This window comes from Mycobacterium celatum (genome assembly GCF_002101595.1).
GTDB classification, from domain to species: domain Bacteria; phylum Actinomycetota; class Actinomycetes; order Mycobacteriales; family Mycobacteriaceae; genus Mycobacterium; species Mycobacterium celatum.
In genome coordinates, this window is record NZ_LQOM01000033.1 from 56,763 (window position 1) to 139,690 (window position 82,928).

At 66.8% G+C, this 82,928-nt stretch carries 75 protein-coding genes, 6 pseudogenes and 1 riboswitch (1 of these 82 only partly in view); of the genes and pseudogenes, 47 read left to right on the forward strand and 34 right to left on the reverse strand.

What is annotated here, in order from left to right:
* Nucleotides 1-477: pseudogene (tnpB, locus tag AWB95_RS14895) on the forward strand (IS607 family element RNA-guided endonuclease TnpB); it begins 923 nt to the left of the window's first position.
* 70 nt (nt 478-547) lie between these two features.
* Here tnpB and AWB95_RS14900 read toward each other — a convergent pair.
* The 3 genes from AWB95_RS14900 to AWB95_RS14910 form a co-directional block, all read right to left on the reverse strand.
* Nucleotides 548-814 carry a YdeI/OmpD-associated family protein gene (locus AWB95_RS14900; RefSeq protein ID WP_062540539.1) on the reverse strand — a complete coding sequence of 89 codons (267 nt, stop codon included), beginning with the start codon at nt 812-814 and terminating at the stop codon, nt 548-550.
* 76 nt (nt 815-890) lie between these two features.
* The gene (gene mbp1 / locus AWB95_RS14905; protein WP_062540538.1) at nt 891-1,136 is read right to left on the reverse strand and encodes a microaggregate-binding protein 1; all 246 of its coding nucleotides are present in this window, start codon (nt 1,134-1,136) and stop codon (nt 891-893) included.
* A gap of 121 nt (nt 1,137-1,257) precedes the next feature.
* Nucleotides 1,258-1,791 (reverse strand): hypothetical protein, encoded by a 534-nt coding sequence (locus AWB95_RS14910; RefSeq protein ID WP_062540537.1) that lies wholly within the window; start codon nt 1,789-1,791, stop codon nt 1,258-1,260.
* Nucleotides 1,792-2,021: 230 nt separating this feature from the next.
* On the opposite strand from AWB95_RS14910, the gene AWB95_RS14915 reads away from it, so the two are divergent.
* The 6 genes and pseudogenes from AWB95_RS14915 to AWB95_RS14940 form a co-directional block, all read left to right on the forward strand.
* On the forward strand, nt 2,022-2,873 hold the full coding sequence (locus AWB95_RS14915; RefSeq protein ID WP_232315702.1) for a PspA/IM30 family protein: 852 nt from the start codon (nt 2,022-2,024) through the stop codon (nt 2,871-2,873).
* An 83-nt stretch (nt 2,874-2,956) separates the two neighbouring features.
* Entirely contained in the window at nt 2,957-3,799 is an 843-nt protein-coding gene (locus tag AWB95_RS14920; protein WP_085168366.1) for a helix-turn-helix domain-containing protein, read from the forward strand.
* Nucleotides 3,753-4,148 carry a VOC family protein gene (locus tag AWB95_RS14925; protein WP_062538913.1) on the forward strand — a complete coding sequence of 132 codons (396 nt, stop codon included), beginning with the start codon at nt 3,753-3,755 and terminating at the stop codon, nt 4,146-4,148. The genes AWB95_RS14920 and AWB95_RS14925 overlap by 47 nt, the downstream gene beginning before the upstream one ends.
* Nucleotides 4,149-4,198: 50 nt before the next feature.
* Nucleotides 4,199-4,813 carry a class I SAM-dependent methyltransferase gene (locus tag AWB95_RS14930; RefSeq protein ID WP_062538915.1) on the forward strand — a complete coding sequence of 205 codons (615 nt, stop codon included), beginning with the start codon at nt 4,199-4,201 and terminating at the stop codon, nt 4,811-4,813.
* Between the two features lie 3 nt (nt 4,814-4,816).
* Nucleotides 4,817-5,059: a type II toxin-antitoxin system Phd/YefM family antitoxin gene (locus tag AWB95_RS14935; protein ID WP_062538912.1), complete on the forward strand. Its 243-nt coding sequence runs from the start codon at nt 4,817-4,819 to the stop codon at nt 5,057-5,059.
* Nucleotides 5,056-5,373: pseudogene (locus tag AWB95_RS14940) on the forward strand (PIN domain-containing protein); the annotation flags it as partial. The gene AWB95_RS14935 and the pseudogene AWB95_RS14940, both read left to right, overlap by 4 nt.
* A 79-nt stretch (nt 5,374-5,452) precedes the next feature.
* Here the strand turns inward: AWB95_RS14940 and qcrB are convergent.
* A complete protein-coding gene (qcrB, locus tag AWB95_RS14945; protein ID WP_062538910.1) occupies nt 5,453-7,051 on the reverse strand; it encodes a cytochrome bc1 complex cytochrome b subunit in 1,599 nt (532 codons plus the stop codon).
* Between the two features lie 100 nt (nt 7,052-7,151).
* Nucleotides 7,152-7,712 (reverse strand): DUF6226 family protein, encoded by a 561-nt coding sequence (locus tag AWB95_RS14950; RefSeq protein ID WP_062538909.1) that lies wholly within the window; start codon nt 7,710-7,712, stop codon nt 7,152-7,154.
* 95 nt (nt 7,713-7,807) lie between these two features.
* On the opposite strand from AWB95_RS14950, the gene AWB95_RS14955 reads away from it, so the two are divergent.
* Nucleotides 7,808-8,296, forward strand: coding sequence for a hypothetical protein (locus AWB95_RS14955; RefSeq protein ID WP_062538914.1), 489 nt, complete (start codon nt 7,808-7,810; stop codon nt 8,294-8,296).
* Nucleotides 8,297-8,298: 2 nt separating this feature from the next.
* Here the strand turns inward: AWB95_RS14955 and AWB95_RS14960 are convergent, their stop codons facing one another.
* On the reverse strand, nt 8,299-9,726 hold the full coding sequence (locus tag AWB95_RS14960) for a protein adenylyltransferase SelO (protein WP_062538908.1): 1,428 nt from the start codon (nt 9,724-9,726) through the stop codon (nt 8,299-8,301).
* A 67-nt stretch (nt 9,727-9,793) separates the two neighbouring features.
* Nucleotides 9,794-10,516, reverse strand: a complete 723-nt coding sequence (locus AWB95_RS14965; RefSeq protein ID WP_085168357.1) for a methyltransferase domain-containing protein — start codon at nt 10,514-10,516, stop codon at nt 9,794-9,796.
* A gap of 67 nt (nt 10,517-10,583) precedes the next feature.
* Here AWB95_RS14965 and AWB95_RS14970 point away from each other — a divergent pair, with 67 nt between their 5' ends.
* Both AWB95_RS14970 and AWB95_RS14975 read left to right on the forward strand, forming a co-directional pair.
* Nucleotides 10,584-11,453, forward strand: a complete 870-nt coding sequence (locus tag AWB95_RS14970; protein ID WP_062538907.1) for an SDR family NAD(P)-dependent oxidoreductase — start codon at nt 10,584-10,586, stop codon at nt 11,451-11,453.
* Nucleotides 11,450-13,018: an AMP-binding protein gene (locus AWB95_RS14975; RefSeq protein ID WP_085168358.1), complete on the forward strand. Its 1,569-nt coding sequence runs from the start codon at nt 11,450-11,452 to the stop codon at nt 13,016-13,018. Before AWB95_RS14970 ends, AWB95_RS14975 begins: the two co-directional genes overlap by 4 nt.
* Here the strand turns inward: AWB95_RS14975 and AWB95_RS14980 are convergent.
* Together AWB95_RS14980 and AWB95_RS14985 are read right to left on the reverse strand one after the other, a co-directional pair.
* Nucleotides 13,001-17,818, reverse strand: a complete 4,818-nt coding sequence (locus AWB95_RS14980; RefSeq protein ID WP_085168359.1) for a cation-translocating P-type ATPase — start codon at nt 17,816-17,818, stop codon at nt 13,001-13,003. The genes AWB95_RS14975 and AWB95_RS14980 overlap by 18 nt on opposite strands.
* A gap of 204 nt (nt 17,819-18,022) precedes the next feature.
* A pseudogene (locus AWB95_RS14985) lies at nt 18,023-18,829 on the reverse strand (RNA polymerase subunit sigma-70).
* A 140-nt stretch (nt 18,830-18,969) separates the two neighbouring features.
* Here AWB95_RS14985 and AWB95_RS14990 point away from each other — a divergent pair.
* Nucleotides 18,970-19,693: pseudogene (locus tag AWB95_RS14990) on the forward strand (SDR family NAD(P)-dependent oxidoreductase).
* 142 nt (nt 19,694-19,835) lie between these two features.
* Here AWB95_RS14990 and AWB95_RS14995 read toward each other — a convergent pair.
* On the reverse strand, nt 19,836-20,468 hold the full coding sequence (locus AWB95_RS14995) for a class I SAM-dependent methyltransferase (RefSeq protein WP_062540630.1): 633 nt from the start codon (nt 20,466-20,468) through the stop codon (nt 19,836-19,838).
* Nucleotides 20,469-20,476: 8 nt separating this feature from the next.
* Nucleotides 20,477-21,454, reverse strand: a complete 978-nt coding sequence (locus AWB95_RS15000) for an alpha/beta hydrolase (protein WP_238600913.1) — start codon at nt 21,452-21,454, stop codon at nt 20,477-20,479.
* A gap of 221 nt (nt 21,455-21,675) precedes the next feature.
* On the opposite strand from AWB95_RS15000, the gene AWB95_RS15005 reads away from it, so the two are divergent.
* From AWB95_RS15005 to AWB95_RS15015, 3 genes are all read left to right on the forward strand, one after another.
* Nucleotides 21,676-23,043, forward strand: a complete 1,368-nt coding sequence (locus tag AWB95_RS15005; RefSeq protein WP_062540632.1) for a 13E12 repeat family protein — start codon at nt 21,676-21,678, stop codon at nt 23,041-23,043.
* Nucleotides 23,044-23,180: 137 nt separating this feature from the next.
* Nucleotides 23,181-23,678 (forward strand): nuclear transport factor 2 family protein, encoded by a 498-nt coding sequence (locus AWB95_RS15010; RefSeq protein WP_099539643.1) that lies wholly within the window; start codon nt 23,181-23,183, stop codon nt 23,676-23,678.
* Between the two features lie 4 nt (nt 23,679-23,682).
* A complete protein-coding gene (locus AWB95_RS15015) occupies nt 23,683-24,660 on the forward strand; it encodes an NAD-dependent epimerase/dehydratase family protein (protein ID WP_062540634.1) in 978 nt (325 codons plus the stop codon).
* Between the two features lie 2 nt (nt 24,661-24,662).
* On the opposite strand, the gene AWB95_RS15020 is transcribed toward AWB95_RS15015, so the two are convergent.
* Nucleotides 24,663-25,160, reverse strand: coding sequence for a methyltransferase family protein (locus AWB95_RS15020; RefSeq protein WP_062540635.1), 498 nt, complete (start codon nt 25,158-25,160; stop codon nt 24,663-24,665).
* Between the two features lie 21 nt (nt 25,161-25,181).
* On the opposite strand from AWB95_RS15020, the gene AWB95_RS15025 reads away from it, so the two are divergent.
* The 3 genes and pseudogenes from AWB95_RS15025 to AWB95_RS15035 all read left to right on the forward strand — a co-directional run bounded on the left by AWB95_RS15025 (nt 25,182) and on the right by AWB95_RS15035 (nt 28,257).
* Nucleotides 25,182-26,837, forward strand: a complete 1,656-nt coding sequence (locus AWB95_RS15025; protein WP_085168360.1) for an AMP-binding protein — start codon at nt 25,182-25,184, stop codon at nt 26,835-26,837.
* A 120-nt stretch (nt 26,838-26,957) separates the two neighbouring features.
* Nucleotides 26,958-27,781, forward strand: a pseudogene (locus tag AWB95_RS15030) (alpha/beta hydrolase).
* A gap of 11 nt (nt 27,782-27,792) precedes the next feature.
* Entirely contained in the window at nt 27,793-28,257 is a 465-nt protein-coding gene (locus AWB95_RS15035) for an SRPBCC family protein (RefSeq protein ID WP_062540636.1), read from the forward strand.
* Nucleotides 28,258-28,272: 15 nt separating this feature from the next.
* Here the strand turns inward: AWB95_RS15035 and AWB95_RS15040 are convergent, their stop codons facing one another.
* From AWB95_RS15040 to AWB95_RS15065, 6 genes are all read right to left on the reverse strand, one after another.
* On the reverse strand, nt 28,273-29,535 hold the full coding sequence (locus AWB95_RS15040) for an MFS transporter (protein WP_062540645.1): 1,263 nt from the start codon (nt 29,533-29,535) through the stop codon (nt 28,273-28,275).
* 266 nt (nt 29,536-29,801) lie between these two features.
* A complete protein-coding gene (locus AWB95_RS15045; RefSeq protein WP_062540646.1) occupies nt 29,802-31,265 on the reverse strand; it encodes an AMP-binding protein in 1,464 nt (487 codons plus the stop codon).
* A gap of 14 nt (nt 31,266-31,279) precedes the next feature.
* Complete coding sequence (locus AWB95_RS15050; protein WP_062540637.1) at nt 31,280-32,026, reverse strand: SDR family NAD(P)-dependent oxidoreductase; 747 nt, start codon at nt 32,024-32,026, stop codon at nt 31,280-31,282.
* Nucleotide 32,027: 1 nt separating this feature from the next.
* The gene (locus tag AWB95_RS15055; RefSeq protein ID WP_062540638.1) at nt 32,028-33,596 is read right to left on the reverse strand and encodes an AMP-binding protein; all 1,569 of its coding nucleotides are present in this window, start codon (nt 33,594-33,596) and stop codon (nt 32,028-32,030) included.
* Nucleotides 33,597-33,613: 17 nt separating this feature from the next.
* Nucleotides 33,614-34,339, reverse strand: coding sequence for a GntR family transcriptional regulator (locus AWB95_RS15060; RefSeq protein WP_180275997.1), 726 nt, complete (start codon nt 34,337-34,339; stop codon nt 33,614-33,616).
* Complete coding sequence (locus AWB95_RS15065; RefSeq protein WP_085168362.1) at nt 34,332-35,936, reverse strand: SMP-30/gluconolactonase/LRE family protein; 1,605 nt, start codon at nt 35,934-35,936, stop codon at nt 34,332-34,334. Before AWB95_RS15065 ends, AWB95_RS15060 begins: the two co-directional genes overlap by 8 nt.
* Nucleotides 35,937-36,217: 281 nt before the next feature.
* On the opposite strand from AWB95_RS15065, the gene AWB95_RS15070 reads away from it, so the two are divergent.
* From AWB95_RS15070 to AWB95_RS15105, 8 genes are all read left to right on the forward strand, one after another.
* Complete coding sequence (locus AWB95_RS15070) at nt 36,218-37,921, forward strand: thiamine pyrophosphate-binding protein (protein WP_062540639.1); 1,704 nt, start codon at nt 36,218-36,220, stop codon at nt 37,919-37,921.
* A complete protein-coding gene (locus tag AWB95_RS15075) occupies nt 37,921-39,354 on the forward strand; it encodes an aldehyde dehydrogenase family protein (protein ID WP_062540647.1) in 1,434 nt (477 codons plus the stop codon). Before AWB95_RS15070 ends, AWB95_RS15075 begins: the two co-directional genes overlap by 1 nt.
* Before the next feature lie 3 nt (nt 39,355-39,357).
* Entirely contained in the window at nt 39,358-40,236 is an 879-nt protein-coding gene (locus AWB95_RS15080; protein WP_062540640.1) for an SDR family NAD(P)-dependent oxidoreductase, read from the forward strand.
* Nucleotides 40,226-41,581 (forward strand): aromatic ring-hydroxylating oxygenase subunit alpha, encoded by a 1,356-nt coding sequence (locus tag AWB95_RS15085; protein WP_062540641.1) that lies wholly within the window; start codon nt 40,226-40,228, stop codon nt 41,579-41,581. The genes AWB95_RS15080 and AWB95_RS15085 overlap by 11 nt, the downstream gene beginning before the upstream one ends.
* A complete protein-coding gene (locus AWB95_RS15090; RefSeq protein ID WP_062540642.1) occupies nt 41,578-43,419 on the forward strand; it encodes a flavin-containing monooxygenase in 1,842 nt (613 codons plus the stop codon). The genes AWB95_RS15085 and AWB95_RS15090 overlap by 4 nt, the downstream gene beginning before the upstream one ends.
* The gene (locus AWB95_RS15095; RefSeq protein ID WP_062540643.1) at nt 43,420-44,340 is read left to right on the forward strand and encodes an SDR family NAD(P)-dependent oxidoreductase; all 921 of its coding nucleotides are present in this window, start codon (nt 43,420-43,422) and stop codon (nt 44,338-44,340) included. It begins immediately after the preceding gene.
* Complete coding sequence (locus AWB95_RS15100; protein ID WP_062540644.1) at nt 44,333-45,490, forward strand: CaiB/BaiF CoA transferase family protein; 1,158 nt, start codon at nt 44,333-44,335, stop codon at nt 45,488-45,490. Before AWB95_RS15095 ends, AWB95_RS15100 begins: the two co-directional genes overlap by 8 nt.
* Nucleotides 45,491-45,661: 171 nt before the next feature.
* Entirely contained in the window at nt 45,662-47,740 is a 2,079-nt protein-coding gene (locus AWB95_RS15105) for an acyltransferase family protein (protein WP_085168363.1), read from the forward strand.
* 3 nt (nt 47,741-47,743) lie between these two features.
* Here the strand turns inward: AWB95_RS15105 and AWB95_RS15110 are convergent, their stop codons facing one another.
* Nucleotides 47,744-48,400 carry an O-methyltransferase gene (locus AWB95_RS15110; protein ID WP_062540187.1) on the reverse strand — a complete coding sequence of 219 codons (657 nt, stop codon included), beginning with the start codon at nt 48,398-48,400 and terminating at the stop codon, nt 47,744-47,746.
* A gap of 93 nt (nt 48,401-48,493) precedes the next feature.
* A riboswitch (M-box (ykoK) riboswitch) is annotated at nt 48,494-48,666 on the forward strand.
* Between the two features lie 222 nt (nt 48,667-48,888).
* Here AWB95_RS15110 and AWB95_RS23030 point away from each other — a divergent pair.
* The gene (locus tag AWB95_RS23030) at nt 48,889-49,080 is read left to right on the forward strand and encodes a hypothetical protein (protein WP_139818501.1); all 192 of its coding nucleotides are present in this window, start codon (nt 48,889-48,891) and stop codon (nt 49,078-49,080) included.
* 93 nt (nt 49,081-49,173) lie between these two features.
* A complete protein-coding gene (locus AWB95_RS15115; protein WP_085168364.1) occupies nt 49,174-50,922 on the forward strand; it encodes an NRAMP family divalent metal transporter in 1,749 nt (582 codons plus the stop codon).
* Here AWB95_RS15115 and AWB95_RS15120 read toward each other — a convergent pair.
* Nucleotides 50,894-51,859 (reverse strand): NADP-dependent oxidoreductase, encoded by a 966-nt coding sequence (locus AWB95_RS15120; RefSeq protein WP_062540188.1) that lies wholly within the window; start codon nt 51,857-51,859, stop codon nt 50,894-50,896. The two genes, AWB95_RS15115 and AWB95_RS15120, sit on opposite strands and share 29 nt — an antisense overlap.
* A 173-nt stretch (nt 51,860-52,032) precedes the next feature.
* Here AWB95_RS15120 and AWB95_RS15125 point away from each other — a divergent pair, with 173 nt between their 5' ends.
* On the forward strand, nt 52,033-53,322 hold the full coding sequence (locus tag AWB95_RS15125; protein ID WP_084707137.1) for a lipase family protein: 1,290 nt from the start codon (nt 52,033-52,035) through the stop codon (nt 53,320-53,322).
* A 4-nt stretch (nt 53,323-53,326) separates the two neighbouring features.
* Here AWB95_RS15125 and AWB95_RS15130 read toward each other — a convergent pair whose 3' ends face one another.
* Nucleotides 53,327-54,082: a L,D-transpeptidase gene (locus tag AWB95_RS15130; RefSeq protein WP_062540218.1), complete on the reverse strand. Its 756-nt coding sequence runs from the start codon at nt 54,080-54,082 to the stop codon at nt 53,327-53,329.
* 183 nt (nt 54,083-54,265) lie between these two features.
* Between AWB95_RS15130 and AWB95_RS15135 the strand changes: the two genes are divergently transcribed.
* On the forward strand, nt 54,266-54,760 hold the full coding sequence (locus AWB95_RS15135; RefSeq protein ID WP_062540219.1) for a cysteine hydrolase family protein: 495 nt from the start codon (nt 54,266-54,268) through the stop codon (nt 54,758-54,760).
* Nucleotides 54,761-54,772: 12 nt separating this feature from the next.
* On the opposite strand, the gene AWB95_RS15140 is transcribed toward AWB95_RS15135, so the two are convergent.
* Both AWB95_RS15140 and AWB95_RS15145 read right to left on the reverse strand, forming a co-directional pair.
* On the reverse strand, nt 54,773-56,908 hold the full coding sequence (locus AWB95_RS15140) for an elongation factor G-like protein EF-G2 (RefSeq protein WP_062540189.1): 2,136 nt from the start codon (nt 56,906-56,908) through the stop codon (nt 54,773-54,775).
* A gap of 126 nt (nt 56,909-57,034) precedes the next feature.
* A complete protein-coding gene (locus AWB95_RS15145) occupies nt 57,035-57,499 on the reverse strand; it encodes a TIGR03668 family PPOX class F420-dependent oxidoreductase (protein WP_062540190.1) in 465 nt (154 codons plus the stop codon).
* A 128-nt stretch (nt 57,500-57,627) separates the two neighbouring features.
* Between AWB95_RS15145 and AWB95_RS15150 the strand changes: the two genes are divergently transcribed.
* The 3 genes from AWB95_RS15150 (at nt 57,628) to AWB95_RS15160 (ending at nt 61,875) form a co-directional block, all read left to right on the forward strand.
* Nucleotides 57,628-58,695, forward strand: coding sequence for a S1C family serine protease (locus tag AWB95_RS15150; protein ID WP_062540191.1), 1,068 nt, complete (start codon nt 57,628-57,630; stop codon nt 58,693-58,695).
* 97 nt (nt 58,696-58,792) lie between these two features.
* Nucleotides 58,793-60,562 (forward strand): maltose alpha-D-glucosyltransferase, encoded by a 1,770-nt coding sequence (gene treS / locus AWB95_RS15155; RefSeq protein ID WP_198157789.1) that lies wholly within the window; start codon nt 58,793-58,795, stop codon nt 60,560-60,562.
* A complete protein-coding gene (locus tag AWB95_RS15160; protein ID WP_085168365.1) occupies nt 60,559-61,875 on the forward strand; it encodes a maltokinase N-terminal cap-like domain-containing protein in 1,317 nt (438 codons plus the stop codon). The genes treS and AWB95_RS15160 overlap by 4 nt, the downstream gene beginning before the upstream one ends.
* A gap of 80 nt (nt 61,876-61,955) precedes the next feature.
* Here the strand turns inward: AWB95_RS15160 and AWB95_RS15165 are convergent, their stop codons facing one another.
* Together AWB95_RS15165 and AWB95_RS15170 are read right to left on the reverse strand one after the other, a co-directional pair.
* Nucleotides 61,956-62,408, reverse strand: a complete 453-nt coding sequence (locus AWB95_RS15165; protein ID WP_062540193.1) for a DUF1942 domain-containing protein — start codon at nt 62,406-62,408, stop codon at nt 61,956-61,958.
* 80 nt (nt 62,409-62,488) lie between these two features.
* On the reverse strand, nt 62,489-63,487 hold the full coding sequence (locus tag AWB95_RS15170) for an Lrp/AsnC family transcriptional regulator (RefSeq protein WP_062540194.1): 999 nt from the start codon (nt 63,485-63,487) through the stop codon (nt 62,489-62,491).
* Between the two features lie 122 nt (nt 63,488-63,609).
* Here AWB95_RS15170 and AWB95_RS15175 point away from each other — a divergent pair, with 122 nt between their 5' ends.
* Genes AWB95_RS15175 through AWB95_RS15185 form a run of 3 tightly spaced genes read left to right on the forward strand, consistent with a single transcriptional unit; the run spans nt 63,610 to nt 66,069 of the window.
* On the forward strand, nt 63,610-64,362 hold the full coding sequence (locus AWB95_RS15175; RefSeq protein ID WP_062540220.1) for an SDR family oxidoreductase: 753 nt from the start codon (nt 63,610-63,612) through the stop codon (nt 64,360-64,362).
* Nucleotides 64,363-64,378: 16 nt separating this feature from the next.
* The gene (locus AWB95_RS15180) at nt 64,379-65,236 is read left to right on the forward strand and encodes an LLM class flavin-dependent oxidoreductase (protein ID WP_062540195.1); all 858 of its coding nucleotides are present in this window, start codon (nt 64,379-64,381) and stop codon (nt 65,234-65,236) included.
* The gene (locus AWB95_RS15185; protein ID WP_062540196.1) at nt 65,233-66,069 is read left to right on the forward strand and encodes an alpha/beta fold hydrolase; all 837 of its coding nucleotides are present in this window, start codon (nt 65,233-65,235) and stop codon (nt 66,067-66,069) included. Before AWB95_RS15180 ends, AWB95_RS15185 begins: the two co-directional genes overlap by 4 nt.
* A 74-nt stretch (nt 66,070-66,143) precedes the next feature.
* Here AWB95_RS15185 and ag85C read toward each other — a convergent pair whose 3' ends face one another.
* Both ag85C and AWB95_RS15195 read right to left on the reverse strand, forming a co-directional pair.
* Nucleotides 66,144-67,136, reverse strand: a complete 993-nt coding sequence (gene ag85C / locus AWB95_RS15190) for a diacylglycerol acyltransferase/mycolyltransferase Ag85C (protein WP_062540197.1) — start codon at nt 67,134-67,136, stop codon at nt 66,144-66,146.
* Between the two features lie 218 nt (nt 67,137-67,354).
* Nucleotides 67,355-67,852: a metallophosphoesterase family protein gene (locus tag AWB95_RS15195; protein ID WP_062540221.1), complete on the reverse strand. Its 498-nt coding sequence runs from the start codon at nt 67,850-67,852 to the stop codon at nt 67,355-67,357.
* Nucleotides 67,853-67,894: 42 nt separating this feature from the next.
* On the opposite strand from AWB95_RS15195, the gene AWB95_RS15200 reads away from it, so the two are divergent.
* A complete protein-coding gene (locus AWB95_RS15200; protein WP_062540198.1) occupies nt 67,895-68,350 on the forward strand; it encodes a MaoC family dehydratase in 456 nt (151 codons plus the stop codon).
* Between the two features lie 61 nt (nt 68,351-68,411).
* Here AWB95_RS15200 and AWB95_RS15205 read toward each other — a convergent pair whose 3' ends face one another.
* Entirely contained in the window at nt 68,412-69,701 is a 1,290-nt protein-coding gene (locus AWB95_RS15205; protein WP_062540199.1) for an acyl-CoA dehydrogenase family protein, read from the reverse strand.
* 65 nt (nt 69,702-69,766) lie between these two features.
* On the opposite strand from AWB95_RS15205, the gene AWB95_RS15210 reads away from it, so the two are divergent.
* The 3 genes from AWB95_RS15210 to AWB95_RS15220 are packed head-to-tail and all read left to right on the forward strand — an operon-like array spanning nt 69,767 to nt 71,535.
* Nucleotides 69,767-70,381: a GNAT family N-acetyltransferase gene (locus AWB95_RS15210; RefSeq protein ID WP_062540222.1), complete on the forward strand. Its 615-nt coding sequence runs from the start codon at nt 69,767-69,769 to the stop codon at nt 70,379-70,381.
* Between the two features lie 35 nt (nt 70,382-70,416).
* Nucleotides 70,417-71,169 carry an SDR family NAD(P)-dependent oxidoreductase gene (locus AWB95_RS15215; RefSeq protein WP_062540200.1) on the forward strand — a complete coding sequence of 251 codons (753 nt, stop codon included), beginning with the start codon at nt 70,417-70,419 and terminating at the stop codon, nt 71,167-71,169.
* A gap of 39 nt (nt 71,170-71,208) precedes the next feature.
* Nucleotides 71,209-71,535, forward strand: a complete 327-nt coding sequence (locus AWB95_RS15220; protein WP_062540201.1) for a hypothetical protein — start codon at nt 71,209-71,211, stop codon at nt 71,533-71,535.
* Here the strand turns inward: AWB95_RS15220 and AWB95_RS15225 are convergent.
* From AWB95_RS15225 to AWB95_RS15235, 3 genes are read right to left on the reverse strand one after another with little or no spacing between them, the layout of a single operon-like run.
* Complete coding sequence (locus tag AWB95_RS15225; RefSeq protein ID WP_373280779.1) at nt 71,514-72,599, reverse strand: glycoside hydrolase family 183 protein; 1,086 nt, start codon at nt 72,597-72,599, stop codon at nt 71,514-71,516. The two genes, AWB95_RS15220 and AWB95_RS15225, sit on opposite strands and share 22 nt — an antisense overlap.
* Nucleotides 72,559-73,236 carry a DUF427 domain-containing protein gene (locus AWB95_RS23800; RefSeq protein WP_062540203.1) on the reverse strand — a complete coding sequence of 226 codons (678 nt, stop codon included), beginning with the start codon at nt 73,234-73,236 and terminating at the stop codon, nt 72,559-72,561. The genes AWB95_RS15225 and AWB95_RS23800 overlap by 41 nt, the downstream gene beginning before the upstream one ends.
* A 20-nt stretch (nt 73,237-73,256) precedes the next feature.
* Nucleotides 73,257-73,931 carry a TetR family transcriptional regulator gene (locus AWB95_RS15235; RefSeq protein WP_062540204.1) on the reverse strand — a complete coding sequence of 225 codons (675 nt, stop codon included), beginning with the start codon at nt 73,929-73,931 and terminating at the stop codon, nt 73,257-73,259.
* Between the two features lie 70 nt (nt 73,932-74,001).
* Between AWB95_RS15235 and AWB95_RS15240 the strand changes: the two genes are divergently transcribed.
* Genes AWB95_RS15240 through AWB95_RS15250 form a run of 3 tightly spaced genes read left to right on the forward strand, consistent with a single transcriptional unit; the run spans nt 74,002 to nt 77,090 of the window.
* The gene (locus AWB95_RS15240; RefSeq protein WP_062540205.1) at nt 74,002-75,057 is read left to right on the forward strand and encodes a ferredoxin reductase; all 1,056 of its coding nucleotides are present in this window, start codon (nt 74,002-74,004) and stop codon (nt 75,055-75,057) included.
* Nucleotides 75,058-75,073: 16 nt separating this feature from the next.
* Entirely contained in the window at nt 75,074-76,168 is a 1,095-nt protein-coding gene (locus AWB95_RS15245; protein WP_062540206.1) for a fatty acid desaturase family protein, read from the forward strand.
* Nucleotides 76,169-76,208: 40 nt separating this feature from the next.
* The gene (locus AWB95_RS15250; protein WP_062540207.1) at nt 76,209-77,090 is read left to right on the forward strand and encodes an alpha/beta fold hydrolase; all 882 of its coding nucleotides are present in this window, start codon (nt 76,209-76,211) and stop codon (nt 77,088-77,090) included.
* 2 nt (nt 77,091-77,092) lie between these two features.
* On the opposite strand, the gene AWB95_RS15255 is transcribed toward AWB95_RS15250, so the two are convergent.
* Together AWB95_RS15255 and AWB95_RS15260 are read right to left on the reverse strand one after the other, a co-directional pair.
* Nucleotides 77,093-77,305 carry a TOBE domain-containing protein gene (locus AWB95_RS15255; RefSeq protein WP_062540208.1) on the reverse strand — a complete coding sequence of 71 codons (213 nt, stop codon included), beginning with the start codon at nt 77,303-77,305 and terminating at the stop codon, nt 77,093-77,095.
* A gap of 115 nt (nt 77,306-77,420) precedes the next feature.
* Nucleotides 77,421-78,026 carry a TetR/AcrR family transcriptional regulator gene (locus AWB95_RS15260; protein ID WP_062540209.1) on the reverse strand — a complete coding sequence of 202 codons (606 nt, stop codon included), beginning with the start codon at nt 78,024-78,026 and terminating at the stop codon, nt 77,421-77,423.
* Nucleotides 78,027-78,139: 113 nt separating this feature from the next.
* Between AWB95_RS15260 and AWB95_RS15265 the strand changes: the two genes are divergently transcribed.
* Nucleotides 78,140-79,468 (forward strand): cytochrome P450, encoded by a 1,329-nt coding sequence (locus tag AWB95_RS15265; RefSeq protein ID WP_062540210.1) that lies wholly within the window; start codon nt 78,140-78,142, stop codon nt 79,466-79,468.
* Nucleotides 79,469-79,479: 11 nt separating this feature from the next.
* Nucleotides 79,480-79,941 carry a PaaI family thioesterase gene (locus tag AWB95_RS15270; protein WP_062540211.1) on the forward strand — a complete coding sequence of 154 codons (462 nt, stop codon included), beginning with the start codon at nt 79,480-79,482 and terminating at the stop codon, nt 79,939-79,941.
* 49 nt (nt 79,942-79,990) lie between these two features.
* Here AWB95_RS15270 and msrA read toward each other — a convergent pair whose 3' ends face one another.
* Nucleotides 79,991-80,509 (reverse strand): peptide-methionine (S)-S-oxide reductase MsrA, encoded by a 519-nt coding sequence (gene msrA, locus AWB95_RS15275; RefSeq protein WP_062540212.1) that lies wholly within the window; start codon nt 80,507-80,509, stop codon nt 79,991-79,993.
* Between the two features lie 56 nt (nt 80,510-80,565).
* Between msrA and AWB95_RS15280 the strand changes: the two genes are divergently transcribed.
* From AWB95_RS15280 to AWB95_RS15290, 3 genes and pseudogenes are all read left to right on the forward strand, one after another.
* The gene (locus AWB95_RS15280) at nt 80,566-81,072 is read left to right on the forward strand and encodes a nuclear transport factor 2 family protein (RefSeq protein ID WP_062540213.1); all 507 of its coding nucleotides are present in this window, start codon (nt 80,566-80,568) and stop codon (nt 81,070-81,072) included.
* Nucleotides 81,069-82,082, forward strand: coding sequence for an NAD-dependent epimerase/dehydratase family protein (locus AWB95_RS15285; protein ID WP_062540214.1), 1,014 nt, complete (start codon nt 81,069-81,071; stop codon nt 82,080-82,082). Before AWB95_RS15280 ends, AWB95_RS15285 begins: the two co-directional genes overlap by 4 nt.
* A 79-nt stretch (nt 82,083-82,161) precedes the next feature.
* Nucleotides 82,162-82,688, forward strand: a pseudogene (locus tag AWB95_RS15290) (class I SAM-dependent methyltransferase); the annotation flags it as partial.
* Between the last annotated feature and the right edge of the window lie 240 nt (nt 82,689-82,928).

Below are 82,928 nucleotides of genomic sequence, written 5' to 3' on the forward strand. Positions count from 1 at the left end.
AAACGCAGTATAGGTCGGCGAGCGTTTCGGTGGTCGATCTCTGATGCCGCCATGGGGTTGATTACGCCGATGCTGGCGTACAAGACCGTGCGGCACGGCAGCACCCTGATCGTGGCGGATCGCTGGTTTGCCTCCAGCCAAATCCACCACGGCTGCACCGAACCCGACGGCACACCGTGCCGCCTGAAAGGCAAAGGACTTATCGACAAACACCTCGTCTGCCCGCAGACAGGTGAAGCGATCGATCGGGACCGTAACGCTACTTTGAATCTCCGTGACTGGCCGGAATCTGCCAGTTGTGGTCCAGTCGGGACCACGGCCCCATCGGCACCCGGGCCAACCACACCGGTGGTTGGTACAGGCCATGGCGCGGACACCGGAACATGCGGTGCCGGCGGAGCATCCGTAAGACCCCGCACACGCGGGGCCGGACGCGGTGAGGCCAAAACCCCAACCCCGCAAGGGGACGCCGCATGAGCGTGCAACCAAAACACACTCAACGGCAACGGTGGGCGCAGCTACCCGTCAAGACGAAGTAGCGCCATCTCTATTTGCCGGTCCGCTCGCGGTGCTTGCACCCGGGCCAGCAGCATGGCCTGCGCATCCCTTCTTCCAATTCTTCCTGGGTCCGGCGGATTCGGCGCTCACGAGTCTTCTGCTGCTTGGCATCCTCGACCCAGCAGATGAACTCGTTGCGCGCCAACGGCGTGATGTCCTTCCAGGCGGCCAGTGCTGTGGCGTTGCCGCTCAGAGCCTTGCGCAGATCGGCCGGCAACTCGTGCACTACTCCACCGGGAATTTGCTTGCTGGCCACGAGATCAGGGTAACGGTGCCTCAGACAAGAGAACGGGCCCAGCGGACTATCCGGCTGGGCCCATTCCACCGATGTGTCAGTCGTTGTCCTGGTTGGCCTTTTGGCGCTCTTCTGCGGCCTTCGCGCTGCCGCGTGCCGCTTCGGCTTCGGCTTCCTTCTTCGCCGCGTTGCGCTGTGCCTCGGCCTTGTCCTGCTGGGCCTTGGCTTCTTTGACCAGCTCCTCGTTGCCGGTCACCTCGCCGACGGCTTCCTTGGCCAGCCCCTTGGCGCCTTCGACGACGCCCCTGATGGCCTCTCCGGGCCCGCTCTTCTCCTCTGCCACGTCTCCTCCTAATTTCTAGGGCAATGGCATTGCCCCGCCTAGGCGGTCTTTGTTCCCACGGCGTCGTCACGGCAAACCCACCAGGCGGTGATCGAAGTCACAAGCGCGGGCGAAACGCGCGTCAGCCTGCGTCGTTGGAAACGAGCGCCGCATTCCAGATATTGACGGGCGCTGGTTCTTGATGTCCGGGGGAGGGCACGCCGCCAAGGGCAGCGATCAGGTCCCGGACCTTTGCCGCTTCGTCCTGCGTGGGGATTTCCCCGGCCTCGAGATCGTCGACCAGCTCGGCCCGCAGCCCCTTGCCGTTGGCTACTTCCTGGGCGGACAACTTCGCACGGATGCGCGCGGCATACAGTTGCTGGCCCAAGCTCGATCCCGGCGCGGCGGCGGCGCGGGTCATCAGCTCGTCGTAGCGCCGACGGACATCGCTGAGCGCCATGATGACCATCGGCGAGGACCTGCTGCGGCCTGCCGCTTCGGTCAGCGCCGCCCGCAGCTTGCGCATGCCGGACAACACGACACCCGCGCGCTTGTGAAACGTCTTGTCGGTCGGCGACGGCAAAGCCTCGATCGCAGCCGCATGCATGTGGATCGCAGCCTCGGAAAGGCTGACGATGACGGACGATTCACCTTCGTGTGGCGCGGGTTGTCCCACGGTCCCTCAATTCTTCAGTGGTCAATTCCACAGCGGTGCAATTGAGGTTAGCGGTCCGCGCGCACGGCGTACACCACGAGCGGCGGTCCCGGGAGGGGCCGAGCGATGTCGCCGTAACCGCGCGGCTCTAGTCTGAACCCGCATTGCCGGACTGCTCGGGCGGACAGGAGGCCAAGGTGCCCGGACTAGCGCAATCTGCCCCACCCGCCGGGCCCCCACAGCCTGGCGAGGTGAACGGCTCGGCGCGCCCGACACCACGAGCCGAGCCGCCTCAGCGCGGGTTCGGCGGGCTCGGTTTCGGCTGGCTGGCCTGCGGCACCGTCGGTGCCGTGGCCATCGCGTGGTTCATCTTTCTCGGTCCCGGCGAGAGCGGATCCAAGGCCGAGTGGTTCTTCGGCGCCGTGGTCTTCGCCGTCGTCCTGGTATCGCTGTGGCAGACCGTCACGATCCAGCGTCAGGCGTCGCAAAAAGTGGCCGAAGCCACCGAACAACTCCGGCGGGAGCTTGTGGCGGCCGAGGAGCGGTCGGCGCGTGAAGTCGCCATCACGCGCCGGCTGCACCAGGAGGAGATGGAAGCCAAGCAGTCCTTGCATCGCGCCGAGATGGAGGCTCAACGCGAGTTGGCCCGCGTCGAGCGCATGCACCTGCTCAAGCGGCTACAGAAGCAGGCGACGATCGAGGTGTCGCGCGCCGTCGGCGCGCACACCCAGATGTTGGCGACACTGTGGAACGAGGCGGCGAGGCTGCTGCGCATCGAGGACCGCGACGAGCGCGAGCTGGCAATGAACCCGATCTTCGAGCAGATCGGCCAAGTGGTGAACGACTTTTCGATCGAGCTCGCCAACGCGCATCTGCTGATCGAGGACGACCACCTGCACCACGCGCTCGACCGGGTCAACGAGGCGGCGGTGATGGCGGTTCAGGTAGCACAGGACATCCACACAGCCGTCATCGAAGGTCATGTGCCCGAACCGAACCCGATCCCCCCGGTGCAACGGCTCATGCACGCCAGAGCAGCGGACGCGCGGCGTCTGGCCTGGGAGTTGCTGCGAACGAGCCTCGACGACAACGCGCAGCGCTAGCGTTGTCGGTGATGGCCGACGAAACGCCGCGCGGCTGGGAGTTCGTGACGGCGCCGCCGCGCAGCGCGCCCGGCGTCGTCTCGATGGTGGGCTACCGCGCGCTGAATGTGCCCGAGGCCGTGCATACCGGGATGCCGTCGTCGACGTTGACGTTCATCGTCAGCCTTGACGACGGGGTGGAGGCCGCAGAGACCGCCGACGCGCTGCCCGCCGCCCGACCCAACCCCTTGGTCCTCGGTGGCCTGCATGTGCGGGCGAGCCATGTGCGGCAGCGTCGCGGGCAGGCGGGCGTGCAGCTGGCGGTACACCCGTTGGCGGCGCGGGCACTGTTCGGGGTGCCCGCGGCCGAGCTGCCCGTCACCCGCTTCGACGGCGTCGACGTGCTTGGTCGGCCCGCGGCCGAGTTACCCGAGCGCGCGGCGGAAGCGCGCGAATGGCCCGAGGTGTTCGCCACCGTCGCCCGCTACCTTGTGGACGCCGGCCGGCGCCGCGACGGTGTGACGGTGCGGCCCGAGGTGGCCTACGCCTGGCGACTGCTGGAGCGCACCCAGGGACGAATGTCGGTGGGCGCGTTGGCCGATCGTGTCGGAGTGAGCACTCGCTATCTGACCACGCTGTTCCAGCGGGAGGTCGGCAGATCCCCGAAGACGGTGTCGATGTTGATGCGATTCCAGCACGCGTCGGCGAGAATCGCCGCCTCGGCGCGCACCTACGGACGAGTTGACCTGGCGGCGGTCGCGGCCGACACCGGTTATTGCGACCAGGCGCATCTCACCCGGGAGTTCGTCAGGTTCGCGGGCGCACCACCGCGCGCCTGGCTGGCCGCAGAGTTCCGAAACATCCAAGACGGCGGGCACTCCTGGGCGTCACAGTGGGACCATGACTACTTCGAATCCAACGGTCTGGTTGACGCTGCAGGCGCATAACGCCCCCAAGCTCATCGACTACTACGTCGACACATTCGGTTTCGTCGTGACGGCACGCTACGGCGACGGGGACCGGGTCGACCACGCGGAATTGCAGTGGCCCGAGGGCAGCGGCGGCATCATGCTGGGCAGCTACAAGCCCGGCGCGGAGTGGTGTCGCGAACCGGGAACGGCCGGCGGCTACGTCGTCACCAGCGACCCGGACCGCCTGTACGAGCGCGTGCTGGCGCGCAAGGCCGACATCGTTCGTCCACTGTCCAGAACCGATTACGGCGCAAACGAATTCAGCGTCCGCGATCCCGAGGGCAATCTGTGGTCATTCGGCGACTACGCCGGCGCACCAGGGTGATCGTCGCCGGCGACGGCCTTAGCGGCCGGAGTCCGACCACTCACGAACGGATGAGCGGGCGGCCCTGGGATGCGTCGTATCGCGACGGCCCGGCGCCGTGGGATATCGGCTGCCCGCAACCGGCAATCGCGCGGCTGGCATCTGCGGGCGGATTCGCGGGTGCGGTGCTCGACGCCGGCTGCGGCACCGGCGAGAACGCTCTGCACGTGGCGGCGCTCGGGCTGCCGGTTCTGGGCGTCGACGTGGCGGAGACGGCGCTGACGATAGCCCGGAACAAAGCCGAAAAGCGTGGGCTGGACGTCGAGTTCGTCGCGGCGGACGCGTTGCAGCTACAGCGCTTGGGCCGCCGGTTCACGACGGTGCTCGACTGCGGACTGTTCCATACCTTCGGCGGCGACGAGCGGCAACAATATGCGGAGAGCCTGACGTCGGTGGTCGAGCCCGACGGGACGCTATATGTGTTGTGTTTCAGCGATATTGGGCCCGACACCGGTCCGCACCCGGTCAGTCGCGACGAGCTCCGAGCGGCGTTCAATCCCGCTGCAGGATGGACTGTCGCCGCCGTCGAAGCGGAGCGGATTCAGACGAGGTTTCACGGCGACGACGGTGCGCCGGCCTGGCTGGCGACCGTCAAGCGAGTCTCCAAGGATTGTCCTACTCTGTAGCACATGGAGGTCGGTGTTCGGGATCTGCGTAATCGCACAAGTCAGGTGGTCGCTGCGGTCAAGGCCGGCGAGCAGGTGACGCTTACGGTGCATGGTGAGCCGGTCGCCGACATTGTTCCGCACCGGCGCCGCGTCCGTTGGCTGTCGGGGGAACGTCTGCGAACCGAGTTGGCCGAACGCTCCGCCGACGCAGGTCTCACCGCCGAACTCGAGGGACTTGCCGGTCAGACCCTCGATGAGCTGTGACCGACGCCGAAGTCGGGCTTGTCGACACGTCGGTTTTTATCGCGCGTGAAAGTGGCCGTGCTCTCGCGAAACTGCCTGAACGCGTTGCACTTTCCGTCATCACGATCGGCGAACTGCAACTGGGTGTGCTCAATGCGGACCATTCGGCGACCAAAGCACGACGCGCGGACACCCTCGCGCTGGCGCGCGCAGCGGATCCCATCCCGGTTAGTGAAGCGGTGATGGTTTCGTGGGCGCGTCTCGTTGCGGACTGTCAAGCCTCGGGCGTGCACCGCGCAGTAAAGCTGACAGACGCTTTGATCGCGGCAACTGCGATCGAGCACGGTCTTCCGGTCATCACACAGCATGCCGACTTCGACCAGATCGCACGCGCTTGTCCCGCCCTAACCGTGGTCAAGGTGTAGGTGCCTCGTCCTGGTGTTCCCGCAGCGCGGTGAGGGCGCGTTGCGTGGACGCGTGTGCGGCGACGGCGAGTGCTTCGCGTTCGGATTCGGGGTCGGCGGTGAGCAGGCTTCCGGCTGGGGGAGCGCCACCGGAGCCGAGCCGGTTCATCAGTTTGGGTACCGGCGCGCCTTGATATGTCAGCGGGATCGGACCGAGCGGCTGGTGCACTTCGACGTAGGCGCCGTGCGGCAGCCGTTTGATGATGCCGGTTTCGATGCCGTGCTCGAGCACCTCGCGGTCACTGCGCTGTAGCCCCACCGCCCATCGGTAGGTGATGTAGTAGACGAGCGGCGGCAGGATCACCATCGCGATGCGCCCGATCCAGGTGGTCGCGTTCAGCGAGATGCGGAACTTGTCGGCGATGATGTCGTTCATCGCCGCGAGTGTAAGCACCATGTAGAAACTTATCGCCATCGCGCCAATGGCGGTGCGCACGGGGACATCTCGAGGACGCTGCAGCAGATTGTGGTGGGCGTGGTCGCCGGTCATCCTCCGTTCGATCCAGGGGTAGGTCAGCAGCGCGGTCACCACCGCCGCGAGCACTGCGACGACGCCGACGACAGCTGAGATGGTGTGGTGGCCGATGTAGATCTCCCAGGCCGGCCACAGTCGCATCAGGCCTTCGGTCCACATGAGGTAGAAGTCGGGTTGAGACCCCGCGGATATCTGAGATGGCTTGTAGGGACCGAGGTTCCAGATCGGGTTGATCTGTAACAAGCCGCCCATCAGGCCCAGCACGCCGACGATCATCGCGAAGAAGGCGCCGGACTTGACCGCGAATACCGGCATCACGCGCACCCCGACGACGTTGCGCTCGGTGCGGCCGGGGCCCGGGAACTGGGTGTGCTTGCCGAACCACAGCATGGCCAGATGAACTGCTATGAGCGCCAAGATGATTGCCGGAATGATCAGGATGTGCAGCGCATACAGGCGGGGGATGATCGTGTCGCCGGGGAAGTCACCGCCGAACAGCGCCCAGTGCAGCCAGGTGCCGACGACGGGCAGGCCGAGCGTGATCGAGGAGAGCGCCGTGCGCAATCCGGTCCCCGAGAGCAGGTCGTCGGGCAGCGAATACCCGAGATAGCCCTCGGCCATCGCGAGCACGAGCAGCACCACGCCGGTGACCCAGTTGGCCTCACGTGGCCGGCGAAACGCACCGGTGAAGAAGACGCGGGCCAGGTGCACCATGATGGCAGCGGCGAACATCAGTGCGGCCCAGTGGTGAACTTGGCGGACGAAAAGCCCGCCACGCACCTCGAAGCTGATGTCGAGCGCCGATTCGTAGGCCCGCGACATCTGCACCCCGCGCAGCGGCTGGTACACGCCGTTATAGGTGACCTCGGTGATCGACGGATCGAAGAACAGCGTCAAGTACAACCCGGTGATAAGCAGGACGATGAAGCTGTACAGGGCGATTTCGCCGAGCAGGAATGACCAGTGCGTGGGGAAGACCTTGTTCAGCTGGCGGCGCATCGCGGCCGAGGGGTGATACCGCGAATCGATCGCGCTGCCCAGATTCGCTGCAGTGTCAGCATGTTTCCGACTCATTGCGGTGGTCCTCCGTCATTGGGTGACCCGCGTACAGCCTCTTACACAGCGTAATACTACGGAGTGTAGTAGCACTTGGCTAGACCTGAATCTGACGCTGCTAATCACCACCGGTGCGCTGTGGCCAGGGCGCCCAGGTCAACTCGTCACCGGTGAATTTCTGCCGCAATACGTCGAGCTGCTGCTGGTCTACCGGTCGGAGGTTCCGGCTAGCGCCGTGCCGGAAGCGGTACCAGTGTTCGTGCCACCACTCGACGTTGTGCACAATTCGCTCGCCAAAGGCGCCGGCGGTGCACACGTCGGCATAGGCGCGGAGGCGTTCCTCGCACTGCTCCACCGTCTCGTCGCAGGCGTCGCACCCGCAGGCCGGCAGATCTACGCCGCAAGCGTGACCCATCCGAACGAGCAGCCCTGGAAAAGCGGTGAACACGATCGTCAGCGGCGACGCTGCCGGATCGGCCGGAGTCAATTGAACAACCGGTGCCGGTGAAGCTCTGTGTGGGTCGGTCTCGGTGCCCAGTTGGCGGGTCACGTCAAACCGTCGCTCCAGGTCGTCGAGAAGAGCGCGGCCGACGACGTGCAGACGGCGGTAGCGCTCGGGATCGGTGACCCGGCCATACGCCTCCTCCGGCGGCCCGTCGCTTCCCCACCTGGTGTCCACGCATCCATCCTTGCGCGTTGCAAGGATCTAACGATTTGTGTGTCTCCGGCGTGGGCACTCGCTCGATCGGGGCAGCCGGTGGTCTGGTGGATGCGATGCACTCCAATGACCTTGCTACCCGCCTCGCCGCCGCGGCGGCGTGCTGGGCGCTGCTCGGTGTCGGGGTGCCCGCGGCCACGGCCGCGCCCGCCACCGATGGTCAGGGTTTCATCGACTCCGTAGCGCGGTGCGCCGCGCCTGACACGGCGGTCGCTTTCGGCGACACCGAGACATCGCGCGTGGCCATCTGTAAGACGCCGGGCGGTCAATACGAGTACCGCGGCGTGCGGGTGCGCGACGGCGCCAAGCTGATCGTTCCCGCCGCGCAGTCCGGTGACGGGAAATTCGTCGCGGAGAACGACGGAATCACCTATACGGTCACGGCGAACTCTTTGGTCGTCAGCGCCGGCAACCAGGTGATCCGCGAGGAACCCATGGCCGACTTCCACTCGCCGCAGACGCCGCGACCGCCGGCAGCTCCGACGACCACCCCGGCCGCGCCATTGCCGCCGCCGTTGCCCGCCGAGGAGGGTGGTAGCGGCTAAGGTTAAGTGCCGCAAAAGGTCTGGTAGGCACCGAAGTCTTCGGGGGCGGGCTCGGCGTAGCGCTCGAATCCCGGTCGTTCCCGGTAGGGCGCGGCCAAGACGTCGAGGAACTGTTCGAGCGGGGCCAGATCACCTTCGGTGGCCGCGGCCAGGGCCTCTTCGACGAGATGGTTGCGTGGAATGTAGACGGGGTTGGCGCGATCCATCGCGTCGGCGTCCGGACCCAGCGGCAGCCAGCGCGCCAACCAAGCGTCGAACCCCGGCAGGTCAGCTGACTCGCCGCGCGCCGCTCGGCTGAGTTGGCGGAAGAACGAGGTGTAGTCGACCTTGTTGTGCTCCAGCAATTGGGGCAGCTCGCTGATCAGTTCGTCGGCGTCGTGGGACAGGCCGAGTTTGGTCCGCATGCCGGCCGACCACGCGGCGTCGTAGCGCGGCCGGAAACCGCTCAGCGTCTCCACGGCAACCGCGACCGCCCGCTCCCGGTCCTCGGCAAGCAGGGGAAGCAGGGCCTCGGCGAACGCGCCGAGATTCCACTCGGCGATGGCCGGCTGGTTAGCGTAGGCGTAGCGGCCCCAGAAGTCGATCGAACTGAACACCGTCGCCGGGTCGTAGGCCTCCATGAAGGCGCACGGCCCGTAGTCGATGGTCTCGCCCGAGATCGTCATGTTGTCGGTGTTCATCACCCCGTGCACGAATCCGACCAGCATCCATCGCGCCACCAGCGACGCCTGCGCGGCGATCACCGCGTCCAGCAGCGCCAAGTAGGGCTGCTCGGCATCCGCGGCGCCCGGGTGATGCCGGGCGATCGCATGGTCCGCCAGCCGGCGCAACAAGTCGACGTCGCCGCTCATCGCTGCGTACTGGAAGCTGCCCACCCGCAGGTGGCTGCTGGCGACGCGGCACAGCACAGCTCCCGGCAACGCCGTTTCCCGTTGTACCGAGCGCCCAGTCGCCACCACGGCAAGCGATCGGGTCGTCGGGATACCGAGGGCGTGCATCGCCTCGCTGACCAGGTACTCGCGCAACATCGGGCCGACGGCGGCCAACCCGTCGCCGCCGCGTGCGAACGGCGTGGCCCCGGACCCCTTGAGGTGGAGGTCGCGCCGGTGGCCGTCGGCGTCGACGAGCTCGCCCAGCAGCAATGCGCGCCCGTCGCCGAGACGCGGGACGAACCCGCCGAACTGATGCCCGGCATAGGCCTGCGCAACTGGATCGGCGCCGTCGGGCACCAGGTTGCCGACCAAAAAGTTCAGCCCGTCGCCACTTCGCAGCCACGCGGCGTCGACACCAAGCTCGGAGGCCAGCGAGTCGTTGAGCACCAGCAGGCGCGGTTCGGCAACCGATTCGGCCTTCCAAGGGATTGCCATCTCCGGCAACTCACGGCGGAACCGGTCGTCAAGGACGACGGCCGTCTGCGGTGCAACGCTCACCCCACCGAGAGTACGGAGCCGCAGCCATGGTCAGACGTTGTTTCAAGGTGGTGCAGCATTTGCGTGATTACCCGCGTTTGGCGCGCAGCCACTGAATCGTGCTGAAGTTCTTGACCCGCACGCTGGCGAAGCCGTGGTCTTCGAGGATGTCGCCGAGTTCGTCGTCGTCGAATACGTGGGCCCCGGTGTTCGGCAGCATCCGCCAGAACCTGGCGGCCCGCCCCGCGGTGGGCACCATGATCGCGAGTCGCCCGCCCGGCCGCAGCACCCGCGCGATTTCCGAAAGCGCCGCCGCGGGCTCCGGTATCAGCTGCAGCACCGCGATCGACACCACCGCATCGACGGTGTCGTCGCGCAGCGGAAGGCGCTGCGCGTCGGCACGCAGGAAACCAACCTGCGGTCCGGATTCGGCGCGCACCGCACGGGCCAGCATCGGCTCGGAGATGTCGACACCCAATGCCAGCCCGCCGGGGCCGGCGGCCCGCGCGAGTGACGCGGTGACCGTGCCCGGGCCGCAGCCGACATCCAGCGCAGTCCCGCCCGAAGGAATGTTCAGCCACTCGACGGGGTGCTGCCAGGCGGTGAGCAGCCGGCGCGCCGCCGCCTGAGCGTTGTCGTAGAGCAGCGACCCGATCGGCGACGCCCACAGCGCCTGGATCGCGCCGGTGTTCTTCGGGACCGCCGAATCGTCCAGCAGATCGAGATAGCCCTTGCTGACGTCGGGTTCGACCGGCGGGTCGATAAGTAGCTCAAGCGCCCGGTGCAATGCCGGCGGCACTGTCGTGTTCACATCGGCAGCCTACTTGCCAGCGGTCGGACGGCTGTCTCTGTCAGACTCTGAGCATGAGTACGGGCCGATGAACTTGGTAGGCAAGACGATTGACCGGCTGGCCAACCCGGCGCGCATCGCGGACCCAGACAAATTGCGTCGCGCCGTCGCGGGCAAAACGGTCCTGGTGACCGGGGCGTCGTATGGCGTCGGCGAGGCAACCGCCCGCACGTTGGCCGCCGCGCAAGCGACGGTCCTGGCTGTCGCCCGCTCGGCCGACCGGCTCGACGACCTCGTCGCATCGATCACCGCGGGCGGCGGGCACGCGTTCGCCTACCGGGCCGATCTGAGCGACGACTCCGCCATCGGCACGCTGGTCACCCGGATCGGCGACGAGCACGGCCCACCCGACGTCGTGGTGAGCAACGCCGGCAAGTCGTTGCGCCGCTCGCTGAGCCACCAGTACGACCGGCCGCACGATTTCCAGCGCACCATCGCGGTCAACTATCTCGGCCCGATTCAGCTGCTGCTCGGGGTGCTACCCGCGATGCGCCAGAACCGCGGCGGGCACATCGTCAACGTCTCCAGTGTCGGCGTCCGTGTTCCACCCGGCCCGCAGTGGGGGGCCTACCAGGCGTCCAAAGCCGCGTTCGACCGCTGGTTGCGCAGTGTCGCACCGGAATTGCACGCCGACGGCATCGACGTCACGTCCATCTACTTCGCGGTCGTGCGAACCCGGATGATCGAGCCGACACCGATTTTGCGCAAGCTCCCGGGACTGGATCCGCATCAGGCTGCCGACGTGGTCGCGAAGGCGATCATCGAACGGCCGCGCGCCCTCGCCCCGCCGTGGACCTGGCCCGCCGAAGTCGCCTCGGTGGTGCTGGCCGGCCCGATCGATCGGGCGGCGCGGATCTGGTATCGCAAGGTCATCGACTCCGACCAGGGCCGGCCATGACGGCCGTCGGTGCTGCCGCCCTCGCGGCGCGCGCCCTGCTGCGATCTCGACTGCTCAGCCCGCCCGGCCCGGCCGCGCTGGCCCGCGTCATCAACGAGGCGCTCCGAGGCGGCACGAGCACGTACACGCTGCTGGCGGTCACGGCGGCGCGGTGGCCGAACCGGACCGCGGTGATCGACGACGACGGCGCGGTCAGCTACCGCGAGGTGCAGTCGAAGACCGAAGCCTTGGCCTGCGAGTTGCGACGTCTCGGCGTGCGGCCCGGCCAGTCGGTCGGGGTCATGTGCCGCAACGGACGCCGCTTCGTCGAGGCGGTGTTCGCCGTCGCCTTGGTCGGCGCCGACGTCGTGCTGGTCAACACCGAGTTCAGCACCGATGCGCTGGCCGCTGCGCTGAGCGCACACGACATCGAAACCGTGGTCTGCGACGCCGAATTCACCGACCGGGTGCAGGCCGCCGCCGAGTCGGTCACTGCTGTCGACGTGGCGGCAACCGAAGAGCCGGCTTCGCGACCGAGGGTGGCGCGGGCGGGCCGGATCGTGCTGCTCACCTCGGGCACGACGGGAAAACCCAAGGGCGTGCCACGCGCTCCCCGGATCAATCCGGGCGTGGTGGGCGTCGGCGTGACGATCCTCGAGCGCACCGGACTGCGCGCCGGCTCCCGAAACGCGGTGGCAGTACCCATGTTTCACGGCTTGGGCCTCGGCATGACGATTCTCACCGTGGCCCTCGGCGGCACGATATTCACCCATCGGCGGTTCGACGCCGAAGCGGCGCTGGCGCAGGCGTCGCTGCATCGCGCGGACGCGCTGACCGTGGTGCCGGTGATGCTGACACGCATTCTTGAGTTGCCACAACCTGTTCGGGCCCGAAATCCGCTGCCGTCGCTGCGGGTGGTGCTCTCCAGCGGAGCCCGGCTCGAACCGAACCTGGTGCGACGGTTCACGGACGCCTACGGCGACATCCTCTACAACGGGTACGGCTCTACCGAAGTCGGCATCGGCGCGCTGGCAACCCCGGCCGATCTGCGCGACAACCCCGAAACGGTCGGAAGACCGTCGCTGGGCTGCCGGGTGCGCGTCTTGGACGACAACGACAAGCCGGTCGGCCCGCACGTCACGGGGCGCGTCTTCGTCGGCGGCGAATTGACGTTCGAGGGCTACACCGGTGGGGCCGCCAAGTCCGTCGTCGACAACATGACCGACACCGGCGACATGGGCTATTTCGACGAATCGGGCAGGCTGTTCATCGTCGGCAGGGCAGACGACATGATCGTGTCGGGAGGCGAAAACGTCTATCCCCGTGCGGTGGAAAACGCTCTCGCCGAGCATCCCGACATCGTCGACATCGCGGTCGTCGGCGTCCCCGACGAAAAGTTCGGTCAGCGACTGGCTGCATTTGTCGTGGCCCGGGAGGGCAGCGGCATCGACGAATCGGCCCTGCGGGAGTACTTGAAGGACAAGGTGTCTCGCTTCGAGCAGCCGCGCGACATCAGCATCGTCGAGAGCATTCCGCGCAATCCCGCCGGCAAAGTGCTGCGAAACGACCTACTCGACGACGTGTAGCCGGGGCGGGGACGCGCCTTCGGGCATGGCGGGTGTTTCGTCGCTGGTTATCTTGATCAGCCAATCGGGTGCCACTACGGAGACGGCGGTGGCCGCCGCGGTGGAACCGATCACGCCGGTCCACGCCACCGGACCCAGCGGCGTGCAGCCGAAGAAGTGGCTGATGCCGGGGGTCTGGACGATGGCCACCAACACGGCCGCGCTGCCCAGCGCCGTGGCCACCACCAGCGGACTGTGCCGACGGGTGAGCAGCGTCTGCGCCAGCTGGGTACTGACCAGGGCAGTCAAACCCATTGTGGCCGTGCGTCGTTCGGTACCGGGCGTCCAGCGTCCGATGGCCCAGGCCGCGGTCGCACCGGCGGCCGTTACCGCGCCGCGGCTGATGATCTGCCGCATCAGCGGCACGTCGAGCGATGGCGCCGGCTCGGTCAGTATCGCCCGCTGATAGGCCCATCGCGCCGCGTCGGTGTCCTGATCCTCGGCTTCCTCGGGCTGCGGGTATTGCGGAGTGACGGCCACCGCGAGCGCCGGGAACATGTCGGTGAGCAGATTCACCAACAGCAGTTGACGGGTCCCCACCGGCGCCCGCCCGGCGCCGAACGCCGTCCCGATGATCGTGAACAGCACTTCGCCGACGTTGCCGCCAACCAAGATTGTCACCGCATCACGCACGCCGGCCCACATCCCGCGGCCCTCGACCAGGGCGTCGAGCAGCACGCCCAGGTCGTCGTCGGTCAACACCAGGTCGGCGGCGCCGCGGGCGGCCGACGAGCCGCGACCGCTTACCCCGATGCCCACGTCGGCCATCCGGATGGCGGCCGCGTCGTTGGCGCCGTCGCCGACCATCGCGGTGACTCGCCCGCAACGCTGCAGTGCCGCAACGATTTGCACCTTCTGTTCCGGGCTGACCCGGGCGAAGACCTGGACGTCGGCGGCCAGCTTGGTGCAGGCTTCCTCGTCGAGGCCGGCGAATTCGGCACCGGTCACCACTCGCGCGTCGGACGGCAGGCCCAATTGGTGGGCGATCGCCCGCGCGGTCACCGGGTGGTCGCCTGTGATCAGCACGACTTTGCGCTCGGAATCCAGCAGCGCTTCGATCAGTGGCCGCGCCGACGGCCGCGCGGTGTCCGCCAAGCCGACGTAGCCGAGCAATTCCAGGTCGTGCGCGGCGGCGGCGTCGACGGCATCGGCGTCGGTGTCGTCGTCGTCGCTGGTGTCGTGCTCCCAGCTGCGTCGCGCCACCGCCAGCACCCGCAGGCCCTGCTCGGCCAGACTGTGCACCAACGACTCCGCGTGATCGAGGTCGGTGTCCGCATTGGCGAAGCGGCAGCGGGGTAAGACGACCTCCGGCGCGCCCTTGAGCATCAGCACCGGCGCCGCCCGATCTGTGCTCAGGGTTCCGATTGCGGCGGCAAAGCCGCGGCTGGACTCGAACGGCACTTCGGCAAGCACCGTCCACTCCGAATCTCCTTGGCTGTCAAGGCCATTCGCGGCGGTGAGGATGGCCTCGTCGGTGGCGTGCGCGTGCCCCTGACCGTTGTGCGGCTGGGTGGACGCGCGGGCGGCGGCCCGCAGCACCTCGACGGCGCCCGGATCGGCGGCGTCGGGGAACGGACCCTGCGGGCTGGTGGTGGCCGGCACCGCCCGCACGACCCGCAGCCGGTTCTCGGTGAGGGTGCCGGTCTTGTCGAAACATACGGTGTCGACACGGCCCAACGCTTCGACGGTGCGCGGAGCACGGACCAGCACCCCGCGCGCCGACAGCCGCCGCGCCGCCGCGAGCTGGGCCAACGTCGCCACCAGCGGCAGGCCCTCGGGGACCGCCGCCACCGCGATCGCGACGCCGTCGGCGACCGCCTGACGTAGCGACGCCTTGCGCAGCAACGCCAAACCGCTCACCGCGGCCCCACCGGCAAGCGTGAGCGGAAGAACCTTGCTGGTCAGCTCGCGCAGGCGGGCTTGTATCCCGGCCGCCGACTCGACATCGGCGACGGCCGAAATCGCGCGCTGCGCAGCCGTGGCGCTGCCGGTCGCCACGACGATCGCCCGGGCACGCCCCGCGACAATCGTGCTGCCCTCGAACAGCATGCTGGCCCGCTCGGTGTCGCCGGCGGCCACCGGCTCCACTTGCTTGTCCACCGGCAACGACTCGCCGGTCAGCAAGGATTCGTCGACTTCGAGGTCCTCGGCGACCAGCAGGCGGGCATCGGCGGGCACGACGTCGGGCGCGGCCAGGTCGATCACGTCGCCCGGCCGCAACGCACTCGCGGTCACCGTGACCGTGCGCTCGGTGTGCCGGGCCGCCTCCAGCCGGCGTCGGGTGGTCGCCACCGCCGGGACGACGACGCGGCGCGCCAGTTTTTCCTGTTCGGCGAACAGTTCGGCGGCCGCGGCGTCGGCCCGCAACCGTTGCACGCCGCCGGTAATCGCATTGGCGGTCATCACGCCGGTGACCAGGAGAGCGTCGATGTTGCTGCCGACGATCGCCGACGCCGCCGCCCCGACGGCCAGGATGGGGGTCAGGGGGTCGGCGAGTTCGGCGCGTGTCGCGGCGGCCAGCCGCATGACGCGGGCTGCCGGTCCGCGCAGTGGCGCCACGAGCGGGTTGTAGGACAGGTCTTCGAGGAATCGCCGCCACGGCGGCATCCCGGGCTGGACCGCCAACGGTCGCGCGCCGCGGGCCAGCCGCGCGTAGACGATCTCCGGGTCCAGCGCGTGCCAGGCGGTCAGCGGTTGCGGAGTGGGGTCGGGGAGCCGGAGCACTTTGGTCGCCGAGACGGCGCCGGACACCAAGGCGGTCGCGGCGGCCGCGTTGACCGGGTTGAGCCAGCGCCGCACGGCCAGCGGGCTGGTCGGACGCGAGTCACCGGTGACCAGCAGCAGCCCGGCCAGCGTGCTGCCGCCCTGAGCAAGGCGCACGGCGGACTCACTGGCCCGCCGGGCCGCCGGCAGGGCCGACAGGATGCGCACGGCCGCGGCCAGATCGGTGCCGGTGATGATGTCGGCGGTCCACGGTGCCGCGGCCTGCGGATCGTCGAGCGCCACGCCCACGTCGGCGACGGCCAGCGCCGCCAGCGTGTCGGTCGACGCGAAGTCGCGGTGCAGCGCGGTGATCAGCAGTACCGGTCCGCGATCGGACCGCAGCTCACGCACCAGCTTCAGCAGCGGTGTGCCGGCGGGATGGCTTTCCGCCACGCTGGCAGCCAGGTCCTGGGTGCCGGCGACGTGCCGCATCACGACCCGGGCGCCGGTGCGGTGCGCGGTCTGCAGCAGCGCGACGGCGAACGGGTCGACCTCCCAGCCCACTTCGACGCTGCCCACGCAGTCGCCGTCGACGACGAGGTCGGCGCATTCGAGCCCCTGGGCGGGCGCCGCCGACGGGCCCTGCGCGGGGACCCAGCGCAGCAGGGCCCCGGTGGCTGGCAGCTCATCGGGGTCGGGCTCCGGCGGCTGCTCGGCGTGCAGCAGGGCGTCCGCGACCTCGTAGACCCGGTCGTCGTCCCAGCCGGGTGCGTCTCCGCGCGCGTGCAGGACCGCGCGGGCATCGCCGCGCAGCGCAGCGCCGTCGATCAGGATCACTTTGATCCGATCCAGGCGGCGCAGGGCGCCCGGGTCGAGGACCATGTGCCCGTCGTTCGCCAGCCCGCGGCCCAGGACCGCCGCGAAGGTCTGCCGGCCCATGTGCGCGGCCTTGGGCACGCCGGCCAGGATCGCACCGGCGGCGTCCTCGGTGCCCCCGCCGCCGAGCAACGCGCCGGCCGCGGCCACCAGCGAACCGTTGGCGGCCTGCGCGGCGTACTCCTCCACTGGTCCGGCCATGGACCCCTTCTCGGTGTCGATTGCGGCGTCGATGGCGCCGTCGACGACGACGTGCGAAGCCTCGCCCGCCTCCGCAGCCGCCCAGCTGTGGCGTGGCGTGTGGGAGCCGGACCCGGCTGATGAGATCACCGGGACTACCGGAGCTTGCGGCCGGTTGGGTGAGGCGAGGTCCGGCTCGCGCCGTCGCCATCTATCGCGATGGGCCACCGCCTCGGAGATCTGCAGGGCGCGTTGGGCAAGGTCCAGCAGTGGTGTGCCGACCGCTTGGGTCAGCCCGTTCGCCGCCGCGGTCGACGCGCTCAGCGCAATATCGGTGCCGACCCGGCCCAGCCGCGACTCGAGAAACGACACCACTCGGGGCTGATTGCTGACGAGGGCGGCGGCGGCGCGGGTGGTGCGCGGCGCAGCAGGCAGCCGAACGACCCAGCCGGTGACCGCGGCACCGATCGCCACCACGTCCATCGCCGCGGCGGTCAACGGGACCACGAAGGCCAACGGGTTGCCGGGGTCGGCGAAGGGCGCGGTCCGGGGCGCGGACTCTGACGATGTGGTGGCCAAGTCGGCGGCCACAGCGGCCACCGTGTCCCGCACCGCGTTCAAGACGAGCTCGGGATCCGCGTCATCTCTGACTTCGACCACCAGCCGGCCCAACGCGCCCTCGACATGGGCGGTGGCCACGCCCGCAATCCTGCGAACCGGCTCCTCCACCACCGCCGCATGCTCGTGCCAGCGGGGAAACGGCAACAACGGGTCCAGGTCTAGATGTAACCGCCGCCCGCTTTGCCAGCGCACCGGCGGCGCGGCCCGCTCGGGGGAGTTGTTGACCGCGCCGAGCATGCGGCCAGTTGACCGCACGGCTGGGCCGGCGACCAGCTGCACAGCGCTTGCAGCGCCGGCCGCACCTTGCGCCCCGGCGCGCAACAACTGCACTGCGCCACCCGTGACGCCACCGACCACGGTGGCTACACCGGGAACCTTCATTCCGTCACCCTTCAAGGACATGGTCGTCTTACCTAATACTGTCCATGATTGATCCCCGCCGCTGCGTCTAGCGCGTTGCGGGACTGGTCGACCGTGGATCCAGGGCGTCGATTCTCGTCGAGCGTGTATCCAGCGCGGAAAAATCGCGAAAACCCCGCCCTCAGTACACGTTGGAAGCCCTCGCCGCCCGCCGGGGGCTACTGCCTAGCGCGTCGCAGGCAGACCGAACGCCGCAAACAGCGCCGGATCGAGAAAGACGGCGATCCCGCGGATCGCGCTGGCCACAGCGGCGAGGACATGTATCGAGTGAGCCCGCAGAACGCCGTCGCCGCTCGAGCTTGACGTCGGCTTGCAAGAGTTCGGTGAGCGCAGCGATGTCGGCCTTTTCGAAGGCTGCGCAGTAGCGGTCGACCAGCTCGCGCAGCGCGGCGTCGTCGAGTTCGGCGACGTCGTCCTCGCCGGGGTCGACTTCGGCCAGACGAGCGCGCGCCCGTTGCAGGGCGCTGTTGACCGATACCGGCGTGGTCTCCAGCAGCTCGGCAACGTCGGCGGCGTTGAACTGCACCACGTCGCCGCGCAGGATCAGCACGGCCCGCTGTCGCGCTGGAAGCTCCTGCATCGCTGTGACGATGGCCAGCCGAATACTTTGCTTCCCGGTGACGGCCGTTTCAGGGGTCAATGCGTCGGGGAGCGGCTCGATCCAGCGATAGTCGCTGCCGTTACCTGTGAAATCCGCGTCCGGGTCGACTGAGCCAGTGCCCACTCCGGTGGGAAGCACCCGGCGGGCGCGGTTTTCCAACGCCCGCAGACACGCGGTTGTCGCGATGCGGTACAGCCAGGTTCGCAGCGCTGCGCGTTCCTCGAATTGTTCGTAGGCCCGCCAGCCGCGCAGGTATGTCTCCTGCACGAGATCCTCGGCGTCGTGCACCGAGCCGAGCATGCGGTAGCAGTGCGCAATCAACTCGGCGCGATACGGCGCCGCCGGCGCATGAACTCTTCTTGGACCGGCACGCCCGCTTCTCCCTTGTGTGAGCCCCTACTGAGTAGAGGTACATACCGTGGTCGAGATTCATCGGCCGGGCGCCGATGAATCTAGGGGACTCCCCTTATCTGCATTGGTAATCGAACACGTCAACGAGGAGATCGTCATCATGGTGGGAATCGCCGACAACACAGTTCTGGTTACCGGGGGCAATCGCGGCATCGGTCGGGCGCTGGTCGAGGAGGCATTGAGCAGACGCGCAAAGCGCGTGTACGTCGGTACGCGCACAGCCCTGGCTCACCCCGACGACCGCGTCATGCCCCTTACTCTGGACGTGACCAATGCCGCGCACATTCAGCAAGCGGTTGACGAAGTCGAATCTCTGGACGTCCTCGTCAACAACGCCGGCGTGGCGCTCTATGACGACCTGAGCGATCGTTCTGCGCTCGAACGCCACCTCGCCGTCAACCTTATTGGCGTCTACGGCATGGTCCAGGCCTTCCTGCCGTCGCTGACGCGCCGGCGGAGCCATCGTCAACAACCTGTCGGTGAACGCGCTGGCTCCCTTGCCGCTCATTCCCGCCTACTCGGTCTCGAAGGCCGCTGCGTTCAACCTGACCCAATCGCTGCGCGCCCTACTGGCTGGACAGGGCGTGACCGTCCACGCCGTTCTGACCGGCCCCGTGGACACGGACATGACCCGAGGCCTCGACATACCGAAAAGCTCCCCAGAATCCTTGGCGCGAGCCATTTTTGACGGAGTCGAGAACAGCGATGCGGACATCTCCCCGGATCCGATGTCGAAGTCTGGGGCCGACAACTGGAGCAGTGGTGCGTCGAAGACGCTCGAGCGCCAGTATGCGGCGCTGCTCGCAGGTGCAGGCCACCGATGAATTACGGCGCCGCGACGTAGCGTTCTTTGCCTTCCACGACGTCACAGAACGGGCCCTCCCTGAACAGTTCCTCGTCAGAGATGTTGGCGGCCGTGCGCGGCCAGGCAGCGCAGGTAGCGCTCGACCACGCCATGGCCGTCGCTCATGGCTTCGTCCCGGCCGTGACCAGGTCAGAGATGAACGTGATCCAAGCGGGTCGGGGGACTCGGTGTTGATCGGTGACCGTGAAACCGGCGTCCTCGAACATCGCCCGCATTTCTGCCGGCGACGCGTGGTGCGCCGGTTTCCACCTGCTGGCCACAGGTCCCTGCAGCAACGGTCGCCGCGCGCTGAGTGCAACGACCACGGCCAACCCGCCCGGTGTGAGCACGCGGTAAAACTCCCGCACCGCCGCCGGCTGGTCGAAGAAATGAAACGCCGACGTCGTCACGACGGCGTCGAGCTCGCCGTCGTCGAACGGAAGGTGCTCGGCCGGACCCTTCAGCCAGTGCACTCGCTCCGACCGGGCTCGAGCCTGAGCGAGCATCCCGTCCGACATGTCCACGCCGTAAACGTCGTCGGGCTGAAGTTCGCGCTCGATACGGTCAGCCAGAACCCCTGTGCCGCAGGCAATGTCAGCAATGCGGCGAGATCCATGGCCGCGCAGCTGGGCGAGGACTTCGTCTTGCGGTGGCCGATACACCCATCGCTGGAGAACAGGAAGGTTGTAGGCGGGTGCGGCGAAACTCCAGAATCGCGTTACGGTCTCGTTGAAGCCTCGGCGTTGTGCTGGCATGGCTCAGCCTAACTGCCCGGCTTCTCTTCGGGCCGACGAGCGGCCCGCATCGGCGGCGGGCGGCCTAACTGCTCCGCGGTCCAGTCCAGCAGGCGTCGCCACAACTGGTGGCGGGTGGACGCCATGTTGTGGCAGTGCGCGCTGCCCGGGACGACGACCGTGGTGACGTCGGGGCTGCGACGGTAGAACTGCGCCTCGGCGCGCGGATCCGGTGACACGTCCACCGCGCCGTAGCCGAGGAAAACCGGCACGTCCACCAGTCCCGCCTCGATGGAGGTCACGCCAGGAATTGCCGCTGCCGAAAAACACCGTGGCGCAACCGATATCGTCGTCAGATTATCGGCTGTCACCACGGCGGGCGGGACGTCGGGGAGGTGGAACCAGCTCTGCAGCCAGTCGCGCGAGGTCTCCATGTACGGCTCGGGAAGCATGTCGGCGAACTGGTCGATCAGTGCCGCGCGGCCTTGCGGCGTGGCGGCCGCGGCGATGAATTCCGGGTCGAGGTTTAGCGGCGCGACGTGTTGGTTGGTGCAGCCGAGAATGGCCAACGCTGCATAACAGGCGGAGGTTGTCTGCTGCAAGATCGCCAGGTATCCGCCCAGAGAATGCGCGACGGCAATGGAAGGCACTGTGCTGCAGGTGATTTCAGGCAGTTGCGCTACGGCGCAATTCAGTGCGACGGCGATATCAGCCAGCGCGATGTCACGGGCCGGCCTGGTGCTGTCACCCGTGCCGAGCGGGTCGATCGCCACCACCGAGTAGCCGTGCCGCGCGACGTATTCGGCGAAGTTGTAGCCGGGGTAACCGGGCACATCTAAATGCCAGTAGGCGCGGTTGTACGTGCCACCGGGCAGGCACACCAACACGGTCGGATTGGGCGTGCCGGCGGGGTAGTAGGTGGCCGCCAGCGACGCCGTTTCGCCGACCGCCGCGCTGACGTCGAGCCGCAGATCGTTCACCGCTGGCCGGGCGCATGGACGAGACACACGTTGTCTATACCATCCGGCGCTCGCATGCCCACGCCGCCAAATCCGTCGCGTTCTCTCCATCTCTACCTGCCCGGGCTGCGGCGGCCGAGCAGCGGGAAGCAATCCTCGCGATCACCGAATTGACGACCACCGCGATTACTGAAATAACTTGCGCCCCTTTGGCCTCAGCGGTCTCTACGTCGGATCTACTTGTCGTACCCCGCCGATAGTATTCGAACATGTTAGCGAGTAGCCGTGAGGAGATCGTCGAGGTGTTCGACGCCCTGGCGGCTGCCCTGCGCGCGGCTCTGGAATTGTCGGTCGAGGTGTTGACCACCCCGGAGTGCCTGGTGATGATGGAGCGCTGCGAAACGTTGCGCCACCAGCTGCCCGCCCTCGAGCACCCGCTGATCAACCAGCTGGCCGAAAGAGCCAGCGACACTGAGCTGGGCGGCACGCTGCGGTTCGCGTTGGCAGACCGGTTGCGCATCACCCCCGCCGAAGCCAGCCGGCGCATTCACGAAGCCAAAGACCTCGGCCCACGCCGGGCGGTCACCGGCGAACCATTGGAGCCGCTGCTGCCCGCGACGGCCGCCGCCCAACGCGCCGGGCAGATCGGCGCGGGTCATGTGGCGGTGATCCGCAGCTTCCTGCACCGGTTGCCCGAGGCCGTCGATGTTGAGACCCGCCAACACGCGGAAGCCCAACTGGCCGAGTTGGGTGCACAGCATCGCCCCGATGACTTGGGCAAGTTGGCCGACAAGCTCACCGATTGTCTCAACCCGGACGGCGACTTCTCCGACGACGACCGGGCGCGCCGGCGCAGCCTGATCCTGGGCAAGCAAGGCCCCGACGGCATGAGCCCGATCAGCGGGTATCTGACGCCCGAGGCCCGGGCCACCCTGGATGCGGTGTTCGCCAAGCTGGCCGCCCCCGGCATGTGCAACCCCGCCGACCCCACCGCGTGCGTGGACGACAGCCCGTCGCAAGAGGCCGTCGAGTCCGACACCCGCAGCACCGGCCAACGCTCTCACGACGCGCTGATTGCTGCGTGTCGGGCGCTGCTCGCGTCGGGTGGTTTGGGTCAGCACAACGGGCTGCCCGCGTCGATCATCGTGTCCACCACCCTTCAACAGCTCGAAGCCGGCGCCGGCACGGCGCTCACCGGTGGGGGCACCCTGTTGCCCATGTCCGATGTGATCCGCCTGGCCAGCCACGCGCATCACTATCTGGCAATTTTCGATAAGGGCAAGGCGATCGGGCTGTATCACACCAAACGGCTGGCCTCACCCGGGCAGCGCATCGTGTTGTACGCGCGGGATCGTGGCTGCACGTTTCCGAATTGCGCTGTGCCCGGCTATTACTGCGAAGCCCATCACTGCACCCCCTACGCCAAATGCCGCACCACCGACGTCAACGACCTCGCGCTGGGCTGCGGCGGCCACCACCCGCTCGCCGAAGACGGCTGGACCACCCGCAAGAACGCCCACGGCGACACCGAATGGATCCCACCCCCACACCTCGACCACGGCCAACCCAGAACCAACACCGACTGGCACCCCGAAAAACTCCTCCGCGCCGACGAAGACGACGACGACGAACCGTAGCGCCGGCCCACTCGCAGCGAGACTTAGCCGATCTGGATATTGGGTTCGGTGGCCCGCAACGAGGCCGTGCGTCTCATGGTGTAAGCGAAACCCGCGGCTATCGGCGGCTAATGTACGCGCAAGGGAAGGTGCCCGTGATGGATGACGTGACCGCTCTGCACGAAATCGAGTCGATCAAACAGTTGAAGGCCCGGTACTGCCGCTATCTGGACAGCAAAGACTGGGCGGCCTGGCGCGGCATTTTCACCGACGACTTCGTCAGCGACACCGTGGCCGCCGGCGGCAAGGTCATTGCGGGCGCCGACGAGTTCGTCGCCTACATCCGCAAGACATTGGGCAAGCCGTCCCAGCCCACGGTGCACCAGGTGCACGCTCCCGAGATCGAGTTGACGTCGGCGACGACCGCCCGCGGCGTGTGGGCACTGGAGGACGTGGTCCGGCTGGCACCGGGCCTGAACCTCAACGGCTACGGCCACTACCACGAGACCTACGAGAAGATCGACGGGCAGTGGCGAATCAAGACCTCGAAGTTGACCCGGCTGCGGGAGGACATCTTCAATCCGCTTTTCTCCGTGCGCGTTTCGGACCGGCTGCGAAAAGCCGGCGCCAAATTAGCCCGCCGGCTGGCCGGGTAACGCGATGGCCACCAAGCTCGTCATCGGAGCAAGCGGTTTTCTCGGCTCGCACGTCACGCGTCAACTCGTGCAGAACGGCGAAGACGTCCGGGTGATGCTGCGGAAAACCAGCTCGACCCGGGGAATCGACGACCTCGACGTACAGCGTTGCTACGGCGACGTTTTCGATGACGCGGCGCTGCGCGAGGCGATGACCGGATGCGACGTCGTATTCCACTGCGTGGTGGATACCCGGTTCTGGCTGCGCGACCCCGCCCCACTGTTCAGGACCAACGTCGACGGCTTGCGGCATGTCCTCGACGCCGCAGTCGATGCCGGTTTGCACCGGTTCGTGTTCACCAGCACGACCGGCACCCTCGCCATCAGCGACAAGAGACCGGTCACCGAGAACGATCCACACAATTGGCATCAGGGTGGTGCCTACATCGAATCCCGCATCGCCGCTGAGAACCTGGTGATGCAGTACGCGGCCGAGAAGGGCCTGCCCGCCGTCGCGCTGTGCATCTCCACGACCTACGGTCCCGGTGATTGGCAGCCGACACCGCACGGCTCACTGATCGCGCGCGTAGCCGCGGGCAAGTTCCCGTTCTATCTCGGCTTCTCCTCCGAGGTGGTTGGCATCGAAGATGCCGCTCGTGCAATGGTTCTGGCTGCAGACCACGGACGCATCGGCGAACGCTACATCATCTCCGATCGCTACCTGAGCACCCGTGAGATCCATCGAATAGCCGCCGATGCCGCCGGGGTCAGGCCGCCGCGGATCGCACTGCCGATAAAGCTCCTGTATGCAGCCGCATTCGCCAACGACATCGCCGCCCGAATTCTGCGGCGCGACTTACCGTTCGCCGTCGCCGGCGTGCGCATGGCCGAGCTGATGTCGCCCCTGGACCACAGCAAAGCCGAACGGGAACTGGGCTGGAAACCGGAGCCGGTCGAGGACTCGATTCGCAAGGCCGCCAGGTTCTTCAACGAACGTCGCTAACGTCAAGGCGTCCACGGGCGCGGGCGGGGAAGCCAGGCCCGCACGTTGCGGCGATATGCTTCGTACTCGCTCTCGTATTGACGCGCCAGCGTGGGCTCCTCGTACCAGTGCACAAACGAGGCCGTCGCGATCCACACCAGCGCGGCATACAACACCAGGCTGAGACTGCCGAACAGCAGCGCCTGACCAATGATGACGAGAAGCAGGCCGACATACATCGGGTTGCGCACATAGCGGTTGAAGCCGGTCACCACCAGGTGTTCGGGTGGGGCGAGCGGCATCGGCGTTCCACCCGCCTTGGCGAACTGGGTGAAGGCATGCATCAGCGGCACGAGCCCCGCCACGATCAGCAGCACGCCGAGAACCTGAACCGCGCGCCACGCCGCGCCGCAACCAGGAACCGCCCAGCCGGTGATTAGCCACGGCACCAGCCCCACCACGGTGCCCGGAGCCACCACAAAGAACGCCGCGGAGCCGATCGCGGCCGCCGACCTTCGCATGGTGGGTAGCGTAATCCTGCTATGGCGACCAACAGCGATCGCTACCGCGCCGCCCGTGATCAGGTGCTTGCCGGCGCATTGTCGTGGCCTCGGCTCACCGGCGTCTTCAACTGGGCCACTGACTGGTTCGACGTCATCGCCCGGGACAACGACCGCACCGCGCTGTGGATTGCCGAAGAGGACGGCAGTGAGCAGCGGGTCAGCTTCGCCGAGATGGCCGACCGCTCGGACCGGCTCGCAACGTGGCTCGAACAACTCGGCGTCGCCAAGGGTGACCGGGTCCTTCTGATGCTCGGCAATCAGGCGGAGCTGTGGGAGTCGATGCTGGCCGTCGCCAAACTCGGTGCCGTGATGATGCCGACCACCACGGCGCTGGGCCCCACCGACTTGGCCGACCGGATCACCCGCGGCGGCGCCCGGTTCGTCGTCGCCAACGCCTTGGACACCGCCGAGTTCGACGGGATCGACGGCGACTACGGGCGCATTGCGGTGGGCGATCCTGTCGACGGATGGCACTGTTACACAGACGCTTTCGACGTTGCCTCGGCCAGCCCGTTCACCGCCCGTACCGCCGTCGACGATCCGATGCTGATCTATTTCACCTCCGGCACGACGAGCCGGCCCAAGCTGGTGCAACATTCGCAGGTCAGTTACCCGGTGGGGCATCTGTCGACGACGGCGTGGATCGGTGTGCGGCCGGGTGATGTACATCTGGCGATCAGCTCACCGGGTTGGGCCAAGCATGCGTGGAGCTGCTTTTTCGCGCCGTGGATCGCAGGGGCGACGATCTTCGTCTACAACTACGGTCGATTCGACGCCGCTGCACTGCTGGAACAGATCCGTCACGCCGGCGTCACCACGTTCTGTGCGCCACCGACGTTGTGGCGCATGCTGATTCAGGCCGACCTTGGCCGGCGACCGGGCGGGCTGCGGGAGATCGTGTCCGCCGGTGAGCCGCTCAATCCCGACCTCATCGCCCACGTCGAGCGCGCGTGGGGGCTGACCATCCGCGATGGCTACGGCCAGACCGAGACCACGCTGCTGATCGGCAACCGGCCCGGCCGGCCGCTCAAACCCGGTTCGATGGGGCAGCCCCTGCCGGGTATCCCCGTCGTACTCGTCGACCCGGTCAGCTGCCGGCCTGCCGACGAAGGCGAGATTTGCCTTGAGCTGAGCGCCCATCCGGTGAATCTGATGACCGGCTACCTCGGCGACGAGCAACGCCGCAATACCACCGCCGGAGGCTATTACCACACCGGAGACGTCGCGCGCCGCGACACCGACGGCAACATCATCTACGTCGGCCGCACCGACGACGTGTTCAAGTCGTCGGACTACAAGGTGTCGCCGTTCGAGTTGGAAAGCGTGCTCATCGAACATCCGGCCGTCGTCGAGGCGGCGGTGGTGCCGCAGCCCGACGACACGCGGCTGTCGATACCGAAGGCTTACATTTCGCTGGCGGCCGACTGGGAGGCCAACGCCGACACGGCGCGGGCGATCATGGAATACGTGCGCGACCGGGTCGCGCCGTATCTACGGGTGCGGCGGGTCGAGTTCTGCGAACTGCCGAAGACCATTTCGGGAAAGATCCGGCGTGTGGAGTTGCGCCGTCGCGAAGACGCCCTTGCCGGCACACCGATTCCGACCGAGTACCGCTACGAGGACCTCGTGGACTGAAATCCGCTCGCTAACAGCACGCAACACTGCGCCATGCCAATTCTCTCGCTGCCCTTCATCGCAGACCCGTTGGCGCGGCTGTTCGCCGTCCCGGCCGGTGGCACCACACCGGCTCGGCAGCTGCAATTTGCCGAGATCCCCGGTCGTACCCGCACCACGATGATTCCTACCCGGCACGGCCAAGTGCCGGCGACGATCTACCACCCACCCGATGCGGAAAACCGGCCGCCGGTATATCTGAACGTGCACGGCGGCGAATTCGTCGTCGGGCGTCCCGAGCAGGACGATCCGTGGTGTCGCTACCTGGCGGCACATGCGAAAGTCGTTGTGGTCAATCCGGATTACGCGCTGGCACCGCGGCATCGCTTTCCCGTTGCGGTCGAGCAGATCTACGACGTGCTGGCGTGGGTGGCATCACCCGACCGGCATTGGGACAACACCCGCGTCTGTATCGGCGGTCAGAGCGCCGGCGGCAATCTGTCCGCGGCAGCCGCTCGCCTCGCTCTGGAAAGCGGTGGGCCGCAGCTCGAACTGCAAGTCCTGCACTACGCGCCGCTCGACCTCGTAACCCGGGCCAAACACAAGTGCACACCGGCGGGCCGCAAGGCCGTGTTCAAGCCGTGGATGGGTGACATTCTCGACACCGCCTACATCCCCGACCCGGTCCGCGGCGCGATCGCCTTGCATCACCGGCCTGGGGCGCGAACGCCGAGTACATCGGCGGTATCGCGCCCGTGCTCGTCGTGACCGCAGAACTCGACCGGCTGCGCGACGAAGCCGCCCGCTACGCGCGCAAACTGCAAGCCGCGGGATCGCTGGTCGAGTACCACGACGTGACCGGCGTCGACCACGGCTACAACATTCTCGGTGATTCGACCGACGTCACCGCGGCGATGTACGAGTACATCGCCGACCACGTCACGCAAGCGACAGCGCAGCGGTAGGTTGGCTCACCGTGAGCTGGTGGGTCACCCATGCGGAGCGGACACTGACCGAAGAGGTGCCGGCGTCGCCGGAGGACGTGCGCGACTTCTACGTGGATCTGGACAACATCAAAGCCGTTCATCCGCTGGTCGTTTCGGTTCGCACGCTGTCGCGCACCGAAACAGCGGACGGGTACCAGCAGGCGTATCGCGTGACCGACCGGATTCCGTTCGGAAGCCTGAACCTGCGGGTGAGCTATCGGGCGCGGCTGCACGTGCCGGCACACGGCGACGTGACCACGGAGGCCCACCAATTCCCGGGAGTGCGGCTCGGTGGGACAGTGAGTTTCGAGCCGATCGACGCCGGTACCCGAGTCGTCGAGCGACTACGGATTGCGGCGCCCCGTCCGCTGGCCCCGATGACCACACGCGAAGCCGTCGACGCGCATATCGCGATGCTGGCGGGTATCCGCAACCGGTTTGAGTCACGAGCGTGACACGTCGCAAAACCATCAATTTTTGCTCTGGGCCTCGAATTCGGCCTCGATCTGCTCGATAGACTTACGGGAAGTCTCCGGCCCGAGCAGGTAGCCGATGATGGTCAGCAGCCAGAGGCCAGCGCTCGCCAGGAATGGAATCGTGGGACCGAAAGCCGTGATGCCGGCACCCACCAGCAACGGGGCAAAGATGGCCGCGAATCGCCCACCACCGACGGCCAGCCCGAAGCCCGTCCCCCGGATCCGCGTCGGAAACAGTTCGCTGATGTAGGTGTCACCGACGCCCCACAGCCAGCCGAGCAACGCCATCATCAGCGCACCGAACACCAAGAAGAGGCCGAGCGATGACACCGTCGTAGCCACGATAGTGGTGGCAATCATCAGCACCGCGCCCGCCATCCCAGCGGGCCGACGTCCGCGCCAATCCGATAGACCCGTGCCCAGGTAGGAGAAAAAGAACTGGGCCACATAGAAACTGATCGCGTAACCGATTGCGGTAGCCGGCGAGACGCCGAACTTTTTCACCATGAATGTGGTGAGAAAGACGCTCAGCCCCCAGTAGCCGGCTGCGTTGGCCGTGTACAACAACCAGCCGATGCCAATCCGCTTGCGTACAACCGGTATTCGCCAGATCCGATCCGGGGAGCCCGGGGAAAGCGACTGCTCCAGTTGCTGGGCAGCCCGGATTTTCTCGTCCGCCTTCTGGATGGCGTATCGGACCGACTCCTGAACAAGGCGGCGCATTGCGAAGACTCCTATTGCAGGGACGATCGCGATGATGAAGGTCCATTGCCACCCGAAGCGTGGTGCGATGTAGAGGGCAGCCAACCCGGCGAGGATGTAGCCGAATGAGAAGAGCGAGAACATGATTCCGCCGACGCCGATTGCGCGGTACCGCGGCGGAAACATCTCGCAGGTGTACGGCGCGCCTACCGCCAGTTCACCGGCACCGCCCACACCGGTGAGAAACCGCAGCGCAGCGAATAGCGGAATGTTGGCTGTCAGTCCGCCAAGGGATGTGGTGGCCCCGTAAAGGAGGATCGACACGCCGAGGGTGTCCTTGCGGCCCCAGCGGTCTGCTGCGATACCGAAGCCGATCGTCCCGACCATGTAACCGACGAGGAAAATCGAGCCGATGAAGCCCAGTGTGGTGAGGTCGACTGCAAAGCTCACGGCGATCAGCGGAAGAACCAGCCCGTAGATGTTCACCGCGTAAGCATCGAAGCCGTAGCCGAGGCCCGCGGTCACCGCCACCAGTAACGAGTCGCGAAGCGGGATCTGCTCGCTCAAGTCGCTGGTCGCGGTCGTGCGGAGGGGTCTCGTAGGCTGCTGGATTGATACGTCGATTGCAGGCGCATCGCTTGTCAGGCGCTCGTCGTCACCGGTCGTCGTCGATGTCATAGGTCTCTTTCGCAACGGTGCATGGTCGCTGGTGCTACGAAATGCAGTGTGTGCGTCAGACTCGGCGATGGCACTGCTAAATCGCGCGGTGATCAAAACTTGAGCCGGACAGACGCCGAGCAGACGCAAAGTCTGCTCGCGCATCAAGCCAGCTGTTGCCGGAGCTCTCGCTTTAACACCTTGCCGTAGCTGTTCTTCGGCAGCCGGTCCACAAACAGATACCGCTTAGGGCGTTTGAATCGGGCGATGCGCTGTAGCAGGTGCGCATCGAGCTCGTCGGCGCCGGCCGAACCCACGACGAACGCGACCACGACCTCACCCCACTCCGCGTCGGGTTGTCCTACGACGCAGGCCTCCGACACACCCGGGTGTGCCAGCAGCGCCTCCTCCACTTCGCGCGGATAGATGTTGCTGCCGCCGCTGATCACGACATCCTTGGAACGGTCGCGCAGCGTCAAGTAGCCGCGCGCGTCGAAGGAACCCAGATCTCCGGTGTGCAGCCACCCGTCCTGCAGCGTCTGGGCGGTAGCATCGGGCTCGTTCCAGTAGCCGGACATGACAACGTCACCGCGGCAGGCGATCTCACCGATTTCGCCGACCGCCGCCGGTGCGCCGTCGGCGCGCAGCACCGCGACTTGCACGCCCGACCGCGGGTAGCCGACCGACCCCAGCACCGAATCGTCGGCATCCTCGTGATCGGCGCGGCGCAGGCCGGTGATGGTCATCGGCGCCTCACCCTGGCCATAGATCTGCGCGAAGATCGGACCGAACGCCGCGAACGCCTTCTTGATGGTCTCCACGTACATCGGGCCGCCGCCGTAGACGATCGTTCGCAGCTCGCGCGGGCACGCGCGGCCCGTGTCGACCAAGCGCTGCACCATCGTCGGGGCGAGAAACGTGCTGCAGCCGGGATGGTGATCACACAGGTCGAGGAATTCGTCCGCGTCGAATCCGCTTCCGGCCGTCACCACTTGGCGCGCTCCGCGCAGCACGTAGGCCGGGATGTAGAGGCCCGAGCCGTGCGACATCGGCGCAGCATGTACGAAACTGCAGTGCTCGTCGGGTGCGTCGATATCGGCAAGGTGCGCGATCGTCATCGCCATCAGGCTGCGATGGCTCAGCATGGCCCCCTTCGCCCGGCCGGTCGTGCCGCTGGTATAGAACAGCCACGCCAGCATGGACGGATCGGTGCAAGGAACGTCGGCGAGCGGCCCGGCAAATAGCCGTGAATAAGCCGCTGTTCCAAGGATTTCCAACGGCACACCGCAAGTCAGTTCGGCTGCGATCGTCGGCGACGCAAAGACGCATGAGATGCTGGCGTCCGCGAGGATCTGCGTCATCTCGAACGGATGCAGCTTGTAGTTGATCGGGACGGCCACACACTCGGCTGCCCAGATCGCGAAGAGCAGTTCGACGATCTCCGGGCGGTTCTCGCTGGTAATCGCGATGCGTGCGCCCAGCGGGTACTGCTCCCGGAGGAAGCCCGCCAGCCGTAACACGCGCTCCCGCAGCTCATGCCAGGTACAGACCCGGTGCTCTCCGTGATACACGGCGCCGCGGTCTCCGAAGCGGGTCGCGGTCTGGTCGAGGATCGTGAAGAGGTTCAACAAGCGGCCCTATGTCAAACGTCCGACAGGTATTTCGTCGAGCTCCATCCGCCGTCGACCACGATGGTCTGGCCGTTGATGAAACTGCCGCCGGACGAGCACAAGAACGCGACGGTGCTCGCGACGTCGTCGACCGTGCCCAGCCGCTGGTGCGGCGTCATGCCGACGTTCATCCGGCGGAACCGTTCGTCAGCCAGCCTGTGTTCGGTCATCGGCGTCTGGATCACGCCGGGCGCGACTGCGTTGCAACGGATTCCCTGCGACCCGTACTGGCAGGCGATGTGGGTGGTCAGCGCCGTCAGCCCGCCCTTGGCGGCCGAGTACGCACCTCCCCGAAGGCCGCCCACGACCGCGAACGTCGACGTGATGTTGATAATCGCCGACCCCGGCGGCATGTGCGGCAGCACGTCCCGCGCCAGCCGGAACGGCGCCCGCAGCATCACGCCGAGGAAGTAATCCAGTGTCGCGTCGTCGGTTTCGTGTAATGGCGTAGGGCTGCCCACCCCGGCGTTGTTGACCAAAAAGTCGATGCGGCCCCAGCGGTCGACGGCGGCATCCACGATCCGCCGCGGCGCATCATCAGAGGTCAGATCGACGGCCACGGTGGCCACTCGGCCCGGATCGCCGATGGCCGCAGCCAATTCGGCGAGCTTGGCCTCATTTCGGCCCGTCGCCAGCACCGCCATGCCCGACTCGGCCAGCTTGGTCGCGCATCCGAACCCGATACCGCCCGTCGCTCCGGTTATGATCGCTACCTGCATCTCACTCGCCCGTCTCCATCAGCGCCGCCTTGATCTGATGCTTCAACACTTTGCCGGCGTCGTTTCGTGGTAGCTCCACCCAGATCGCCACTTGCTCCGGCGCTTTGAACCGTGCCACACCGTGCTCGTCCAGAAAGCTGCGCAGGCTCGCGACGTCGGGGCCGGGCGGCTCGGTGGGGACGATGACGGCACATGCCCGTTCGCCGGTTCGGGTGTCGGGCAGGCCGACGACGGCGACGTCCGCGATCCCGGGGTGGCCGGCGAGGATGTCCTCGATCTCCTTGGGCGCGATGTTTTCCCCGTTGCGGATGATGATGTCCTTGGCCCGCCCGGTGACCACCAGGTAGTCGCCGTCGACCCAGCGTCCGAGGTCGCCGGTGCGGAAGTAGCCGTCGTCATCGAATGCCCCGGTCTCGTCCTCGGGATGCAGATAGCCGACCAGCATCTGTGGCCCGCGCGCACAGATTTCGCCGCGGTCCAGTTTGATCTCGGCGAATCCGGCGCGGCCGTCGGTATCGGCGGCGTGGTCGACGTCCTGCAGTGACCCGACCGTCGTGACCGGCACTTCGGTCGAGCCGTACACCCGGGTGACGGTCGCCCGCTCGAAATACCCGGCGGCGGTATGGATCAACGACGGCGATACCGACGCGCCGCCGCAGACGAATAACTTCAATTCCGGCAGCCGGGTGCCGGCGCGTCGGGCGGCCGCAAGCATCTGCTCCAGGAACGGTGTTGCCCCGGCGATGTGCGTGCAGCGTTCGGTCTGCATGAGCCGAACAGCCTCGTCGGCGTCCCAACGCTCCATGAGCACGGCGGTGGTGCCCAGTAGCAGCGGGCATTCGAACGCGTAGATCGAGCCGCCGATGTGCGCGATCGGTGACGGGACCAGGAACGTGTCGCCGGGCTGCACCTGCCAGTAGTCGTGGATCTGGCGGATCAAGGCATGGATCGAGTTATGGCTGTGCAGAACGCCTTTAGGCCGGCCGGTGGTCCCCGAGGTGTAGAGCAGCATCCGTACCGCGTCCGGGTCCAGCGCCGGCAACTCGACCGAAGACGCCCGTTCGTCAAACAACGAACCGCCGTCGCGCACCACCACAACCTCAGGCGGCGAATCCAAGGCAGCGGTCACCCGATCCAGCATCGCCGCGTAGTCATGCCGACCGAAAACCGAGGGCACGAAAACCATTCGGCTGCCGGCGTCCTGCAGGATGAATGACAGCTCGCGGTCCCGCAGTGACGGTAGGATGGGGTTCACCACCATCCCGGCCAGCGTTGCCGCCAGGTAGATCACCACGGCCTCATGCCAGTTGGGCAGCATGAACGACACCACACTGCCGGCCGGCATCTGGGCCAGCATCGCCTGCGCCAGCTCTGTCGCCTGCTCGTAGAGGCTGCGGCAGTCCAGCCGGTGTTCGCCGTCGACCACCGCCGTCCGGTCCGGGGTGCGGCGCGCCGCGGCGGCCAGCGAGTTGGCCAGAGTGGACCGGACCCACCAGCCGCGGGCGTAGGCGTCGGCGGCGCGCGCGTCGTCCCAGCGGATCCGTCGTCCTCCGATCAGCCTCGTGTTCATCTGTGTCCCAGCCGAAGTCAGCCGCGCACCCGGCGCATCGTCATCGAGTGCCGGAACCGCGAGGCAGGATGTGTGTTGATGGTGACCTGGGCGACTTCCCTCTCGGATGTGGTGTAGGTGCGGCGCACTTCCAGCGCCGGTGATCCGACGCCGACGGCGAGTGCACCGGCCAGGTCCGCCGAGATCAGCACCGCGGCGATCTCCTGGCGAACCTCGACAATGCTGAGGCCGAAGAGATCTTCGATCAGCGGGAAGATCGGCCCGGTATGACGTTGCAATAGCCTGCCGACCGCGGCGAACGCCCGGTTGATGTAGTACTCGGTCCGGCATACCGGAAACTCCGCGCCCTCGATGCGCCGAAAACCGAGCACCGCCAACCATTCCTCGCCAACGGCCAGCCCGGTGCGGGCGGCCAGTTCGTCGTCGATCACCACCATCTTGGTGGACTCGATCGCGAATTGCGCGCCGGTCGCAAAAGCAAGCAGATCGTTGATCGAGACGACGTCCTGCACATACGAATCCGACGACGGCCGCGGCACCACTAGCGTGCCGGCCCGCGGTCGTGACGCGACGAGGTTGTCGTCGCGGAGCCGTCGTAGCGCTTCGCGAATGGTGTACCGGCTGACCGAAAACCGTTCGCACAGTTGGTGTTCGGTGGGCAGCTGGGATCCCACCGGATACACGCCGTCCACGATCTCTTTCCGCAGGGTTCGGGCGACCTGGAGGTAGCGGGCGTCAGCCATGGCGACTATCCCGGCGAAACGCCAGCACGCTGCCGTCGCCGTCGGCCGACACATACAGGGTGCCGTCAGGCCCGGCGGCCACACCCGCGAACGGGCCTTGCGGCCCGGAGAACGGCGGCATGCCCTTCAGCGGTTTGGGCACCACCCCGGGCGGGGCGCCGACCGGCAGGTCGGCGGCGATGGTGCGACGGGTCCGGTCCGCGAGATCGAACTCGACCAGCTCCTTGGCGTCGGCGTCGACCACATATAACTGCCGGCCGCGCACCAGGATCCCTTGCGGCCGGCGCAAACCGTCGAGCACCGTCTCGGTGCGCGACCCACTCACCTTGAGCACCCGGCCGGCGCCCGCCTCGGAGACCAGACAACCCCCGTCGGGGGCAATCGCCACACCCACGGGATCCTGGAGCCCGGCGGCGAGCACCTCGACCTGCCCCGCCCGGACTGACAGCACCCGGCCCGTTCCCAATTCGGCGACCACGACGGCGTCGCCGGCCACCGCCACGCCGTACAGCTGGTCGAAACCGTCGGCCAGCACGGTGCTTTCGCTGTCGGCGTGGCGGTACCGCGACACCTGGCCGCCCGACGTGGTGACGACGAACTCGCCCGCACCCGTCGGCGCCAGGCCGCGCAGGAAGCCCGGGTAGCCGGGGCTGAACAGCATGCCCACCGTCTGCAAAGCGCCGCCCGGACGCAGCACGTAAAAGTAAGTGCCGTCGGCGATATAGAGGTTGCCGTCCGCGCCGACGGCCAGATCCAGCGGCCAGTTCAGCCCGCCCGGCAACACCGTGTGCGTCGCCCCGTCGTCGGAGATTTCGGTGATCTCGCCGGTGAAGTTCGAGACGAATATCCGATCACCAACGAGGGTGACGTTGTCCAGGCCGGGGTTGAGGTCCGCCAGAACCGTCTGCTCGCCGCGCCGGGGGTCGATCCGCAATACCTGGCCGCTGTGCACCTGGGTGGAGACGATGCGACCCGCAGCGTCGAATTTCACCGAGTCGGGAACACCGAGACCGGCCGCGACACGCTGCGGCTCACCGCCGTCGAGGTCGATCCGCCAGATCTCGTTGGCGCCCATCACCGGGAAGTACAGCAACCCGTCGGGGCCGACCTCCATCGCGTTCGGTGACGGGATGTTCTCCAAAAGCACCCGCGGCGCGCCGCCGTTCAGGTCGAGTTCGAGAAGCCGCCCGCCGTCCCGGCATTCGCCGACGAACAACCGGCCGCCGTGAAGCGTGATGCCGTTGGCGCTCGGGATGTCGTCGCGCAGAATCCGGGTGTCGCCGTTGGGGTTTCGGACGCTGACCCGCCCGTCCATCACCTCGGTGGCGTAGAGATTGCCGCGCGGGTCGAACGCCACGTCGTCGGGTGCGACGATGTCGCCGCCTTTGGCGCTGACGGTTTCCAGCCGGCCGCTACCGAGGTCGAGCGCGCTGATCTGGCTGCCGGTGACCTGCGCGATGTAGATCCGGCCGTCCGGTCCGGTGCGCAGCCCGTTGGCGCCGAACAGCCGGCTTGGCGGCGTGAGTCGTTCCAGCCGCCAGCCCTCGGCGAGCTGCGGCGCAGTCCCGGCCGGGTAGCGGCCGTCATCCTGCGACATCGGCGATGGTCTCCCATTGATCAGGTCGGCGACAGAACGCTAGCAACCAGAGTTGGTCCATACAATAGCCGCCTTTCGATGACGGACCCGGTGCTGCGCGACGTCGTCCGTTTGACCCGGCCGACGAGAACGCCCAGTCTTGACCCCGCAGCAGCCCTGGTGAATTATGTTCTGCATACTGTAGAACCATATTCTTCAGGTGGCAGCGGAGAGAACGAATACTTGTCCAGACAATTGATTACCGCAGGTGACGGCGGCCGTGCGCGCCGGAGAGGTTTGACATGGCCGTGAAGGTGTACGAGCGCATCCTGGACCTCTTCGAAGCAGAGGGCATCAAAACCCTCTTCGGCATCCCCGACCCGAATTTCGTGCACCTGTTCCATGCCGCGGAGCAGCGCGGCTGGGATGTCGTTGCGCCGCATCACGAAGAGTGTGCGGGGTTCATGGCCGACGCGGTGTGGCGCATGACCGGCAAGCCGGGGTTGTGTATCGGCACGCTCGGGCCGGGTCTGGCCAATCTGGCCGGGGCCATGATGTGCGCGAAAGTCGAGAATTCCCCGGTCATTTTCCTGGGCGGGCAGCGGGCCCGGATCACCGAGCAGCGGGTGCGCCGTGGCCGGATTCAGTTCGTGTCGCAGATACCGCTGCTCGCGCCGTCGGTGAAATATGCCGCCAGCATCGAATACGCGGACCAGTCCGACGAGATCGTGCGAGAAGCGCTGCGCAGCGCGCAGACGGGCACGCCGGGACCGGCCTACATCGAGTATCCGGCGCATGTGATCCAGCAAGAACTCGACGTGCCCGCGCCGTTGCCGCCGCAGGCCTACCGCGTGGTCAATCAGGGCGCCAGCGCGCAGATGGTCGACAAGGCTGTGGAGCTGATCCGGAAGGCCGACCGGCCGATTCTTCTGGTCGGGCACGCGGTGCAGTGCGCGCGGGCCGGTGAATCGGTCGAGGCGCTCGCAAAGCTGGTGAACTGCCCGGTGATCCAGACGTCGGGCGGCACGGCGTTCATCAAGGGCATCGAGGATCGCACGTTCCCGTACGGCTTTTCGCCCTCGGCCGTCGAGGCGGTGGTGGCCTCCGATCTGTGCATCGCGATCGGCACCGAGCTCGGCGAGCCGGTGCACTACGGCAAGGGACGGCACTGGTCCGCCAACGACGCCAACCGCAAGTGGATCTGCGTGGAGCTCGACCCCAAAGCGATCGGCGTCAACCGACCGATCGACGCGCCGCTGGTCGGGGATCTGCGCGCGATCGTTCCCCAGCTCGTGGAGGCGCTCAAGGATTCGCCGCGGCCGGCGTCCCCGGATCTCGACGGCTGGGTGAGCCGCGATGCGGCGCGGATCGCCGAGCTCGCCGAAACCGCGCCGGCGCAAACACCGGTGCACACAGCGCGTTTCGTGGTGGAGGCGACGAAAGCGTTTCCCGCCGACGGCATTCTCGTCCGCGACGGCGGCGCGACCGTCATCTTCCAATGGACTTACTCGCAGGCCAAGCCGCACGACGTCATCTGGAACCAGAACTTCGGTCACATCGGAACGGGGCTGCCCTACGCCGTCGGCGCGTCGGTCGCCGACGGCCGCAACCGGCCGGTGATGCTGCTCACCAGCGACTCTTCGTTCATGTTTCACATCGCGGAGCTGGAAACCGCTGCGCGCCTTTGCCTGCCGCTGGTGTGCGTGGTGGGCGTCGACTACCAGTGGGGCCTGGAGGTGGGTGTGTACAAGCGGACCTTCGGTCAGGGGTCGTTGGAGACCGGCGTGCACTGGAGCAAAGACGTGCGGTTCGACAAGATCGCCGAAGGTTTCGGGTGTCACGGCGAATACGTGGAGCGTGGTGAGGACATCGGGCCCGCGATCGAACGCGCCTACGCCAGCGGCAAGGTCGGCGTCATCCATGTGCCCATCGATCCGAAGGTGAATTCTGAGGAGATGCCCAGCTACGACGAGTTCCGGACCTGGTATGCCGAAGGGACCCAGTGATGCGTGAATGCCTCGAGTTCTACATCGACGGCGGGTGGTGCAAGCCCGCCGAGCCGAAGACCGTGGACGTCGAAAACCCGGCGACCGAGCAGGTGTGCGGAAAGGTCGCGGTCGGCTCACCCGCCGACGTCGACCGGGCGGTCGCGGCCGCCAGGAAGGCCTTTCCCGCCTGGTCGCAGACCACCCGGGAGGAACGGCTCGACGTCCTGCAACGAATCCTGACCGAATACCAGAAGCGCGCCGGTGACCTCGCCGCGGCGATCACCGAAGAGATGGGCGCGCCGGCCGCGCTGGCCGCCGGCCCGCAGGTCGGGCTGGGGCTCGGCCATGTCAGCACCGCCATCGAAGTGTTGAAATCATTCGCATTCTCAGAGCAGCGGGGCGCGACGCTGGTGGTGCGCGAGCCGATCGGGGTCTGCGGGCTGATCACGCCGTGGAACTGGCCGATGAATCAGGTTGCCGTGAAGGTCTTTCCGGCACTGGCGGCCGGGTGCACGACGGTGCTCAAGCCGTCGGAGATCGCGCCGCTCTCGGCGCACATCTTCGCCGAGATCCTGCATGCCGCTGGCGTTCCGGCCGGTGTGTTCAACCTTGTGCACGGCGACGGCCCGACTGTCGGCGTCGCACTGGCGAGTCACCCTGACGTGGACATGATCTCGTTCACCGGCTCCACCCGGGCCGGCGTCGAAATCGCCAGAAACGCAGCGCCGACGGTCAAGCGGGTAACTCAGGAGCTGGGCGGCAAGGGCCCCAACATCATCCTCGACGACGCGGCCTTCGCCGATCACGTCAGTGCGGGCGTGGCCAACATGATGAGCAACTCCGGCCAATCCTGCAGCGCCCCGTCACGCATGCTCGTGCCCACCGCCCGGATGGCGGAAGCCGCCGAAATCGCCCGAGACGCAACCGAAAAGCTCACGGTCGGCGATCCTACCACCGACGTCGCACTCGGCCCGGTGGTCTCCGGAGCGCAATTCGAGAAGATCCAGTCGCTGATCCAGAAAGGAATCGACGAGGGCGCCAGGCTGGTCACCGGCGGCACCGGACGGCCCGACGGGCTGCAAACCGGCTACTACGTCAAGCCCACCGTCTTCGCCGACGTCACCAACGACATGACGATCGCCCGCGAAGAGATATTCGGCCCGGTGCTGTGCATCCTGGGCTACGACAGCCTGGAGGAGGCCGTCGAAATCGCCAACGACACCGACTACGGTCTGGCCGGTTACGTCGCGGCCACCGATCTCGACAAGGCCCGGGCGCTTGCCCGCCGGCTGCGGTCGGGCTGGGTGGTGATCAACGACGGATTCGACTTCCACGCCGGGTTCGGCGGGTACAAGCGCAGCGGCAACGGACGCGAGTGGGGCGAGCCGGGTTTCCACGAATACCTGGAAACCAAGTCGATTCTCGGCTACGCGCCCGCCCCGGCTGGCTAGGTCATGGACGATCTCCTGAAACTCGACGGCCGCATCGTGGTGGTGTCCGGCGCGGGCGGCGGCGGCATCGGGACGATGGTGACCCGTATGGCGGCCGAGGCGGGAGCCACCGTCATCGCGGTGAGCCGATCCAAGGAGAACCTCGACGAACACGTTGCGCCGTTGGCGCAGCAGGGGTTGTCGGTCATCCCCGTCGCCGCCGACGCGTCGACCGACGAGGGCATCGGCGCCGTGATCGAGCAGACCCGCGCCACCGCGGGTGACCTGTACGGCTTGGTCAACGTCGCCGGCGGCGCCGACCCGTCGACCTGGATGCCCTCGACGCGGGTGAGCCGCAGCGACTGGCGAGAGTTGTTCACCGCCAACCTCGAAACCGCGTTCTTCATGAGCCGGGCCGTCGCCGCGGAACTGAAGAAACACGGCAAGCCCGGCTCGATTGTCTCGATCGCCTCCATCAGCGGAATGAACACCGCGCCGTTCCACATCGCCTACGGAACCGCCAAGGCGGCGGTGACGGCGATGACCCGCACCATGGCGCTCGAACTGGCCGCCGACAATATCCGGGTCAACGCGATAGCGCCGGGGGTCACCGAGACGGCGGCATCGCACACCTACGTCGACGAAGATCCCGAACGCGATCGCCGGGCAATCGCGATGGGCCGCCGCGGCCGGCCCGAAGAACAGGCCGGCGCCATCCTGTTCCTGCTGTCGGATCTGTCCAGCTACATCACCGGGCAGACGCTGCTCGTCGACGGCGGGCTGAGCCTGAAATGGAGCCACCTCGACGCGGACAACACCTCACTGTTTCTCAAGGACGAAACCTTCCGCGCGGCCATAAAACGTTGGGACGACACGGATTCAGGAGGAGGCGATGAGCGCTAACAGCGACGAGTTATCCGCACCGATGACAATCGGGGTCGACGCCTACATCTCCGAAAGCTATGCCCGCGCCGAGCGCGACAAGCTATGGCGAAAAGTGTGGCAGCAGGTGGGCCGGGTCGAAGAGCTCCCGGAGGTGGGCAGCTACCTCACCTACGACATCCTCGACGACTCGATCATCGTCGTCCGCACCGGGCCCGACGAGTTCAAGGCCCACCACAACGTGTGCATGCACCGCGGCCGCCGGCTCATCGACACCCCGGCCGGCGCCAAGAACGCGTGCGGGCGGGCGAAAAAGTCGTTCGTGTGCGGATTCCACGGCTGGACATACGGATTGGACGGCGCGTGCACCTATATCCGCGAGCAGCCCGACTGGCAGGGCGCGCTGACCGCCGAGAACACCCACCTGGCAAGCGTGAAGGTCGACACCTGGGGCGGCTGGCTGTGGGTCAACATGGATCCCGAGTGCGAGCCGCTGATGGACTACCTGCATCCGGCCGCGAAAATCCTCGACCCGTTCGGCCTGGAGAACATGCGCTACAAGTGGCGGCGGTGGCTGCACTTCGACTGCAACTGGAAGGTCGCGATGGAGGCCTTCAACGAGACCTACCACGTCGCGACGACACATCCGGAGTTCAACAAGTTCGGCGAATTCAAGGGCTGGGCCAAGGCGCAGGGCAAGCACAGCAACATCGGCTACGACGCGCCCGACGAACTCGAGGCCACCAAGTCCAAGGTCCGGCTGGGGACCGGCACCGACCCGCGGGTGTCTACAGCGGAGATGCAGCTCTACACGCTGCAGGAAACCAACGCCACCACCACCCAGACCCTGGTGAACGCCGCGCTGCGGCTGGTCGACGAACTACCCGAGGGCACCCCGGCCGACAAGGTCCTCGAACACTGGCTGTCCTCGGCACGCCGCGACGACGCCGCCCGCGGCGTGATCTGGCCGACGATCCCGCCCGACGTGCTGGGGCAGAGCGGAACCGCGTGGCAGATCTTCCCGAACTTCCAGATCGGGCAGGGCCTGACCAGCGCGCTGTGCTACAGCGCCCGGCCCGACCCGAGCTACGACCCCAACAAGTGCATCTTCGAGGTCGCGGTCTTCGAGCTCTTCCCCAAAGGCCAAGAGCCGCAGACGGAGTGGGTCCACACACCGGTGGGTGACAGGAACTGGCTGTCCGTCCTGCCGCAGGACTTCTCCAACATGGCCGCGGTGCAGCAGGGCATGAAATCCCTCGGTTTTCCTGGCACCAAGCCCAACCCGTACCGCGAACGCAGCACCGTCAACCTGCACTACCAGCTGTCGAAATACATGGGGACCGGCGAACCGAAGGAACTTGCGTGACCCACTCGACCTGCGAGCCGACACAGACGCCGGACGACGTCGACATCCCCGCGCTGCGGGAAAAATACCGGCAAGAGCGCGAAAAACGGCTCCGCCCGGAGGGTTCCAAGCAGTACATCGCCCTCGAGGACGACTTCGCGGGCTACTACGAAACCGATCCGTACACACCGGTGGCGCCCCGCGACCCGATCTGCGCGGACATCGACGTCGCGGTACTGGGCGGGGGTTTCGGCGGGTTGCTGTCGGCCGCCCATTTGAAGAAGGCCGGCGTCGACGATGTCCGGATCATCGAGCTGGGTGGAGACTTCGGCGGGGTGTGGTACTGGAACCGCTATCCGGGCATCCAGTGCGACAACGAATCGTACTGCTACATACCGATGCTCGAAGAGCTCGACTATATGCCGACGAAGAAGTTCGCCGACGGCGCCGAGATCTACGAGCACTGCCGGCGGATCGGAAAGCATTTCGGCCTCTACGACTCCGCGATCTTCTCCACCCAGGTGCGCACGCTGCGCTGGGACGAGGAGATCAAGCGCTGGCGGATCACCACCAACCGCGACGACGACATCCGCGCGCGGTTCGTCGTGATGGCCTCGGGACCCTTTCACCGCCCGAAGCTGCCCGGCATCCCGGGAATCAAGGACTTCAAGGGCCACAGCTTCCACTCGTCGCGGTGGGACTACAACTACACCGGCGGGGACACCACCGGCGGGCTGCGCAAGCTGGCCGACAAGCGTGTGGCCGTCATCGGCACGGGGGCCACGGCGATCCAGATCGTGCCCTACCTGGGCCGTGATGCCAAGCACCTCTACGTGTTTCAGCGCACACCGTCGTCGGTGGATGTGCGCAACAACGCGCCGACCGATCCCGAATGGGTGAAGTCGCTGAAGCCGGGCTGGCAGAAGGAGCGGCAACGCAACTTTCACGCGTGGACGTTCGAGGGCATGGCGCTGGGCCAGCCGGATCTGGTCTGCGACTTCTGGACCGAGCTCGGCCGCAATACCGCGGCGCGAGTGCTTGCGCTGGAAGATCCCGCGTCGCTGACGCCCGAGCAGTTCATGGCGATCCGGGAAGAAGAAGACTACAAGGTGATGGAGCGGCTGCGCCGCCGCATCGACGCCATTGTCGAGGATCCGCAGACCGCCGAAGCGCTCAAGCCCTACTACCGATTCCTCTGCAAGAGACCGCTTTCCAACGATGAATACCTGTCGACCTTCAACCGGCCCAACGTGACACTGGTCGACGTGTCGTCGTCCAAGGGGGTGGAACGGATCACCGAGAAGGGGATCGTCGCCAACGGCGTCGAGTACGAAGTGGATTGCATCATCTACGCCAGCGGCTTCGAGATCACCACCGAGATCAGCCGCCGCTACTCGATCGACACCATCGAAGGCCGCGACGGCCTGTCGCTGTTCGACTACTGGCGTGACGGGTACAAGACGCTGCACGGGATGACCAGCGTGGGCTTTCCGAACCAGTTCTTCACCGGCTTCACCCAAGTGGGCATCTCGGCCAACATCGCCGCCAACTACGAGCTGCAGGGCGAGCACATCGCCTACATCATCGCCGAGGCGCTGGCCCGCGGCGCGACGACCGTCGAACCGAGCCGGGAGGCGCAGGACGCGTGGTGCAAGACGATTCGCGAGACCGCTGTCGACAATTCGGCGTTCGACGCGCAATGCACGCCCGGCTACTACAACAACGAAGGCGGCGGTGGTGGCGAAGGCATCCGGTCCCATCTGGGCGAGCCGTACGGTCCGGGTTTCTATGCCTTCGGCGACCTGCTGGCGCAGTGGCGCGCAAAGGGCGACCTCGAGGGCCTGGTGCTGGGAATATGAATGGCTGAACTGAGATTCGACAATCGGGTCGCCGTCATCACCGGCGGAGGCCGGGGACTGGGGCGGGCCTACGCCCTGTTGCTGGCGTCTCGCGGCGCCAAGGTCGTCGTCAACGACACCGGCGCCGGCCTGGCCGGCGACGGTGTCGACCCCCGCCCTGCCGACAGTGTGGCCGGCGAAATCCGGGCGGCGGGCTGGGATGCCGTCGCGTGCACCGAATCCGTGGCGACGCCCGCCGGTGGCAAGGCGATCATCGAAGCGGCGCAGCAGCATTACGGCCGCGTCGACATTCTCATCCACAACGCCGGCACTGTTCGTCGAGCACCGTTGGCGGAGATGTCCTACGAGGACTTCGACGCTGTGCTGGATGTCCACCTGCGCGGCGCCTTTCACGTGGTGCGGCCGGCGTTTCCGCTGATGCGTGACGCCGGCTACGGGCGCATCGTGTTGACGTCGTCGATCGGCGGCCTGTACGGCAATCACGACGTGGCCAATTACGCCGCCGCCAAGGCGGGCGTCATCGGGCTGTCCAATGTTGCGGCGCTGGAAGGCGCCGCCGCCAACGTGAAATGCAACGTCGTCGTTCCGTCGGCAGTCACCAGAATGGCCGAGGGCCTGGATGTTTCGGCGTATCCGGCGATGGGGCCCGAGCTGGTGGCGCCGGTGGTGGGTCTGCTCGCGCACGAATCTTGCCCGATCACCGGCGAGATGCTGATCTCGGTCGCCGGCCGGGTGGCGGGAGCAGTTGTCGCCGAAACACCGGGCGTGTACCGCCCGTCGTGGTCGATCGAGCAGGTGGCCGAACAGCTGGATGCCATCCGGGATGCCAACGCGCCATTGGTGTTTCCCGTCGTGCCCGACGGCCACGCCGACCATCTGCGCTACAGCTTCGAGATGGCCCGCGGGGTGCGGCATGGCTAGCGCCGGACCGCTGGCCGGGGTGCGGGTGGTCGATCTCACCGCAATGGTGATGGGGCCGTACTGCACCCAGATCATGGCCGACATGGGCGCCGACGTCATCAAAGTCGAACCGCCCGAAGGCGACAACACCCGCTACATCTCGGTGGGCCCCGAGCCGTCGATGAGCGGCGTGTTCGTCAACGTGAACCGCGGCAAGCGCAGCGTAGTCCTCGACCTGCGCTCCGAGGGCGGCAAGGCCGCACTGCGGTCGTTAATCGAAACCGCCGACGTGTTCATCCACTCGATGCGGGCCAAGGCGATCGCCCGGCTGGGATTCGGCTACGACGACGTCGCCGCGATCAACCCCGGCATCGTCTACACCAACTGCTACGGCTACGGCCGTCGCGGGCCTGACCGGGACCTGCCCGCCTACGACGACACGATTCAGGCGGAGTGCGGGCTGCCGGCGGTCCAGGAACAACTCACCGGTGAGGCCAGCTACGTCGGAACGATCATGGCGGACAAGGTCGCCGGCCTGACCGCGCTCTACGCGACGATGATGGCGCTGTTTCACCGCGAACGCACCGGTGAGGGCCAAGAGGTCGAGGTCGCCATGTTCGAGACCATGGCGTCGTTCATGCTGGTCGAGCATGCCAACGGCGCGATGTTCGACCCGCCGCTCGGGCCGGCGGTCTATCCGCGCACGGTGGCGCCCAACCGCCGGCCGTATCGCACCAGCGACGGTTATATCGCGGCGCTGATCTACAACGACAAGCATTGGTCGGCGTTCATCGACGCGGTGCGACCGGCCTGGGCCCACTCCTGCTACGCGACGCTGGAGCAGCGGGCCCGCCAGATCGACGCCGTCTACGCACTGCTCGCCGAGACGCTCGCGGAGCGCACGACCGAAGAGTGGCTGAAGCTGTTCCGCGAACTGGAAATACCCGCGGCACCGCTGGGCACGCCCGCCGACCTGTTCGACAACCCGCACCTCAACGCCGCCGGATTCTTCGAGACGGTCGACACGCCGCACGGCCCGGTGCGTTTTCCCGGTGTGCCGACCTGGTTTTCGCGCACCCCCGGCCGAGTCGCCGGCCCAGCCCCGCAACTGGGCGCCGACACCGCCGAAGTGCTCGCCGAGGTGGCGCGAGCAGACGCAGAATCGCATTGATCGCGGCCTGCTGATGCGATTCTGCGTCTGCTCGGCCCAAGGCGTGTCGTCCCCGTCATGCCGTGCAGTCGCACCTAAACTGGCCCTGATCCAAAAAGGGAGGAGCTGCGACGTATCGGCGGCGACACCGACACCGACCAGGTAAGCGGTCGGAGTGCGACAGGGGCTAGCATGGGACCGGCCGGGGTGTATCCCGCGCCGGTTCGCTGCGTTCGGCGGCCCCGCTGGGTTGCCCCGCCGCGGCGTACCCGGCCGGCCACCTCACGGAGTAGCGACCGGCGCCCCGGCATCCCGGCGCTCGACGGTCTGCGCGCGGTGGCCGTCGCGCTGGTGCTGGCCGACCACGGCGGCATCCCCGGCATGGGCGGCGGCTTCTTAGGCGTCGACATCTTTTTCGTGCTCAGCGGATTCCTGATCACCTCGCTGCTGCTGGACGAACTCGGCCGCACGGGCCGCATCGACCTGACCGGGTTCTGGATTCGACGGGCACGACGACTGCTGCCCGCGCTGGTCCTGATGGTGCTGGCCGTAATCGTTGGGCGGCAGTTCTTTTCACCCGAGGCCGTCGCCGGGCTCCGCGACCAGGCTGTCGCCGCGTTCTTCTGGGTCGCCAACTGGATGTTCGTGGCGCAGAAGACCGACTACTTCACCCAGGGCGCGCCGCCGTCGCCGCTGCAGCACGCCTGGTCGTTGGGTGTCGAGGAGCAGTACTACATCGGGTGGCCGTTGCTGCTGATCGCGGTGGCGGTCGTGCTGGCGGCACGGGCACGCCGGCGAGGCAGGTTGGCGATGCTGGGTGGAGTGCGCCTGACCGTCTTCCTGCTGGCCACCCTGGGCGCGCTGGCATCTGCGGCCCTGGCCATCCTCCTCGCATCGGACGCGACCCGGGACCGGGTCTACTTCGGCACCGACACCCGGGCCCAGGCACTGCTGACCGGCGCGGCGGCGTCTGCGCTGCTGGTGGGCGATTGGCCGGCGCTGAACCGCGGCTGGTCGCTGACCCGGACCCGGTGGGGCAAGTGGACCGCGCGTCTGCTGCCCGTGGTCGGGCTGGCCGCGCTGGCGGCCGCCGCCCACTACGCGGCCGGCAGCGCCGCCGAATTCCGGCACGGCCTGCTGAGCGCGGTGGCGGTGGCGGCAGTTTTGGTCATCGCGCCGGTGGCGCTCGACCAGCGCGGGCCCGTCGCGGTGGTGTTGTCGTGGCGTCCGCTGGTGTGGCTGGGCGTCATCTCCTACGGCGTCTACCTCTGGCATTGGCCAATCTTTCTGGTGCTCAACGGCCAGCGGACCGGGTGGTCGGGGCTGTCATTGTTCGCCGTGCGGTGCGCGGCCACCCTGGCCGTGTCGGCTGCGTCGTGGTGGTTGATCGAACAGCCCGTCCGCAAGTGGCGTCCCGCCCGGGTGCCGCTGTTGCCGCTGGCCGGGGCAACTGCTGCGACGGCCGCGGCGGTGACGATGATGGTGGTGCCGGTGGGCGCCAAATCCGGTGGGGGATCGGACAGCAGCCTGCCGCCCGGCATCTCGTCGGTCGCTAGGGTGTCGCCGTCGCCGCCGACCGGACCCCGCCCCGCGCGGGCCGTCGGACAGCGAGATCCGCACCGGCCGTTCACGGTTTCGGTGTTCGGCGACTCGATCGGCTGGACCCTGATGCATTTCCTGCCGCCGACACCGGGATTCGACTTCGTCGACCACACCGTCATCGGGTGCAGCCTGGTGCGCGGCGGCCCGTACAAATACCTCGGCCAGACGCTGGACCAGAAGTCCGAATGTGAGTCGTGGCCCAGCAGGTGGTCGAAGCAGGTCGCCGAGGACCAGCCGGATGCCGTCCTGTTGATCGTCGGCCGTTGGGAGACAGTGGACCGGGTCAACGAGGGACGCTGGACTCACATCGGCGACCCTGCCTTCGACGCCTACATCACCGGTGAGTTGGTACGCGCCCTCGACATCCTGGGCTCGTCGGGGGCGCCGCTGACGGTGGCCAACCTGCCCTACAGCCGTCGCGGCGAAAGGCCCGATGGCAGCCTGTACCCGGAGGACCAGCCCGAGCGGGTGGACGAGTGGAACACGTTGCTGCGCAGCACCATTGGCCAACGCCGCAACGTCGGGATACTCGACTTGAAGAAAAAGCTGTGCCCCGACGGGGTCTACACTGCCAAGGTCGACAGCATCACCGTGCGCAGCGACGGCGTCCACCCGACGGAGGAGGCGGTGAAGTGGCTGACGCCCTGGCTGGAGGAATCGCTGCGGTAGAGGTTATACGCGGCAGCTGATTTCCATGCTGTCGCTTTCCCGGGCCTGGAAGTTGACGCTGACATAACCGTTGTCGGGGTTACGCACGTGGTCCAAATAGGGCTGGGTGTCGGCCATCTCGGTGTTGTCAGCGATGACGAGGCTTCCCGCCGACAGACGTGGTTCGAGCAACTCGATCACCGGCAGGTACAGCTCTTTCCACCCGTCGAGCAGAACGAAATCGACTGGCCCGTCAAGACCCTTCAGCGTCTCCAGCGCATCCCCGTCGAGGACGGTGATCAGGTCGTCCAACCCGGTCTCGGCAAACGTCTGTTGTGCCGTCGCTATCTTGGTGGCGCTGAGCTCGGTCGTCACCACTCGACCCCTGCCGTTGTCGCGCACCGCCGACGCGAGATGGATCGCGGAAATACCGAACGACATCCCGAATTCGACGATGGTGGCCGGACGAGTGGCCCGAACCAGTGAATACAGCAGCCGGCCGGCCTCCGGGGTGACCGGGATGTAGAACTCGCTCATCGCATCAGCGCGTTCCTTCGCGCCGGCGGACGCCTGTGCGATTCTTCCGCCGCCCTCACGCAGCTTCGGTAGCTGCTCGTTGGCCGCGGTGTACATCCGGTCAAGCGCTGTCGCGACTCTGGGGTCCTGGAGGGTGATAGCCATGGTTTAGAGCCTAAGCGTTGCGCCGCACTTCGAGTGCCCGGGTGCAGACTCCCAGCGTTTGACGGACGCCGGGCTGGATGCGACCATGGAACGGCAGCACCTCGGTAGGTGAGGCGTCTGTACGGATACAGGCCACTGACCCCGAACGTCGAGAGACGCCCCGGGTCAGGACAGCTCTTCCCGGCCTAAGGGTTGAGCCCAAGTGGCTTCCGGACGCGGTCCGGATACGCCGTGCAGTGCCGAAGCTCCGACGAGAGGGGTGCGTGCCCAGCGGCTTTCGCCGCGGGCGCTCATTCCTCTTTGTGCGCGCACAGTGGTGACACCCGCGTGTGTCCTGGCCGTGAGGAGGTGAGGGCGAGATGAGTCCGAGCGATAGTCCCTATCCGCAGTCCATTTCCGTTTCGTCCCGACCCGGACGCGGCCTCCGCGCCGCCTGACGCGTCTTCGCGCAGTCCTCGCCGGTCGGGCTTACCGGCAGGAGAAAGATCATGGCTTTTGTTGTTGCACACCGTGTTTCACCGATGCTGGACGCGGGACGCCGGGTGGCAGGTCGGTTGCGCGCACGCCGCAACCTGACTCCGCAAGAGCGGGCCAACCTGTATGTGTCGCGGATGGCTCCGGCGGTGATCACCGCCTCGCTGGGCGGGCACCCAACCCGCATCGACGTCAACCGCAACTGACGCGTCGGACCGGGACACCCCGAGCGGCCGCTACCGCCGGGGTGTATCCCGGGCCGCGCGCGGTCAGCCCCCCACCCAGAGAGCGAGACGCCGATGACTTCCTTCTCCACCGACGTGCACGACAACGTCGGCGGCGCGCCGAGGACCAACGGCATTGCGGCGGTGCTGGATTCCGCGCACGTCGGCGACATCGTCGGCGCGTTCGGCCGGATCGGGCGCGACGACACGGGGGCTGGCCGTAGTCGCTGGCAGCGGCTGCGCACGCTGATGGTCATCAGCGGTCCCGGGTTGATCGTGATGGTCGGCGACAACGACGCCGGCGGTGTGGCGACCTACGCGCAGGCCGGGCAGAACTACGGGATGAACCTGCTGTGGACGCTGGTGCTGCTGATCCCGGTGCTTTACGTCAACCAGGAGATGGTGCTGCGGCTGGGCGCGGTCACCGGTGTGGGTCATGCCCGGCTGATCTTCGAACGGTTCGGCAAGTTCTGGGGCGCATTCAGTGTCGGCGACCTGCTGCTGCTCAACGCGTTGACCATCGTCACCGAATTCATCGGTGTCGCACTGGCTCTCGGTTTCCTGGGCTGCCCGAAGGCGATCGCGATACCGGCCGCGGCGGTCTTGCTGTTCGCGGTGGTGGCGGGTGGCTCGTTTCGCCGTTGGGAGCGACTGATGTTCGTGCTGATCGCCGTGAACGTGGTGATCGTCCCCATGGCGCTGATGGTGCATCCCACACTGGACGGAACGGCGCGCGGACTGGTGCCGCAGTTTCCGGGCGGGATGGACTCCACGGTGCTGCTGCTGATCGTCGCGATCGTCGGCACCACCGTCGCACCCTGGCAGCTGTTCTTCCAGCAGTCCAACGTCGTCGACAAGCGCATCACGCCGCGCTGGATCCGCTACGGGCGAGCCGATTTGGTCCTCGGGATCGTCGTGGTGATGGCCGGTGCAGTAACAGTGATGGCCGCCACCGCATTTGGCTTCGCCGGCACCATTCACGCCGGGCACTTATCCGATGCCGGCGCAGTCGCCTCCAGCCTGGCCCACCACAGCGGAAGTACGGTCGGTGTGCTGTTCGCGATCGTGCTGCTCGACGCGTCGCTGATCGGCGCCAACGCCATCGGACTGGCCACCACCTACGCGCTCGGCGACACCCTGGGCAAACGCCACTCACTGCACTGGAAGATCTCCGAGGCGCCGCTGTTCTACGGCAGTTACGCGGTGATCCTTGCCGTGTCGGCTGCGGTGGCGTTCAGCCCGGACCATATCCTCGGCCTGATCACCCAGGGCGTGCAGGCGCTCGCCGGCGTCCTGCTGCCGTCGGCGACGGTGTTTCTGGTTCTGCTGTGCAACGACCGCCCGGTGCTGGGTCCGTGGGTCAACACCGTGCGGCAGAACATCTTCGCGTGGACGACGGTGTGGGCGTTGGTGCTCTTGTCGTTGGCATTGACGGCGTCGACCCTCTTCCCGGATCTGCCCGCGAGCACTCTGCAGGTCGGTCTCGCGATCGGCGCCGTGGTCGGCGTCATCGGGGGCGCCGCGGTGACCGCCATCGCGCGCCGAGCCGCGAACCGGCGCGTCGCCGAGTCCGTCGCAAACGCATTGGGCGGGCTCGCTCCCGACGAGGTCGAAGAGCTCGACGACGTCCCGACGCTGACGCATGCAGAGCGACGCGCGCTGCGTCAGCAGTACCGCGCGAACTGGCGGATGCCCGCACTGGCGACGCTGGCCCGCCCGGCGATGTCACCGGTTCGACGGGCCGCGCTGCTCGTCCTGCGCGGCTACCTGGTTGTCGCCGTGGCCCTGGTCGTCGTCAAGATCGTCCAGGCCGGTATCGGTTGAGCGGCTGAGGCAGCAGCACGATTTTGCCGTGCGTATGCCGCTGCTCAAGCTGTTCGTAGGCGTCGGCGACCCGGTCGAGGGGGTAGGTGGCGGCGATGTCGAAATCGATTGCGCCGCTGGCCACCAGTTCGGCCATCTCGGCCAGCACCTCCGGCGTCGACGCGTCCATGCTGCCTTCGGTCTTGGCGCCGACTTCGCCGGCCTTGGCGAACGAGATGATGGTCTCGATCCGCTCCGGGGGCACGCCGAGATCGACGGCGAGCTGAATGTAGTCGGGGCCGAACAAGTCGATGAACGCATCGATGCCATCCGGAGCGGCGTCGCGCAGCCGCTCCGCCAGGCCGTCGCCGTACTCGATCGGAACCGCGCCGTGGCTGCGCAACCAGTCGGCGTTGCGCGCCGAGGCGATACCGAGCACCCGTGCCCGCCGTTGAACCAGCAGCTGGACCACCAGACTGCCGACCCCGCCGGCGGCCGCCGACACCGCGACATTCTCGCCCGGCTGCGGCGCAACCGCTTGCACCGCGGCATACGCGGTGCAGCCGACGACATAGAGCGAACCGGCGACCTCCCAACTCAATTGGGGCGGTTTGGGTATCAGTTGCGCGACCGGGACGACGGTATGAGTGGCATGACTCGACCGGCGCAGGCTGAACCCCAGCACTTCGTCGCCGGCTGAGAACTGGGTGACCCCGGGACCGACGTCGACCACGACACCGGCGAGGTCGCTGCCTTCGCCCGAGGGAAACGTGGCCGGGAACATCTCATGCATCGCGCCGCTGCGGATTCCCGCCTCGCCCGGATTGATCCCGGCGGCCATCACTTCGACGAGGACTTCACCCTCGCCGGGCGATGGCATGTCAATCTCGGCCACATACAACACACCACGGCCGCCGTAGCGGTCGAACCGGACGGCGCGGGCTTTCTCAGGTGGCATCGCGAACTCCTTGGTCGGGGTCGTCCGCCTACCAGACTGCTGGAACCGGAGCGCCGACGTCGAGCCGAGAGCTAGATTTCCTGATTCGAATACGTAAATCTCTGAAAACGGATAATGTCAATCTCGGCAGCCGGTACTCTCCGGTCGTGCGCGCAGGACGATCGCTGACCGCAATAACCGCTGCGCTCCTTTCTTGTTGTGCCGCAATATGTTTCGCTCAATCGCCAGCATACGCCGACGTCGACTTCGAACAGGAGGGCGACCAAAGTCAGTACGACGAGTTCTACACGCCGCCCGACCCGCTGCCGCCCGGCCAACCCGGCGACCTGATCCGCGCCGAGCCGTCGCGACTGGTGCTGGAGCCGTCGGGCCAGCTGGGCGCCTTCGTGGCGACCGGCACCCGAATCATGTACCGCAGCACCGACGCCCGCGGCAGGCCCAACGCCATCACCGGCACCTACTTCGAACCGGACAACCCATGGCCGGGCGAAGGCCCGCGACCATTGATCGCCTACGCGCCCGGCACGCAGGGACAGGGCGATCAGTGCGCACCGTCACGCATGTTCAACCAGGGCATCCACTGGTCGCCGTGGCTGGACATTATGTTCAACTACGAAGAGATGTTCGTCGCGACGATGGTGGCGCGCGGCTTCGCGGTCGTGATGACCGACTACGAGGGCCTGGGCACGCCCGGAGTGCACACCTACGTCAGCCGGGTCGCCGAGGGGCAGGCGCTGATTGACGCCGCGCGGGCCGCGATGCGACTTCCCGGCACGTCGCTGGATCCGCATGGCCCGGTCGCATTCTGGGGCTATTCACAAGGCGGCGGGGCTGCCGCCTCGGCCGCCGAGTTGGCGTCGGGCTACGGCCCGGACCTGCACGTGGTGGGCACCTATGCCGGCGCGCCGCCGGCCGATTTGATGGAGCTGTTTCCCTACGCCGACGGCAGCGCGCTGGTCGGCGTGGTCGGATATGCGCTCAACTCGGTCATCGCGACTTACCCCGAAGCCGAGGCAGCGATACGCGAGAAGCTGACGCCGCGCGGCGTTGATCTGCTGGCCAAGACGCGTCACCAGTGCGTCGGCGAAACCCTGACGAAGTTCATGTTCCGCCATCTACAGCCCTATTTCACCGAGGACATCCACGAATTGGTGCACCGGGAACCGTTTCAGACGCTCTTCGATCTGCAGCGCATCGGGCGCTACAAACCCAACGCGCCGGTTCTGATCAACAGCAACCGCTACGATCCGCTGGTGCCGTGGACGGCCGCCAATCAGCTCGGCCGCGACTGGTGCGCGCAGGGCGCCGACGTCGAGTTCCGCACCAACGAGGAGCCACCGTTCCTCAACAAGCTCGTCATCAACCACGCGTTGCCGATGCTGGTCGACGGGGAACCGGCGATGCAGTGGATCGCCGGCCGGTTCAACGGCGTGGCGACCACGCCCAATTGCGGGCAGTTCTAAGCTGTTACGCCACCACTTCGATCGGGTCGCCGATGTGCACGGTGTCGAAGTACCAGGCCGCGTTGCTGGGGCTCAAGTTGATGCACCCGTGGCTGACGTTGGCGTATCCCTGCGAGTCCACCGACCACGGCGCAGAGTGCACATAGACGCCGCTCCAGGTGACCCGCACGGCGTACTGGCCCTGGATCAGGTACCCCTCGGGCGAGCTCAGCGGGATGCCGATGGTCCGGGAATCGAAGGTGACGGTCCGTTCTTTCGACAGCGCGGTGAACGACCCGATCGGCGTGGGGCGACTGGGTTTACCCATCGACGCCGGCATTGTGCGCATCACTTCGCCGTTGATGCTGACGGTGAACGTGTGCGCGGAGATGCTGGCGACAGCCAACACTTCGTCGCCGGTGTCAAAGCCGGTCGACAAGCCGTGCACCTCGACGGCCACATGACTGTGGGAAGGCCAGTAGGTGTCCGGAATCCATTGCACGACGTGGTCGTCGTCCCAGCTGAACCGTCCCGTGGTGCGGTTCGGTGAGGTGATTCTGATGGACCGCTCGGCGGCCGCGCGATCGGCGACGGGACCGGTGAAGGTGACGATGACCGGGTGCGCCACGCCGACCACCGCGCCATTGGCCGGCTGGATCGAGGCGACGGTTGGCGCCGTGCGCGCCGGTGCGATGGCCGCCACGCTGGGGCTGGCCGACCCGGCCAGTGCCAGCGCGGCAACCGCTGCCGCGACCAGCACATGTCGAACCGCGATACGCATGGTGGCCATCCCTTCGAGATGCTGCATCTGCAGCACACACATTCCGCTCCTTCAATACATACCCTAATTGTCGTTCAGCAAACGCTTTCGGTTACAGAACCGGCGAAATTCGTGAGGTAGTCAGCCAGCAGCCGAACGGGCCGGCAAGCTCGGGGTGGCGCCGTTGTGTTAGACACCAAGGTCATGAGCGATCCGCACACACGCCCACGCCCGGGTTCGGCGGCAGTGGTGCTGATCGACGTGCAGCGGGACACCTATGCCGACGGCGCGCCGCTGCACGTCCCCGGCACGGCCGAGGCGATCCCCGCCATTGCGCGGCTGGCGACGGCGTTTCGGGAGCGTGGACGGCCGATCGTGCACGCCGTGCGTTGGCCGCGTGAGCATGTGACGTACAAGCCGCGCTGGGGTGCGTTCTACCCGACCGACCTCCAGCGGCATCTCGACGAAAGCGGCAGCGACACCAGCGTTTTCGCGGGCTGCAACTTCCCTAACTGCCCGCGGACGTCGATCTACGAGGCATCCGAACGCGACTTCCGTATTGTGCTGGTGTCGGATGCGATGTCCGGCGTGTACGACCGGGGCATGGAGGAATGCCGTGCCATCGGCGTCGACGTGAGGAACCTGTCGTCAACCCTTGCCTGGCTGGAACAGGAGGGGCCACAACGACTTCGAGCGTAACGCACCGGTGTGCTAGCCGGCGGCCTTCACCCGGGCCGCGGCGGATTCGGGCATGGGCTCGTAGCGGACGAACGAGCGGGTGAACGAGGCGGCGCCGTGCGACAGCGAACGCAAATCGATCGCGTAGCGGGTCAACTCCACTTGCGGCACTTCGGCTTTCACAAGCGTCCGCTCGTTGCCCGCGGTGTCGGTGCCCAGCACCCGCCCGCGGCGACCGGACAGGTCGCCCATCACCGCGCCGACCAGATCGTCGGGCACCAGCACCGAGATCTCGTCGATCGGCTCGAGCAGGATCACCTTGGTGGCCGCCGCCGCTTCCTTCAACGCCAGCGCCCCGGCCATCTGGAACGCGAAGTCCGACGAGTCGACGCTGTGCGCCTTGCCGTCGAGGAGGGTGACCCTGATGTCGACCACCGGGTAGCCCGCGGCCACACCCTTTTCCATCTGAGCGCGCACGCCCTTCTCCACGCTCGGAATGAACTGGCGTGGCACCGCGCCGCCCACCACCTTGTCGAGGAACTCAAAACCCGAGCCCTCCGGCAGCGGTTCGACCTCGATGTCGCAGACCGCGTACTGGCCGTGCCCGCCGGACTGCTTGACGTGGCGGCCGTGGCCTTTGGCCTTGCCCGCGAACGTTTCCCGCAGCGGTACCCGAAGCTCCACAGTGTCCACGGTGACGCCGTAGCGGTTGGCCAGCGCGTCCAGCACTACGCCGGCATGCGCCTCGCCCATGCACCACAACACGACCTGGTGGGTCTCCGGATTCTGCTCGATCCGCAGGGTCGGGTCCTCGGCGGCCAACCGGCCCAGCCCCACCGACAGCTTGTCCTCGTCGGTCTTGGCGTGCGCCTGGATGGCGACGGGCAGCAGCGACTCGGGCATGGTCCACGGTTTGAGCACCAGCGGTTCGGACTTGTCCGAAAGCGTGTCACCGGTTTCGGCGCGGCTTAGCCGGCCGATGGCGCACATGTCGCCCGCCAGTACGACGGGCGCGGGCCGCTGCTGCTTGCCCAGCGGGAACGACAGCGCGCCGATACGTTCGTCCTCGTCGTGGTCGGCGTGGCTGTTGCCCTCGCCGAAAAACGACGCAAAATGGCCCGACACATGCACGGTCGTGTCGGGCCTGATGGTCCCGGAGAACACCCGGACCAGACTCACCCTGCCGACATAGGGGTCCGACGTCGTCTTCACCACCTCGGCGAGCAGCGGCCCGTCGGGATCGCAGGTCAGCTTGGCATGCGGCGCGCCCTGCGGCGTAAACACCTCCGGCAGTGGGTGTTCCAGCGGCGATGGGAAGCCGCGGGTGGCGATCTCCAGCAATTCCAGAGTGCCCACGCAGGTGGCGCTGCACACCGGGATCACCGGGAAGAACGAGCCGCGCGCGACCGCCTTCTCCAGGTCCTCGATCAGCACCGACTCGTCGATCGCCTCGCCGCCGAGGTAGCGCTCCATCAGCGACTCGTCCTCGGACTCCTCGATGATCCCTTCGATCAGGGCGCCGCGCAGCTCCTCGATCTGGTCGGCGTACGACGGGTCCGGCGGATGCGTGGTGCGCTTGCTGCCGTCGTATTCGTAGTGCGTTTGCGACAGCAGCCCGATCAGGCCGTTGCCGGCCGGCAGGTATAGCGGTAACACCTTGTCGCCGAAGGCTTCTTGGGCCGCCGACAGCGCACTCTGGTAGTTGGCGCGGGCGTGGTCGAGTTTGGTGACCACCACCGCGCGGGGCATGCCGACCTGGCTGCATTCCTGCCACAGCGACTTGGTCGGCTCGTCGACGCCCTCGTTGGCCGCGATCACGAACAGCGCACAGTCCGCGGCCCGCAGCCCGGCCCGGAGTTCGCCGACGAAGTCCGCGTATCCGGGGGTGTCGATCAGGTTGATCTTGATGCCGGCGTGTTCCAGCGACGCCAGCGCAAGCCCCACCGAGCGCTGCTGCCGGATCTCGGCGTCGTCGTAGTCGCAGACCGTGTTTCCGTCGGCGACGGTGCCGGCCCGCGACAACACGCCGGAGGCGACCAGCAGCGCCTCGACGAGCGTCGTCTTGCCGGCACCGGACGGGCCGACCAGCACCACGTTGCGGATGGCGGCCGGACTGTCCGCGGTGGGAGCGGCTCCTGCGCCTTGGGATGTATTCGCCTTGTCTGCCATGACGTGTTTCTCCTCGTACCCGGCCTGCTGAGTGCCCTGCCCGGCGCATCGGACCTCTCAAGTCACTACTAAGTCACCTTTCCCCTTCGCACCCGCGCAGCACAAGGCTTTCGAAAACACGCAACGTCAGGCATGCCAGCTGCTCCAACGTTGCACCGCGACGGCGATCACCGGGCCGTCCAACGGAACCGATTGGTACTGGCGGTATTTGGCGAGCAGCAAGTCGTAGCCGGCCTGTAGCACCGGGTCCTCGCGGTGGATCGCCGCGATCCCGTCGGCGCGCACCCACCACAACTGAGCCCAGTCGTCGGCGTAGTGGTCGACGAGCACGCTGACCTTGGGGTTGTGCTCGATGTTGGCCAGCCGGCGCAGCCGCCGGGTGGTCTTGGGCTTGGCGTCGACAGCGGTGTAGACGACGTCGTCGTCCGTCGGCGATCGCAAGCGCGGCGAAGCCGGACGCAGCGGGTCGCCGCGCGACAAACGAAGCGCGAACACCACCGGCACCAGGTGCGGCATGCCGTCGGGCGCGACGGTCGCCAGCCGCGCCACCGATGCCGACGCGAAGCTGGTCTTCGGGTCGAAGTCGACCACTAGGCCACCGTATTACTCCGCGTCGTTCTGTTTGCCAAGACTGCCCCGCGGTTACTCCCTAGCCCGTGTCGACACCGTATGCTCCGAAAAACAGGGCAAACGGCTCGACCCTTGCAGGAGGTGACGGGATGAGCGGATCACACCGCCGTACATCGCAGTGGTGGTCGTGGTTACTCAGTGTGGCGTCGGTGGTGGCGATGGTCGTGGCCGCAGCGCCCGCGTACGCCTCGCCGCTGGTTCCGTCGGTACCTGCGGCGCCCAGCCCGCCGGCCGACCCGCTGGCAACGGTGTCACAGGTAGGGCCGCAGATCGTCGACATCGACACCAAGATGGGCTACCAGAGCGCGGTCGGCGCGGGCACGGGCATCGTGATCGACCCCAACGGTGTGGTGCTCACCAACAACCACGTCATCGCCGGCGCGACCGACATCACCGCGCGGGACATCGGCAACAACCAGACCTACCCCGTTGAGGTGATCGGATACGACCGCACGCATGACGTCGCGGTGCTGCAACTGGGCGGCGCGGGCGGGTTGCCGGTGGCCAACATCGGCGACTCCTCGGCGGTGGCGGTCGGCGACCCGATCGTTTCGCTGGGCAATGCCGGCGGCGCCGGCGGAACGCCCAGCGCGGTGTCCGGCAAGGTCGTCGCCCTGAACCAGACGGTGTCGGCGTCGGATTCCCTGACCGGGAGCTCGGAGACTCTGGACGGGCTGATCCAGGTCGACGCCCCGATCCGGCCGGGCGACTCCGGTGGCCCCACGGTCAACACCAGCAACCAGGTGATCGGGATGAACACCGCCGCGTCGGAGAACTACAAGCTGGGCCGCGGCGAGGGTTTCGCGATCCCGATCAACCAGGCCATGGCCATCGCCGGGCAGATTCGCTCGGGTGCGGCGTCGGCGACGGTGCATATCGGCCCGACGGGCTTCCTCGGTGTCGGCGTCTCCGACGCGCAAGGCGGCCAGGGCGCGGCGGTGGTGCGGGTGTTGCGTGACGCGCCGGCTGCCCAGGCCGGAGTCATGCCGGGCGACCGGATCGTCTCGGTGGACAACAACCCGGTCAACTCGGCCACCGCGCTGACGAATATCCTTGACCAGCACCACCCCGGCGACACGATCGCGCTGGGGCTGCAAAGTGGTGCGGGCGCTCCGCGCACCGCCAACGTGACGTTGGCGCCCGGGCCGCCCGGCTGACAATTCGTGCGGGTATCGACTAGCCGGTATTGCTCAAAGATGGCGTGCCGCAGACGATTCCGTGTGTCCGGTGTGGGGTACGCGAAAAACTGTGGATTTGACTAACGAGGCCGACAACAGCGTCGAACACGATCCGACCGAGGGCAGCCGTGTCGAAGCGGGGGTCGTCGAGCACCCCAGTGCCGACGACTTCGCCGACGCCGCCGTCCTGCCCGCCGACCCGACCTGGTACAAGCACGCGGTCTTCTACGAAGTGCTGGTCCGGGCGTTCTACGACTCCAACGCCGACGGGTTCGGTGACCTGCGCGGGCTCATGGAGCGCCTCGACTACCTGCAATGGCTGGGCATCGACTGCATCTGGCTGCCGCCGTTCTACGACTCGCCGCTGCGCGACGGCGGCTACGACATCCGCGACTTCTACAAGGTGCTGCCGGAGTTCGGGACCGTCGACGACTTCGTCGCGCTGGTCGACGCCGCGCACCGCCGCGGCATCCGGATCATCACCGACTTGGTGATGAACCACACGTCGGACTCGCACCCCTGGTTCCAGGAATCTCGCCACGACCCCGACGGGCCGTACGGGGATTACTACGTGTGGAGCGACACCAGCGATCGCTACGCCGGCGCGCGGATCATCTTCGTCGACACCGAGGAATCCAACTGGACCTACGATCCGGTGCGCCGCCAGTTCTACTGGCATCGGTTCTTCTCGCATCAGCCCGACCTGAACTACGACAACCCCGCCGTTCAGGAGGCGATGCTCGACGTCATGCGGTTTTGGCTCGACCTCGGCATCGACGGGTTCCGGCTGGACGCGGTGCCGTACCTGTTCGAGCGCGAGGGCACCAACTGCGAGAACCTGCCCGAAACGCACGCTTTCCTCAAGCGTGTCCGCAAAGTGGTCGACGACGAGTTTCCGGGCCGGGTGCTGTTGGCGGAGGCCAACCAGTGGCCCAGCGACGTCGTCGAGTATTTCGGCGACCCTGACACCGGCGGCGACGAATGCCACATGGCGTTCCACTTCCCGCTGATGCCCCGCATCTTCATGGCCGTTCGCCGCGAGTCGCGGTTCCCGATCTCGGAGATCCTGGCCCAGACGCCGCCCATCCCGAAGATGGCGCAGTGGGGGATTTTCCTGCGCAACCACGACGAGTTGACGCTGGAGATGGTCACCGACGAAGAGCGGGACTACATGTACTCCGAGTACGCCAAAGACCCGCGGATGAAGGCGAATGTGGGCATTCGCCGGAGGCTGGCGTCGCTGCTGGAGAAAGATCGCGACCAGATGGAGTTGTTCACCGCGCTGCTGCTGTCGCTGCCCGGCTCGCCGGTGCTCTACTACGGCGACGAGATCGGCATGGGGGACGTCATCTGGCTCGGTGACCGCGACGGGGTTCGCACCCCGATGCAGTGGACGCCGGACCGCAACGCCGGCTTCTCCACCGCCAACCCGGGTCGGCTCTACCTGCCGCCGATCCAGGACCCGGTCTACGGCTATCAGGCCGTCAACGTGGAGGCACAGCGGGACACGTCGACGTCGTTACTCAACTGGACTCGCACCATGCTGGCGGTGCGACGCCGCCACAGCGCGTTTGCGGTCGGGACGTTCGAGGAAATGGGCGGATCCAACCCGTCGGTGCTGGCCTACGTGCGCCAAGCCGACGATGACGTGGTGCTGTGCGTCAACAATCTGTCCCGCTTCCCGCAACCCATCGAATTGAACCTGCAGCACTGGAGCGGCTATACGCCGATTGAATTGACCGGCCACGTGGAATTCCCATCCATAGGCCAGCTGCCGTATCTGCTGACCTTGCCGGGAAACGGGTTTTACTGGTTTCAGCTGCGCGAGTCTGAGGAGTCGCAATGAATTTGCCGTGGTCAGAATGGCTTCCGCAGCAACGCTGGTACGCCGGACGCAACCGTGAACTGTCCTCGGCCGAGACGGGCCTGGTGCTCCCACTGGGTGACGACCTCGACCTGGCGCTGGTCGACGTCACTTACGCCGACGGTTCCGCGGAGCGCTATCAAGTGATCGTCAGCTGGGATGTCACGCCGGTCGTCGAATACAGCAGCGTTGCCACCATCGGCACCGACAACGACCGCACCGCCTATGACGCGCTTTACGACCCGGCCGCCGCGAAGGCCCTGCTGTCGTTGATCGACGCGTCGGCGGTGCGCGGCAACGTGGCCTTCACCAAGGAACCGGGCGCTACGCTGCCGCTGGAGGCGCATCCCCGAATGTCGGATGCCGAACAGAGCAACACCAGCGTGATCTTCGACCGCGACGCCATCCTCAAGGTGTTTCGTCGCGTCATCCCGGGCATCAACCCAGACGTCGAGCTGAACCGGGTACTGGCCCGGGCCGGCAACCCGCACGTGGCCCGGCTGCTCGGCAGCTATGAGCTGACCACGGACCAGGGCGCGTCCTGGTCGCTTGGGATGGCGACCGAATACGCCGCCAACGCGGCCGAGGGGTGGGCGATGGCCACCGCCAGCGTGCGGGACTTGTTCGCCGAGGGCGACCTGTACGCCCATGAGGTGGGCGGCGATTTCGCCGGCGAAGCCCACCGGCTCGGTGAGGCCGTGGCCTCGGTGCACGCCACCCTGGCCGAGACGTTGGGCACCGAACAGGGCACGTTCCCAGTCGAGAACATGCTGGCCCGATTGGCGGCGACGGCGGCCACCGTGCCTGAACTGGGCGAGTACGTGACGACCATCGAGGAGCAGTTCGGCAAGCTGGCGCACGAGACCATCACCGTGCAGCGCATCCACGGCGACCTGCATCTGGGCCAGGTGCTGCGCACCCCGGAGACCTGGCTGCTGATCGACTTCGAGGGTGAGCCAGGCCAGCCGCTCGATGAGCGTCGCGCGCCGGATTCCCCGCTGCGCGACGTGGCCGGCGTGCTGCGCTCCTTCGAATACGCCGCCTACGGACAGCTGGTGGACCAGGCCGCCGACAAGCAGCTGGCGGCGCGGGCCCGCGAGTGGGTCGAACGCAACCAAACGGCGTTCTGCGACGGTTACGCGGCCGCGTCCGGTGTCGACCCGCGCGAATCAGCGGCGGTGCTGGCCGCCTACGAACTGGACAAGGCGGTCTACGAGACCGGCTACGAGTCGCGGCACCGGCCCGGCTGGCTGCCGATACCGCTGCGGTCGATCGCCCGCTTGACGGCCGCCTGATCTCGCCGAGCGTGCACTCAGGGCGGGGAATTAGCGAAATCGCCGCCGCCAGTTCACGTTCGGCGGGCGTGCGGCGTCGGTCAGCTTTTCCAGACGACCTTGTCGACGCCAGCGGCATCCCGGTACACGACGCTGTCGGGCGCCGTTCCGCCCTTGACGTCGAAGTACAGCCTCCCGCTCGACTGGCTGCCCGCCGCGATCGGCTGGTTGGGAAGGCCGTCCACCTCGTTGCCCTTCATCACCGCGTAGGTCGAGCTGTTGACCGCACGCGCGTTGAAGTCGGCGATGTTGGGGGTCGGGGTGCCGCTCACGGCTGTGGCCGTGACATCGGAGTACCAGATGCCGTCATTGTGGCCGCTGGGCTGCAAATTTTGCACGGTGTAGTTGATGGCTCCACCTGGGCTGGGAATTTCTGCCGACTGGCCGAGCCCCACGACTTGCGGGTCCGCCAAAGCCGGTGTAGCAGTGAGGGTTCCAGCCGCTGCAATGCCGACGGCAGCTGTCGCCGTCTTGATCGCGATCCCTGAGAACATTACGTCAAACTCCTTCCGTGATGTTCCTGTGATCTTGGCGCTGTACCCAGCCGCAGCGGATTTCAAACCTGCTCATGCGCTCAGGAGCGGTGTGTCATGACCAGTCGTCCGCCCGAGACGAGTGATGCGGATTGCTTGAGCCGTTGTGCCCGAACGCTGATGTCGTACGCCCCGACATCGTCGACGGCTGCGAGGTTTTCGGTCAGATAACGGTAGAGATCGTCGGCGTCGCGGCAGATCAGCACGGCCACAAGGTTATTGCGGCCGCTGATGGCAGCCGCGAAAGCGATCTCGTCATGAGCCGCGATCTGTTCGCCCGCACGACGGATGTGTTGTGGCGCAACTGTGAGCCACAACATCGCATTGAGGTGGAACCCGAGTCGCTCGCCCAGCACGTCGACGTCATAGATCAAGGTGCCGGCGGTTTCCAAGGCTGCCAGGCGCCGACCTACTCGCGACATCGACCATCCTGTCCGTTCGGCCAAGAGTGCCTGTGTGGCGCGGCCGTCTTCGGCGAGCGCCTCGAGGAGCGGACGGTCTTGCGCGGTAGGGGTGACGAGCTGGCCAGCCGCTCCCTGACTGGTTGGTTCGCCAAGGATTTGCTGCGTTTGTTCACTGCTCAGTTTGTGGCCGTAGCCGCCCCACTGCGCGGTCGCCGGTTCGCCGAACGCATGGAGCACAAGGTCGACGCTGACGTCTAGCACCGATGCGGTTCGCGGAAGTTGTTGGAGCAGCGGGCTTTCGCGACTCGCGCCAACCGGCGCACGGATGACACAAACCAGCTCGGTCCAGCCCGACAGGATATTTGCATGGGTGACATCTGGACGCCGCGCCAGCGCGTCACCCAGTTGGGAGATGCGGTCGGGTTTGGCGCGGATGCGGGCTATCCACTGTGCTTCACCATAGACGCGGGGATTGACCAGACCGACGACGCGCACCACGCCCTCGCGACGCAACCGCTGGTAACGGCGGGCGACGGTCTGTTCGGATGCGCCGACGGCCGCGGCAATGCGCCGAAACGGCACTCGCGGCGACAACTCCAGCGCCTGGAGGATTTGCGCGTCTAGAGCGTCTGTCATGAGGAAAGTATGCGGCCTAAGCCAGTAGACAGAGGGTTTATAGAGGTTCACGGCCCATGTATGGGTATTCCGCAGCCCGGACTGCAACTCTGGGCTGCAAGCATCGAGTGAAAGGCAATGCCATGCAGTGGACAGGCAACACCATCCTGGTGACGGGCGGAGGCAGTGGAATCGGGCGCGGCTTGGCCGAATCATTACAGCGGCTGGGCAATCACGTCGTTATTGCCGGCCGGCGCCGAGAGCCGTTGCGGGCCGTCGCCGACGCCAATCCCGGCATGGGCTACTTGACTTTGGATCAGGGCGATCCAGGCGACGTCCGCCGATTCGCCAGCGAACTGATCGATCGTTACCCCGGCCTGAACGTTGTGATCAACAACGCTGCCATCATGCGCGTCGAGGATGTCGCCGCCGGTGATCTCGATGCGGCAGAGGAGGCCGTGGCGATCAATCTGCTGGGACCTATCTGGCTGACCGCGGCGTTGCTGCCTTCACTGCTGGCCCGGCCGCATGCGGCGATCATCAACGTCACGTCCGCGCTGGCGTTCGTGCCCAAAGCGATCACCCCCACATACAGTGCGACCAAGGCGGCGATGCACTCCTTCACCGAATCTCTGCGGTTCCAGCTGCGGGACACCGGGGTTCAGGTGATCGAAATCATCCCGCCACGGGTCAAGACCGAGATCCAGGAAGCGCTCGAGTACGACCCCAACACGATGCCGCTGGATGCCTTTGTTGCGGAGACGATGGCGCAATTGCGAACTCAGCAGCAGGCCAGCGAGATCGTGATAGAGCGGGCCAAACCGTTTTGGCGTGCCACACACGACGCCACCTATAGCGAGCTTTTCCACGCTGTCAACCACGCGCCCTCAGCGTGAAAACGAAAGGACTGCTATGCAAATCGGCATCGGCTTACCGAACCATGTTGCGGGCGTGCGCGGCTCGCTAATCTCTGAATGGGCGCGCAGCGCTGAGCAACGCGGATTCGCCAGTGTGACGACCATCGACCGGCTCGTCTACCCCAGCCTCGACTCGATCGTCGCCCTGTCCGCTGCAGCCGGCGCTACCCGCGACATCGGCCTGGTCACCAACGTCCTGCTCGCCCCGCTGTACCCCGCCGCAGCTCTGGCGAAGCAACTGGCCAGTTTGGCCGACATCGCCGGAAACCGGCTCACGCTGGGCCTGGGTGTGGGCCGTCGCACCGACGATTACACCGCCACCGGCGCAGACTTCCACCAGCGCGGGCGAGTTTTCGACCAGACCGTAGAGCTGATGCGGCATGCATGGCAAGCCGAAGTGGTCACCGGTGATGTCCCGCTGTGTCCGGCACCGGTGCGGATTCCCGTGCTATTTGGCGGGGCGTCGCCGGCGACTCTGCGACGGGTGGCCACGGTGGGGGATGGCTGGGCGGCGGGTGCGGTCCGCGACTATGCGAACCAGTCGTCATTTGCCGACAAGGTGCGCGCTGCCTGGCTGGAAGCGGGCCGCGCCGGCAAGCCGTGGCTGAATGCCAGCGTGAATTTTGCGCTCGGCGACGAGGCGACGGTGCATGCCGGCCATGCGAATCTGCGCAGTTACTACGGGTTCGTGCCCGAGTATGCCGAGCTCAATGTTGCGGACATGCTGAGCTCGCCGGAAGACGCGGTGACCACTGTGCGTGCCTACCGCGACCTCGGCTTCGACGGGCTGCTATTTCACCCCAGCGTCGCATCCCTCGACCAACTCGAGCGCCTCGCCGACGCGGTGCTGTGACCACCACTGACCAGGAGATCGATATGGCTACGTTGCAAACCCAAGGAATCTCGCTGTATTACGAGGTCCACGGAAATCCGGCCGACCCTCCCGTGCTGTTGATCTCTGGCCTGGGCGGCACCGGCAAGAGTTGGAGCACTCAGATCGGCCGGTTCGCTTCCGGCCATTACGTCGTCGTGCCCGATCAGCGGGGCACCGGGAAATCCAGCCATGCTGGAAGCGGTTACACCACAGCACAACTGGCCACCGACATGGCGTCTTTGGTGGAGCATCTCGGTCTGGGGCCGATGCATGTGGTGGGCGCGTCGACCGGCGGCGCGATCGGGCAGTACATGGCGCTGGATCATCCGCATACCGTGTGCAGCCTGACCATGGTGGCGTCGTTCGCGCGCTTCGACCCATTTGTGAAGCGCGAGTTCGAGGTGCGGTACAAGATGGCGGCCGGCTGGGATCGACACGCCCTCCAGTCCGCGTACGCGCTCTTTCTGTTCTCTCCGAAATACACGCGCGAGCACCCCGAAGCGGTGACGTCGTGGATCGAACGAACGGCCGCGCAGCCCACCGGACCGGGCGACCGCGAGATCGCGCTGAAACGCATCGACATGATCGCTTGCCACGACACATATTCACGCCTCGGCGAAATCCGGCAGCCGACGCTGGTTGTCTGTGGTGAGCAGGACTTCTGCACGCCGAGCGAGCTCTCGAAAGAAATCGCCCGGGCAGTCCCCGACTCCGAGCTGGTCATCGTCCCCGACTGCGGCCACCTGGTCGAGCACGAAAAGGCAGAAGAGTTCTTCGGCATCGTGGGCGACTTCATCAGCCGCACAGCCTGACTCAACTCGCCGCGCGCCACAAGAAATCGGCAGCAGCGCCGGGGGAGCACTGCTGCCGATGTCTTGGTGGAGTGTCAGGCCGGGTTCGGCGCGCCGTTCAACACCCGCTGGAGGTCCGGCTTCATGGCCACCAGCTGCTGGTTCCAATAGCCCCAGTCGTGCGTGCCGTTGGTGGGGAAGTTGAACACACCGTTCCTGCCGCCGGCGGCAATGTAGTTGTCCCGGAAGGCTTCGTTGGTGCGCAGCGTGAAGCTCTCCAGGAACTTCGCCGGCATGCTGTCGCCACCGATCTCGTTGGGCGTGCCGTTACCGCAGTACACCCAGACCCGGGTGTTGTTGGCCACCAGCCGCGGGATCTGCAGCATCGGGTCGTTGCGCTTCCACGCCGGGTCACTCGACGGACCCCACATGTTGTTGGCGTTGTAACCGCCCGCGTCGCCCATCGCGAAACCGATCAGCGTCGGCCACCATCCCTCGGAGGGGTTCAAGAAGCCGGACAGCGAGCCAGCGTACGAGAACTGCTGCGGGTAGTAGGCCGCCAGGATCAGCGCCGACCCACCCGACATCGACAGGCCCACCGCGGCGTTGCCGGCCGGCGAGACGCCCTTGTTGGCCTGCAGCCAGCCGGGCATCTCACGGGTCAGAAAGGTCTCCCACTTGTAGGTCTGGCAACCGGCCTTGCCGCAGGCAGGCTGATACCAGTCGGTGTAGAAGCTGGACTGGCCGCCGACCGGCATGATCACCGACAGCCCCGACTGGTAGAACTCCTCGAACGCGGGAGTGTTGATGTCCCAGCCGTTGTAGTCGTCCTGGGCGCGCAGACCGTCGAGCAGGTACACCGCGTGCGGCCCACCGCCCTGGAATTGAACCTTGATGTCGTGGCCCATCGACGGTGAGGGCACCTGCAAATACTCGACTGGCAGGCCCGGTTTGGAGAACGCCCCCGCGGTCGCCGAGCCGCCGACGATACCGACCAGACCGGGCAGCAAGATTGCGCCCAAGGCGGCGATCGTCAGCCGACGCGGCAACCGTGTCGCCGCGCCAAGTAACTTCTCAACGAACTTCATAGCTCCTACCTATCCCAACTTTCATCAGCCGCAATATGCGGTCGAATAGCTGTCCGTCGCAGTCAAACACCCCACTCGGTGAAACCCCTTTGTCGCCACGGGGTTGCGACATCGCGGTTGGCTAACGATTGAGCTTCGGCGGGGACTCAAAGATAACGGTTACATTGCGACGGTAGCCGTCACCATGAATTGACCAGGGACGCAGGCTTTCTGGGTTGCTATCGCGGCACCGGGTGCAGGACCACATGTGCCAACACGCCGTTGTCAACGGTTGCGGTCATGTACGTGCCCGACGGTTGTCGGCGGCGATCCGTCGGTGAGCCCGGATTCAACAGCCGCAGATCGGATTTCGTGGTTGTATCCCACGGGATGTGGCTGTGCCCGAAGACCAGCACATCGGTGTCCGGATAAAGCCGCGACATTCGCGTCTCCCGGCCTGTCGCAGCGCCGGTTTCGTGGACGATTGTGAAGCGCAGCCCGCCGAGCGCGACATCGGCGCGTTCCGGCAGCCGGGACCGCAGGACCGGCCCGTCGTTGTTCCCCCAGCACGCGACCAGCCGCGCGGCGCGCGCCTCTAAGTTGTCGAGCAGTTCGGGCGCTACCCAGTCGCCGGCATGAAAGACGACGTCGGCCTTGTCGACCTCGGCCCACACCTGCGCGGGCAGATCTTTGGCCCGCAGCGGAACGTGCGTGTCGGCGAGCAGCAGCAACCTCACGCGATCATTGTCGGCCCACGGCACGGCACTATGCTTACCCGCATGCGCACCTTCGAGTCAGTTGCCGACCTCGCCGCCGCAAAGGGACAGTCCATCGGGCAAAGCGAGTGGTTGACCATCACTCAAGAGGACGTCAACCTGTTCGCCGACGCGACCGGGGATCACCAGTGGATCCACGTCGACCCGGAAAAGGCGGCAAAGGGCCCGTTCGGCGGCACGATCGCACACGGCTTCATGACGCTGTCGCTGCTGCCGCGGCTCTGGCACGAGATGTACACCGTCAACGGCATCAAGCTGGCCGTCAACTACGGCCTCAACAAGGTCCGTTTCCCGGCGCCGGTGCCGGTGGGCTCCAAGGTCCGCGCCGAGAGCACGCTGGTCGACGTCGAGGACGTCGGGAACGGGGCGGTTCAGGCGACGGTGTCGACGGTCGTGGAGATCGAGGGGTCGAGTAAGCCGGCGTGCGTGGCGGAAAGCATCGTCCGCTACATCACGTGACCGCGAGCAGACGCAGAGTCGCACGATTTGCTGCGCGAACATGCGATTCTGCGTCTGCTCGTCAGAACTCGGCGACCGCGTGCTCGAGTCGTTCGGCCAGCCGCGCTTCCGCCTCGGCCTTCCGCGTGGGCAGATGCTGCGACGGGAAAGGCGTTGACACCGGCTGGTATTCGCGCAGGGTGCGGCGTGCGACCGTCATCTTGTGCAGCTCGGTGGCGCCGTCGGCGATGCCCAGCGACTCGGCGGCGACCATCATCTTGACAAACGGCATTTCGTTGGAAACGCCAAGTGCGCCATGCAGGTGCATGGCGCGCTGCACCACGTCGTGCAGCACCTGCGGCATCGCGACTTTCACCGCCGCGATGTCACGGCGCACCTTCTGATAGTCGTGGTGCTTGTCGATCAGCCAGGCAGTACGCAGCACCAGCAGCCGAAACTGCTCGATCTGGATCCAGCTGTCGGCGATCTTCTCCTGTGTCATCTGCAGGTCGGCCAGCCGGCCGAACCGGGTCTGCCGCGACACCGCCCGCTCGCACATCATGTCGAAGGCGCGGCGCGCCAAGGCAATTGTGCGCATCGCGTGATGGATGCGCCCGCCGCCCAGCCTGGTCTGCGCGATCGCGAACGCCTGTCCTTCGCCGCCGAGCACGTGGTCGGCCGGCACCCGCACATCGGTGTAGCGGACGTAGCCGTGGCTGGCGTGCGAGTCGGTGCCGACCCCGACGTTGCGGACGATCTCGATGCCGGGCGTCTCAGCGGGCACGATGAACAGCGACATCTTCTCGCGGGTGCGCGCTTCGGGATTGGTGACGGCCATGACGATGAAAAACGATGCGTGCTTGGCGTTGGAGGAAAACCACTTCTCGCCGTTGATCACCCAGGAGTCGCCGTCGCGCTGGGCGCGGGTGACGAACAGACCGGGGTCGGAGCCGCCCTGCGGTTCGGTCATCGAATAGCAGGAACTGATTTCACCGTCGAGCAGCGGCTGCAGATAGCGTGCCTTCTGCTCGTCGGTGCCGAACATCGCGAGGATCTCGGCGTTGCCCGAATCCGGTGCCTGACATCCGAAAACCGATGGGGCCCAGCGAGACCGGCCCAGAATCTCGTTGAGCAGCGCCAGCTTGACCTGCCCGTAGCCCTGCCCGCCGAGATCGGGTGTGAGGTGTGCCGCCCACAGGCCCTGCTCTTTCACCTTCTGCTGAAGGGGCCGCAGGATCGCCATGGTCTCGGGGTTTTTCTTGTCGTACGGGTCGAGCGCCACCAGATCCAGCGGCTCGAGTTCGTCGACCATGAATCGCTCGACCCAGTCCAGCTTGTGCTGGTATTCGGGGTCTGTTTCGAAGTCCCACATAGTGCATCAGCCTAGGCGCGGCCGTTGCCGCGATCCTGCAGTTTGGCCGTCGCTAACCTGACGTGGTGACGATCGAGGCCCGCCCGGCACGCAAAGCCGACATTCCCGCGCTCGCGGCGACTCTGGGCCGGGCCTTCTACGACGATCCGGTAGCGACCTGGATCATGCCCGACGACAAGAGACGGGCAGCGCACCTGCACAAGTTTTTCGCCACGGCCACCCGGCATCACCACTTCGCCGGCGGCGGCGTCGAGGTCGCTTGCGACGGCCCCAATATCGGCGCGGCGGCGCTGTGGGATCCGCCGAACCGCTGGAAGCAGTCGGTGTGGGAGCAGATGCTGATGGCGCCGTCGCTCATCCGGGGCTTCGGCCTACGGCCAGCCGTTGCCCGCAAATTTGCCCAGCTGGTGGGCTTGATGAAGCTGCACCACCCCGAAGAGCCACACTGGTATTTGGCCACGATCGGAAGCGACACCACGGTTCGGGGCCAGGGGTTCGGGCAGGCGCTGATGCGCTCGCGGCTGGACCGCTGCGATGCCGAGCAGTGCCCGGCGTATCTGGAATCCAGCAAACCCGACAACGTGCCGTACTACGAACGTTTCGGTTTCAGCGTCACCGGCGAGATGGTGTTGCCCGACGGCGGGCCGACGCTGTGGCCGATGTGGCGGGCACCGCGGTAGCCCCGGCAGGGGCCCTCTAGCGCTAGCGTTGTCGCGTGCGCTTCCGCGGCAAGACTGCCGTCATCACCGGCGGCGCGATCGGCTTCGGGCGGGCGTTCGCCCGAGCGCTGACCGCAGAGGGTGCCAGCGTCGCGATCATGGACATCGACGCCAAGACCGCCGAGCGCACCGCCGCCGAGCTGACGGCCCAAGGCGCCCGCGTGATTGCAGTGCCCTGCGATGTCGCCGACGAGCAGCAGGTGGACACCGCGGTCGGCATCACGATCGAGAAGTTCGGCGGGATCGACATCCTGATCAACAACGCCGGCCGGCACCTGATGAAGTACAACCAGCCGTTCGGCATGCTGTCCCGCGGCGACATCCGCGACCTGTTCGACGTCAACGTGATCGGCGTCATCAATTGCACTCTGGCGTGCCGGGATTCGATGCGCGAGCGCGGCGGCGGCGTCGTGCTGAACATCTCTTCGATGGCCGGGTTCATGAACGTCAGCCCCTACGGGGTGTCCAAGCTCGCGGTCCGCGGGCTGACGGTCGCCTTCGCCTCTGAGCTGTCGCCCGACCGGATCCGGGTCAACGGGATCGCTCCCGGCCTGATGAACACGGAGAACGCGCTGGCCGACCTGCCGCACGCTCTGGTCGACGACATCGTTCGCGAGCGCCAGCTGGTGCACCGGCTGGGCACCATGGACGACGTGGTGTCGGCCATGCTCTACCTCTGCTCCGACGAGGCGTCGTTCATCACCGGCGAAACCCTCAAAGTCAGTGGCGGTTACCCGCTAAATTTCTGAGCGCGTTTAGCGTCCGTGACTCACGGGCAACCGTTCGCCATGACCGATCCATCGGAGCACCCCGCGGAAGGCGGCCACGACGACACCCTGAACCCGAGCGAGTCCACCGACTCCGACGAGGTGCGCAACGACGACGGCGACATCGTCGTCGACCCTCCGGACGACTGGAGCGAGGCCGACAAATTCGGGATGACTCAGCGCGAGGAAGAGGAGGGTGAATCCCTCGATGACAAGCTTGCCGCCGAGGAACCCGACGTGGTCAGCGACGAAACTCCAGCTGACGACGGTCCGGCGCGCCGGCACCGGGGACAGATCGACGGCACCCCCGAGGACGGCGGCTCGCTCTACGACGTCGTCGACGAGTAAGACACCGAGCCGGTGGTGTCGCGCAGCGTGGCCCGGAACTGCATCGCCCGATATGGCCAGCCGCGGGCGGTGTTCCACTGCGACACCACCAGCCCGACACCGCCCGCGCGGTCCAAGCGCGAACCCGGTAGCACATAGCCGCCGTACAACTGAGCGACCCGGCTCTGCGCGTGATCCTCGGCGTCCCAAGCGGATCCGACAACCGGCAGCTGCAGCGGGCCGTCGCGTACGGCGGCGGGAGAATCGAGCACGCGGTAGCCCAGCGCGTACTTCGACGACAGAAACCCGCCGAGGATCCACTTGCCGGGCGCCAGCCGCCGCAGCGACAGTTCGCCCCAGGTTTCGCCCTCCGGCGTGATCGGGGTCGGTTCGCGTCGCCAGGACCAGCGACCGTCGCGGCGACCCCACGCCAGGTACCGGTCCGGATCGCCCAGGTGTGCGGGCCGCACCCGTCGCAGGATGACGCCCTTGTCGCGCTGAAATCCGGTGGAGGTGACGTACACCCAGCCGTCGTCCGGGTCGTAGTCCCACGACCAGCACTGCGCGTGGCCGTCATGCAGGTCGCTCGGGAACTTGTCGCCGAAGCGCCGCCACGCGATTCCGCTGTCGTCCGATCTCCAGAGCTCGGTCCAGACGACGTTGCCGAAACCGCGATTGACGATCGCGTGCAGGTACAACACGCCGCCCACCCGCAGCAGATCCGACGGGATCACCGTGCTGATGCCGCGCCGCATCCGGCCGGACGAATGCCTGTAGCGCCACAGCTGCCGCGCGTATTCGGGGTCGGCGCCGCCGGCACGCTGGTACCGGATCGGGCGAGTGGCATCCCCGGTGCCGATCAGGATCACCGGCGAGCGCCAATCACCATGGCCAACCTTGTTGCCGGAGAACGTATCTCCGAACACCGAGACCAGTGTGCCGTTGGGCGCAAGCACCGACGCGCCCAGGTCGGTGCAGGTGACACCCCACCGGTCGGTGATGCCGGGGCCGGTGATGTCGGCCAGCTTGCCCTCCACCGCCGGGTCAGCCCGACCAGGGGCTGACGGGACGTTCCTGGCGCTCACCGTCGACGATGACGTCCACCTTCTCGTTGAAAAAGGCGACTCGATCCCGCACCGGCTCGGCCTCCCGCAACGGCGCGTGATACGTCCACGCCAGGTCCTTTCGCCCGTCGGGCACCGAGAAATACGACGCCCGGCCCTTGTACGCGCAGTAGGTGACGGTGTCGGTGGGTTGGAGGTCGACGACGACGTCGGCGCGCGGCAGGTAGTAGCGGACCGGCAGCAGGGTTTCGAACAACAGCAGCGGGCGAGACGATTCGGCCAGCAGCCGCCCCTCGGACTCGATGCGGACATGCCGGCTGCTGGCCAGGATGTCGACGCGCTTGAACGGGTCGTGTGGGTGGGCGACGATGCGCTCGTCTTCCTCGCGCCACTCGAAGGCGTCGAAATCGAGGATGAGGTAACCGGCCAGATCCGGGTCGTCGGATCGGGATACGGCGGCTGGCTCGAGCCGCGCCACAACGTCGGATTCCGGCATGGCGTACGTCGGCACCACCCGGCCCGGCGGCCACACCAGCAGCCCGTTTACGGTGTCGGCGACCAGTTGACCGGCGAGGTAAACCCGAAGCCGCTTCTCGGTGGGCTCGTAGCGCAGTGATCCGAGTGCGCCGCCCAGGAGATCGCGCATCTTGATGGCCATTGGCCCATCATCGCCCCAACCTATGGGCTGCTGCGCCACCCCGCGACACCGACCGCGATCATGCGCAGCTGTTTGACGGCGGTCCGGCGGATTTCGGCAAGCGCTTCGGCGCCCTGGGCGTCCTCGATCGCCTCGGCGATGACGATCATCGAGTTGACGAACAGCGTCGCCAGCACATTGAGGTCCTCGGTGCTCCATGTGTTGAGTCCGTCGAAGCGGGCAAGGTCCGTCGCGAGCTCGGAGGTGATGAGCCGCAGCTCGGTGCGGATCGCGTACCGCAAGACCGTGACCCCGCTGGAGCGCTCGCGGTAGATGAACCGCCAGTGCTCGCGTCGTTCGGCGATGCTGGCGACGACGATCTCCACTGACGACTCGATGACCCGGTTGGGGTCGAGCTTGCCGGCGCGCGCGCCGCGCAGCATGTCGCGCAAGGTGCGAAACGACTCGTCGATCAGGACCAGGCCCAAGGCTTCCATCGACTCGAAGTGGCGGTAGAACGCCGCCGGGACGATGCCGGCTTCGCGTGTCACCTCGCGCAGGCTCAGGTTGCCGAAGCTGCGCTCGTCGAGCAGCTTGAGGGCGGCTGCGATGATGGCGCGCCGCGTGGCCTCCTTGCGCTCCTCCCGCGACGGGCTTTCCCGGGTACGCCCATGGCCCGACCGGTGCGGCCGTGAGCTAGGCGTACGACTGTTCACCGTGTGAACCCTACCACAGAGCAGCGGAAACCCCTTGACTACCCGGGCTCCCAACAGTAACGGTATACACATGTTCACTCAAACTTTGAAGGAGCGGGTGCTGGGCTCCGGCCTGGTCGACCTGCTCACCGGTCCGCACGGCGTCGACCGGTACACCGAGCAGCTGGACCCGACCTGGACGCTGGGCGAGGCCCGCGCCAAGGTCGTCGACGTCCGGCGCACCACCCCCCGCAGCGTCACCATGACGCTGCGTCCGAACGCCGCGTTCGACCGCGGCGTCAAGGCCGGGCAGTACATCAACGTCACCGTCGACGTCGACGGCCGGCGCCACACCCGGTGCTATTCACCGGCCAATGCCGAGGGTTCTCCGTTTCTGGAGCTGACGGTCGGCCGGCACGACGGCGGGGTGGTCTCGTCCCACCTGTACGAGCACGCGCAACCCGGCATGGTGGTCGGGCTGGCCGGCGTCGGCGGCGACTTCGTGTTGCCGGCACCGCGGCCGCGACGCATCCTGTTCGTCTCCGGCGGTAGCGGCATCACCCCTGTCATGGCGATGCTGCGCACACTGGTCGCCGAAGGGCACACCGGCGAGGTCGCGTTCGTGCATTACGCACGCAACCCCGCGGAGGCGTGCTACCGCGACGAGCTCGCCGCGATGCCGCACGTGCGGGTTTTGCACGGCTACACCCGATCCGGCGACGGCGACCTGGACGGCCGCTTCGGCGCCGAGCACCTGGCGGCGGCCATGCCCTCGCCGGATGCGGTATTCGTCTGCGGCCCAAAGGCTTTGGTGGACGCCGTGCGCGAGCACTGCGACAACGTCTACACCGAGAGCTTTGTGGCGCCGACGTTCGAGGTGCCTGCGGAGCCGTCGGGCGGACGAGTGACGTTCGCCGACAGCGGGATCGAGGTGGTCGACGACGGCCGCCCGCTGCTGGAGCAGGCCGAAGCGGCCGGGCTCACACCGCAAAGCGGATGCCGCATGGGCATCTGCCACACCTGTACCCGTCGCAAGACCTGCGGTGTGGTGCGCAACCTGACCACCGGCGCGGTGTCGACCGTCGCGGGCGAGGACGTCCAGATCTGCGTGTCCGTCCCGGTCGGCGACGTCGACATCGCTCTATAACTCCGAAGGAGTCACCATGACACAGCCCAAGATCACCCTGACACCCGAGCAGGCCGAGGAATTCGGTCGCGAACTCGACGCCATCAAGGAACGCGTGATGGCCGATCTCGGCCAGCGCGACGCCGACTACATCCGCCGCGTCATCAAGACCCAGCGCGCGCTCGAGGTCGGCGGTCGTGCTCTGCTGTTCCTGCCGCCGGCTTGGCTGTTGGGCACCGCGATGCTCGGCGTGGCGAAGATCCTCGACAACATGGAGATCGGCCACAACGTCATGCACGGCCAATACGACTGGATGCGTGACCCGGCGATCTCGGGCCGCAACTTCGAGTGGGACACCGCCTGCCCGGCCGACCAATGGCGGCACTCGCACAACTACATGCACCACACGTACACCAACATCGTCGACATGGACCGCGACATCGGCTACGGCATTCTGCGGATGAGCGAAGACCAGCCGTGGGAACCGTACTTCCTGGGCAACCCGGTCTATGCGTTCCTGTTGATGGTGTTGTTCCAGTACGGCGTTGCGCTGCACGAGCTGGAGACCGAGCGGATCCGCTCCGGCGAGATCCGGCTGGCCGACAAACGTGACGTCCTGCAAGGCATCTGGCGCAAGACGCGCCGGCAGACGATGAAGGACTATGTCGCCTTCCCGCTGCTGGCCGGGCCGTTCGCGCCCTTCGTCTTCGCCGGCAACCTGTCGGCGAACCTGATCCGCAACGTCTGGTCCTACATGATCATCTTCTGTGGGCACTTCCCGGACGGCACGCAGGAATTCTCCAAAGAGGAGACGCAGAACGAGACGCGCGGGATGTGGTACTTCCGGCAGATCCTCGGTTCGGCAAACCTGACCGGCGGCAAGCTCTTTCACGTGCTCTCCGGCAACCTGTCGCATCAGATCGAGCACCACCTGTTCCCCGACATGCCGGCGCACCGCTACGCCGAGATCGCGCCGGAGGTCCGCGAAATCTGCCGTCGCTACGGCATCCCGTACAACGCGGGGCCGCTGCACAAGCAGTTCGCCACCGTGGTGCGCAAGATCGTCAAGTTGAGCCTGCCGCCGCTGAAGCGCGGTGCTCCCGCCGAGGCACCTGAGCCGGTCGCCGCCTGAGCGCAATCTCGGCGGTCGTGACCGGCTACGCTCCCAACCCATGGTCGAGATGCCCGCCCTGGACGGCGTCGAGCACAGGTATGTGAAGCTGTCCGACGACGTCACCATCCATGTGGCCGACGCCGGCCCGGCCGACGGGCCGGCGGTGATGCTGGTCCACGGTTTTCCGGAAAACTGGTGGCAATGGCACGCGCTGATCGAGCCGCTGGTTGCCGACGGCTACCGGGTGCTATGCCCCGACCTGCGCGGCGCGGGTTGGAGCTCGGCGCCCCGCTCGCGCTACCTCAAGAACGAGATGGCCGACGACCTGGCCGCGGTGCTGGATCGGTTGGGCATCGACAAGGTCAAGCTCGTCGCCCACGACTGGGGTGGGCCGGTCGCGTTCATCATGATGCTGCGCCATCCGGAGAAGGTGACCGGGTTCTTCGGGCTGAACACCGTGGGAGTCTGGCCACAACGCGACCTGTCGATGCTCCGACACCTGTGGCGGTTCTGGTACCAGATCCCGATCGCACTTCCAGTCATCGGTCCGCGTGTGATCGCCAAACCCAATTCGCGCTTTTCCCGCTTGCTGTTGTCATGGGTGGGCGACGGTTTCACACCGCCCGACGACGACGTCCAGATATACGCCGAGTGCATGCGCCAACCGGGGCATGCGGTGGCCGGCTCGCGCTGGTATCGCACGGCGCTGACCAGCGAGATGCTCCGTTGGCTGCGCGAATACAACGACGCCCGCGTCGATGTCCCGGTCCGCTGGCTGCACGGCACGGGTGACCCGGTGATCACGCCGGATCTGCTGCGCGGATATGCCGACCGCGCAAGCGATTTCGAGCTCGAGCTGGTGGACGGCGTGGGCCACTGGATCGTCGAGCAGCGGCCCGAACTGGTGCTGGACCGGCTCCGCACGTTCCTCGCGGCGTGACGTCAGTCGACGCCGATGGTCACCTCGGTCGCCTTGATGAACACCGTCGCCGGCTGACCGGCCTTGAGGCCGAGGTCGATCGCGGCGTCCTTGGTGATCGAGGAGGTGACGACCTGATCGCCGCCGTCCAGCCGAACCTTCACCGTTGCCATCACGCTGCCGAGGTCGACGTCGGCGATGGTGCCCTTGAGTTGATTGCGTGTCGATAGCTGCATCGCGGTCCTCCGGGTCGTGGTTTCTGGCGCCGCTCCTCCGCATCGCTTCGCTCTGCATCGTCGCCGGCGCGGGTCTGCCATGAGCGTAGGCGTGCCCACCAGCGGGCGCGCGGTTTCAGCGGCGAGAGCCCAGCAGCGCAACCGACGCTTCGATTGCGGGCTCGACGATTCCCCGCACGTCTTTGCCGTCTTCGACGGCCAGCGCGGTCAATTCGCGCAGGCCGCCCAGCAGGATGGCCGCCAGCGGCGGCGTCAGCGGCGGCACGTTGGCCCGCCGGAATCCCGCACTTCCGCTGAGGTCGACCAGCAGGTTGGTCAGCTGCTGTAATCCGCGGCGCTGCACGGGCCGCGCGGCGTCGCCCAGAGACGGCAGCTCCCTGATCCAGCTCAGCGTGATGGCAGGCCGCGCCTCGATGTGGCTGACATAGGCCTCGACGGCCTGACGGATCTGTTGCGTCCAGTCCGCGTCGGGGTCGACGGCCGCTTGGATGTCCTGGCCGAGTAGCTCGTTGTTGGCGTGCAGCAATTCGAGGAAGCACTGCTCCTTGCTGGCGAATTGGTCGTAGAAGGTTCGCTTCGACGTGCGGGCGTGACGCACGATGTCGGCCACAGTGGTGGCGCGGTAACCACGCTCGCCGATGGAGGCGGCGAGGCCGTCGAGCAGCCGGCGCCGAAACGGGTCGACGTCGACAGCAGCGGCGTCGTCCGCGACTACTGTCACGCTTCGCCCCTCCTCTCGCGAGAACCCTTGCCAGTCGTTGGTACCACCCGGTACCGTACCTCAGTACATCGTGGTACACCGCGGTACCACGCGAATGTTGGGAGTGCACCGTCATGAGCGCCATTGAGACCGAAGTGACCACCGCACCGCCGGCAGTCAGAGTGCCACCGGGCCCGCGGGTTCCAAAAATCTTGCAGGGCATCGCCTTCGCGTTCTCTCGGCGACGGACGATCCAGCAGATGGTACGACGCTACGGCGACATCTTCACCCTGAACCTTCCGGTGTACAGGCGCACCGTCGTGGTGGCCAACCCGCAGCTGGCCAAGCAGGTCTTCACCACCAGCCCCGACAAGCTCGGCAACATCTACCCCAACCTGAGCCGGTTCTTCGGATCGGGGTCGGTCTTCGCGCTCGACGGCGACGATCACCGCCAACGGCGCCGACTGCTGGCGCCGCCGTTTCACGGCAAGAGCATCAAGAACTACGAGGACATCATCGGGGAAGAGACGCTGCGCGAGATCGCGGGCTGGCCTGAGGGCCAAGCGTTTCCGACGCTGCCGTCGATGATGCGGATCACGCTCAACGCCATCCTGCGGGCGGTGTTCGGAGCTGAGGGCGCCGAGCTCGACCAGCTGCGGCGCATCATCCCGCCGTGGGTCACGCTGGGTTCGCGGCTGGCGCAGCTACCGAAACCGACCCGGACCTATGGCCGTTACAGCCCGTGGGGCCGCCTGGTCGAATGGCGGCGCCAGTACGACCTCATCGTCGACAAGCTCATCGAGAACGAGCGGGCAGACGCGCGCCTGGACCAGCGGGCCGACGTGTTGGCACTGATGTTGCGCAGCACCTACGAGGACGGTACGGCCATGTCGCGCAAGGAGGTTGGCGACGAGCTGCTGACGTTGCTGGCCGCCGGACACGAGACCACCGCCGCCACGCTGGCCTGGGCGTTCGAACGGCTGAGCCGGCACCCCGAGGTGCTCGCGGCGCTGGTGGCTGAGGCCGAGACCGACGACAACGAGCTGCGCCAGGCGACCATCCTGGAAGTGCAGCGCAACCGGACCGTCATCGACCTGGCGGGCCGGCACGTCTACGCGCCGGTGTATCGGCTCGGCGACTGGGTTCTTCCGCGCGGCTACTCGATCATCGTCAGCATCGCGCAGATGCACACCAACGCCAACTCCTTTCCCGATCCCGACCGCTTCGACCCGCAGCGCTTCATCGGCTCCAAGCCGTCCAGCTTTGCCTGGATTCCGTTCGGCGGCGGTTCCCGGCGATGCGTAGGAGCCGTGTTCGCCAACACGGAAATGGATGTGGTGATGCGAACAGTGTTGCGGCACTTCACGATTCAGACCACGACCACACCGGGCGAGAAGTGGCATTCCCGAGGTGTTGCGTTCACCCCGAAGGACGGCGGACGGATCGTCGTGCATCGCCGTTAAGATCGGCGGTCATGACTACCGAGGCGGACAAGCTCGTAGACATGATGAACGGCGCCATGGCGTCCACCATCCCGATCGCCCACAAGATGGGTGTCAAGGTCGTGGAGGTCCGGCCGGGTTTCGCGGCCACGACCGTGCCCGCCGAAGGCAACGGAAACCACTTCGGCGTCATCTATGCCGGCGTGCTGTTCACGGTGGCCGAGGTGCTCGGCGGCATCATCCCGCTGGTCACCTTCGACAGCGCCAAGTACTTCCCGCTGGTCAAAAGCCTCGACATTCAATTCGTCGCCATGGCCAAATCCGACGTGCGCGCCGAAGCCAGCCTCGACGACCAGACGATCACGCGCATCGAGGCCGAGGCCGCCGAGCGCGGCAAGGCCGATTTTGAACTGGAGGCGGTGGTCACCGACGCCGACGGGCAGACGGTTGCCACCACCCGCGGCCTCTACCAGCTACGCGCGCACGGCAAGTAACCGGCGAGAAGACGCAGAATCGCACGATTTCGCCTGGCGCAGTGCGATTTTAAGTCTGGTCGGCAGCGGCCCGGCGCGGCAGCTGCCAATCGGGGCGGACGTAGTGACACGTGTAGCCGTTGGGGTAGCGCTCCAGGTAGTCCTGGTGCTCGGGCTCGGCCTCCCAGAAGTCGCCGGCCGGGCTGACCTCGGTCACCACCTTGCCCGGCCATAACCCGGACGCGTCGACGTCGGCGATGGTTTCCTCCGCGATCCGCTTCTGCTCATCGTCGAGATAGAAGATCGCCGACCGGTAGCTGGTCCCGACGTCGTTGCCCTGCCGGTTCTTGGTGGTCGGGTCGTGGATCTGGAAGAAGAACTCCAGCAGCGTGCGGTAGTCCGTGCGCGTCGGGTCGTAGATGATCTCGATGGCCTCGGCGTGGCCGGGGTGGTTGCGGTAGGTGGGGTGAGCGTTCTGGCCGCCGGTGTACCCGACCCGCGTCGACACCACCCCGGGCTGCTTGCGGATCAGGTCCTGCATGCCCCAGAAGCAGCCGCCCGCCAGGATCGCCCTGTTATTGCTCGTCATGCTTCGAGCATAGGAACTGCTCGACAAATCCCGGTAGAACGTGTTCTAGTTTTCCCGTGACCACCCGCACCTTCAGCCGCGCCGAACTGGCCGCGGCTTTCGAGGTATTCGAGCAGACGGTTGCCCGCGCCGCCGAGACCAAGGACTGGGACGCCTGGGTGGAGCACTACACGCCCGACGTCGACTACATCGAGCACGCGGCGGGCACCATGAAGGGCCGCGACGAGGTGCGGGCCTGGATCCGCAAGACCATGACGACCTTCCCCGGCAGCCACATGACCGCCTTTCCGTCGCTGTGGTCGGTGATCGACGAGCCGACCGGCCGGATCATCTGCGAGCTGGACAACCCGATGAAAGATCCCGGCGACGGCACCATCATCAGCGCGACCAACATCTCGATCGTCACCTACGCCGGCGACGGCCAGTGGTGCCGCCAGGAAGACATCTACAACCCGCTGCGCTTCGTGGCGGCGGCGATGAAGTGGTGCAAGAAGGCCCAGGCGCTCGGCACGCTCGACGACGACGCCGCCCGCTGGATGCGCCAGTACGGAGGACAGGCATGACCGTACGACCCAAGCTCGTCATCGGCGCCAACGGCTTTCTGGGTTCGCACGTCACCCGCCAACTCGTTGCCGGCGGCGCCGACGTGCGAGTCATGGTGCGTGCCAACGCAAATACGCGGTCTATCGACGACTTGGCGGTCACCGGATTCCACGGCGACGTGTTCGACACCGCCACGCTGCGCGAGGCGATGGACGGTTGCGACGACGTCTACTACTGCGTCGTCGACACCCGCGCGTGGCTGCGCGACCCGGCGCCGCTGTTTCACACCAACGTCGAAGGTGTGCGCAACGTCCTCGACGTCGCCAAGGATGCCGACCTTCGGCGGTTCGTCTTCACCAGCACCTATGCCACGGTCGGCCGTCGACGCGGCCACGTGGCGACCGAGGACGATCCGGTGACCGGCCGCGTCACGCCCTACGTCCAATCCCGGGTCCAGGCCGAGAATCTGGTGCTCCAGTACGGGGCGCAGCACGGTCTGCCCGCCGTCGCGATGTGTGTTTCGACGACGTACGGCAGCGGCGATTGGGGCCGCACCCCGCACGGCGCATTCATCGCAGGCGCGGTGTTCGGCAAGCTGCCGTTCCTGATGGACGGTATCCAGCTCGAAGTAGTCGGCGTCGACGACGCGGCCAGGGCGCTGATTCTGGCCGCCGAACGTGGCCGCAACGGCGAGCGCTACCTGATCTCCGAAAAGATGATGCCGCTCAAGGAGGTGGTGCGGATCGCTGCCGACGAGGCCGGCGTAGCGGCACCGCGGCGCTCGATTTCGGTGCCGATGCTCTATGCGCTCGGCGCGATCGGGAGCCTAAGGGCACGGCTGACGGGTAAAGACGCCGAACTGTCCCTGGCGTCGGTGCGAATGATGCGCGCCGAAGCCGAGGTCGACCACAGCAAGGCAGTCCGCGAATTAGGCTGGGAGCCAAGGCCAGTCGAAGAATCCATCCGCGAAGCCGCGCGGTTCTGGGCGGAGCTGAAAAACGCCAAAGGCAAGAGCACCGCTGCAGGCTGAACACCACGCCGACCGCCGTTCAGGGATGCCCGCCGCATCCGATGTACGACTAGCCTCGGGCGGTGTGACCACTGAAAAGGTGCCCGTCGATCTGACCGGGGCACCGCAGACCGTGCTGGCGACGTTTTATGCCAAGGCGCTGGACGCCGATTTGCCGGAACCGATCTTGGGTGACCGGTACGCCAAGGAGATCGTCGAGCACATCGACTACGACTGGAAGAAGAATCGAGCATCACCGCCCGCCGCTCGCCGTCGGTGACGACCCGGTCGGCGCATTTCGACGCCTGGGCGCGCCAATTTCTCGCGGCGCATCCGCAGGCGACGGTGTTGCACCTTGGCTGTGGGCTGGACAGTCGGTTCTTCCGGCTGCAGCCTGGCTCGGGTGTGGAGTGGTACGACGTCGACTACCCCGAGGTGGCCGCGCTGCGCACCCAGCTCTGCCCGGGCGCCGAGCACTATCACGTCGTCGCCGCCTCGGTGACCGACCCGGCGTGGTTGGCCGACATTCCCGCCGACCGGCCAACACTGATGATCGGCGAGGGGCTGACCATGTACCGCACCGACCACGACGGCATCGCCTTGCTGCGCCGCGTAATCGACCGTTTCTGTCGCTGGTGCCGGCGATGGCCAATATGGCGCAGTATCACCGCTACGCATTCTGATCTGCGGGGAATCTTCGCCGTAGCCTGGTGTTGCATCTGCTAGCGGCGATCGCAAGCGCGGCGAAGCCGGGCGTAGCGGGTCGCTGCGCGACTTAGTGGTCTGCGACATAATTACAGTGACGTAATTTAGATCCCACACTTTTGTACGATTACGTGTCATGGTTCCCTCAAGGAGGGACGAACA

Excerpts from the sequence above, each read along its gene's own strand:
- AWB95_RS14935 (WP_062538912.1), top strand. The coding sequence starts at position 4,817 with ATGGAGGTCGGTGTTCGGGATCTGCGTAATCGCACAAGTCAGGTGGTC.
- AWB95_RS15120 (WP_062540188.1), bottom strand. The coding sequence starts at position 51,859 with ATGCCACCTGAGAAAGCCCGCGCCGTCCGGTTCGACCGCTACGGCGGC.
- AWB95_RS15265 (WP_062540210.1), top strand. The coding sequence starts at position 78,140 with ATGAGCGCCATTGAGACCGAAGTGACCACCGCACCGCCGGCAGTCAGA.
- AWB95_RS14930 (WP_062538915.1), top strand. The coding sequence starts at position 4,199 with ATGAGCGGGCGGCCCTGGGATGCGTCGTATCGCGACGGCCCGGCGCCG.
- AWB95_RS15245 (WP_062540206.1), top strand. The coding sequence starts at position 75,074 with ATGACACAGCCCAAGATCACCCTGACACCCGAGCAGGCCGAGGAATTC.
- AWB95_RS15010 (WP_099539643.1), top strand. The coding sequence starts at position 23,181 with ATGGATGACGTGACCGCTCTGCACGAAATCGAGTCGATCAAACAGTTG.
- AWB95_RS15170 (WP_062540194.1), bottom strand. The coding sequence starts at position 63,487 with ATGACAGACGCTCTAGACGCGCAAATCCTCCAGGCGCTGGAGTTGTCG.
- AWB95_RS23800 (WP_062540203.1), bottom strand. The coding sequence starts at position 73,236 with ATGGCCATCAAGATGCGCGATCTCCTGGGCGGCGCACTCGGATCACTG.
- AWB95_RS15005 (WP_062540632.1), top strand. The coding sequence starts at position 21,676 with ATGTTAGCGAGTAGCCGTGAGGAGATCGTCGAGGTGTTCGACGCCCTG.
- AWB95_RS14970 (WP_062538907.1), top strand. The coding sequence starts at position 10,584 with ATGAACTTGGTAGGCAAGACGATTGACCGGCTGGCCAACCCGGCGCGC.
- AWB95_RS15060 (WP_180275997.1), bottom strand. The coding sequence starts at position 34,339 with ATGGCTGACGCCCGCTACCTCCAGGTCGCCCGAACCCTGCGGAAAGAG.
- AWB95_RS15115 (WP_085168364.1), top strand. The coding sequence starts at position 49,174 with ATGACTTCCTTCTCCACCGACGTGCACGACAACGTCGGCGGCGCGCCG.
- AWB95_RS15105 (WP_085168363.1), top strand. The coding sequence starts at position 45,662 with ATGGGACCGGCCGGGGTGTATCCCGCGCCGGTTCGCTGCGTTCGGCGG.
- ag85C (WP_062540197.1), bottom strand. The coding sequence starts at position 67,136 with ATGAAGTTCGTTGAGAAGTTACTTGGCGCGGCGACACGGTTGCCGCGT.
- AWB95_RS15110 (WP_062540187.1), bottom strand. The coding sequence starts at position 48,400 with ATGGCTATCACCCTCCAGGACCCCAGAGTCGCGACAGCGCTTGACCGG.
- AWB95_RS15135 (WP_062540219.1), top strand. The coding sequence starts at position 54,266 with ATGAGCGATCCGCACACACGCCCACGCCCGGGTTCGGCGGCAGTGGTG.
- AWB95_RS15015 (WP_062540634.1), top strand. The coding sequence starts at position 23,683 with ATGGCCACCAAGCTCGTCATCGGAGCAAGCGGTTTTCTCGGCTCGCAC.
- AWB95_RS15250 (WP_062540207.1), top strand. The coding sequence starts at position 76,209 with ATGGTCGAGATGCCCGCCCTGGACGGCGTCGAGCACAGGTATGTGAAG.
- msrA (WP_062540212.1), bottom strand. The coding sequence starts at position 80,509 with ATGACGAGCAATAACAGGGCGATCCTGGCGGGCGGCTGCTTCTGGGGC.
- AWB95_RS15050 (WP_062540637.1), bottom strand. The coding sequence starts at position 32,026 with ATGCAGGTAGCGATCATAACCGGAGCGACGGGCGGTATCGGGTTCGGA.
- AWB95_RS15240 (WP_062540205.1), top strand. The coding sequence starts at position 74,002 with ATGTTCACTCAAACTTTGAAGGAGCGGGTGCTGGGCTCCGGCCTGGTC.
- AWB95_RS15070 (WP_062540639.1), top strand. The coding sequence starts at position 36,218 with ATGGCCGTGAAGGTGTACGAGCGCATCCTGGACCTCTTCGAAGCAGAG.
- AWB95_RS14995 (WP_062540630.1), bottom strand. The coding sequence starts at position 20,468 with ATGCCAGCACAACGCCGAGGCTTCAACGAGACCGTAACGCGATTCTGG.
- AWB95_RS15080 (WP_062540640.1), top strand. The coding sequence starts at position 39,358 with ATGGACGATCTCCTGAAACTCGACGGCCGCATCGTGGTGGTGTCCGGC.
- AWB95_RS15165 (WP_062540193.1), bottom strand. The coding sequence starts at position 62,408 with ATGTTCTCAGGGATCGCGATCAAGACGGCGACAGCTGCCGTCGGCATT.
- AWB95_RS14925 (WP_062538913.1), top strand. The coding sequence starts at position 3,753 with ATGACTACTTCGAATCCAACGGTCTGGTTGACGCTGCAGGCGCATAAC.
- AWB95_RS15140 (WP_062540189.1), bottom strand. The coding sequence starts at position 56,908 with ATGGCAGACAAGGCGAATACATCCCAAGGCGCAGGAGCCGCTCCCACC.
- AWB95_RS15255 (WP_062540208.1), bottom strand. The coding sequence starts at position 77,305 with ATGCAGCTATCGACACGCAATCAACTCAAGGGCACCATCGCCGACGTC.
- AWB95_RS15100 (WP_062540644.1), top strand. The coding sequence starts at position 44,333 with ATGGCTAGCGCCGGACCGCTGGCCGGGGTGCGGGTGGTCGATCTCACC.
- AWB95_RS15270 (WP_062540211.1), top strand. The coding sequence starts at position 79,480 with ATGACTACCGAGGCGGACAAGCTCGTAGACATGATGAACGGCGCCATG.
- AWB95_RS23030 (WP_139818501.1), top strand. The coding sequence starts at position 48,889 with ATGGCTTTTGTTGTTGCACACCGTGTTTCACCGATGCTGGACGCGGGA.
- AWB95_RS15020 (WP_062540635.1), bottom strand. The coding sequence starts at position 25,160 with ATGCGAAGGTCGGCGGCCGCGATCGGCTCCGCGGCGTTCTTTGTGGTG.
- AWB95_RS15175 (WP_062540220.1), top strand. The coding sequence starts at position 63,610 with ATGCAGTGGACAGGCAACACCATCCTGGTGACGGGCGGAGGCAGTGGA.
- AWB95_RS15095 (WP_062540643.1), top strand. The coding sequence starts at position 43,420 with ATGGCTGAACTGAGATTCGACAATCGGGTCGCCGTCATCACCGGCGGA.
- AWB95_RS15205 (WP_062540199.1), bottom strand. The coding sequence starts at position 69,701 with ATGTGGGACTTCGAAACAGACCCCGAATACCAGCACAAGCTGGACTGG.
- qcrB (WP_062538910.1), bottom strand. The coding sequence starts at position 7,051 with ATGAGTCGGAAACATGCTGACACTGCAGCGAATCTGGGCAGCGCGATC.
- AWB95_RS15180 (WP_062540195.1), top strand. The coding sequence starts at position 64,379 with ATGCAAATCGGCATCGGCTTACCGAACCATGTTGCGGGCGTGCGCGGC.
- AWB95_RS15130 (WP_062540218.1), bottom strand. The coding sequence starts at position 54,082 with ATGCGTATCGCGGTTCGACATGTGCTGGTCGCGGCAGCGGTTGCCGCG.
- AWB95_RS15150 (WP_062540191.1), top strand. The coding sequence starts at position 57,628 with ATGAGCGGATCACACCGCCGTACATCGCAGTGGTGGTCGTGGTTACTC.
- AWB95_RS15085 (WP_062540641.1), top strand. The coding sequence starts at position 40,226 with ATGAGCGCTAACAGCGACGAGTTATCCGCACCGATGACAATCGGGGTC.
- AWB95_RS15200 (WP_062540198.1), top strand. The coding sequence starts at position 67,895 with ATGCGCACCTTCGAGTCAGTTGCCGACCTCGCCGCCGCAAAGGGACAG.
- AWB95_RS15160 (WP_085168365.1), top strand. The coding sequence starts at position 60,559 with ATGAATTTGCCGTGGTCAGAATGGCTTCCGCAGCAACGCTGGTACGCC.
- AWB95_RS15055 (WP_062540638.1), bottom strand. The coding sequence starts at position 33,596 with ATGAACACGAGGCTGATCGGAGGACGACGGATCCGCTGGGACGACGCG.
- AWB95_RS15025 (WP_085168360.1), top strand. The coding sequence starts at position 25,182 with ATGGCGACCAACAGCGATCGCTACCGCGCCGCCCGTGATCAGGTGCTT.
- AWB95_RS15220 (WP_062540201.1), top strand. The coding sequence starts at position 71,209 with ATGACCGATCCATCGGAGCACCCCGCGGAAGGCGGCCACGACGACACC.
- AWB95_RS14920 (WP_085168366.1), top strand. The coding sequence starts at position 2,957 with ATGGTGGGCTACCGCGCGCTGAATGTGCCCGAGGCCGTGCATACCGGG.
- AWB95_RS15075 (WP_062540647.1), top strand. The coding sequence starts at position 37,921 with ATGCGTGAATGCCTCGAGTTCTACATCGACGGCGGGTGGTGCAAGCCC.
- AWB95_RS14955 (WP_062538914.1), top strand. The coding sequence starts at position 7,808 with ATGCACTCCAATGACCTTGCTACCCGCCTCGCCGCCGCGGCGGCGTGC.
- AWB95_RS14980 (WP_085168359.1), bottom strand. The coding sequence starts at position 17,818 with ATGAAGGTTCCCGGTGTAGCCACCGTGGTCGGTGGCGTCACGGGTGGC.
- AWB95_RS15065 (WP_085168362.1), bottom strand. The coding sequence starts at position 35,936 with ATGTCGCAGGATGACGGCCGCTACCCGGCCGGGACTGCGCCGCAGCTC.
- AWB95_RS14975 (WP_085168358.1), top strand. The coding sequence starts at position 11,450 with ATGACGGCCGTCGGTGCTGCCGCCCTCGCGGCGCGCGCCCTGCTGCGA.
- AWB95_RS15285 (WP_062540214.1), top strand. The coding sequence starts at position 81,069 with ATGACCGTACGACCCAAGCTCGTCATCGGCGCCAACGGCTTTCTGGGT.